The sequence below is a fragment of the Streptomyces dysideae genome (assembly GCF_001514305.1).
Lineage (GTDB): Bacteria > Actinomycetota > Actinomycetes > Streptomycetales > Streptomycetaceae > Streptomyces > Streptomyces dysideae.
This window is the reverse complement of sequence record NZ_KQ949095.1, coordinates 1-113,961: the sequence shown is the minus strand read 5'-3', so window position 1 is coordinate 113,961 and position 113,961 is coordinate 1. Positions and strand designations below refer to the sequence as shown.

Annotated in this window: 102 protein-coding genes and 4 pseudogenes (1 of these 106 only partly in view); 63 read left to right on the top strand and 43 right to left on the bottom strand. The window is 72.1% G+C overall.

Going from position 1 to position 113,961, the window contains the following annotated elements; genetic code table 11:
- Together AQJ91_RS29025 and AQJ91_RS29020 are read right to left on the bottom strand one after the other, a co-directional pair.
- On the bottom strand, positions 1–330 hold the 5' portion of the coding sequence (locus AQJ91_RS29025) for a pyridoxamine 5'-phosphate oxidase family protein (RefSeq protein WP_199848049.1). Its footprint begins 120 nt before the window's first position; the window shows 330 of its 450 coding nt (coding positions 1–330); it begins with the start codon at positions 328–330; its stop codon lies off the left edge, out of view.
- Between the two features lie 364 nt (positions 331–694).
- The gene (locus tag AQJ91_RS29020) at positions 695–1,090 is read right to left on the bottom strand and encodes a hypothetical protein (RefSeq protein WP_067027385.1); all 396 of its coding nucleotides are present in this window, start codon (positions 1,088–1,090) and stop codon (positions 695–697) included.
- A gap of 231 nt (positions 1,091–1,321) precedes the next feature.
- Here AQJ91_RS29020 and AQJ91_RS29015 point away from each other — a divergent pair, with 231 nt between their 5' ends.
- The 9 genes from AQJ91_RS29015 to AQJ91_RS28975 all read left to right on the top strand — a co-directional run bounded on the left by AQJ91_RS29015 (position 1,322) and on the right by AQJ91_RS28975 (position 12,296).
- Positions 1,322–2,014 (top strand): response regulator, encoded by a 693-nt coding sequence (locus tag AQJ91_RS29015; RefSeq protein ID WP_067027383.1) that lies wholly within the window; start codon positions 1,322–1,324, stop codon positions 2,012–2,014.
- Positions 2,015–2,158: 144 nt separating this feature from the next.
- Complete coding sequence (gene gap, locus AQJ91_RS29010) at positions 2,159–3,187, top strand: type I glyceraldehyde-3-phosphate dehydrogenase (RefSeq protein ID WP_067027381.1); 1,029 nt, start codon at positions 2,159–2,161, stop codon at positions 3,185–3,187.
- 131 nt (positions 3,188–3,318) lie between these two features.
- Complete coding sequence (locus AQJ91_RS29005) at positions 3,319–5,049, top strand: sensor histidine kinase (RefSeq protein WP_067027379.1); 1,731 nt, start codon at positions 3,319–3,321, stop codon at positions 5,047–5,049.
- Between the two features lie 439 nt (positions 5,050–5,488).
- On the top strand, positions 5,489–6,802 hold the full coding sequence (locus AQJ91_RS29000) for a sigma-54-dependent transcriptional regulator family protein (protein WP_067027377.1): 1,314 nt from the start codon (positions 5,489–5,491) through the stop codon (positions 6,800–6,802).
- Between the two features lie 45 nt (positions 6,803–6,847).
- On the top strand, positions 6,848–8,368 hold the full coding sequence (locus AQJ91_RS28995; RefSeq protein ID WP_067027375.1) for an aldehyde dehydrogenase family protein: 1,521 nt from the start codon (positions 6,848–6,850) through the stop codon (positions 8,366–8,368).
- A 13-nt stretch (positions 8,369–8,381) separates the two neighbouring features.
- Entirely contained in the window at positions 8,382–9,395 is a 1,014-nt protein-coding gene (locus AQJ91_RS28990; protein WP_067027373.1) for a zinc-dependent alcohol dehydrogenase, read from the top strand.
- Between the two features lie 38 nt (positions 9,396–9,433).
- Positions 9,434–10,567: an NAD(P) transhydrogenase subunit alpha gene (locus AQJ91_RS28985; RefSeq protein ID WP_067027371.1), complete on the top strand. Its 1,134-nt coding sequence runs from the start codon at positions 9,434–9,436 to the stop codon at positions 10,565–10,567.
- The gene (locus AQJ91_RS28980) at positions 10,564–10,878 is read left to right on the top strand and encodes an NAD(P) transhydrogenase subunit alpha part 2 (protein WP_067027369.1); all 315 of its coding nucleotides are present in this window, start codon (positions 10,564–10,566) and stop codon (positions 10,876–10,878) included. Before AQJ91_RS28985 ends, AQJ91_RS28980 begins: the two co-directional genes overlap by 4 nt.
- 5 nt (positions 10,879–10,883) lie before the next feature.
- A complete protein-coding gene (locus AQJ91_RS28975) occupies positions 10,884–12,296 on the top strand; it encodes an NAD(P)(+) transhydrogenase (Re/Si-specific) subunit beta (protein WP_067027536.1) in 1,413 nt (470 codons plus the stop codon).
- Between the two features lie 65 nt (positions 12,297–12,361).
- Here the strand turns inward: AQJ91_RS28975 and AQJ91_RS28970 are convergent, their stop codons facing one another.
- From AQJ91_RS28970 to AQJ91_RS28945, 6 genes are all read right to left on the bottom strand, one after another.
- The gene (locus AQJ91_RS28970) at positions 12,362–13,987 is read right to left on the bottom strand and encodes an NAD(P)-binding protein (RefSeq protein WP_067027367.1); all 1,626 of its coding nucleotides are present in this window, start codon (positions 13,985–13,987) and stop codon (positions 12,362–12,364) included.
- Positions 13,984–15,003 (bottom strand): thiamine pyrophosphate-dependent enzyme, encoded by a 1,020-nt coding sequence (locus AQJ91_RS28965; protein WP_067027365.1) that lies wholly within the window; start codon positions 15,001–15,003, stop codon positions 13,984–13,986. The genes AQJ91_RS28970 and AQJ91_RS28965 overlap by 4 nt, the downstream gene beginning before the upstream one ends.
- Positions 15,000–16,241 (bottom strand): pyruvate ferredoxin oxidoreductase, encoded by a 1,242-nt coding sequence (gene porA, locus AQJ91_RS28960; protein WP_067027363.1) that lies wholly within the window; start codon positions 16,239–16,241, stop codon positions 15,000–15,002. Before porA ends, AQJ91_RS28965 begins: the two co-directional genes overlap by 4 nt.
- Positions 16,225–16,800 carry a 2-oxoacid:acceptor oxidoreductase family protein gene (locus AQJ91_RS28955; RefSeq protein WP_067027361.1) on the bottom strand — a complete coding sequence of 192 codons (576 nt, stop codon included), beginning with the start codon at positions 16,798–16,800 and terminating at the stop codon, positions 16,225–16,227. Before AQJ91_RS28955 ends, porA begins: the two co-directional genes overlap by 17 nt.
- Before the next feature lie 284 nt (positions 16,801–17,084).
- Positions 17,085–17,978, bottom strand: a complete 894-nt coding sequence (locus AQJ91_RS28950; protein WP_067027359.1) for a universal stress protein — start codon at positions 17,976–17,978, stop codon at positions 17,085–17,087.
- Positions 17,979–18,125: 147 nt separating this feature from the next.
- Positions 18,126–19,364: an MFS transporter gene (locus AQJ91_RS28945; RefSeq protein WP_067027357.1), complete on the bottom strand. Its 1,239-nt coding sequence runs from the start codon at positions 19,362–19,364 to the stop codon at positions 18,126–18,128.
- A 208-nt stretch (positions 19,365–19,572) separates the two neighbouring features.
- Here AQJ91_RS28945 and AQJ91_RS28940 point away from each other — a divergent pair, with 208 nt between their 5' ends.
- The 7 genes from AQJ91_RS28940 (at position 19,573) to AQJ91_RS28910 (ending at position 28,931) form a co-directional block, all read left to right on the top strand.
- Complete coding sequence (locus tag AQJ91_RS28940) at positions 19,573–23,271, top strand: nitrate reductase subunit alpha (protein ID WP_067027355.1); 3,699 nt, start codon at positions 19,573–19,575, stop codon at positions 23,269–23,271.
- Position 23,272: 1 nt separating this feature from the next.
- On the top strand, positions 23,273–24,799 hold the full coding sequence (gene narH, locus AQJ91_RS28935; RefSeq protein ID WP_067027353.1) for a nitrate reductase subunit beta: 1,527 nt from the start codon (positions 23,273–23,275) through the stop codon (positions 24,797–24,799).
- On the top strand, positions 24,796–25,566 hold the full coding sequence (gene narJ / locus AQJ91_RS28930) for a nitrate reductase molybdenum cofactor assembly chaperone (protein WP_067027351.1): 771 nt from the start codon (positions 24,796–24,798) through the stop codon (positions 25,564–25,566). Before narH ends, narJ begins: the two co-directional genes overlap by 4 nt.
- On the top strand, positions 25,563–26,333 hold the full coding sequence (narI, locus tag AQJ91_RS28925; protein ID WP_067027348.1) for a respiratory nitrate reductase subunit gamma: 771 nt from the start codon (positions 25,563–25,565) through the stop codon (positions 26,331–26,333). The genes narJ and narI overlap by 4 nt, the downstream gene beginning before the upstream one ends.
- Positions 26,334–26,376: 43 nt before the next feature.
- Positions 26,377–26,871: a hypothetical protein gene (locus AQJ91_RS28920; protein ID WP_067027346.1), complete on the top strand. Its 495-nt coding sequence runs from the start codon at positions 26,377–26,379 to the stop codon at positions 26,869–26,871.
- A gap of 148 nt (positions 26,872–27,019) precedes the next feature.
- Complete coding sequence (locus AQJ91_RS28915; RefSeq protein WP_234383031.1) at positions 27,020–27,973, top strand: GerMN domain-containing protein; 954 nt, start codon at positions 27,020–27,022, stop codon at positions 27,971–27,973.
- A gap of 751 nt (positions 27,974–28,724) precedes the next feature.
- A complete protein-coding gene (locus tag AQJ91_RS28910) occupies positions 28,725–28,931 on the top strand; it encodes a hypothetical protein (RefSeq protein ID WP_067027345.1) in 207 nt (68 codons plus the stop codon).
- 78 nt (positions 28,932–29,009) lie between these two features.
- Here the strand turns inward: AQJ91_RS28910 and AQJ91_RS28905 are convergent, their stop codons facing one another.
- The 4 genes from AQJ91_RS28905 to AQJ91_RS28890 form a co-directional block, all read right to left on the bottom strand.
- A complete protein-coding gene (locus AQJ91_RS28905) occupies positions 29,010–29,519 on the bottom strand; it encodes a flavodoxin domain-containing protein (RefSeq protein ID WP_067027532.1) in 510 nt (169 codons plus the stop codon).
- Between the two features lie 5 nt (positions 29,520–29,524).
- Entirely contained in the window at positions 29,525–30,061 is a 537-nt protein-coding gene (locus AQJ91_RS28900; RefSeq protein ID WP_067027343.1) for a universal stress protein, read from the bottom strand.
- A gap of 138 nt (positions 30,062–30,199) precedes the next feature.
- Positions 30,200–30,493, bottom strand: a complete 294-nt coding sequence (locus AQJ91_RS28895; RefSeq protein WP_067027341.1) for a hypothetical protein — start codon at positions 30,491–30,493, stop codon at positions 30,200–30,202.
- Positions 30,490–31,146, bottom strand: a complete 657-nt coding sequence (locus tag AQJ91_RS28890) for a DUF4389 domain-containing protein (RefSeq protein WP_067027339.1) — start codon at positions 31,144–31,146, stop codon at positions 30,490–30,492. Before AQJ91_RS28890 ends, AQJ91_RS28895 begins: the two co-directional genes overlap by 4 nt.
- Before the next feature lie 307 nt (positions 31,147–31,453).
- Between AQJ91_RS28890 and AQJ91_RS28885 the strand changes: the two genes are divergently transcribed.
- From AQJ91_RS28885 to AQJ91_RS28870, 4 genes are all read left to right on the top strand, one after another.
- Positions 31,454–32,329, top strand: coding sequence for a universal stress protein (locus AQJ91_RS28885; protein WP_107122563.1), 876 nt, complete (start codon positions 31,454–31,456; stop codon positions 32,327–32,329).
- Position 32,330: 1 nt separating this feature from the next.
- Positions 32,331–33,104 carry an HAD family hydrolase gene (locus AQJ91_RS28880; RefSeq protein ID WP_067027335.1) on the top strand — a complete coding sequence of 258 codons (774 nt, stop codon included), beginning with the start codon at positions 32,331–32,333 and terminating at the stop codon, positions 33,102–33,104.
- A complete protein-coding gene (locus AQJ91_RS28875; RefSeq protein ID WP_067027333.1) occupies positions 33,101–35,470 on the top strand; it encodes a glycoside hydrolase family 65 protein in 2,370 nt (789 codons plus the stop codon). The genes AQJ91_RS28880 and AQJ91_RS28875 overlap by 4 nt, the downstream gene beginning before the upstream one ends.
- A gap of 492 nt (positions 35,471–35,962) precedes the next feature.
- A complete protein-coding gene (locus AQJ91_RS28870; RefSeq protein WP_067027529.1) occupies positions 35,963–36,940 on the top strand; it encodes an Acg family FMN-binding oxidoreductase in 978 nt (325 codons plus the stop codon).
- Between the two features lie 9 nt (positions 36,941–36,949).
- On the opposite strand, the gene AQJ91_RS56100 is transcribed toward AQJ91_RS28870, so the two are convergent.
- The 3 genes and pseudogenes from AQJ91_RS56100 to AQJ91_RS28860 all read right to left on the bottom strand — a co-directional run bounded on the left by AQJ91_RS56100 (position 36,950) and on the right by AQJ91_RS28860 (position 38,648).
- Positions 36,950–37,549 (bottom strand): ATP-binding cassette domain-containing protein, encoded by a 600-nt coding sequence (locus tag AQJ91_RS56100; protein ID WP_267891243.1) that lies wholly within the window; start codon positions 37,547–37,549, stop codon positions 36,950–36,952.
- Positions 37,440–37,697 (bottom strand): annotated as a pseudogene (locus AQJ91_RS58415) (ATP-binding cassette domain-containing protein); the annotation flags it as partial. The pseudogene AQJ91_RS58415 and the gene AQJ91_RS56100, both read right to left, overlap by 110 nt.
- An 84-nt stretch (positions 37,698–37,781) precedes the next feature.
- Complete coding sequence (locus tag AQJ91_RS28860) at positions 37,782–38,648, bottom strand: universal stress protein (protein ID WP_067027329.1); 867 nt, start codon at positions 38,646–38,648, stop codon at positions 37,782–37,784.
- Between the two features lie 289 nt (positions 38,649–38,937).
- Between AQJ91_RS28860 and AQJ91_RS28855 the strand changes: the two genes are divergently transcribed.
- Positions 38,938–39,819: a universal stress protein gene (locus tag AQJ91_RS28855; RefSeq protein ID WP_067027327.1), complete on the top strand. Its 882-nt coding sequence runs from the start codon at positions 38,938–38,940 to the stop codon at positions 39,817–39,819.
- Positions 39,820–39,821: 2 nt separating this feature from the next.
- Positions 39,822–42,518: a cation-translocating P-type ATPase gene (locus AQJ91_RS28850; RefSeq protein ID WP_107122562.1), complete on the top strand. Its 2,697-nt coding sequence runs from the start codon at positions 39,822–39,824 to the stop codon at positions 42,516–42,518.
- Between the two features lie 201 nt (positions 42,519–42,719).
- Here the strand turns inward: AQJ91_RS28850 and AQJ91_RS28845 are convergent, their stop codons facing one another.
- The 4 genes from AQJ91_RS28845 to AQJ91_RS28830 all read right to left on the bottom strand — a co-directional run bounded on the left by AQJ91_RS28845 (position 42,720) and on the right by AQJ91_RS28830 (position 45,855).
- Complete coding sequence (locus AQJ91_RS28845; RefSeq protein WP_067027325.1) at positions 42,720–43,727, bottom strand: Acg family FMN-binding oxidoreductase; 1,008 nt, start codon at positions 43,725–43,727, stop codon at positions 42,720–42,722.
- A 134-nt stretch (positions 43,728–43,861) separates the two neighbouring features.
- Complete coding sequence (locus AQJ91_RS28840) at positions 43,862–44,566, bottom strand: response regulator (RefSeq protein WP_067027323.1); 705 nt, start codon at positions 44,564–44,566, stop codon at positions 43,862–43,864.
- Between the two features lie 147 nt (positions 44,567–44,713).
- Positions 44,714–45,349 carry a CBS domain-containing protein gene (locus tag AQJ91_RS28835; protein WP_067027321.1) on the bottom strand — a complete coding sequence of 212 codons (636 nt, stop codon included), beginning with the start codon at positions 45,347–45,349 and terminating at the stop codon, positions 44,714–44,716.
- 41 nt (positions 45,350–45,390) lie between these two features.
- Positions 45,391–45,855 carry a Crp/Fnr family transcriptional regulator gene (locus tag AQJ91_RS28830; protein ID WP_067027319.1) on the bottom strand — a complete coding sequence of 155 codons (465 nt, stop codon included), beginning with the start codon at positions 45,853–45,855 and terminating at the stop codon, positions 45,391–45,393.
- Positions 45,856–46,059: 204 nt separating this feature from the next.
- On the opposite strand from AQJ91_RS28830, the gene AQJ91_RS28825 reads away from it, so the two are divergent.
- Positions 46,060–46,992 carry a carbamate kinase gene (locus AQJ91_RS28825; protein WP_067027317.1) on the top strand — a complete coding sequence of 311 codons (933 nt, stop codon included), beginning with the start codon at positions 46,060–46,062 and terminating at the stop codon, positions 46,990–46,992.
- On the opposite strand, the pseudogene AQJ91_RS54615 reads toward AQJ91_RS28825, so the two are convergent.
- Positions 46,954–47,506: pseudogene (locus AQJ91_RS54615) on the bottom strand (hypothetical protein); the annotation flags it as partial. The gene AQJ91_RS28825 and the pseudogene AQJ91_RS54615 sit on opposite strands and share 39 nt — an antisense overlap.
- Positions 47,507–47,812: 306 nt before the next feature.
- Between AQJ91_RS54615 and AQJ91_RS28815 the strand changes: the two are divergent.
- The 4 genes from AQJ91_RS28815 (at position 47,813) to AQJ91_RS28800 (ending at position 51,423) form a co-directional block, all read left to right on the top strand.
- A complete protein-coding gene (locus AQJ91_RS28815) occupies positions 47,813–48,442 on the top strand; it encodes a DoxX family protein (RefSeq protein ID WP_067027313.1) in 630 nt (209 codons plus the stop codon).
- Positions 48,443–48,591: 149 nt separating this feature from the next.
- Complete coding sequence (locus AQJ91_RS28810; protein ID WP_067027311.1) at positions 48,592–49,497, top strand: universal stress protein; 906 nt, start codon at positions 48,592–48,594, stop codon at positions 49,495–49,497.
- 25 nt (positions 49,498–49,522) lie between these two features.
- A complete protein-coding gene (locus AQJ91_RS28805) occupies positions 49,523–50,545 on the top strand; it encodes a zinc-dependent alcohol dehydrogenase (protein WP_067027309.1) in 1,023 nt (340 codons plus the stop codon).
- A 5-nt stretch (positions 50,546–50,550) separates the two neighbouring features.
- Positions 50,551–51,423, top strand: coding sequence for a universal stress protein (locus AQJ91_RS28800; RefSeq protein ID WP_067027525.1), 873 nt, complete (start codon positions 50,551–50,553; stop codon positions 51,421–51,423).
- A 14-nt stretch (positions 51,424–51,437) separates the two neighbouring features.
- On the opposite strand, the gene ppk2 is transcribed toward AQJ91_RS28800, so the two are convergent.
- Entirely contained in the window at positions 51,438–52,241 is an 804-nt protein-coding gene (gene ppk2 / locus AQJ91_RS28795) for a polyphosphate kinase 2 (protein WP_067027307.1), read from the bottom strand.
- Between the two features lie 36 nt (positions 52,242–52,277).
- Between ppk2 and AQJ91_RS28790 the strand changes: the two genes are divergently transcribed.
- From AQJ91_RS28790 to AQJ91_RS28755, 8 genes are all read left to right on the top strand, one after another.
- The gene (locus tag AQJ91_RS28790) at positions 52,278–54,662 is read left to right on the top strand and encodes a phosphoketolase family protein (protein ID WP_067027305.1); all 2,385 of its coding nucleotides are present in this window, start codon (positions 52,278–52,280) and stop codon (positions 54,660–54,662) included.
- 118 nt (positions 54,663–54,780) lie between these two features.
- Positions 54,781–57,474, top strand: a complete 2,694-nt coding sequence (locus AQJ91_RS28785; RefSeq protein WP_067027303.1) for a bifunctional acetate--CoA ligase family protein/GNAT family N-acetyltransferase — start codon at positions 54,781–54,783, stop codon at positions 57,472–57,474.
- Positions 57,475–57,486: 12 nt separating this feature from the next.
- The gene (locus tag AQJ91_RS28780; protein WP_067027301.1) at positions 57,487–58,218 is read left to right on the top strand and encodes a CBS domain-containing protein; all 732 of its coding nucleotides are present in this window, start codon (positions 57,487–57,489) and stop codon (positions 58,216–58,218) included.
- Between the two features lie 20 nt (positions 58,219–58,238).
- Positions 58,239–58,742: a flavodoxin domain-containing protein gene (locus AQJ91_RS28775; protein ID WP_067027298.1), complete on the top strand. Its 504-nt coding sequence runs from the start codon at positions 58,239–58,241 to the stop codon at positions 58,740–58,742.
- Between the two features lie 35 nt (positions 58,743–58,777).
- Positions 58,778–58,984: a hypothetical protein gene (locus AQJ91_RS28770; protein WP_067027297.1), complete on the top strand. Its 207-nt coding sequence runs from the start codon at positions 58,778–58,780 to the stop codon at positions 58,982–58,984.
- A gap of 44 nt (positions 58,985–59,028) precedes the next feature.
- Complete coding sequence (locus AQJ91_RS28765) at positions 59,029–60,027, top strand: Acg family FMN-binding oxidoreductase (RefSeq protein ID WP_067027294.1); 999 nt, start codon at positions 59,029–59,031, stop codon at positions 60,025–60,027.
- Positions 60,027–60,605: an Rv1733c family protein gene (locus AQJ91_RS53850; RefSeq protein ID WP_067027523.1), complete on the top strand. Its 579-nt coding sequence runs from the start codon at positions 60,027–60,029 to the stop codon at positions 60,603–60,605. The genes AQJ91_RS28765 and AQJ91_RS53850 overlap by 1 nt, the downstream gene beginning before the upstream one ends.
- Positions 60,606–60,724: 119 nt before the next feature.
- Positions 60,725–61,150, top strand: coding sequence for an Hsp20/alpha crystallin family protein (locus AQJ91_RS28755; protein ID WP_067027292.1), 426 nt, complete (start codon positions 60,725–60,727; stop codon positions 61,148–61,150).
- A gap of 78 nt (positions 61,151–61,228) precedes the next feature.
- Here AQJ91_RS28755 and hypE read toward each other — a convergent pair whose 3' ends face one another.
- Genes hypE through AQJ91_RS28715 form a run of 8 tightly spaced genes read right to left on the bottom strand, consistent with a single transcriptional unit; the run spans position 61,229 to position 68,492 of the window.
- Positions 61,229–62,263, bottom strand: a complete 1,035-nt coding sequence (gene hypE / locus AQJ91_RS28750; RefSeq protein WP_067027290.1) for a hydrogenase expression/formation protein HypE — start codon at positions 62,261–62,263, stop codon at positions 61,229–61,231.
- Complete coding sequence (gene hypD, locus AQJ91_RS28745; RefSeq protein ID WP_067027288.1) at positions 62,260–63,363, bottom strand: hydrogenase formation protein HypD; 1,104 nt, start codon at positions 63,361–63,363, stop codon at positions 62,260–62,262. Before hypD ends, hypE begins: the two co-directional genes overlap by 4 nt.
- Complete coding sequence (locus AQJ91_RS28740; protein ID WP_067027286.1) at positions 63,360–63,980, bottom strand: CBS domain-containing protein; 621 nt, start codon at positions 63,978–63,980, stop codon at positions 63,360–63,362. The genes hypD and AQJ91_RS28740 overlap by 4 nt, the downstream gene beginning before the upstream one ends.
- Positions 63,973–65,334 (bottom strand): Ni/Fe hydrogenase subunit alpha, encoded by a 1,362-nt coding sequence (locus tag AQJ91_RS28735; protein ID WP_067027284.1) that lies wholly within the window; start codon positions 65,332–65,334, stop codon positions 63,973–63,975. The genes AQJ91_RS28740 and AQJ91_RS28735 overlap by 8 nt, the downstream gene beginning before the upstream one ends.
- 5 nt (positions 65,335–65,339) lie before the next feature.
- Positions 65,340–66,092, bottom strand: coding sequence for an NADH-quinone oxidoreductase subunit B family protein (locus AQJ91_RS28730; protein ID WP_067027283.1), 753 nt, complete (start codon positions 66,090–66,092; stop codon positions 65,340–65,342).
- On the bottom strand, positions 66,092–66,898 hold the full coding sequence (locus AQJ91_RS28725; RefSeq protein ID WP_067027281.1) for an FAD/NAD(P)-binding protein: 807 nt from the start codon (positions 66,896–66,898) through the stop codon (positions 66,092–66,094). The genes AQJ91_RS28730 and AQJ91_RS28725 overlap by 1 nt, the downstream gene beginning before the upstream one ends.
- On the bottom strand, positions 66,895–67,359 hold the full coding sequence (locus tag AQJ91_RS28720; protein ID WP_067027279.1) for a cyclic nucleotide-binding domain-containing protein: 465 nt from the start codon (positions 67,357–67,359) through the stop codon (positions 66,895–66,897). Before AQJ91_RS28720 ends, AQJ91_RS28725 begins: the two co-directional genes overlap by 4 nt.
- Positions 67,359–68,492, bottom strand: a complete 1,134-nt coding sequence (locus tag AQJ91_RS28715) for a 4Fe-4S dicluster domain-containing protein (protein ID WP_067027277.1) — start codon at positions 68,490–68,492, stop codon at positions 67,359–67,361. Before AQJ91_RS28715 ends, AQJ91_RS28720 begins: the two co-directional genes overlap by 1 nt.
- Positions 68,493–68,744: 252 nt before the next feature.
- On the opposite strand from AQJ91_RS28715, the gene AQJ91_RS28710 reads away from it, so the two are divergent.
- Positions 68,745–69,086 carry a hypothetical protein gene (locus AQJ91_RS28710; RefSeq protein ID WP_067027275.1) on the top strand — a complete coding sequence of 114 codons (342 nt, stop codon included), beginning with the start codon at positions 68,745–68,747 and terminating at the stop codon, positions 69,084–69,086.
- A 17-nt stretch (positions 69,087–69,103) separates the two neighbouring features.
- Here AQJ91_RS28710 and AQJ91_RS28705 read toward each other — a convergent pair whose 3' ends face one another.
- The 4 genes from AQJ91_RS28705 to AQJ91_RS28690 form a co-directional block, all read right to left on the bottom strand.
- A complete protein-coding gene (locus AQJ91_RS28705; RefSeq protein ID WP_067027273.1) occupies positions 69,104–69,361 on the bottom strand; it encodes a HypC/HybG/HupF family hydrogenase formation chaperone in 258 nt (85 codons plus the stop codon).
- Positions 69,362–69,367: 6 nt separating this feature from the next.
- Complete coding sequence (gene hypF / locus AQJ91_RS28700) at positions 69,368–71,659, bottom strand: carbamoyltransferase HypF (protein ID WP_067027271.1); 2,292 nt, start codon at positions 71,657–71,659, stop codon at positions 69,368–69,370.
- Positions 71,656–72,150 (bottom strand): hydrogenase maturation protease, encoded by a 495-nt coding sequence (locus AQJ91_RS28695; protein ID WP_067027269.1) that lies wholly within the window; start codon positions 72,148–72,150, stop codon positions 71,656–71,658. Before AQJ91_RS28695 ends, hypF begins: the two co-directional genes overlap by 4 nt.
- A gap of 422 nt (positions 72,151–72,572) precedes the next feature.
- Positions 72,573–73,391, bottom strand: coding sequence for a universal stress protein (locus AQJ91_RS28690; protein WP_067027267.1), 819 nt, complete (start codon positions 73,389–73,391; stop codon positions 72,573–72,575).
- Between the two features lie 253 nt (positions 73,392–73,644).
- Here AQJ91_RS28690 and AQJ91_RS28685 point away from each other — a divergent pair, with 253 nt between their 5' ends.
- A complete protein-coding gene (locus tag AQJ91_RS28685) occupies positions 73,645–74,547 on the top strand; it encodes a universal stress protein (RefSeq protein ID WP_067027265.1) in 903 nt (300 codons plus the stop codon).
- Between the two features lie 15 nt (positions 74,548–74,562).
- The gene (gene ppdK, locus AQJ91_RS28680) at positions 74,563–77,250 is read left to right on the top strand and encodes a pyruvate, phosphate dikinase (protein WP_067027263.1); all 2,688 of its coding nucleotides are present in this window, start codon (positions 74,563–74,565) and stop codon (positions 77,248–77,250) included.
- A 17-nt stretch (positions 77,251–77,267) separates the two neighbouring features.
- Here the strand turns inward: ppdK and AQJ91_RS28675 are convergent, their stop codons facing one another.
- The gene (locus AQJ91_RS28675) at positions 77,268–77,618 is read right to left on the bottom strand and encodes a DUF8129 domain-containing protein (RefSeq protein WP_067027261.1); all 351 of its coding nucleotides are present in this window, start codon (positions 77,616–77,618) and stop codon (positions 77,268–77,270) included.
- A 149-nt stretch (positions 77,619–77,767) separates the two neighbouring features.
- On the opposite strand from AQJ91_RS28675, the gene AQJ91_RS28670 reads away from it, so the two are divergent.
- A complete protein-coding gene (locus tag AQJ91_RS28670; RefSeq protein WP_067027522.1) occupies positions 77,768–78,142 on the top strand; it encodes a four-helix bundle copper-binding protein in 375 nt (124 codons plus the stop codon).
- Positions 78,143–78,189: 47 nt separating this feature from the next.
- On the opposite strand, the gene AQJ91_RS28665 is transcribed toward AQJ91_RS28670, so the two are convergent.
- On the bottom strand, positions 78,190–78,777 hold the full coding sequence (locus AQJ91_RS28665; RefSeq protein WP_067027259.1) for a histidine phosphatase family protein: 588 nt from the start codon (positions 78,775–78,777) through the stop codon (positions 78,190–78,192).
- A gap of 287 nt (positions 78,778–79,064) precedes the next feature.
- Here AQJ91_RS28665 and AQJ91_RS28660 point away from each other — a divergent pair, with 287 nt between their 5' ends.
- The 4 genes from AQJ91_RS28660 to AQJ91_RS28645 all read left to right on the top strand — a co-directional run bounded on the left by AQJ91_RS28660 (position 79,065) and on the right by AQJ91_RS28645 (position 82,403).
- Positions 79,065–79,286 carry a CbtB domain-containing protein gene (locus tag AQJ91_RS28660; protein ID WP_067027257.1) on the top strand — a complete coding sequence of 74 codons (222 nt, stop codon included), beginning with the start codon at positions 79,065–79,067 and terminating at the stop codon, positions 79,284–79,286.
- Positions 79,287–79,311: 25 nt separating this feature from the next.
- The gene (locus AQJ91_RS28655) at positions 79,312–80,073 is read left to right on the top strand and encodes a CbtA family protein (RefSeq protein ID WP_067027255.1); all 762 of its coding nucleotides are present in this window, start codon (positions 79,312–79,314) and stop codon (positions 80,071–80,073) included.
- 148 nt (positions 80,074–80,221) lie between these two features.
- Positions 80,222–81,400 carry an acyl-CoA dehydrogenase family protein gene (locus tag AQJ91_RS28650; protein WP_067027253.1) on the top strand — a complete coding sequence of 393 codons (1,179 nt, stop codon included), beginning with the start codon at positions 80,222–80,224 and terminating at the stop codon, positions 81,398–81,400.
- 529 nt (positions 81,401–81,929) lie between these two features.
- On the top strand, positions 81,930–82,403 hold the full coding sequence (locus AQJ91_RS28645) for a winged helix-turn-helix transcriptional regulator (RefSeq protein WP_067027251.1): 474 nt from the start codon (positions 81,930–81,932) through the stop codon (positions 82,401–82,403).
- Between the two features lie 16 nt (positions 82,404–82,419).
- On the opposite strand, the gene AQJ91_RS56095 is transcribed toward AQJ91_RS28645, so the two are convergent.
- Both AQJ91_RS56095 and AQJ91_RS56090 read right to left on the bottom strand, forming a co-directional pair.
- Positions 82,420–82,755 (bottom strand): CGNR zinc finger domain-containing protein, encoded by a 336-nt coding sequence (locus AQJ91_RS56095; protein WP_234383029.1) that lies wholly within the window; start codon positions 82,753–82,755, stop codon positions 82,420–82,422.
- Positions 82,752–83,021, bottom strand: a complete 270-nt coding sequence (locus AQJ91_RS56090) for an ABATE domain-containing protein (protein ID WP_234383028.1) — start codon at positions 83,019–83,021, stop codon at positions 82,752–82,754. Before AQJ91_RS56090 ends, AQJ91_RS56095 begins: the two co-directional genes overlap by 4 nt.
- 76 nt (positions 83,022–83,097) lie before the next feature.
- On the opposite strand from AQJ91_RS56090, the gene AQJ91_RS28635 reads away from it, so the two are divergent.
- Positions 83,098–83,676 carry an alpha/beta fold hydrolase gene (locus AQJ91_RS28635; RefSeq protein ID WP_067027249.1) on the top strand — a complete coding sequence of 193 codons (579 nt, stop codon included), beginning with the start codon at positions 83,098–83,100 and terminating at the stop codon, positions 83,674–83,676.
- A 179-nt stretch (positions 83,677–83,855) separates the two neighbouring features.
- Here AQJ91_RS28635 and AQJ91_RS28630 read toward each other — a convergent pair.
- A pseudogene (locus AQJ91_RS28630) lies at positions 83,856–84,179 on the bottom strand (MFS transporter); the annotation flags it as partial.
- Between AQJ91_RS28630 and AQJ91_RS50135 the strand changes: the two are divergent.
- Together AQJ91_RS50135 and AQJ91_RS28625 are read left to right on the top strand one after the other, a co-directional pair.
- A pseudogene (locus AQJ91_RS50135) lies at positions 84,180–84,377 on the top strand (substrate-binding domain-containing protein); the annotation flags it as partial.
- Between the two features lie 898 nt (positions 84,378–85,275).
- Complete coding sequence (locus tag AQJ91_RS28625) at positions 85,276–86,034, top strand: DUF899 family protein (protein WP_067027245.1); 759 nt, start codon at positions 85,276–85,278, stop codon at positions 86,032–86,034.
- 26 nt (positions 86,035–86,060) lie between these two features.
- Here AQJ91_RS28625 and AQJ91_RS28620 read toward each other — a convergent pair whose 3' ends face one another.
- Positions 86,061–86,492, bottom strand: a complete 432-nt coding sequence (locus tag AQJ91_RS28620; RefSeq protein ID WP_067027243.1) for an HIT family protein — start codon at positions 86,490–86,492, stop codon at positions 86,061–86,063.
- A gap of 176 nt (positions 86,493–86,668) precedes the next feature.
- On the opposite strand from AQJ91_RS28620, the gene AQJ91_RS28615 reads away from it, so the two are divergent.
- The 5 genes from AQJ91_RS28615 (at position 86,669) to AQJ91_RS28595 (ending at position 91,384) form a co-directional block, all read left to right on the top strand.
- On the top strand, positions 86,669–87,754 hold the full coding sequence (locus tag AQJ91_RS28615; protein ID WP_067027241.1) for an S-(hydroxymethyl)mycothiol dehydrogenase: 1,086 nt from the start codon (positions 86,669–86,671) through the stop codon (positions 87,752–87,754).
- Entirely contained in the window at positions 87,751–88,386 is a 636-nt protein-coding gene (locus AQJ91_RS28610; protein WP_067027239.1) for an MBL fold metallo-hydrolase, read from the top strand. The genes AQJ91_RS28615 and AQJ91_RS28610 overlap by 4 nt, the downstream gene beginning before the upstream one ends.
- Positions 88,387–88,600: 214 nt before the next feature.
- A complete protein-coding gene (locus AQJ91_RS28605; RefSeq protein WP_067027237.1) occupies positions 88,601–88,963 on the top strand; it encodes a bifunctional 3-phenylpropionate/cinnamic acid dioxygenase ferredoxin subunit in 363 nt (120 codons plus the stop codon).
- Positions 88,960–90,123, top strand: a complete 1,164-nt coding sequence (locus AQJ91_RS28600; RefSeq protein ID WP_067027235.1) for an NAD(P)/FAD-dependent oxidoreductase — start codon at positions 88,960–88,962, stop codon at positions 90,121–90,123. Before AQJ91_RS28605 ends, AQJ91_RS28600 begins: the two co-directional genes overlap by 4 nt.
- Positions 90,124–90,253: 130 nt before the next feature.
- Complete coding sequence (locus AQJ91_RS28595; RefSeq protein ID WP_067027233.1) at positions 90,254–91,384, top strand: aromatic ring-hydroxylating oxygenase subunit alpha; 1,131 nt, start codon at positions 90,254–90,256, stop codon at positions 91,382–91,384.
- Between the two features lie 13 nt (positions 91,385–91,397).
- Here AQJ91_RS28595 and AQJ91_RS28590 read toward each other — a convergent pair whose 3' ends face one another.
- Positions 91,398–92,144, bottom strand: a complete 747-nt coding sequence (locus tag AQJ91_RS28590; RefSeq protein WP_067027232.1) for an IclR family transcriptional regulator — start codon at positions 92,142–92,144, stop codon at positions 91,398–91,400.
- A gap of 201 nt (positions 92,145–92,345) precedes the next feature.
- Here AQJ91_RS28590 and betA point away from each other — a divergent pair, with 201 nt between their 5' ends.
- The 12 genes from betA (at position 92,346) to AQJ91_RS28530 (ending at position 110,335) form a co-directional block, all read left to right on the top strand.
- Complete coding sequence (betA, locus tag AQJ91_RS28585) at positions 92,346–94,016, top strand: choline dehydrogenase (protein ID WP_067027230.1); 1,671 nt, start codon at positions 92,346–92,348, stop codon at positions 94,014–94,016.
- 3 nt (positions 94,017–94,019) lie between these two features.
- Positions 94,020–94,856 (top strand): methylenetetrahydrofolate reductase, encoded by an 837-nt coding sequence (locus AQJ91_RS28580; RefSeq protein ID WP_067027228.1) that lies wholly within the window; start codon positions 94,020–94,022, stop codon positions 94,854–94,856.
- Between the two features lie 12 nt (positions 94,857–94,868).
- Positions 94,869–95,711 (top strand): alpha/beta fold hydrolase, encoded by an 843-nt coding sequence (locus AQJ91_RS28575; RefSeq protein WP_067027226.1) that lies wholly within the window; start codon positions 94,869–94,871, stop codon positions 95,709–95,711.
- Between the two features lie 240 nt (positions 95,712–95,951).
- On the top strand, positions 95,952–97,421 hold the full coding sequence (locus tag AQJ91_RS28570; protein ID WP_067027223.1) for an aldehyde dehydrogenase family protein: 1,470 nt from the start codon (positions 95,952–95,954) through the stop codon (positions 97,419–97,421).
- Between the two features lie 20 nt (positions 97,422–97,441).
- Positions 97,442–98,530 (top strand): quaternary amine ABC transporter ATP-binding protein, encoded by a 1,089-nt coding sequence (locus AQJ91_RS28565; protein ID WP_067027220.1) that lies wholly within the window; start codon positions 97,442–97,444, stop codon positions 98,528–98,530.
- Positions 98,530–100,503 carry an ABC transporter permease gene (locus tag AQJ91_RS28560; RefSeq protein WP_067027218.1) on the top strand — a complete coding sequence of 658 codons (1,974 nt, stop codon included), beginning with the start codon at positions 98,530–98,532 and terminating at the stop codon, positions 100,501–100,503. The genes AQJ91_RS28565 and AQJ91_RS28560 overlap by 1 nt, the downstream gene beginning before the upstream one ends.
- 18 nt (positions 100,504–100,521) lie before the next feature.
- Complete coding sequence (locus AQJ91_RS28555; protein ID WP_067027217.1) at positions 100,522–101,508, top strand: ABC transporter substrate-binding protein; 987 nt, start codon at positions 100,522–100,524, stop codon at positions 101,506–101,508.
- A 247-nt stretch (positions 101,509–101,755) separates the two neighbouring features.
- Entirely contained in the window at positions 101,756–104,194 is a 2,439-nt protein-coding gene (locus tag AQJ91_RS28550) for a GcvT family protein (protein WP_067027215.1), read from the top strand.
- 146 nt (positions 104,195–104,340) lie between these two features.
- Positions 104,341–105,201, top strand: a complete 861-nt coding sequence (locus AQJ91_RS28545) for a bifunctional methylenetetrahydrofolate dehydrogenase/methenyltetrahydrofolate cyclohydrolase (protein WP_067027213.1) — start codon at positions 104,341–104,343, stop codon at positions 105,199–105,201.
- A gap of 31 nt (positions 105,202–105,232) precedes the next feature.
- Complete coding sequence (locus AQJ91_RS28540; RefSeq protein WP_067027211.1) at positions 105,233–106,465, top strand: sarcosine oxidase subunit beta family protein; 1,233 nt, start codon at positions 105,233–105,235, stop codon at positions 106,463–106,465.
- A gap of 11 nt (positions 106,466–106,476) precedes the next feature.
- Complete coding sequence (locus tag AQJ91_RS28535; RefSeq protein WP_067027210.1) at positions 106,477–109,740, top strand: sarcosine oxidase subunit alpha family protein; 3,264 nt, start codon at positions 106,477–106,479, stop codon at positions 109,738–109,740.
- Entirely contained in the window at positions 109,733–110,335 is a 603-nt protein-coding gene (locus AQJ91_RS28530) for a sarcosine oxidase subunit gamma (protein ID WP_067027207.1), read from the top strand. Before AQJ91_RS28535 ends, AQJ91_RS28530 begins: the two co-directional genes overlap by 8 nt.
- A gap of 34 nt (positions 110,336–110,369) precedes the next feature.
- Here the strand turns inward: AQJ91_RS28530 and mshA are convergent, their stop codons facing one another.
- Genes mshA through AQJ91_RS28515 form a run of 3 tightly spaced genes read right to left on the bottom strand, consistent with a single transcriptional unit; the run spans position 110,370 to position 113,923 of the window.
- The gene (gene mshA, locus AQJ91_RS28525) at positions 110,370–111,665 is read right to left on the bottom strand and encodes a D-inositol-3-phosphate glycosyltransferase (protein WP_067027205.1); all 1,296 of its coding nucleotides are present in this window, start codon (positions 111,663–111,665) and stop codon (positions 110,370–110,372) included.
- Complete coding sequence (gene fdhD / locus AQJ91_RS28520) at positions 111,662–112,513, bottom strand: formate dehydrogenase accessory sulfurtransferase FdhD (RefSeq protein WP_067027203.1); 852 nt, start codon at positions 112,511–112,513, stop codon at positions 111,662–111,664. The genes mshA and fdhD overlap by 4 nt, the downstream gene beginning before the upstream one ends.
- A 12-nt stretch (positions 112,514–112,525) precedes the next feature.
- A complete protein-coding gene (locus AQJ91_RS28515; RefSeq protein ID WP_067027520.1) occupies positions 112,526–113,923 on the bottom strand; it encodes an L-serine ammonia-lyase in 1,398 nt (465 codons plus the stop codon).
- Positions 113,924–113,961: the final 38 nt, after the last annotated feature.

Sequence of the window (113,961 nt, the reverse complement as noted above, 5' to 3'; positions counted from 1 at the left end):
GGTCACGAGGTGGGCGTAGCCGGTGACGACGACGCTCCAGCCGAGGTGGGTGTCCGGGTCGATGACATCCGCCTCGTACGCCACGACCACACCCGGCGCGCCGGCCTGCCTCGTCCGGGACGTCAGGGCTGCGCCCTCGTGGGTGCGGATGACGATGTCGCCGTCATCGAGGACGTGGTTGACCGGGCGGATCGTCGGCAGCGCGTGCTGGGTGAACACGATCCGCCCGAACGACACGCTGCCCAGCAGCCGCAGGGACTCGGCGCTGTCGAGCTCGATGCTCCGGCGCCGTCTTCCCGAGGCGACGGGCTGGGCGTTGTCGAGGGTCATGGCGGGCTTCCGTAGGTGTTCGTCTCTCACTGCTTCATGTCTCCGACCGGCTCACCGGGTCCGTCACGGCTCGTGGCCGGGTGATGGCCGGTGAGCGGGCGGGGCGTGATCGTCTGTGGTCTCGTCGCGGCTTGGTTGGATCAGATCATTCGAACCGCGACGGCCATGACGACGCTAGGGCCGTTCGGCCCTCGCGAATGTCCGGCCGACCTGTGTGAGGGAGCGGGGACGGGGCCGTGCGGGGTGGGGGAACAACGGTTCGCTGCCGGGCCCGTGAAGCTCGGTGTCGTGCGGGGCTCCGCTGTTTCCTCGCCGAGTGTCCCCACAGCCCCCTCGGTTCGGTGGCGTTCGCCCCCGGTCCGTCTCACACCGTGGGGGACGCCTCGGCGGCTGCCTCGGTCTCCGTCGGGCCCCCGCGCCACGGCGGTGGCGTCGACGCCCTGCGGGCCAGGTCCGCGCGGTGGGTCGCGCGGTCGGTCTGGCCGCGGAGGCGGTGCTGGAGGCGGTCCGCCAGTTCGTGGGCCGTGGCCTCCTGGGCGTGGACGACCACGAGGGTGTCGCCGACCCGGATCTCGGCCGCCGCGGACCACGGCTGCTCGACGTGCTGTGCCGTCGCCCGGGTGACCCGCACCTCGCCGCTGACGCCCGCGAGCCCGGGCCGATCGAGGGCCGCCTCGACCTTCGCCCGGACGTAGGCCAGCGCCTCCTCGTCCACGTGGCCCGCCGCCCGCACGCGGATACCGATGTCCCTGGCAGTCATGTGCCCCACTCCTCGTGAGTGATCCTTTGTCAGCGGTTCCAGCCTGCTGCGCGGGGCGGCACCCCTCCCAGGGCCACTCGGCCCCGCACTCCGGGCCGGGAGTCCTGCCCGGAGTGCGCCCGGAACCGGCACAGTGGGATTGAGGGCCGACCGGCCCTGGCCGAACGGCCCGGAATCGAGAAGGATCTCCGTAGGTATGGACACCGCGGCACGCACGACAAGGAGTATCTGATGGCGGACGGCGTACAGCCCGGCACCGACGGCCCGATCCGGGTCTTCCTGCTGGACGACCACGAGGTGGTACGGCGGGGGGTGCACGACCTGCTGAACGACGAGCCGGACATCACCGTGATCGGTGAGGCCGCCACCGTGGAGCAGGCCCTGGTGCGGGTGCCCGCGCTGCGCCCCCAGGTCGCGGTGCTCGACGTGCGCCTGCCCGACGGTGACGGCGTCACCGTGTGCCGGGAGCTGCGCTCACGGATGCCGGAGCTGGCCTGTCTGATGCTGACCTCGTTCGACGACGAGGAGGCCCTGCTGGACTCGATCATGGCGGGCGCCTCGGGGTATGTGCTCAAGCAGATCCAGGGGTCCGACCTGGTGTCGGCGGTCCGGACCGTCGCCTCCGGGCAGTCCCTGCTCGACCCCAGCGCCACCACCCGGCTCATGGCCCGGCTGCGGCACGACCAGCAGAAGGAGGAGGAGCCGGACGCCCTGCCGGGGCTGACCGACCGGGAGCGGGAGATCCTCGCCCTGATCGGGGAGGGGCTCACCAACCGGCAGATCGGCCAGCGACTCTTCCTCGCCGAGAAGACCGTGAAGAACCACATCTCCCGCCTGCTCGCCAAGCTCGGCGTGGAGCGCCGCATCCAGGCCGCGGTCATCGCCACCCAGGCCCAGGACCGGCTGAAGCAGCAGGGCAACTGAGGCCCCCGTAGCGGACGGTGGGGCCGGACGTCCCGGACCTCACCCCCGTACGGCCCCTCCCGCACCGGATCCGCACGCCGGAGGCTGGCAGTGCACCGGACACCACCGGTCAGCACCGGACACCCGATCGGGAGGACGACGGACATGAGCGTGCGCGTGGGCATCAACGGCTTCGGCCGCATCGGCCGCAACTACCTGCGCTGCGTGCTGGAGCGCGCGGAGACCGCCGCCGGCACCCCGGTGGAGGTCGTGGCGGTCAACGACATCACCTCGCCGGCGGCGCTGGCCCACCTGCTGGCGTACGACTCGACGTACGGCCGCCTCGGCCGCGCCGTCGAGCACGACGACGAGTCGATCACCGTGGACGGCCACCGCGTGGCCGTGACCGCGGAACGCGACCCGGCCGCCCTGGCCTGGGCCGACCTCGGCGTGGACGTCGTCATCGAGTCGACCGGCCGCTTCCGCACCCGGGAACAGGCCGGACAGCACCTGAAGGCCGGCGCCCGCAAGGTGCTGCTGTCCGTGCCGGGCAAGGGCGTTGACGCCACCGTCGTCATGGGCGTCAACGAGGGCACGTACGACCCGGAGAAGGACCACGTCGTGTCCAACGCCTCCTGCACCACCAACTGCGTCGCCCCCATGGTGAAGGTCCTCGACGAGCACTTCGGCATCGTCAAGGGCCTGATGACCACCATCCACGGCTACACCAACGACCAGGTCGTCCTCGACGGCCCGCACAAGGACCTGCGCCGCGGCCGCAGCGCCGCCGTCAACATCATCCCGACCAGCACCGGCGCCGCCCGCGCCGTGGGCCTGGTGCTGCCGGAACTGGCCGGCACCCTGGACGGCATCGCCGTACGCGTCCCCGTCGAGGACGGGTCGCTGACCGACCTGAGCATCGTCCTCGACCGGCCGGTCACCGCCGACGAGGTCAACGCCGCGTTCCGGGAGGCTGCCGACGGGCCGCTGAAGGGCGTGCTGCGGGTGTCCGACGCGCCGATCGTGTCCCGTGACGTCGTCGGCGACCCGGCGTCCTGCGTGCTGGACGCGCCGCTCACCCAGGCGCACGGTGACCTGGTCAAGGTCTTCGGCTGGTACGACAACGAGTGGGGTTACACCAACCGGCTGCTGGACCTCACCGAGTACGTCGCGGCCCGGCTGCCGCGCGGCTGACCGGGCGGCCGGGTCCCCCGGCCCGGCGACCTGGCGTGATCCCGTATCGTCCCTGGCCTCCGACCGATACCGTGACTCTTGACCGAAGCGGTGGCTGTCGGCGTGTCGAGGTGGACGTGGAGGAGCAACCGGTGGAAAGCCAGGAGCAGGCCGGTCAGGCCCGCGTTCGGCTGCCGCAGCTGAAGCTGGACGAGCTGCTGGAGCAGCTGCAGGCCCGCCTGGACGCGGCCCGCGGCACGCGCGACCGGGTGCACAGCCTGCTGGAGGCGGTGCTCTCGGTCGGCCGGGAGCTGGACCTGGAACAGGCGCTGCACAGCATCGTCGAGGCCGCGGCCGTGCTGGTCGACGCCCAGTACGCCGCGCTGGGCGTGATCGGATCCGACGGCAAGCGGCTGTCCGCCTTCCACACGGTCGGCGTCACCGAGGAGGAGATCGCCCGGATCGGCCCCTACCCGGAGGGCCACGGCATCCTCGGCGAGCTGATCACCACCCCCGAGCCCCTGCGGCTGGCGAAGATCTCCGAACACCCCGCATCGTACGGCTTCCCGCCCCACCACCCGCCGATGAACACCTTCCTCGGTGTTCCGATCCGGGTGCGCGACCAGGTCTTCGGCAATCTGTACCTGACCGAGAAGCGGGGCGGCGCGCAGTTCGACGAGGAGGACGAGTCGGTCCTTTCGACCCTGGCCGTCGCGGCCGGCGTCGCCATCGACAACGCCCGCCTGTACGAGGAGTCCCGGCTGCGCGAGCGCTGGTTGCAGGCCAACGCCGAGATCACCCACAGCCTGATGTCGGGCAGCGAGCGCGGCAAGGCCCTCGGTCTGATCGCCGAGCGCGCCCGGGAGATCACCGGCGCCGCCCTCGCCGTGGTCGCCATGCCCGTGGAGGACACCGACTCGCTGCGCATCGAACTGGCCATCGGGGAGCGCGCGGAGGAGAACCGCGGGCTCGTCCTGCCCGTGGCGGACAGCCTCATCGGCCAGGCCTTCGCCACCGCCGCCCCCGTCAGCAGCCCGGACGTCGCCCGCGACGCGCGCGTGACCAACCCCGACCTGCGCTTCGCCGGCCTCGGCGCGGCCGTGGCCGTGCCCATCGGCACCGGTGACGTCGTCCGCGGTGTGGTGCTGCTGGTGCGCGAGGCGGGCCAGACGGTGTTCACGGAGAAGGAGACCGAGCCCCTTCAGGGCCTCGCCGCGCAGGCCACGATCGCGATGGAGCTGGCCGAACGGCGCCAGGACGCCGAGGAGATCGCGGTGCTCAAGGACCGCGACCGGATCGCCCGGGACCTGCACGACCTGGCCATCCAGCGGCTGTTCGCGACCGGGATGACGCTGCAGAGCGCGGGCCGCTTCATCGAGCACCAGGAGGCCTCCGAGCGCGTGGCGCGCGCGGTGGACGACCTGGACGAGACCATCAAGATCATTCGTTCGACGATCTTCGGCCTGCGTGCGCGTGACGGCGCCACCGGCGCCGGACTGCGCGCCCGGGTGGTGCGGGCGGTCGGCGAGGCCGCCCCCGTGCTGGGCTTCGCACCCAGCGTGCGCATGGAGGGCCTGGTCGACACCGATGTGCCCCGGGAGGTCGCCGACCATGTGGTGGCCGTGCTCTCCGAGAGCCTGACCAACGTCGCCCGGCACGCCCGCGCGGACCGCGCCGAGGTGGCGCTGGAGGCCGACGGACGTGAGGTGCGGCTGACGGTGGCCGACAACGGCGTGGGCATTCCGGCCGACGGCCGCCGCAGCGGCCTGCACAACATGGCCGAGCGGGCCGTGCAGCTGGGCGGTGAGCTCGAGCTGACCGCTCCGGAGGGCGGCGGCACCAAGCTGGTGTGGCGGGTGCCGGTGACGCACGCGGAGGGATAGGAGACAGTCAAGGACGCCTGCGCGCTTGGGCCGTTCGGGACCCTTCTCCGGGCCCATCGGATCTGTCGCGCCCATGGTGCACGCTGTCAGGGTGGAGCCGAGCCCACGAGGTGCATCGGCGGATGGGGAACTCCTCGTGCGGCCTCTCGGGAGGGGCAGGGCGGGTCACCCTGCCCGTGCCGGGCCCGCGTCAGGCCGACCGCGGTCGTGCCGGGGACGCGCGTACCGCTTCTCGGCGGGCCCGGCACCATCCGGACGACCCCCGCGGCGAGAGCCCGACGACCCCCGCGGCGAGAGCCCGACGACCCCCGCGGCGAGAGCCCGACGACCCCCGCGGCGAGAGCCCGACGGGCCCCGCCGCGGGGGCCGTTCGGCCTCTGCAGGCCACTGGCCGGGGCGGGAAGGCTGGAGCGGACACGAGGACGGCACGGGAGGTCCCATGGACGCGTCCACCGCCACCGAGGCGTCCGCGCTGCGCGCCGCGCACGAACGGTTCGTCACGGCACCTCCGGGCGCACCCGCGTCACCGGCGGTACGGCCGCTGGTGGCCGACTCGTGGCAGCGCTGCGCCGCCCGCGGCACCCGCCCCGACAGCGCCGGCCCGCCCGGACCCGCCCGGCCCTCCGACGAACTGACCGCCTACCGGCGCACCCATCCACTGGCCCCCGTACTGCCCCTGTTCCGGGAGCTGCTGGGCGCCGGCGCCGCGGACGACGGGCACGTCTTCGCCGTCGGGGACACCGACGGCACCCTGCTGTGGGTCGAGGGGGACACCCGGACCCTGGGGCGGGCCGAGCGGATGCACTTCGTCGAGGGAGCCGTCTGGTCCGAGGCACAGGCCGGGACGAACGCGCCGGGCACCGTGCTGGAGGTGGGGCGGGCCGTCCAGATCATGGCAGGCGAGCACTACAGCTCCGCTGTGCACGGCTGGTCCTGCGCCGCCGCGCCGGTGCGCGACCCGGTCAGCGGCCGGGTGCTCGGCGTCGTCGACCTCACCGGCGGCGGCACCATCGCGACCCCGCCCGCCCTGGCCGCCGTACGGGCCGCGGCGCTGGCGGCGCAGGCGGAACTCGCGCGCACATCGCTGCTCGTTCCCGACGGACGGGGTCCGGTCACGCACCGATGCGTTCGGATCACGGCACTCGGCCGGGACGGCGCCCTGCTGGAGAGCGACGGACGCGTCCACCGCCTCAGCCCACGGCACAGCGAGATCGTCGTCGCGCTCGCCCTGGCGGGCCACGGCGTGACCGGCGACCGGCTCGCCGTCGGCCTGTCGGAGCACGAGGTGCCGCCCTCGACACTGCGGGCCGAACTGACCAGGCTGCGCGCCGTACTCGGCCCCGCGCTGCTCGGCTCGCGGCCGTACGCGCTGCTGTGCCCGGTGCGCACCGACTTCGGATACGTCGCCTCCCTGCTCGCCGAGGGCCGGGTGGCCGAGGCGCTGGCACGCTATCCCGGCCCCCTGCTGCCGCGCTCCGAGGCGCCGGCCGTGGTCGGGCAACGGCGGGCGCTGGAGCAGCAGTTGCGCGGGGCCGTCCTCGGCAGCGGCGATCCCGGGCTGCTGCGCCGCTGGGTGGCCGCGGAGTGGGGCATGGACGACCTCTCCGCGTGGCGCACGCTCGCCCACCGGCTGCCGGGCGGATCACCGCAGCGCGCGGCCGCCGCGGCCCGGGCACACGCGCTGGACGCCTCTCTCGCCGTACCGCCGCAGGCCGGGCGGCATGCAGCGGTGTTGCAGCGTTCCGGTCCCTAGCGTTCGGACCAACACCCCGAACGCTGTGAGGGAAAGGGGACGGTCATGCAGTACGCACCTCCGGGCAGGCCCGGCAGCCCCGTCGACGTCGCGCCCCGGTACGAGAACTTCATCGGCGGCAAGTGGCAGGCGCCGACCACCGGTCGGTACACGCCCAACCTGTGCCCCGCCACCGCCAAGCCGATCTGCGAGGTCCCGAGGTCCGGGGCCGAGGACATCGAACTCGCCCTGGACGCCGCGCACGCCGCCAAGGACAAGTGGGGCGAGGCGTCCACCACCGAGCGGGCCGCGGTCCTCAACAAGGTCGCCGACGCCATCGAAGCCCACCGCGAGGAACTCGCCGTCGCCGAGAGCTGGGAGAACGGCAAGCCGGTCCGCGAGACCCTGGCCGCCGACATCCCCCTGGCCGCCGACCACTTCCGCTACTTCGCGGCCGCGATCCGCGCCCAGGAGAGCGAGATCACCGAGATCGACAAGGAGACGATCGCCTACCACTTCCACGAGCCGCTGGGCGTCGTCGGCCAGATCATCCCGTTCAACTTCCCGCTGCTGATGGCCGCGTGGAAGCTGGCCCCGGCCCTCGCCGCGGGCAACGCCACCGTCATCAAGCCGGCCTCCCCGACCCCGTGGTCGATCCTGAAGCTGATGGAGGTCGTCGGCGACCTCGTGCCGCCGGGCGTCCTCAACGTCGTCAACGGCCCCGGCGCCGAGATCGGCAAGGCCCTCGCCACCAACCAGCGCATCGCCAAGGTCGCCTTCACCGGCGAGACCACCACCGGCCGCCTGATCATGGAGTACGCGGCGAAGAACATCATCCCGGTCACCCTGGAGCTGGGCGGCAAGTCGCCGAACATCTTCTTCAACGACGTGACCGCCCAGGACGACGACTTCCTGAACAAGGCCGTCGAGGGACTCGTCCTGTACGCGTTCAACAAGGGCGAGGTCTGCACCGCTCCCTCCCGCGCCCTCATCCAGGAGGACATCTACGAGGAGTTCATGGGCCGCTGCCTGGAGCGGATCCGCGCCATCAAGCAGGGCGACCCGCTCGACACCGCGACCATGATCGGCCCTCAGGTCTCCAGGCAGCAGGTCGAGAAGATCGCCTCGTACGTCGAGATCGGCATCAAGGAGGGCGCCGAACTGCTGGTCGGCGGCCACCGTCCCACCCTGAGCGGCGAGTTCACGGACGGCTACTTCTTCGAGCCGACCGTCCTCAGGGGCCACAACAAGATGCGCGTCTTCCAGGAGGAGATCTTCGGCCCCGTCCTCGCGGTCACCACCTTCAAGGACGAGGCCGAGGCCCTGGAGATCGCCAACGACACGCTGTACGGCCTCGGCGCCGGCGTGTGGAGCCGCGACACCGGCCGCACCTACCGGATGGGCCGTGCCATCAAGGCCGGCCGCGTCTGGACGAACTGCTACCACCAGTACCCCGCGGGTGCCGCGTTCGGTGGCTACAAGGTCTCCGGCATCGGCCGCGAGACGCACAAGATGATGCTCGAGCACTACAGCCAGACCAAGAACCTCCTGGTCAGCTACGGCACCAAGCCGCTCGGGCTGTTCTGAGAAGGGGACCACGATGAAGGCAGCGGTAGTCACCGACTTCGGCAAGCCCCTGGAGATCCAGGAGCTCCCCGTACCCGAGCCCGGCCCCGGACAGATCCTCGTCCGGATGGAGGCCTCCGGGCTCTGCCACACCGACATCCACGCCGCGCACGGCGACTGGCCCGTCAAGCCGCGGCCGCCGTTCATCCCCGGCCACGAGGGCGTCGGTCCCGTCGAGGCCGTCGGAGCGGGCGTGTCCGAATCAATGGTCGGCAAGCGGGTCGCCGTCCCGTGGCTCGGATCGGCCTGCGGCACCTGCCGCTACTGCGTCTCCGGCTGGGAGACCCTGTGCGAGAGCCAGGTCAACTCCGGCTACTCCGTGGACGGTTGCTACGCCGAGTACACCGTCGCGAACGCGGGCGCGGTCGTCGAGGTGCCCGCCGGCGTGACCCCGTTCGACGCGGCACCGCTGACCTGCGCGGGCGTCACCACCTACAAGGCGATCAAGGTCGCCCATGTGCAGCCGGCCGAACGCGTCGCCGTCTTCGGTGTCGGTGGCCTCGGACACCTCGCGCTGCAGTACGCACGCCTCGTCGGCGGCTTCGTGACGGCCGTCGACCTCGAACCGGACAAGCTGGGCCTGGCCCACCGGCTCGGCGCCGACGAGATCGTCAACGCCCGCACGCACGATCCGGTCGAGGAGATCAAGAAGGCCGGCGGCGCGGACGTGGCCGTCGTGCTGGCCGCCGCGCCCAAGGCGTTCGAGCAGGCGTACCGGTCGCTCAACCGGGGCGGACGCCTGGTCATGGTCGCGCTGCCCGCCGACGACGCGGCGATCAACGTACCGATCTTCGAGACCGTGCTCGGCGGGATCTCCGTCATCGGTTCCATCGTCGGCACCCGCCAGGACCTGAGCGAGGTGTTCGCGCTGCACGCGGCCGGACGCACCCGGGTCATCGCCGAACCGCGGCGCCTGGACCAGGTCAACGACTCCTTCGACGAGGTCCTCGGCGGACGGGCCGAGGCACGGCTCGTCTTCGAGTTCTGAGGCCCGGCACCCCCGGGCCCAGGGAGAGGCAGCAGATCATGGCAACCGTCACCGTGGGAGCCGTACGGGAACGGGCGCCCGGCGAACGCCGTGTCGCCCTCGTCCCCGAGGCCGTAACCCTCCTGCGTCGAGCCGGAGTTGACGTCCTCGTCGAGGCGGGAGCCGGTTCCGGCGCCTGGTTCACCGACGCCGACTACACCGAGGCGGGCGCGACCGTCGTACCCCCGGACGAGCTGTACGCCCGCGCGGACGCCGTCCTGTGTGTCGGCCCGCCCGACGCGGAGACCGCGACCGCACTGCGCCCCGGGCAGACCCTGATCGGCCTGCTCGAACCGCTGCGCCACCCCGGTCTCGTCCAGGAGCTGACCGGCCGCGGCATCCGCACGGTGAGCCTCGATCTGCTGCCCCGCACCCTCAGCCGCGCCCAGTCCATGGACGCCCTGACCTCCCAGGCCAATGTCGCCGGCTACAAGGCGGCTGTGCTCGCGGCCGACTCGTACGACCGCTTCTTCCCGATGCTGACCACCGCGGCGGGCACCATGCGCCCGGCGCAGGTCCTGGTCCTCGGCGCCGGAGTGGCCGGGCTGCAGGCGATCGCCACCGCCCGCCGCCTCGGCGCCGTCGTCACGGCGTACGACGTACGCCCCGAATCCCGAGGGGAGGTGGAGTCGCTCGGCGCCCGGTTCCTCGACCTGCCGCGCCCGCCAGGCACCGGATCGGGCGCCGGACAGGGCGGCTACGCACGTGAGCTGACCGAGGAGGAGCAGCGGGCCCAGCGGGAGGCGCTCGACGCGCACATCTCCCGCACCGACATCGTCATCACCACCGCCCAGGTCCCGGGCCGCAAGCCGCCGTTGCTGGTCACGGCTGACGCCGTCGAGCGGATGGCGTCCGGCTCGGTCGTCGTCGACCTCGCCGCGAGCGACCTCGGCGGCAACGTCGAGGGCTCCGAGCCCGACAAGACCACCGTCCTGGACAACGGCGTCACCGTCATCGGCGCCGGGCGCCTGCCGTCCGCCATGGCCACCGCCGCGTCCACGGCGTACGCCCGCAACCTCGTCGCGCTGCTGCGCCACCTCGTGTGCGACGGCGAACTCGTCCTCGACCCGGCCGACGAGATCACGGCCGCGCTCATGGGAACGAGCGCGCCCAAGGGAGGAGAGCCCTCATGAACAACCTCGATCTCCTCACCGCGATCACCGTGTTCGTGCTGAGCGTCCTGGTCGGCATCGAGGTCATCAGCAAGGTCCCGGCCACCCTGCACACCCCGCTGATGTCCGGCTCCAACTCGGTGCACGGCATCGTCGTCATCGGCGCGATGCTGATCGCCGCCGAGTCGCACACCTGGCTCGGCTACGTCCTCGCCTTCGTGGCCATGGCGTTCGGCGCGATGAACGTCGTCGGCGGGTACGTCGTCACCGACCGGATGCTGGAGATGTTCAAGCCGAAGCCGGCCGCCCCCGAGAAGAAGCAGGAGGTGTGACCGCCATGGACACCGTCTCCAACGCCGTCCACTACATCTTCCTGGCCGCGGCCGCCTGTTTCGTCCTCGGCCTGCACCTGATGAACCACCCGCGCACGGCCCGCCGCGGCAACACCCTCTCCGCCGGGGCCATGGCCGTCGCGATCGGCGCCACCGTCTGGCTGGTCGCCGACCAGGACCGGATCAGCAGTACGGGCTGGCTGGTCCTGGTCAGCGGCGGCGTCCTCGGCGCGGCGCTCGGCCTGTGGGCCGCGCGTGAGGTGCAGATGACCGCGATGCCCCAACTGGTCAGTCTCTTCAACGCCGTCGGGGGCGGGGCCGCCGCCCTCATCGCGGTCAACGATCTGCTCCAGGCGGAGGACGCGGTCCTGCTGGGTGCCCGGGTCTCCCTGCCCGGCGCGCTGGACATCGTCATCGGCGCGGTCACCTTCTCCGGGTCCCTGATCGCCGCCGGCAAGCTGCAGGGCGTTGTCTCCGGGGCGCCGGTGGTGTTCCCTGGGGCACGGCTGCTGAACGTGCTGCTGCCGACCGCCTTCGTGGTCGGCACGGTGTGGCTGGTGCTGGCGCCGGACTCCCGTACCGCCCTGTACGGGCTGGTCGCCGTGGCCCTGCTCTTCGGCGTGACCATGGTGCTGCCGATCGGCGGCGCAGACATGCCGGTCGTCATCGCCCTGCTGAACGCCTTCACCGGGTCGGCGGTCGCCATGGCCGGCTTCGTGCTCGACGAGACGGCCCTCATCATCGCGGGCATGCTGGTCAGCGCCTCGGGCGGCATCCTCACCAAGCTGATGGCCGACGCGATGAACCGGTCCATCGCCAACATCGTCATCGGCGGGTTCGGCACCGGTGACACCGCGGCGCCGGTGGAGGACGGTGCGCCCGCCCAGGTGCGGTCGGTGTCCGCGGACGACGTGGCGATCCAGCTGGCCTACGCGCGCAAGGTCATCTTCGTCCCCGGGTACGGCCTCGCCGCCGCCCAGGCCCAGCACGAACTCGGCGACCTGGCCAAGCTGCTGACCGACCACGGCATCGACGTCAGCTACGCCGTCCACCCCGTCGCCGGCCGCATGCCCGGGCACATGAACGTGCTGCTGGCGGAGGCCAACGTGCCGTACACACAGCTGAAGGAGATGGACGACGTCAACCCCGCGTTCCCGCAGGCCGACGTCGCCCTCGTCATCGGCGCCAACGACGTGACCAACCCGATCGCCCGCCGCCCCGGCAACGCGATCTCGGGCATGCCGATCCTCGACGTCGACAAGGCGAAGAGCGTCGTTGTCATCAAGCGGTCGATGGGCCATGGCTACGCCGGGATCGACAACGAGCTGTACACCGACCCCAGGACCGGGATGTTCTTCACCGACGCGAAGAGGGGACTCGCCGAACTGAAGACGGCCGTCGGGGAGTTCGTCGGCTGACACATGAGTCCGGGCCCCGGCTTCAGGCGCCGGGGCCCGGACTCATGTCCGTGTTCTGGCTGTCTTCACTCCTCCGGCACCATCTCCATCGCCCCGCACGGGCACTCGGCCACACACAGCCCGCACCCCTTGCAGTAGTCCAGATCGATCGCGAACCCCTTGCCCGGCCCCAGCTTGGTGATCGCGTTGTCCGGGCAGACGCCGTAGCAGTTGTCGCACTCGAAGCAGTTCCCGCACGACATGCAGCGCCGGGCCTCGAACAGGGCGGTGGACTCGTCGAGCCCCTGTACCACCTCGTCGAACGTCGAGACCCGCCGGGCCAGTTCGAGCCGAGGCCGCACGGAGGCGGGCGCGTCCGAGTAGTACCAGGTGTTGATCCCCTCGAAGCCGGCCGGGGCGTGCTTGGCGCCGGGCTCGTACCCGGTCCCGCGCAGATACGCGTCGATGTGCCGCGCCGCCTTCTTCCCGTGCCCCACAGCCACGGTGGCCGTGCGCTCGGCGGGGACCATGTCGCCGCCGGCGAAGATGCCCTGATGCCCAGTCATCAGCCCTTCGGCGACCTCCACCATGCCGTGGTCGACGGCGAGGTCGGGCACCTCCTGCAGAAGCGACAGGTCGGAGTCCTGGCCCAACGCCAGCACCACCGTGTCGGCGTCCAGTTTCTCGAACTCGCCCGTGGGCTGCGGGAATCCGGTCTCGTCGAGCCGCATCCGCTCGATGGTGAGGCGGCCGCCGTCGGCGTGCTTGATGGTGGAGAGCCACTTCATCCGCACGCCCTCCTCCAGGGCCTCCTCGATCTCCTCGTCGTGTGCGGGCATCCGGTCCCGGGTGCGCCGGTAGACCACCACGGCGTCCGTCGCGCCGAGCCTGCGGGCGGTGCGGGCCGCGTCCATGGCCGTGTTGCCGCCGCCGTAGACCGCGACGGTACGGCCCAGCAGGGGCGGGCCCTCGCCCTCCATGCTGCCCAGCAGTGCCACCGCGTCGAGGATGCGGGCGCTGTCGCCCGCCGGGATGTACGTCCGCCGGCCGATGCCCGCGCCCACGGCCAGGAACACGGCGTCGAAGCCGCCGTCCCGCTGTGCGGCGAGCACGTCGTCGACCCGCGTGCCGGTCTCCAGCGTGACGCCGAGGGCCGGCACGCGGTCGATCTCGGCATCCAGGACCTCGCGCGGCAGCCGGTACCGCGGGATGCCGTAGCGCATCATGCCGCCGGGGCGCTCCTGAGCCTCGCGGATCGTCACCTCGTGGCCGAGCAGGCGCAGATGGTACGCCGCCGACAGCCCGGCGGGACCGCTGCCGACGACCAGGACACGCTTCCCGGACGACACCGACGGCGCCTCCACCGTCCAGCCGCGCTTGATCGCCTCGTCACCGAGGAAGCGTTCGACGGCGTTGATCCCCACGGCGTTGTCGACCTGCACGCGGTTGCAGGCCGTCTCACACGGGTGGTAGCAGATCCGGCCCATGACGGCGGGCAGCGGGTTGTCCCGCATCAGCTGCCGCCAGGCGGACTCGTAGCCGCCGCTCTCCGCGTGGAACAGCCACTGCTGGATGTTCTCGCCGGCCGGGCACGCCTGGTTGCAGGGCGGCAGCCGGTGGACGTACTCGGGGCGTTCGGTGCGCCAGGCGCCGGTCCGGTTGGCCAGGCTGGAGCCCACGTCCAGGGTGATCGCGAACGGTTTCTCCTTCACGACACGGCCTCCTCTGCCCGGTTCTGTGCCAGCAGCCCGAAGCGGGCGATGTTGCGGTCCGCGGCCCGCTGGAGGCGGGCGATGACATCCGTACGTACCTCCGGCTCGAAGAGGTGCGCGTACCGCTTCTGCGGGCGCAGATACTCCTCGACCGGCACCCGCCGCCGGATCGGCGTCACGTCGGTGACCTCGCCGTCCACGGCCTCGAACACCGGGAACAGACCGCTCTGTTCGGCGAGCCGCGCGATGCGCACCGTGTCGCAGGACGCCGTGCCCCAGCCGAGCGGGCAGGGCACCAGGACGTGCAGGTAGCGGGCGCCCCGCATCCCCATCGCCCGGTGCACCTTGGCCTCCAGGTCGCGCAGACCGGCGACGGTGGCCGTGGCGACATACGGGATCTCGTGCGCCATCGCGATCAGCGGCAGGTTCTTGCCCTGCCCGAAGGGAGCGCCGGGCTGCTCGCCGACCGCCTGGGTGGTCGCCGTGCGCGCGGCCGGGGGAGTGGCGCCGGAGCGCTGCACGCCGGTGTTCATGTACGCCTCGTTGTCGTAACAGACGTACAGGACGTCGTCGCCCCGCTCGAACATGCCGGACAGACAGCCGAACCCGATGTCGACGGAGCCGCCGTCCCCGCCCTGCCCGACCACACGGACGTCCGTGCGCCCCTTGGCGCGCAGCGCGGCGGCGACACCGGCGGCGACGGCGGGTGCGTTGCCGAACAGGGAGTGCAGCCACGGGAGTTGCCAGGACGTCTCCGGGTACGGCGTGGAGAACACCTCCAGGCAGCCCGTCGCGTTGACCGCGATCACCTTGCCGCCGGCCGCCCGCTGTGCCGCGTCCAGGACATAGCGGGCGCCGAGCGCCTCGCCGCAGCCCTGGCAGGCACGGTGGCCGGAGGTGAGCGCGTTGGCGCGGCCCGGGTCGGCCTGGTCGGACTGCGACTCCGGTCCCAGCAGCCGGTTTCCGGCGGCGTGGCTGCCGACCTGGTAGAACTTCACCTGCCGCGCGGCACTCATCGGTTGCTCCCCACATCGCGCAGGATGTTCTCCGCCGACGGCCCGGACCTCCGGGCCCGCGCCATCCGCGCCAGCTCCCGCTCCACCAGCCCGGTGTCGAGGTCCAGGAACGTCAGCTGCTCCAGACGTCCGGCGAGCGCGTCGGCGAACAGCCGGTGCAGGGACGCCTTGGTGACCGGCCGCCCGCCGAGCCCGGCGATCACGGTGTGGCCGTCGAGGTGGATCCCGGACAGCGCCGTGCGGACGTTCGCGGAGACGATGCCGCCGATGCCGACGGCGAGCGCCCGCTCCAGCACGACGACCTGCCGGGCCCGGCCGAGCACGTTCCGTACGGCGTCCAGCGGGAACGGCCGGAAGGACGTGATCCCCAGCGCGCCGATCCGCACCCCGTCCGCGCGCATCTCGTCGACGACGTCGCAGATCGTGCCCAGCACCGAGCCGAGCGCCACGACGATCGTCTCGGCGTCCTCACAGGCGTACGGCTGGACCAGCCCGCCGGAGCCGCGGCCGAAGACCTGCCGGAACTCCTCCGCGACCCTGGGGATCGCCTCCAGCGCCTGCATCTGCTTGGCGTGGGCCAGATAGCGCACCTCGGTGAAGGCCTCCGGGCCGACCATCGCGCCGATCGACACGGGCTCGTCGGGGTCCAGGACCTGGCGGGGTTCGTACGGCGGCAGGAACGCGTCGACCTGCGCCCGCTCGGGCACCTCGATCCGTTCCCAGGCGTGTGTGAGGACGAAGCCGTCCATGCACACCATCACCGGCAGCGACAGCTCCTCGGCCAGCCGGAACGCCTGCGGATGCAGGTCGGCGGCCTCCTGGTTGTCGCGCGCGTACAGCTGGATCCAGCCCGAGTCGCGCTGGGACATGCTGTCGCTGTGGTCGTTCCAGATGTTGATGGGCGCGCCGATCGCCCGGTTGGCGACCGTCATCACGATCGGCAGGCCGAGCCCGGAGGCGTTGTAGAGGGCCTCCACCATGTAGAGCAGGCCCTGGCTGGCGGTCGCGGTGTAGGTGCGGGCGCCCGCCGCCGACGCCCCGATACACAGGGACATCGCGGCGAACTCCGACTCGACGTTGACGTACTCGCACGGCTTCAGCGCACCGGACTTCACCAGCCGGCTGAGCTCCTCGACGATGTGCGTCTGCGGGGAGATCGGGTAGGCCGCGATCACTTCGGGGCGGCAGTGTGCGACGGTCTCGGCGACCGCGCGCGAGCCCTCAGTCTGCTTGAGCACCGGTCGGCTCCTCCCTGTGGGCGCGGACATGGTCGTACGCCTCCCGGGCCGCGGCCGTGTTGGCGGCGCCCAACGCGCCGGCGAAGCGCTCCTGCACGGCGGCGCCGAGCGAGTCGACCGTCACACAGCCGGTGAGGGCGGCGAGCCCGCCGAGCAGGACGATGTTCGGGACCGGGCGGCCGAAGTGGCGCAGCGCGATGGCGGTGGCCGGGACGGTGAGGACGGGGCCGGTGAGCGTGGCAAGGCCCAACTCGGCCGTACCGAGCGGGGAGTTGACGAGCACCGGGCCGCCGGGGCGCAGCCCCTCGAAGACGTTCACCTGGTGCAGCAGCGTCGCGTCCTGGATCACCAGGGCATCGGGCCGGGTGACCGGCTCGCGCACCCGGATCGGCCGGTCGTCGATCCGGCAGAACGCCATGACCGGCGCGCCCGTCCGCTCCGAGCCGAAGCTCGGGAACGCCTGCGCGTACCGGCCCTCCAGAAAAGCCGCCACCGACAGCACTTCCGCGGCCGTGACGGCACCCTGGCCGCCGCGACCGTGGATGCGTACCTGGAACACGGCACCCTCCTCCCAAGCGGGCCTGCCCCAGTCGTACCGCCGTACCGGGGCGGCGCCTCAGGGGCCGAACGACCCCGGTGGGGGGCCGAGGGGCACGGGGTCCCGGCCCGGCTGGGCCTGTCCGGCGGATCGGGTCCCGGACGCGGGTCTGGCACGCGCGTCTGTCGGCATTGGGAGGCTCCTTGACCTCACGGCCCGAGCCGACCGTTCCCCCTACGCCGCGCCGATTCCCAGCGACCCCATCCGTCGGCCAGGCCGTGCTGCCAACCGGGCCGGGACGGACGTCACTCGTGCGGCACGATCGCGACCGGGCAGCGGACGTGGTGCATCACCGCGTGCGCGACCGGCCCGGTGTGCATGCCGACCCTGGCCGGGCGGACCTTGCGGCCGACGGCCAGCAGGCCGGCGTCCCGGGTGGCGTCGAGCAGCAGCTGCGCCGGACGTCCCTCCTCGACCACCGTGGTGACCTCCACCGCGGGGTACTTCTCCCGCCAGGGCGCGAGTACGGCCTCCAGCGTCCGCTGGGCGGCCTGCCGCACCTCCCTGCGCGCCTTCGCCTCCAGCGCGGCCGGTACGTACGGCAGCCGCCACGCGTGCACCACCCGCAGCGGGGCGGCCCGCAGCGTCGCGCTCTCGAAGGCGAACGCGAGCAGCTCCTCGGCCGGATGCGCCGGATCGACGCCCACCACGACAGCGCGGTACGGGGTGCGCGCCGACGGCCGGCCCTCCGCGTCCGGCGTGTGCTCGTCCTCCAGGGTCTGGTCGGCCCGGACGAGCACGACGGGCCGCGTCGCATGGGCCACCGTCATCAGCGCCACCGACCCGGCCATGAACCCGCCGAAGCCGCTGAACGCCCGGCTGCCCAGCACCAGCAGCTCGGCCTCGTCGCCTGCCTCGACCAGGGCGTCGGACGCGGGCCGGGCGATCTGGTCGCCGCTCAGGTAGACCTGCGGATAGCGTTCGTTGAGCTGGTCCATCGCACCGCGCAGGATCCGCCGCGCCCAGTAGCGCGGCGCCTCCAGCTCGGGCAGCTCCGACTCGTCGGGCGTGATCCCGCCCTCCCACGCGTGCACCAGACGCAGCGGCAGGCCGCGCCTCAACGCCTCCCTCGCCGCCCAGTCGGCGGCGGCGAGACTCTCACGCGAACCGTCCAGCCCCACGGCAACGGGACGCAGCACGGCCAACACCTCCCCGGATCGGTGCCCGCACGCCTGTGTGCGGATCCCTGCACTTCTCCCTGCACTTCCAGAATCCCCGCGCGGCCACCGGCACGGGGAGGGGCCACAGCGACCTGCCCGCGGGGCCGAACGGCCCTTCTGCGCTGGTCAGCGCGCGTTCACGGCCGGGACACGGACCGGGCGGGCCGCCCGGCGCACCCCGGTCTCCGTGAAGACCAGCGCGGCGGCCGCGACCGCGGCGAGCAGCAGCAGACCCAGCGCGTACGAACCGTAGGCGCCGTAGAGCGAGCCCATCACCAGCGGCGGCACGAACCCGCCCAGCCCGCCTGCCGCGCCGACCACGCCGGTCACCGAACCGGTCCGCCCCGGCGGGGCAAGCAGCGCTACGAAGGCGAAGGTCGCCCCGCTGCCGGCGCCCAGCGCGGCCGCCATGGACAGGAACGCGACCGTGCCCAGCGGCGCCAGCGACGGGGTGAAGGACTGCGCGAGGGCGCCCGCGACGACCACGGCCAGCGACCCCGCCAGCACCCGCACCGGGCCGACCCGGTCCGACAGCCAGCCGCCGACCGGCCGCATCGCCACCGCGAGCAGCACGAACCCCGCCATGCGGTTCGCGGCGTCGGCCTGGGTGAGGCCGTAGCCGGTCTTCAGGTACGTCGGCAGATAGACGGAGAAGGCGACATAGCCGCCGAACGCCACCGCGTACAGCGCGGACGCCTGCCAGGTGATGCTCAGCCGGAGGGTGCCCGTCAGGCGCCGGAGCATCGGCTCGGCGGGCGCCGCGCGTCCCGGCGCGTCCCGCAGGAGGAGCGTGGCGACCACCGCGTAGACCACCAGGACGCCGGCGGTGACCAGGAACGGGTTGGCGGTGCCGAACGCGTCCACCAGCTTCACCGTGGTCAGCGCGCTGATCGCGGTGCCACCCATGCCCATGCCGAAGACACCGATGGCCAGCCCCCGCCGCTCCGGCGGGAACCAGGCGCTGACGAACGGCACACCGACGGCGAACGCCGTCCCGCCGACCCCGAGGAAGAAGCCGCCGACCAGGAGCGCCGGCAGCGAGGAGTGCCCCGCGAGCCCCAGGTACAGCACCGGTACCACCGTCACCGCCGACACCAGCGGGAACATCACCCGCCCGCCGTACCGGTCGGTCAGCGCGCCGACCGGGATCCGGCCCAGTGACCCGACCACGACCGGCACCGCCACCAGCAGCGACTGCTCGAACGACGACAGCTCCAGGGTGTCCTTGAAGCGCGGGCCGAGCGGGCTGAGCAGCGCCCACGCCCAGAAGTTGACCGCGAACCCGACGGTGGCCAGGGCCAGCATCAGCCAGGCGCGCGCCGGCACCTGCGCACTCGGGGGTTCGGCCGGTGGTCGCTGAAGCATCACGGGGGTTCCTTCCGCGTGTTCAAGTCTGAGGGCTGTTGTGCGATCAGGCTCGTCGATCACCGGCCTTCCCGGCCGTGGGCCGAAGGGCCTCGCCGGGTGTCCGGGAGGCCCGGGACGACCGTCGTCGGGTGGGGCCCGACGGGGCCGGCAGGAGGGCCGTTCGGCCCAGGGTGACGGCGTGTGGGTGCCGCCTAGCGTTCCCGGCATGGAGAACGACAAGAAGGCGCGACCGCCGCACCGGCGCGCCCCGGAGGGCTGGCCGCTGGCCGCCCGCAGGCTGCTCACTCGCCGTGAGGTGTCGGCCGACGGGCGCGCCGTGTTCGGCGAGGCAGACGGCAAGTGGGAGGGCTTCTACCGGGACCGCTGGGCGCACGACAAGGTGGTCCGCTCCACGCACGGAGTGAACTGCACCGGTTCCTGCTCGTGGATGGTGTACGTCAAGGACGGCATCATCACCTGGGAGCACCAGGCCACCGACTACCCCTCGATCGGCACCGACTGCCCCGAGTACGAGCCGCGCGGCTGCCCGCGCGGGGCCTCCTTCTCCTGGTACACGTACTCGCCCAGCCGGGTCCGCTACCCGTACGTCCGGGGCGCCCTGCTGAAGCTGTGGCGGGAGGCACGCAAGCGGCTCGGTGACCCCGTCGCCGCCTGGGCCGAGATCACCGGCGACCCGGCCAAGGCCCGCGCCTACAAGCGGGCCCGCGGCAAGGGCGGCCTGGTGCGCGCCGACTGGGACGAGGTGAGCGAGCTGGTCGCCGCCGCTCAGGTGCACACGATCAAGTCGTACGGCCCGGACCGTGTCGCCGGCTTCTCGCCGATCCCGGCGATGTCGATGGCGTCCTTCGCGGCCGGCGCCCGGTTCATGTCGCTGATCGGCGGCACGCTGCTGTCCTTCTACGACTGGTACGCCGACCTGCCGATCGCCTCACCGCAGGTCTTCGGGGACCAGACCGACGTCCCCGAGGCCGCCGACTGGTGGAACGCCGGCTACCTGATCATGTGGGGCTCCAACATCCCCGTCACCCGCACCCCCGACGCGCACTTCCTCACCGAGACCCGCTACAACGGCACCAAGGTCGTCGCGGTCAGCCCCGACTACGCCGACAACGTCAAGCACGCCGACGAGTGGCTGGCCCCTCACCCCGGTACCGATGGGGCGCTCGCGATGGCCATGGGGCACGTGATCCTGCGGGAGTTCCTGGTCGACCGTGAAGTGCCGTACTTCCAGCAGTACTTGCGGACGTTCACGGACGCGCCGTTCCTGGTGACCCTGCGCGAGCACAGCGAGGGCTTGGTCCCGGCCGGGTTCCTGACCGCCGCCGACCTCGGACACGACACGGAACACGCCGAGTCCAAGACCGTTCTCCTCGACTCGGCCACCGGCGATGCGGTGGTGCCCGGCGGCTCGCTCGGCTTCCGCTGGGGGGAGGCCGGGCGAGGCCGCTGGAACCTGGACCTGGGCGACGTGGTGCCCGAGTTGAGCCTGCTGGGGCGGTCCGGGGAGACGGCCGAGATCGCTTTGCCCCGCTTCGACGAGGGCGCCACCGAGGGTGGCTCGACGATGGTCCGCGGCGTCCCGGTCCGCCGGATCGGCGGACGCCTCGTCACCACGGTCTTCGACCTGATGCTGGCCCAGTACGGCGTGCGGCGGCCCGGCCTCCCGGGCACCTGGCCCTCCTCCTACGACGACGCGAGTGAGCCGTATACCCCGGCCTGGCAGGAGACGATCACGTCCGTGCCGGCACAGCAGGCGGCCCGGATCGCGCGGGAGTTCGCCCGCAACGCCGAGCGCACCCAGGGCCGCTCGATGATCGCGATGGGCGCCGGCACCAACCACTGGTTCCACTCGGACACCATCTACCGGGCCTTCCTGGCCCTGACCACGATGACCGGCTGTCAGGGCGTCAACGGCGGCGGCTGGGCGCACTACGTCGGCCAGGAGAAGGTCCGCCCGGTGACCGGGCAGCAGCATCTGTCGTTCGCCTTCGACTGGCAGCGGCCCACCCGGCACATGGCGGGCACCTCCTACTGGTACCTGAACTCCGACCAGTGGCGTTACGAGGCGTTCGGGCCCGAGGAGCTGGCCTCCCCGCTCGGCGAGGGGCGATTCCAGGGCAAGGGGTTCGCCGACTGCCTGGCGCAGGCCGTACGGCTGGGCTGGACGCCCGGCCACCCCGGTTTCAACCGCAACCCCCTCGACCTGACGGACGAGGCCGCGGCCGCCGGTCGGCCGGTCGCCGAACACATCGTCGAGGAACTCAAGTCGGGGGACTTGAGGTTCGCCGCCGAGGACCCCGACGACCCCGCCAACTTCCCGCGCGTACTGACCGTGTGGCGGGCCAACCTGCTGGGCTCGTCCGGCAAGGGCAACGAGTACTTCCTGCGCCATCTGCTGGGCACCGACGCGGCGGTCCGCTCCGAGGAGACCCCGCCCGAGGGGCGTCCGAAGGACGTGGTGTGGCGGGAGGAGGCCCCCGAGGGCAAGCTCGACCTGCTGGTCACCATGGACTTCCGGATGACCTCCACCGGTCTGCTCTCCGACGTCGTCCTGCCGGCCGCGACCTGGTACGAGAAGGACGACCTGTCCAGCACGGACATGCACCCCTTCGTGCACGCCTTCACCCCGGCCATCGCCCCGCCCTGGCAGGCCCGCACCGACTACGACACGTTCCTGACGATCGCCGACCGGTTCAGCGAGCTGGCCGCCGAGCACCTCGGCACGCGCACGGACGTCCTCGCCGTGCCGCTGCTGCACGACACCCCCGACGAACTCGCCCAGCCCGGCGGCGTCGTACGGGACTGGAAGGCGGGGGAGTGCGAGCCGGTCCCGGGCCGGACCATGCCCAAGCTGGTGACGATCGAGCGCGACTACGCCGCCGTCGCCGAGAAGATGCGCGCCGTCGGCCCGCTCCTGGACACCCTCGGCACGACCACGAAGGGCGTCACGGTCCACCCGAACCAGGAGATCGACGACCTGCGGCGCCGCAACGGCACCGTCAGGGATGGAGTCGCCGCAGGACGGCCCTCGCTCGCCACCGCCTCCGACATGTGCGAGGCGATCCTCGCCCTGTCCGGCACCACCAACGGGCGCCTGGCCACCGAGGGTTTCCGGGAGCTGGAGCGGCAGACCGGCAGCGAGGGACTGGTGGAACTCGCTTCCGAGCGCGAGGCGGAACGGATCACGTTCGCCGACACCCGCACCCAGCCTCGCTCGGTGATGACGTCGTACGAGTGGTCGGGCTCGGAGACCGGCGGGCGCCGCTACTCCCCGTTCGTCATCAACACCGAGCACAAGAAGCCCTGGCACACCCTGACCGGCCGCCAGCACTTCTTCGTCCAGCACGACTGGATGGCCGAGCTCGGCGAGCAACTCCCGGTCTACCGGCCGCCGTTGAACACGCCCCGGCACTACGGCGACGAGCACCTGCACGAGAATGGCCGAGCCGAGGTCACAGTCCGCTACCTGACCCCGCACTCCAAGTGGTCCATCCACTCGAACTACCAGGACAACAAGTACATGCTCGACCTGTCCCGCGGCGGCCCGACGATCTGGATGTCCACCGCCGACGCCGAGAAGATCGGCGTCAAGGACAACGAGTGGATCGAGGCCTACAACCGCAACGGCGTGGTGGCGGCACGGGCGGTGGTCACACACCGGATGCCCGAGGGCACGGTGTACATGCACCACGCCCAGGACCGCAACGTGAACGTCCCGAAGACCGAGGTCAGCGGCAAACGCGGCGGCATCCACAACTCGCTGACCCGGCTGCTGCTCAAGCCCACCCATCTCGCGGGCGGCTACGCGCAGTTCACCTACGCCTTCAACTACTACGGCCCGACCGGCAACCAGCGCGACGAGGTCACCGTCATCCGCCGTCGCTCGCAGGACGTGGAGTACTGACATGCGCGTCATGGCTCACATTGCGATGGTCATGAACCTCGACAAGTGCATCGGCTGCCACACCTGCTCGGTCACCTGCAAGCAGACGTGGTCCAACCGGCCCGGCGTCGAGTACGCCTGGTTCAACAACGTCGAGACCAAGCCCGGCGTCGGCTACCCCCGCCGCTACGAGGACCAGGAGCAGTGGAAGGGCGGCTGGACGCTCGACAAGCGCGGGCGTCTGGTCCTGCGCTCCGGAGGCCGCGTCAGGCGCCTGCTGTCCTTGTTCTCCAACCCGAACCTGCCCGCCATCGAGGACTACTACGAGCCGGTCACCTACGACTACGACAACCTCGTCAGCGCGCCCGCCGGCCAGGACATCCCCGTCGCCCGCCCCCGCTCCGTCCTCACCGGCAAGCCCACCGCCATCACCTGGGGCGCCAACTGGGAGGACGGTCTGGGCGGCGCGCCCGAGAACGCGGGCGGCGACCCCAACCTGACCGGTGAGTGGGCCGAGAAGGTCAAGTTCGAGTTCGAGCAGACCTTCCTCTTCCACCTGCCCCGCCTGTGCGAGCACTGCCTCAACCCCGCCTGCGTGTCGGCCTGCCCGTCGGGCGCGATGTACAAGCGGGTCGAGGACGGCATCGTCCTCGTCGACCAGGACCGCTGCCGCGGCTGGCGGATGTGCGTGACGGCATGCCCGTACAAGAAGGTCTACGTCAACCACGCCACCGGCAAGGCCGAGAAGTGCACCTTCTGCTTCCCGCGCATCGAGGCCGGACAGCCGACCGTGTGCTCCGAGACCTGCGTCGGCCGGCTGCGCTACCTGGGGCTGCTCCTCTACGACGCCGACCGGGTCGGCGAGGCCGCCGCCACCCCCGACGAGAAGGACCTGCTGGACGCCCAGCGGGGCGTCTTCCTCGACCCGCACGATCCCGAAGTGGCCGCGGCGGCACGGGAGTCCGGCATCCCCGAGGACTGGCTGGCGGCCGCCCGCCGCTCCCCGGTGTACGACCTGGTCTCCCGGTACAAGGTGGCCCTGCCGCTGCACCCGGAGTACCGCACCCTGCCCATGGTCTGGTACGTCCCGCCGCTCTCGCCCGTCCTGGACGCCGTGGACGCGGCGGGCGGCAACCAGGACGACCCCGACCATGTCTTCGCCGCCGTCACCCGGCTGCGCATCCCGCTGGAATACCTGGCCGAGCTGTTCACCGCCGGAGACACGGACGTGGTCGCCGGGGTGCTGATGAAGCTCACCGCGCTCCGCTCGTACATGCGGGAACGCACCCTCGGCGAGGCCGGTGACGAGGCCGCGCTGAAGGCGGTGGGGCTCACCGCCCGCGAGGCGGAGGACCTGCACCGGCTGCTCGCCGTCGCCAAGTACGAGGACCGGTATGTCGTCCCGGCCGCGCACAAGGAGGACGCGGCCGCGCTCACCGCGATGGAGAACCGCTGCCCGGTGGAGTCCTCCGGCGACGCGCCGTCGGACCGCCGCGTCCTGCTCGGCATTCCCACCCTGCGCCGCCCCTCGACAGGAGACCCCGTATGAGCCCCGTGCCCGCCACCGTGCCGGCGATGGTCCGCACCCGGATCCGCGCCGCCGTCCGCCGCCGGGCCACGACGGACCCGGTCGAGGCCGAACGCCGGAGCCTGCTGCTGAGGCTGATGTCCCTGATGCTGCAGTACCCCGACTCCGAGCTGGTCGCCGCCCGGCCCACCGTGGCCGCGGCGGTCGCGGCCCTGCCCGAGTCGCCCGCCGCCACCGAACTGGCCGCGTTCACCGACTGGTTCACCTGCCAGGACCCCGACACGCTCGCCCGTCACTACGTCGAGATGTTCGACCTGCGCCGCAAGAGCAGCCTCTACCTCACCTACTACCTGCACGGTGACACCCGCCGCCGCGGTATGGCCCTGCTCACCCTGGCCCGGCGTTTCCGGGCCGCGGGCTGGGACACCGACGGCAGCGAACTGCCGGACCACCTCCCGGTCGTGCTGGAGTTCGCGGCACTGTCCGGGCCCGGCCCGGGCGAGGCCCCGCTGCGCCAGCACCGGCGCGGACTGGAACTGATCCACCGGGCGCTGACCGACGCGGACTCGCCCTACCGGCACGTCCTGGCCGCCCTGCTCACCCTGCTGCCGCCGCCGACCGAGGCGGACCTGAAGGCGGTCGCCGAACTGGCCGCACAGGGCCCGCCGAGCGAGGACGTCGGCCTCGACCCGTACGCGGGCGGCCTGTTCGCGCCGCCGGACACCTTCGTCCCGCCCGCGCCGGCCCCGCCGACCCGCACGACACCCGACAAGGACAGCAACCGATGAACGTCTCCGGCACCGACCTGCTGCTGTGGGTCGCCGTCCCCTACATGTGCCTCGCCGTGTTCGCCGTAGGACACGTCTGGCGTTACCGGCACGACCAGTTCGGCTGGACCACCCACACCAGCCAGCTCCTCGAACACCGCTGGCTGCGCTGGGGCAGCCCGCTGTTCCACCTCGGCGCCTTCATGGTGATCGCCGGCCATGCGGTCGGACTCGCCGTGCCCGCTTCCTGGACCGAGGCGGTGGGCATCAGCGAGCACACGTACCACACCACCGCCGTCTGGGCCGGTTCGGTCGCCGGCGTCGCCATGGTCACCGGCCTCGGCATGCTCTGCGCCCGCCGCCTGCTGACCCGGCGGATCCGGCTCGGCACCGACCGCAGCGACAAGCTCCTCTTCCCGCTGCTGTCGGCCACCGTGCTGCTCGGCATCGCCGCCACGGCCGCCCACAACATCTTCGGCGACGGCTACGACTACCGCGGCACCGTCTCCGTCTGGTTCCGCGGCCTCTTCACCCTCCAGCCGCAGCCCGAGGCGATCACGGGCGCCCCGCTCCTCTTCCAACTCCACGCCCTCACCGCCTGCCTGCTCTTCGCGGCCTGGCCGTTCACCCGCCTCGTCCATGTGTGGAGTGTGCCGGTCGGCTATCTGGTCCGGCCCTATGTGGTCTACCGGCGACGCACCGTGCCGGCCCGCTCCGACCGGGGGACCGTTCGGCCCTATCGACGGACGGACGCCGACCGGTTCACTGCCTCGGACAGGTCGTCGTGACCGAGGGAGGACCGGGCATGGCCGGCAGGAGGGGGCAGGGCCGATGATCGTCGCCGTGGGGCACGCGGATCTGACCGTGCCCACGCTGGAGTTGCTGGAGAACGAACTGAAGGAACGCCTCGGGCGCCTGCCCGACGGTGTCGGCGGTCTCGTACGCGCCGGTGCGGGCGTGCCCGTGGCGTTCGGGCGGGCGGTGCGCGCGGCGGGACGCAAGCTCGTGGTGCTGCTGCCGACGCAGCGCTGCGTGCCCGCCATCCTGCCGGAGCCCGACCGTTCGGCGGCCGCGGAACTGTTGATGCTGGCCGAGCTCGTCCGGCTGCTGGGCTTCGACCCCGCCGACCGGGACGCCCGCATCGGCGCCGACGAACGGCTCGTCGCGGCGGGCCGGCGGGTCCTGGCCGTCTGGGACGGCTCCCCGACCGACGGAACGGACGCGACCGCGCACCTCGTCGCCTACGCCAGGGCCCGGGGCATCCCGGTCGAGGTGATCTGGCCCAAGGGCGCCGCGCGGGAGTCGCGGCCGGCGCTCGCGACCTGAGAGTGCCGCGTCGGAATCGAAGCCGTACGGCCCGCTCACCAGGGCCGAACGGCACTGGGGCGGACATGCCGGAAGGTGTTGTCTGGAAACGTCGGAGGAGGCTGCCATGCTGCGCGCCGAGATGTCCACCAGACGTACATCCCATCGGATGCGGCGACCGATCGTCCTGGCCGCCGCCGCCCTGCTCGTCTCCTCCGCGGCGACCGCGTGCGGAAACGGCAATGGCTCCTCGGGCACCCCCCGGCCGAGCACGCCGACCACCGACGGCACCAGCGGCGGCACGACCGGAGGCAGCCCCACCGCACCCGGCACCCCCGGGACCACCACACCCACCACGCCCGGGACGACGCGGACTCCCGCGCCGCCGACGACCACGGGCGGCGGACCGCGCCAGGTGCGCGCGTCGGTGTACTTCCTGCACGGCGAGAAGATCTCGCCCGCCCCGCGCACCGTGACCGCGCCCTCCACCGCGGCCGGGGCACTGCACGCCCTGCTGGCCGGGCCCAGCCGTTACGAACGCGGCCACGAACGCACCACCGCCATTCCCTCGGGCACGACACTGCACTCGGTCGCGGTCGACCGCCGCGTGGCCACGGTGGACCTGTCCGGGCGGTACGACGACGGCGGCGGAAGCCTTTCGATGCGCGCCCGGCTCGCCCAGGTGGTGTTCACCGCGACTCGCTTCCCCAGCATCGAGAAGGTGCGGTTCGAACTGGACGGCAAGCCGGTGACGGCCTTCGGCGGCGAGGGCATCGTTCTCAACGAGCCGGTCGGCCGGGCCGACTTCGAGGATTTCGCGCCGCTCGTCCTCGTCGAGTCGCCGTTGATCGGCGACACCATCCGTACGCCCGTGCGGGTGTGGGGGAGCGCCAACACGTTCGAGGCGACCCTCCGGCTGAAGATCACCGACGCCGCCGGGCGCACGGCCGCGAACATCTACGCCACGGCGACCTCCGGCACCGGGACGCGGGGCACATTCGATGTGACGATCCCCTACCAGGCGACCCGCTCGGGTGCCGGCACGCTCACGGCGTACTGGGACTCGCCCGAGGACGGCCGTGCGGTGATCGAGGACACCGTGCCCCTGAACGTGAAGCGGTGACGCGGACATCGAGGGGGTCGGCAGACCGTTCGTCGCGTCCTTCACACGCGCCCGGTGGGCCCCTGGACAAGGGCCGCTCGGCCCATGCCCGTCCCGTGCCCGTGACCGAGTCCGAAGACAGGCGACGTACGGCCACGACGACGGCCCCGCCGGCCGGCGCACCAGGAGGCGCACCATGACGACCGCGACCACACCCCGGCCGACGGGGTCGTGGCGCGCCGGCTGCAGGCCGCCCGCACCCGCCTCCTCGACCTGTACGCACCGTACGGGAGCGGGGCCCGGGGCTGATTCCGCAGGAGGACACCATGTACGGCAACCCGAGCATCTGAGCGACGTGATGACCCGCACCGTCGTGGCCGTCCGGCGCGGCGCGACGTTCAAGGAGACGGCGAAGGCACTGGAGCGGTGGCATGTGAGCGCCGTTCCCGGGGTGGACGACGAGCACCGGGCACGGAGCGGGCACGGAGAAGAGGGGGAAGAAAGGGAACAAGAGGCGGAAAGGACCCATCCGCTTCTCGCGGATCCTGATTGCGCGGTGCACGGCTCGAAGCCGCTTCTCCGCGTCTGGTGTAGGGGTCCTTCCCGTCACCTCCAGCACACCACACGAAGCACGGAACCACCAGGGCAGCACAGCGGACGTGCAAGGGCCGTGCCGGCCCTCCGTTCGGGCCGCATGGCTCATGTGGTCCGAGCCGGATCGGAGTTGGCTGGTAGTGAGGGGGAACGACACCTACCCGAGGGGGCGAGGACCGTGGGCACGAGTCTCACAGCGGAGTTCTGGGAGCGCTTCACGCTCCTGCTGTTCGCGGCGATGGGGGTGACCTTCGCGCTCGCCGCGCTGTTCGACGCGCTCGCACTGCGCCGGCAGAACCGCCGCACGCAGCAGCCTCCGGTCCCGCCGACGCCGGCCCCGCACCGGCCCGAGACCGCCGGCCACCGCACGTCCGTCCACGCCTGAGGCACCGCACCCGTCCGGACGGCAGACGTCCCGGACGGCCTCGTCCCGGCTCCCCGCCGCCCGCACGGCGGGGAGCCGTCAGGTGCGGACCAGTTCCGTGGCGATCCGGGATGCCCAGCCGGCGATGGCGCTCCAGTCGCGGTAGTCGCCGTACCGACCGCCCATCAGACGGAACCCGACCCGCCCGCCGAACGGCAGGTGCTCGCGGAGGATGACGCCGGAGAAGAGCTCATGGCTCCGGTACGACAGACCGGCCGGCAGACTCCGGAGGATCGCCGGGGCTTCCAGCGGCCCCATCCGCCGCCACGGCCCGCGCAGTGCCCCCGGCATGCCGACGCTGAAGAGCCATACGGGCCGGGAGCCCAGCAGCTCCAGGTCGTCCCGCACGAACCCCTTGGCCGGATCGAGCCAGCTCTGGTTGTGGACGGCGCTGCCGAGGACGAACGCGCCGTACGCGTCGGCGTCGTCGACGGCCTCCAGGGGCCGTATGTCGGTCTTCAGCCCCGCTCGGTCCAGCGTGGCGGCCAGCCGCTCGGCGACCCCACGGGTGGAGCCGTGCGCGGTCGCGTATCCCACCAGGACATGCATGACGCTCACCTCGACATCGGTCGTACTCTCGCTCTTCCGGGCCGGGCGCTTCGCGGCACGGCGGGGGCCTCGACGACCCTGAGCGGCTTCGCGTGCCGATCGGGGGCGGGCACCGTCACCACCGGGACCGTGGCGTGCCGCAGGCACTCGCGGCCCACCTTGCCCACGGCCGGCAGGTCCCACTGGCCGTGGGGCGAGCGCCCCAGGGCCAGCAGCAGTGTGCCGCGCGCCTGCTCGAGCAGCACGCGCGCGGGCGGCCCCTCCGCCACGAAGGCACGCAGGCCGGGGCCGATGTGCGGACCGAAGGCTTCCCGTACGGCCGAGGCGAGGAGCTCGGCGGCTCGCTCACGCTGCTGTGCGACCGTCGGGCGGGCGGATGTCGGCGCGTAGTGCGCGAACCCGGAGTCGACCGGTTCCCAGGCATGCACGGCGATGACCTGCGTGCCGAGGACCCGCGCCTGCTCGCCGGCCCAGCGCAGCGCGGCCACGGACGCCTCGGATCCGTCGACACCCACCAAGATCGCGCCGGTGTGTTCGGTCATGGCTGCCTCCCCGGATGGCCCTGTCCTCCCACTCTGCCCCGGACGATGCGGGCGAGGCGTGGGCCGAGCGGCTCGGGGACCGTGCCGGTCGGTCCCTTGCCGACGGCAGGGGCAATCCAGCGACCGGCGACCGCACGGTCAGTACAGCGACCCCGGCCAGCGCATCGCCACGGCGGCGATGACGGCCGCGCCGGCGATGACATAGGGCAGCGTGGTGACCGAGGCGAACCCGACGGCCGCCCGGTCCTCCCCCGGTCTCGGCTTTCGCTCGACCGGGGGCACCTCCATCCCGGGCCCGGGGCACACCCGCCGAAGCGAGCGCCCACGAGTACCGCGGGTCGAACGGCTGTTCCTTGTTGCGTGCGGCAGCCAGACGGTCAGATGGACCAGCCCGTGCGCGAGCAGGAAGGCCGAGACCCATGCGGTGGTCACGGCAGTGACTCCGGTTCGTCGCCGCCCTGGTCGAGCCGGAACGGCGGATACACGTCGGTGAGCAGGGCCGCGTAGGCGGCCACGCGCAGCGCCCAGCGGTGGAGGCCGATCAGCAGGTCGAAGATGCCGCGCGGATAGCGACCCGTGCAGGTCAGGGCGACACCGGCGAACAGGGTGAGCAGGCCGATGAGTCCGCCGGTGATCCAGAGCACGCGGTAGCCGCCGCCGAACACGCCCAGGACCAGGTAGTGCGGGATGGCCAGGAGCCACCACTTCACCAGGACCAGCCCGCGGGACAACTGTTGCGGGTATGCCACGTCCAAGTGCGCGGGGTAGTCCGGAACTTCGGCGAGCGTGAACGGGGGATAGCGGTCCGTGCCCAGGGCGCCGTACGCGTAGTACGTCACCCGCCAACTCCACCGCAGGACCCCGGTGTTGAAGTCGAACAGGGCGCGCGGGTAGCGGCCGGTGAAGAGGATGGCGAAGAACCCGATGACGCCCACGACCACGAACGCCACCCACAGGAACACGAGGATGACGTAGTGCGGCAGTGCGAGCAGCCACTTCACCAGCCACAGCCAGCGGGACAGCGGCGGATCGAGGGTGGCGCTGAGCCGGGCGGGGTGGACCGGGTGAACTGCTTCCGTGTCCATGGAAGGTGATCCCTTCGAAGCCGGGTGCGGGTCACGTCCGGTGGTGGTCCCGGGGGTGGTCGCCCAGGTAGTGGCGTTCCTCGACGACCGTGCCCGTCGTGGACATGAAGGCGATGAGACCCCGGGTCTCGCCTCAGCGTGCGGCCGGCGGGCCGGGGCGGCCCAGGGGCTGACCGGGCAGTGGGCCGGGCCGAGTGGCCCTCGATGCCGGGACACCGCCGGGAGAGGGCCGAACGGCCTCTCTGCCCCGTCGGCCGCGCGGTGCGACCGTGGAGACGGAGCCCCGTGACGAAAGGCGGTGGGGACGATGGAGCTGCCCCTGGTCGTGGGCGTCGACGGATCGGAGTCGAGCCTCCAGGCGGTCGACTGGGCGGTGGCCGAGGCCGCGCGGCACGGACTGCCGCTGCGGCTGGTGTACGCCTCCCTGTGGGAGCGCTACGAGGGCACCGCCCCCGCCGACGGCACCGAAGACGCGTCCGAGCGGGTGATGGCCGCGTACGTCCTGGACACCGCGGCGGAGCGCGCCCGGCGCCACCAGCCCGAGGTGCAGGTCTCCGTGGAAGTGGTACCCGAGGACCCGGTGTCGGCGCTCCTGCGCGTCGGCCACAACGCGTTCGCCCTGGTGACCGGCTCCCGGGGCCGCGGCGAGCTGGCCGAGCTGCTGCTGGGCTCGGTCTCGCTGACCGTGGCGGGCCGCGCGCACTGCCCGGTGATCGTGGTCCGAGGTGACAAAGCGGGCCTGGCGGGTACCCATGAGCGGATCCTGCTCGGCGTGGGAGATCCGGAGAGCGGAGGTGAGGCCGTGCGGTTCGCGTTCCGCGAGGCCGACGTACGCGGGTGCACCCTGGACGCCGTACGCGCCTGGCGCTGCCCCGTCCCCGAGACCGCCGACCATCCCCTGCTGGCCGGAGACCCCGCCCACCAGCACGAACGGCAGGCGTCCGCCCTGCTGGACACCGCCCTGCGGGACGGGACGGCCGGCCACCCCGATGTCCGGCTGCGTCGCGTCACGGTCGAGGGTCCGGCCCGTAAGGTGCTGTTGCACCGGTCGGCGGCCGCCGACCTCCTGGTCATCGGGGCCCGTCGCCGGCACGGCCGCTTCGGCCTCCAGCTCGGCCGGGCGGCGCACACCCTGCTGCACCACGCGGACTGCCCCGTCGCCGTCGTCCCGCAGCAGGTGTGACATGCACCGACCCCCCGCCCCCGAGACGTCCGACGACACGCTCGCCCCGGCCCTGCGGGACGTGCGCGCCGTCGTCTTCGACACCGACGGCGTGATCACCGACTCCGCCCGGGTGCACGCCGCCGCCTGGAAGACCGCCTTCGACGCCCACCTGCGCGCCCACCCGCCCGAGGACCCGGACCGGCGCCGCCCGTTCGACGTACGCGACGACTACCTGCGCCATGTCGACGGCAAGTCCCGACTGGACGGCGCCGCCGCCTTCCTCGCCGCACGCGGCATCGACGCGTCGGACGAGACGGTGCGTGCCGTCGCCGCGGAGAAGGAGCGCCTGTTCGCCGAACGGCTGCGCGAGCACGGCGTCGACGCCTATCCCGGCACGGTACGGCTGGTCCGCGCCCTGCGCCGGGCGGGCGTGCCCCGTGCCGCGGCCTCCGCCTCCCGGCACGCCGGTGAGCTGCTGAGCCGGGCCGGGGTGCTCGACCTCTTCGACGTCCTCGTGGACGGCGGCGAGGCCGCCCGGCTCGGCCTGGCCGGCAAACCCGAGCCCGACCTGTTCCTGGAGGCGGTCCGCAGACTCGGCGTCGGCGCCGGCCGCGCCGCCGTCGTCGAGGACGCCCTCGCGGGCGTGGAGGCCGGCAGGCGCGGCGGGTTCGCACTGGTGGTCGGCGTGGACCGGGCCGCCGGCACGGACACCGGGGCGCGGTTGCTGCGGCACGGCGCCGACATCGTCGTACGGGACCTCGCGGAACTGGTCGTGGGAGGAGCACCGAAGTGACGGGCTGGAGCTGGGAGTACGAGGGCTACAGGCCCGCCGACGAACGCCTGCGGGAGTCGCTGTGCACGCTCGGCAACGGCTACCTCGCCACTCGCGGAACGCTGCCGGAGTGCGCCGCCGACGAGGTGCACTACCCGGGCACCTATGTGGCCGGCACCTACAACCGGCTCACCTCCGAGATCGCGGGCCGCCAGGTCGAGAACGAGGACATGGTCAACGTCCCGAACTGGCTGCCCCTGCGCTACCGCCTCCCCGGCGGACACTGGCTCACACCCGACACCGCGACCGTGCTCGACCACCGCCAGATCCTGCACCTGTCCGCCGGGCTGCTGGAACGCCGGACCCGCTACGACCTCGGTGAGGGACGCGAGCTGGCGGTACGCCAACAGCGTCTCGTGCACATGGGCGACCCCCATCTGGCCGCACTGCGCACCGAGTTCACCGCCGAGGGCTTCTCCGGCCCGCTCGAGGTCGAGGCCGCCCTCGACGGCGGCGTCACCAACTCCGGCGTACCGCGCTACCGGGACCTCGACGGCCGTCACCTGACCCACCTGCACACCGGCACCGCCGGCCACGGCACGGTGTGGCTGCGCTGCCGCACCCGCACCTCGGACATCCGCGTCGGCATGGCGGCCCGCGTCACCGCCGACGCACCCGTCACCCTCCGCCACGAACTCCCGTACGCCATCCATCAGCTGACCCTCGACCTGGCCCCGGGCCGCGCGGTCACCGTCGACAAGACGGTCGCCCTGCACACCTCCCGCGACCCGGCGATCAGCGACCCGGTGTACGCCGCCGTCGACCGGGTGGACCGGGCGGCCGGCTTCGACGAGCTGGTCGAGTCGCACCTCACCGCCTGGGACCAGCTGTGGCGCCGGGCCGACCTCGACGTCCCCGGGGAGTCGGGCCGCATCCTGCGGCTGCACCTCTTCCACGTCCTGCAGACCCTCTCCCCGCACACCGCCGACCTCGACGTCGGCGTACCCGCCCGGGGACTGCACGGCGAGGCCTACCGCGGGCACGTCTTCTGGGACGAACTGTTCGTCCTGCCCTACCTCAACCTGCACTTCCCGGAGGTCTCCCGCGCCCTGCTCCACTACCGCCACCGACGCCTCGAACAGGCCCGGACGAACGCCCGGGCGGCGGGCCGCAGGGGAGCCATGTACCCCTGGCAGAGCGGCAGTGACGGACGCGAGGAGACCCAGCAGCTCCATCTCAACCCGCGCTCCGGACGCTGGCTGCCCGACCACTCCCGGCTCCAGCACCACGTCGGCTCGGCGATCGCCTACAACGTCTGGCAGTACTGCGAGGCCAGCGGCGACACCGAGTTCCTGCACACCAAGGGCGCCGAGATGCTGCTGCAGATCGCCCGCTTCTGGGCCGACGCCGCCGACTACGACGAGACCATCGGACGGCACCGCATCAAGGGCGTGGTCGGCCCCGACGAGTACCACGAGGCGTACCCCGGCGCGCGGGTGCCGGGCCTGGACGACAACGCGTACACCAACGTCACGGCCGCCTGGGTGCTCACCCGCACCCTGGAGCTGGTGGAGACCCTCCCGGAGCCGCGCCGCCGTGAACTCGTCGAGCGCACGGGCCTGGACGGGGGCGAACTCGAACTGTGGGAGGACGTCTCCCGCACCCTGCACGTCCCCTTCCACGACGACGTCATCAGCCAGTTCGAGGGCTACGGCGACCTCGCCGAGCTCGACTGGGACGGCTACCGCAGGACATACGGCGACATCCGCCGCCTGGACCGGATCCTGGAGGCGGAGGGCGACAGCGTCAACCACTACCAGGCCTCCAAACAGGCCGACGTCCTGATGCTCGGCTACCTCTTCGCACCCGCCGAACTGCAGGGCCTGTTCCGCCGGTTGGGCCTGCGGCTCGACGAGGACACCTGGCACCGCACCGTCGACTACTACCTGCACCGCACCAGCCACGGCTCCACCCTCAGCGGCCTGGTCCACGGCTGGGTACTGGCCCGGGCCCGGCGGGTGGAGGCCTGGAAGTTCTGCCAGGAGGCCCTCCAGGGCGACATCGCCGACGTCCAGGGCGGCACCACCGGCGAGGGCATCCACCTCGGCGCCATGGCCGGCACCCTCGACCTGGTCCAGCGTGGACTCACCGGCCTGGAGACCCGCGGCGGCGCCCTCTGGCTCGACCCCGTACCGCTGCCGGAGCTGTCCTCGTACGGCTTCGCCCTGCGCTACCAGGGCCACTGGGGCGTACGGCTGCGCCTGGAGCGCGAACTGCTCCAGATCGAGGTGCCGTCGTCCGACGCCTCACCGATCGACCTACGACTGCCGGACCGCGCGGTGTGCCTGCGGCCGGGGGAGACGGAGCGGCTCGTGCTCCCGGACTGACAGTGAGGATGTGATGTGTCTTCTCCGCCGGGTCTGACTCACGGACTGACCGACGCCGACTGGCTGTCCTTTAGGGGATATGTCGGCCCGCGCGGAGGAGGCATCGCACGCGACCGGACGGGCGTCCGTGACCTTATAGGAGCTTGGTCAAGAAGCCCCGCCACTGTCCTGGCGGCGAGCGCCACCGCCGGGCGTGGGCCGGATGGACCCGGGCCGAGCCCGTCCGGCCCCTGCCCGCCGGCCCGGCCGGGGCGCGAGGCTGGCCGCGCGGGCCGGTCCGGCGGTCCCCGGCCGCCGCACCCCCCCCGCGCGGGAAAGGGGACCGCGATGTACTGGAACGACCACGACAGGAACGGACGGACCCGGTTCGCCAGGCCGGCCCGCTCGGACCTGCTCTTCCGCGCCCCCGGGCCCCTGCGCACGGACGGCGCCGGCCTCCCCCGACTCCGACCGCACACGACCCGTCCCGCCCCCGGAGGGGAGGTGCGCCCCATGCCGGCGCAGCCACTCGACACGACCACCGCCACGGCCCTGGTCACCGCGGCCACGGCCGCGCCCACGCTGCACAACGCCCAGCCGTGGCGGTTCCGCTTCCGGTCCGCCGACCGGGTCCTCGAACTGCGGGCCGACCTCGACCGGGCGATGCCGCACACCGACCCCGACAACCGTGCCCTCCACCTCGGCTGCGGCGCGGCGCTGTGCAACCTCCGCGTCGCAGCGGCCCACCTGGGCCGGTCCGCCGAGGTGCGGCTGCTCCCCGACCCGGCCGACTCGCACCTGCTCGCCACCGTGCACATCGTCGACACCGACCGCCCCGACGGCGACCTGGCCCTGCTGTTCCCGGCGATCGAGCGCCGGCACACCAGCCGCGAACCGTTCGAGGACAGGCCGGTTCCGGCCGGCGTACAGGACGCGCTGCGCGATGCCGCAGAGCGGGAGGGCGCGCTGCTGGTCTTCCCGGACCTGTGGCATGTGGAGTCGCTGCTGGACGACATCCGCGACGTGGAGGGGCGCGACCTCGTGGAGCCCGAGCGGCTCGAGGAGCTGCGGCGGTGGACCCGCATCGGCACGGAGAGCGCCGACGGCATCCCGGAGCGAGCTTTCGGGCCGCGCAAGACGGGCGGCCGGGCCCCGGTCCGGGACTTCGCCGGCCGGCGCACCGTCCCCGGCCGTCCGGCGGCCGTCTTCGAGACCACCCCGCACCTGGCCCTGCTGGGCACGATCGACGACCACCCCGCCGACTGGCTGCGGGCGGGCCAGGCCATGGAACGCGTCCTCCTGCTGGCCACCCACCACGGCCTGGTCACCTCCCTCACGTCCCACAGCCTGGAACGCGAGGACCTGCGCGCACTGGCCCGGGACCCCGGCTCGGCCATGGGCTTCGTCCAGATGGTGCTGCGCCTCGGGTACGGGCCCTCGGGACCCGGGACCCCGCGCCGCCCGATCGGCGACGTGCTCGAGATCGTGTGAGGACCGCGCTCACATTCCCGGACCGCCGGTCAGCCGACGCCGCAGCAGCACGGACGCCAGGGTGAGGAGCACCGCGGCGAAGCACGGCCAGGTCAGGCAGGATCGCCGCCCGACGTGGTCGCACAGCCGCTCGGCCTCCTCCGTGTGGTGCGTGGTGTAGAGGATGGCCATGCCCTCCTCGCCGAACCGGGTGACGCTCTCCAGGATCGCGTGCCGGCTCTGCGGATCGACCCCGACCGTCGGCTCGTCCAGCACCAGCAGCGTCGGTGAATGCACCAGTCCGGCGCCGATGTTGAGGCGCCTGCGCATGCCGCCGGACAGGGAGTCGACCCGGTCGCCGGCCCGCGCGGTGAGGTCGATCAGCTCCAGCACCTCGTCGACCCGGCGCTCCAGAGGACGGCGCGGCAGGCGGTAGAGGCGGCCGAAGAAGCGGAGGTTCTCCCGGCCCCTGAGATCCGGGGAGAGCGCCACGTCCTGCGGGGACGAAACCGATGAGCTGCTTGGCCGGCCCGGCGGCCGTGCCCACCGCCCGCCCCGCCACGTGCACTGTGCCGGCGTCGGGGCGCAGCAGACCGCACACCATCCTGATCGTCGTGGTCTTGCCCGCACCGTTCGGCCCGAGCAGACCGTATGTCTCACCCGGCGCGATGCGCAGACTCACGTCGTCGACGGCGGTGCGGTCGCCGAACCGCCGGACCAGGTGCGCGCAGTCCAGCACGGTACGCCCGGTGCCCGGGGGTTCCACAGGGGCGTTCATGACATCACCTCGACCGTCGCCAGGGCTTCGCTTCGAGCCTGGTGGAGGGTCGGCCGGCCCCTGGTGGTCGTGCCGCCGTGCCGCTCAGTCGTGCGGGACCACGGCGACGGGGCCCGGCACGTGATGCAGGGCCGCGTGTGCGACCGGCCCGAGCTTCCAGGCCAGGGGTGACGGGTGGAGCCTGCGGCCCACGACCGTGAGGCAGCCCTGCGCGGAGGCGGTCAGCAGCACCTGCGCGGCGGGGCCCGTCGCGACGTGCTTCGTGACCGGCACGTCCGGGAACTTCTCCCGCCACGGCGCGAGCACCTCGGCCAGCCGTGTGCGCTCCTCGGCCTCGAGGTCCACTTCGGAGTCGGTGACCAGCGAGGACAGGGGCAGCGCCCGGACCACCCGCAGGCGCGCTCCGTGTGTCTCGGCCGCGACGAAGGCGAACTCCAGCAGAGTCGCGGCGGCCGCTCCCAGCTCCTGCAGTCCGACCACGACCTCGTCGCGGTCCGGCGCCGCGGGATGTTCGTAGCCCGCCTCGACGGCGGGGTCGCCCGCCCGGACGGCGACGGCCGGGCACGGGGCCAGGCCCAGGACGTGCTGGCTGATGGAGCCGAGCAGGAAGCTCGCCACGGAGCCGTAGCCGCGCGACCCGAGGACGAGCATCGACGCGCTCTGACCGTGTTCCAGGAGGGCCTGGGCGGCGGGCTCCGACACCAGTTCCGTGGTCAGGGCCAGATCGCCGTACCGGTGGAGCAGCTCGGCCGCGGTCCGCTGGAGGACCTCCTCGCCGTACTGCTGCTTGGTGGGCGCCGCCTGTGCGATCGGCACGTCGAGCGGCTGGGTGCTCCAGGAGTGCAGGAGCACCACGGGCAGATGCCGTTCCGCGGCCTCGTAGGCGGCCCACCAGGCGGCAGTCACGCTCGCGGGCGAACCGTCGAGTCCCACGACGACGGGTCCGGTCATGACGCACCTCCGGTGTCGGTGCGACGGCCCGGTGCCGGACTGCCGCGCATCAGTTCCGCTTCCAGCATCCGGCCCGGGCCACAGCGCGGGCGAGGGCCGGACGGGGCGCCCCGGGGCCCGGACGGCCCTGTGCGCGATACGTGCGGCAGGGCGACGCTGGAAGCACAAGAGCGAGGCGAGGGCCGGGCCGGCCGGTGTCGCCGGGCCCTCCGGGGCCCGGCCGCCCGGGGCTGCCCTCGCCCGGTCGCACGGAACCCGGCGGGGGACCCTGCCCGGAAAGGGGAGAGCGATGAACGGCCCGGTTGTCGTGGGAGTGGACGGTTCACCGTCGAGCATGACGGCCGTGGAGGCCGCGGCGCGCGAGGCCGGGCTGCGGGGGGTCGGGCTGCGGCTCGTGCACGCCTTCGGCTGGCCGGCCGCCCATCTGCCACCCGGCGGCGCACCCTGGAACCCGACCGGCGCCGGACTGCGCGAGCTGGTCGACGGCACTCTCGCCAAGGCCGAACGGCGCGCCCGTGAGGCCGCGCCCGGGCTCGAGGTCCTGCGGGAGGTCGTCGTCGGCGACCCGGTGACCGTGCTGGAGATCGAGTCGCGCACGGCATCGCTGGCCGTGGTCGGCAGCCGGGGCCTGAGCCGCTTCGGCAGCATCCTCCTCGGCTCCACCGCCGGCCATCTGGCCGCCCACGCCGCCTGCCCGGTGATGGTGGTGCGCGGCAGGCAGAACCCGTCCGGCCCCGTCCTGCTCGCCGTCGACGGCTCACCCGCCTCCCGGGCAGCCGTCGAGTTCGCCTTCGCGCAGGCCTCCCTGCACACCACCGACCTGCTGGCGCTGCACGCCTGGAACCCCCACACCGAGCGGGCCTACGACGGCCCCGGCGACCCGCCCTTCGTGACGTACGACGAGGACCGGCTGCGCGACGAGGAGCAGCGGGTGCTCGCCGAGGCGCTCGGCGGACTGCGCGACAAGTACCCGGACGTCTCCGTGCACCGCAGGCTGGTACGCGGCCGCATCCGGGCCTCGCTCATCGAGGCCAGCGCCGACGCCGGGCTCGTCGTCGTCGGGGCCCGCGGACTGGGCGGCTTCAGGGGGCTGCTGCTCGGCTCGGTCAGCCAGGCCGTGCTGCACCACGCGCACTGCCCGGTCGTCGTCGTCCGCCCGGGCGAGGAGTGACCGTGGACGGGAGGGGGACGGCGCAGGCCGCACCGGAAACACTCGCCCCGGGCCCGCGCCCGGACGTCCACCAGCTGGCACCCGCACAGGTGGCGGCCCGGCTCGGTGTCGACCCGGCGACGGGACTGAGCACCCGGGAGGCCGCCGAACGCACGGCCACCCATGGACCGAACCGGCTGGCCGAACCGGCCCGGCGGCCCGAATGGCTCAAGTTCCTCGACCAGTTCCGCAACTGGCTCATCGGCATCCTGCTGATCGCCGCCGTGGTCGCCGGAGCCATCGGGGACATCAAGGACGCCGTGGTCATCACCGTCGTCCTGCAGATCAACGCCGTCCTCGGCTACCTCCAGGAGCGCCGCGCCGAACGCAGCCTGGAAGCGCTGCGCCGGATGCTCGTGCCCACCGCCCGGGTCCGCCGCGACGGCGTGGAACGCGTGGTCGAAGCCCACACTCTGGTCCCCGGCGACGTGGTCCTGCTGGAGGCCGGCGACCGGGTCCCCGCCGACGGCCGGCTCACCGTCGCGGAGTCGGTGGAGGTCGCCGAGGCGGCCCTCACCGGCGAGTCCCAGCCGGTCGCCAAGAGCACCGCCGCCACCGGCCCGGTACCGCTGGCCGAGCGCACCGGCATGCTGTTCATGAACACCGCTGTCACCCGGGGCCGCGCCGAGATGATCGTCACGGCCACCGGCATGCGCACCGAACTCGGCGCGATCGCGGAGGCGTTGCGCACCGGCGAGGAACCGGCCAGCCCGCTCCAGATCCAGCTCGACAGCCTCGGCCGCCGCCTCGCCCTGCTCAGCGGTGTCGCCGTCGCCGCCTACGCCCTCGTCGCCCTGATCCGCGGCGAGGCCCTGGGCGACATCGCCCTGCGGGCCGTGGCCCTCGCCGTCGCCGCGATCCCCGAGGGACTGCCCGCCGTGCTGGCGCTGACCCTGGCACTGGGCGTGTACCGCATGGCCCGCCGCGGCGCCATCGTCAAACGCCTGGCCTCCGTGGAGTCCCTCGGCTCGGCGACGGTCGTGTGCAGCGACAAGACCGGCACCCTGACCCTCAACGAGATGACCGTACGGGCCCTCTGGACCGCCGGGCAGCTCTACGACGTCACCGGCGAGGGCTACGACACCCAGGGCGCCGTCCGCGGCGCCGAGGGACGCTCCGCCCAGCTCCTCTCCGCGGTCCTGCCCTTCGCGATCTGCAACGACGCCCGCCTCACCGACGACGGCTTCGTCGGCGACCCGACCGAGGCCGCGCTGGTCGTCCTCGCCGCGAAGACCGGCATGGACGCCGACGCACTGCGGGCCGACCTGCCGCGCACCGGCGAGCTCCCCTTCGACGCGGCCACCAAGTACATGGCCACCTTCCACACCGAACCCGACGGCCGCACCCGCGTCCACGTCAAGGGCGCGGTGGACGTCCTGCTGGACCTGTGCACCGACGGGCTGGCCGAGGAGGGCGTCCGCGACCTCGACGACCGGCACCGCGCCGAGATCCTCGACGTGACCACCCGTCTGGGCGGCGCGGGACTGCGCGTCCTCGGCGCCGCCACCGCAGTGGTGGACAAACTGCCGGACCCGTCAGCGGCGCTCCCCGGTCTGACCCTGGTGTCGATCGCCGGCCTGGCCGACCCGCCCCGTCCCCAGGCCCGGGACGCGATGGCGCTGTGCCGCTCGGCGGGCGTCGCCGTGAAGATGGTCACCGGCGACCACGCCGACACCGCGCGGGCGATCGCCCGTGAACTGGACATCGAGGGCGACGTCGTGACCGGCGCCGAGCTGGACCGGATGACCGAGGAGGAGCTCTCCGCACGCGTCGACGGCATAGGGGTGTTCGCCCGGGTCGCCCCCGAGCACAAGGTCGTGATCGTGCGGGCCCTGTCGAGCCGCGGTCACATCGTCGCCATGACCGGCGACGGCGTGAACGACGCGGCGGCGCTGCGGGCCGCGCACATCGGCGTCGCGATGGGCCGCACCGGCACCGACGTGGCCAAGGAGGCCGCCGACGTGGTCCTCACCGACGACGACTTCTCCACGATCGTCCGGGCCGTCCGTGAAGGACGCGCGATCTACGACAACATCGTCAAGTTCGTCCGCTTCCAGCTGGCCACCAATGTCGGCGCGATCCTCACCCTGCTGGGTGCCTCCGTGGCGGGCCTGCCCGCCCCGCTGACGGCGGCCCAACTCCTGTGGATCAACATCATCATGGACGGCCCGCCCGCGATGGCACTGGCCGTCGACCCGGCCCGCGACGACGTGATGAAACACCCGCCGCGCGACCCGGGGGAGCGCATCCTGGACGCCCGCAGGCTCCTGGCCATCACCAGGGCGGGCGCGGTCATGGCCCTGGGCACCGTGGGCGTGCTGGCCCTGGCCCGCGACCGGGTCGGCACGGACACCGCGCTGACCATGGCGTTCACCACGTTCGTCCTGTTCCAGCTGTTCAACTCCCTCAGCGCGCGCGCGGACGACGGCCCCATCCTGGGCCGCTACCAACTCCGCAACCGGACCCTGTGGCTGTGCCTGGCCGGCGTGCTGGCCATACAGGTCGTCGCCGTCCACCTCCCGTGGGCGCGCACGGTGTTCGGCACGGTGGCACTGAGCCCGACCCAGTGGGCCCTGTGCCTGGGCACCGCGTTCACGGTACTGCTGGTCGAACTGGCCGTACGCGGAGCCCGGCGACTGGTTCAGCCGAGCGCGCGGTAGAAGGCCAGGTGGCGCTCCGGGGCCGCCTGCCGGCGCCGCCACCGCGGCCGGCCCGAACCTCTCCTTCACGACGGGAGCGCGAAGGCGCCGGCGGCGACCGGCGACCACCAGCATGTTCCCGTCGGGGAGTTGAGCGGGATTGCGACACGTGCCGGATGCCGCGCTCGCTCAGCCATGCGAGGCGCCGAGGTGCACATCCGGTCAACGGACCTCACCGAGCACCGACACGGCGCTCCCCTCCAGCGCCTGGGACGCCGTACGACGCGGCGAGGGCGCCCCTTCCGGGCCGTACCCCAGGCGGAACACCATCTGGGCGTGCGACCGCCGGTCGTCGTCGGGTGCGTTCGCCAGCCGGTCGCGCAGGTCGGGCCACTCCAGGGCCTGGTGCAGCAGCGACGCCCGGACGCCGTGCGCGGTGGCCACGAGCAGCACGCGCTGGAGGGCCTGCCCGGCCCGCAGCCAGTCCGTGCGGCGGTCGTGCGCGGTGGACAGGACGGCGACCGACGGCCGGGTCTCGAAAGCGCGGGCGGACAGGCCGGCCGGGTGGCGGTGAGCGCCGAAATCACGCATCGGGACGTGGCCGCGGTAGTCCTGCGGGCCGACGGCCGCCGGGGGCACCCCGAGCCCCGTGTGGTCCGGCTCCTGGACCCAGCGCCGGCTCTCCGCGGCCCGGTCCGGGTCGGCCGTGGTGCGGTGCTCCGCCTCCCGCGTCACCCGCAGCAGCCGGTCGGTCGCGGCGGGCCCGGGGCGGCCCAGCAGGGCACCCTCCGAGTGGGCGGCCTCGGCGAGCTCGGCCAGCACGGCGGCGGGCAGCGGCCGGTCGGAGAACGGCAGCCGGCTGCTGCGCCGGTGCCACAGGGCCTCGTACAGCCGCGGGACCGCCGACGACCGGGCGGGACCGCCCAGCCGTACCGTGGCCAGCAGGTAGGGTTCGCCGGGCCGGGGCAGCAGCCGGGTCACCGGCTCCCAGCCGAAGTGCGCCACCGCGATCCGCAGGTTCAGCAGGGCGCAGCCGACGGAGACGTGCAGCGCACGCCCCGACGGGTCGGTGTGGCGCAGGCCGCGGTCCGCGGCGGCCCGGATCTCGAGGGTGGCCGTGTCCGGGGTGAACCGGAACCGCCAGGGCTGGGTGTTGTGGATCGAGGGAGCGGCCACGGACGCGGAGACGAGGTTCTCCAGGGTCGGTCCGTCGGGAAGCGCGGTGGGCATGATGGCTCCTCCCCGCCCCGCACCGAAAGGGGCGGTGGGGCTGCACGATGACCCTGCCCAGCCTGGCCCCGCCCAGCAGCGGTCCGGCAGGGGCCGTACAGCCCAACAGACCGCCCGGACGGCCCCGTTGCGGCTCAGCGCGCCGGACGGTCGCCCGTCGGCTCGGGCTGCTCCAGGTGCGTGGCGAGCACCGCGGCCTGCACGCGCCGCTGCACGCCCAGCTTCGCCAGCAGCCGGGAGATGTGGTTCTTGACGGTCTTCTCCGACAGGTAGAGCCGCTTGCCGATCTCACGGTTGGTCAGACCGTCCCCGATCAGCGCGAGGATCTCCTTCTCCCGCGGGGACAGCCCCGCCAGCTCCGGCGCCTCGGGCGGTGCCTCGACGGGCTCGGCACGCAGCGAACGCATCAGCCGGGCCGTCGTCGCCGGGTCCAGCATCGACTGGCCCGAGGCGACGGTGCGCACCGCCGAAACCAGGTCCGAGCCCCTGATCTGCTTCAGCACATAGCCCGACGCCCCGGCCATGATCGCGTCCAGCAGGGCGTCCTCGTCGTCGAACGAGGTCAGCATCAGCACCGCCAGCTCCGGCATCCGGCTGCGCAGCTCACGGCAGACCGTGATGCCGTCGCCGTCCGGCAGCCGCACGTCGAGGACGGCGACGTGCGGACGTACGGCGGGGGCCCGGACCAGCGCGTGCTCGACGTTCTCGGCGTCGCCGACGACGGAGATGTCCGGCTCGGCGTCCAGCAGGTCGGACAGACCGCGCCGGACGACCTCGTGGTCGTCCAGCAGAAAGACCCGGATCGGGTTCTGCGCCGTGAAGGTGCGTGCCTCGGTCATGTCGACCCCTTGTTCCCCGGGAAGCGACGGACTGCGGGCCGCCTCTGCCGACGATCATGACGCGTCGGCGCCGGACGTACTAGGGCCGACCGGCCCTACTCGCGCCCGCGGCACGCCCGGGGCCCTCCGTAGGCGGGGTCGTCGGACTCAGACCTGGAACTCGACGTCCACGACTCCCTCCACCGCCCGCACCAGCCGCGCCGCCACCGGTACCAGGGACGTGTCCCGGACTCGCCCGACCAGCCGTACGACACCGTCCCGGACCTCGACCCGCACCGCCGACCCCGGCCCCGGGAAGAGGTACGCGACGACCTCCCTCCGGACCTCCTCCGCGATGTCCTCGTCGCCCCGCAGGAACACCTTCAGCAGGTCGGCCCGGCTGACGACCCCCTCGAGCCGGCCCGCCTCGTCGACAACCGGCAGCCGCTTGACCCTGGCCCGTGCCATGGTCCGCGCCGCCTGCGCGAGGGTCGCGTCGGCCCGGACGGTGAGGGCGGGGGCGGTCATCAGCTCGTCCGCGGTCACCGAACCGGCCTTCGCCAGGTCGGACAGTCGGCGCAGCTGGGTGTACCGGTCGGGGTCGCTGTCCCGGAACTCCTCCTTGGGCAGCAGATCGGCCTCGGACACGATCCCGACGACGCGCTGCCCGCCGTCCACCACGGGCAGCGCACTGACCTTGCGGTCCTGCATGGTCCGCACGATGTCCTTGAACGCGGCGTCACGACCGACGGTGGCGACGGCACGCGTCATCACGTCGCTCACGATGTGCGGGGAACCGGGCACGGTGACTCCTCGATCGGTTCGGCCTTCCGGCACGGAGGCGGTCAGCCTCGGCTGCCGCTGCCGTAGGGGGCGTACAGGTCCAGCAGCCGGGTGCGGGCCGCGTGCAGCCGGTGGGCCACGACCTCGCCCACCCAGCGGGCGATGTTCCGGCCGAACTCGGGATCCTGCCGGCACAGCTCACGTACGACCGTGGCGTCGAACTCGAACGCCCGCAGCGGCGAGGCCGCCTCGGCGCCCAGATGCCAGCTGTACGGCGGGTACAGCCAGGACCAGCCGACGAGTTCGTTGTGCCCGAGGGACTCGATGACCGCAGCCCGGCGGCCGGGCACGCGCATGTCGAGATCGACCGTGCCGGTACGGATGATCCAGAACCGGTCGGCATGACCGCCCTCGTCGAACAGCCGGGCGCCCTGCGGGAACGACACCTCCCGGGCGATCCGCAGCAGCCGCTCCCGGTGCTCGGCAGGCAGCGCCCGCGGCATGCTCGTCGTTGCGGGTGCGTTCATGGCGTGCCTCCAGCGGGACGTACGGAGCTACCACCATCAGCGTGCGCACGCGGCGCCGGCCGGGCCAGGGGCCACCCGGCCCCCGGGACCGGGCCGGCCGGCGATCCGCCGGTGCCCTTCAGGACCCTGTGCCGGCGAGCGGGGCGCCGTTCGATGGGTTCGGACACCGGCGCCGAGGACCACGCGGCCGAAAGGGGCTGAGCCATGCGTATCGTCGTCTCCCTCGGGGGCAACGCCCTGCTGCACCGGGGGGAACGCCCCGACGCGGACATCCAGCGGACGAACATCGTCCGGGTCGCCACCGCGGTCGCGGCCCTCGCCCACGAGCACGAACTCGTCGTCACCCACGGCAACGCACCCCAGCTCGACCTGCTCGCCGCCGAGAGCACCGCCGACCCCTCGCTCAACGCCCCCTACCCGCTGGACCTGCTCGGCGCCCAGACCCAGGGCGTGATCGGCACCCTCCTGGTGCGCGCCCTGCGGGACGTGCTGCCCGGGCGCCGGGTCGTCAATCTGCTCACCCACACCCAGGTACAGGCCGACGATCCGGCCTTCGGACGGCCCACCGTGCCCGTCGGACCGGCATACTCCCGCAAGCTGGCCCACTTCCTCGCCGCCAAGCACGGCTGGCACCTGGCCGAAGACGCCGAGGACAACGACGGCTGGCGGCGCCGGGTCCCCGCGCCCGCGCCCGAGCGGATCCTGGAGTCCGACACCGTCCGCGTGCTGCTCGAGATGGGGACCGTGGCGGTCTGCGCGGGCGGCGGCGGGATCCCGGTCGTCTCCGACTGGGCCACCGGCGCGCTGCGCGGCGTCGAGGCGGTCGTCGACAAGGACCTCGCCGCCGCCCTGCTCGCCGAGGAACTCAAGGCCGACTTCCTGCTCGTCCTCACCGACGTCCCGAACGTCTACGCCGGCTACGGCACCCTCGACCAGCGGGCCGTCCTCGACGTCACCCCCACCGAACTCCGCGACGCCCACTACCCCGACGCCTCGATGGGCCCCAAGGCAGAGGCAGCCGCCCGGTTCGTCGAGAACACCGGCGAACTCGCCGCGATCGGCGCCCTGGACGCGGCGTACGAGATCGTGCACGGCCGCTCAGGCACCCTCGTACGCCCTGATCTGCCGGTCGCCTGAAGGCGGTCGCCGCCCCGGGACGGTCGCCGCCCAGCGACCGTCGCGGCTCCCCGCCCGGTACGCGGCCACGGCCGTGGGCAGCGTGGAGAAGATCGGCTCCCGGCCCACCGAGTCGGCCGGATCGTGCGCCGCCAGGTCGTCCAGCAGATCCTGCTTCACCCGGGCCGACGCGAAGACGATCGCGCGCCGGGCCGGCTCGCGGCGGCCCAGGGCCCGGCTCAGCCCGCCGCCCAGGTGCCCGCGCCCGCGCAGCCGCCCGCGCCCCCCGCCCCCGAGCGCACCTCGCGTCGACCGAGTCCCGGGCGGTGATGTCCACCTCGACGTTCGCCTCCGTGTTCAGAACGAACCAGCGGACCGGGCCGCTCTGTTCGTCGACGGCGGCCAGGGCACGGCGGCGGAAGTCCTGCGGGAACAGGCGGGGAGCCGTAGCGGTGGACGAGCAACCCGGGGTTGGCGCGGGCCCGCGGACACAGTCGTCCACGTCGCGCATCCCGGCCACGCCGGCATCAGCCCCTCGACGGGGCCGGCCGGTCAGGCTCGGCCGCGAGCCTCAGCAGGGGCCCCAGCACGGTGATCCCGGCCGTCACGCGAGGGCGCCTCCGAGGCTTGCCCGCCCGGCCCCTGCGTCACGGAGCTCCACCCACCCCCTGACCTCAGGACGCACCCCGCACGCCCGCCCCCAGGCCGACCGGTCCGACAGGTCCCGTGGAAGGGGCCGTTCAGCCCCACGGCCGCCGACCTTCGGCATCCGGCGGGAGCCGTCCCGCGCCTCCAGAGTGAGTCGTGCACCCAAGGAATCCGTCCTGAAGGGATCACCATCATGGCCGTGCACGAGCACCCTCACCGGAGCCACGGGTTCCACCTGCCGTCGCTCCGCAGGAACCGGCCCGCGTCCGTCTCCGACGGCGCCGTGCCGGAGGTCGCCGCCACCACCGCCACCGCGGCCTACGCGTTCGCGACCCTGCGTCTGCTGACCGGGTTCATCTTCCTGTGGGCCTTCCTCGACAAGACCTTCGGCTTCGGCTACGCCACCCGGTCCGGCAACGGCTGGATCGACGGCGGCTCGCCGACCAAGGGCTTCCTCAGCGGAGTGGCCGCCGGGCCGATGGAGTCCACCTTCCACGACTGGGCCGGGGCGGCCTGGGCGAACTGGCTGTTCATGCTCGGCCTGCTCGGCGTCGGACTCGCGGTCACCCTCGGCATCGGGCTGCGGCTCGCGGCCGTGGCCGGCACCGCCATGATGGCGCTGATGTGGATCGCCGAGTGGCCGCCCGCCAAGCACCTCTCCGACGGGTCGCCGAGCATGTCGACCAACCCGTTCGCCGAGTACCACGTCGTCTACGCCGTCGTCCTGATCGCCCTGGCCGCCGTGTCCGCCGGCGCCACCTGGGGACTCGGCAGGGCATGGGCCCGGATCTCCTTCGTCAGTCGCAACCCCTGGCTGCGCTGACCGCGGAAGGCACGGCGGGCCCCCCGCCCCGGGGCCCGCCGCGCACGCCCGCTGGGCCGGTCGGCCCCGGCAGGGGACCTGCGGCCCCTGCACCTGACACCCACCCCGAACCGACGCTGGACACCGATCCCCGATCAGGAGGCACCACCATGGTCCGCACTGTTGTCGCAGGTCTCGACGGCTCGCCCGAAAGCCGGGCCGCGGCCGAGTGGGCGGCCCGCGAGGCGAAGCTGCGCGGCCTGCCGATGAAGATCGTCCACGTGTGGGAGCCCGTCCCGGAACCCATGGCGCAGGCCCCGCTGCTCGGCGCCGAGACGCAGCAGCACTGGAGCGAGCGGATTCCCCGCGAGGCCGCCGAGGGGATCAGGCTGCGCCACCCCGGCGTCGAGGTGACCGTGGAGCAGCGGACCGGCGGCTCCGCCGACGCCCTGACCAAGGCGGCCGAGGACGCCGAACTGCTCGTCCTCGGCTCCCGCGGGCTCAGCGGCTTCGGCGGTTTTCTGGTCGGCTCCGTCGGCCAGTCCGTCGTGGCGCACACCGAACGGCCCGTCGTCCTCGTCCGCGCCGGAGAACAGGCCGCCGACGAGCACCAGACCGACCCGGCGGGCATCCCGTCGGCCGCCACGCCCTACCGGCCCGTCGTCGTCGGCCTGGACGCGGCGAGCCCCGACGACACGGTGATCGAGTTCGCCTTCGAGGCGGCCGCCCGCCGCGGGACCGGCCTGCGCGTGATCCACGGCTGGAACCTGCCGCCGTACTACGTCTACGGCCTCTCCGCCGACCTGGAGCTGCACGACGAGATCTCCCGGCAGCAGGCCGTCGCCCTCACCGAGGCCCTGCGCCCCTGGCGCCAGAAGTACCCGAACGTCGAGGTCACCGAGGAGTCCCGGTCCGGCAGCCCGGCCTACCAGCTGGTGGACGCCGCCCGCGAGTCCTCCCTGGTCGTCGTCGGCCGCCGGATCCGCCGCAGCCCGTTCGGCGCCCACATCGGCCCCGTCACCCACGCCGTCCTGCACCACGCCACGGCCCCCGTAGCGGTCGTTGCCCACAACTGACACCTGGAACCGAGGAGTTGACCCCATGAAGGCAGCGGTCGTACGAGAGTTCGGCGCGCCCCTTGTCATCGAGGAGCGCCCCGACCCCGAGCCCGGCCCCGGACAGGTCCGTGTCCGGGTCGAGGCCTCCGGCCTGTGCCACACCGACATCCACGCCGCGCACGGCGACTGGCCGGTCAGGCCGAACCCGCCGTTCGTGCCCGGCCACGAGGGCGTCGGCCTCGTCGAGAAGCTCGGCGACGGCGTCACCCACCTGAGCATCGGCCAGCGGGTCGCCGTGCCGTGGCTCGGCAAGGCCTGCGGGCGGTGCGAGCACTGCCTGTCCGGCTGGGAGACGCTGTGCGAGCAGCAGATCAACACCGGCTACGGCTGCGACGGCGGATACGCCGAGAAGATGCTGGCCTGGGCCGACTACGCCCAGCCCGTCCCGCAGGGCGTCACCGCCGTCGAGGCCGCCCCGCTGACCTGCGCCGGCGTCACCACGTACAAGGCGCTCAAGGTCGCCGACGTCAAGCCCACCCAGCTCGTCGCGATCTCCGGAGTCGGCGGGCTCGGCCACCTGGCCGTGCAGTACGCCAAGATCGCCGGAGCCACCGTCGCCGCCATCGACGTCACCGACGAGAAGCTCGAACTCGCCGCGGAACTCGGCGCCGACTTCACCATCGACGCCCGCAAGCACGACGTCGGCGAGGTCCTCAAGCGGTACGGCGGAGCCCACGCGGCGATCGCCCTCGCCGTGAACGAGAACGCCTTCGCCGCCGTCAACTCCGGGCTGCGGCGCGGCGGCAAGCTGGTCATGGTCGCGCTGCCCGCGCACGGCACCGTGCAGGTCCCGATCTTCGACACCGTCCTCAACGGCACCTCGGTGATCGGCTCCATCGTCGGCACCCGGCAGGACCTCGCCGAGGTCTTCCAGCTGCACGCGGCCGGCCGTACCAGGGTCATCTGCGAGACCCGCCCGCTGGACTCCGTCAACGAGTCCATCGACGACGTGCTGCGCGGCCAGGTCAAGGCCCGCATCGTCTTCGACCTGGGCGCGGGGAGGTGACGATCATGGACCTGCCCCTGATCGTGGGCGTCGACGGCTCCGAACCGAGCCTGCGCGCCGTGGACTGGGCCGCCGACGAGGCCGTCCTGCGCGGCGTGCGGCTGCGCCTGGTGTACGCCTGCCTGTGGGAGCGCTACGAGGGCGCGGCCCTCGCCCGGGACCTCGGCAAGCAGCCCTCGGAGGTGTCGCCCCAGGACGTCGTCACCGGTGCCGCCCGGCGCGCCCGCGCCCGGCAGCCCGGCCTGGAGGTCTCCGCCGACGTGGTGTTCGAAGAGCCCGAGTACGCCCTGGTGCGTGAGGGCCGGCACGCCGGTGCGCTGGTCGTGGGCACCCGCGGCCGCAGCGGCATCACCGAACGGCTGCTCGGCTCGGTCAGCCTGGCGGTGGCCGCGAACGCCGACTGCCCGGTGATCGTGCTGCGCGGCAGCCACGACAACCAGGCGACGCCCCCGGTGCACGGCCGGGTCGTGGTGGGCGTCGGAGCCGACCCCAAGGACTCAGCCGTGGTCCGGTTCGCCTTCGAGGAGGCCCGGCGCCGCGGGGTGCCCCTGGAGGCCGTACGGGCCTGGCGGTGCCCCGCGCACGAGACCACCGACCACCCGCTGCTCGCCGACGCCCCGGCCCGGCTGCACGAGCAGCAGGCCGAGGAGACCCTCGCCGAGGCCCTGCGGGACGCCCCGCCCGACGTCGAGGTGCACAGCCGGATCGTCGAGGGCCACGCCCGCCGGGTGCTGGTCGACCTCTCGCACCGCGCCGACCTGCTGGTCGTCGGGGCCAGGCGGCACGGCGGGCACTTCGGGCTCCAGCTCGGCAGGGTCGCCCACACGGCACTGCACCACTCGGCCTGCCCGGTGGTCGTCGTACCGCACGAGGCGTGAGGGCCGTGACCGGCTTACAGGCGCGCCGCGTGATCGGGGACGTAGGTCTGCAGATCGCGCGGCGGGCGCTCGTAGCCGGTCGACGGCGGCCGCTCCGGCAGCTCCAGCACCGTCGGCGGCACCTCGTGGTAGGGCACCGACTCCAGGAGGTGCGCGATCATGTTCAGCCGGGCCCGGCGCTTGTCGTCGCTCTCCACGACGTACCAGGGCGCCTCGGTGATGTCGGTGTGCACCATCATCTCGTCCTTGGCCCGGGAGTACGCCTCCCAGCGGGTGATCGACTCCAGGTCCATCCCGGACAGCTTCCAGCGCCGCAGGGGATCCTCCAGGCGGCGCCGGAAGCGTTCCTGCTGCTCGGTGTCGCTCACCGAGAACCAGTACTTGCGCAGCAGGATCCCGTCCTCGACGAGCATCCGTTCGAAGATGGGGCACTGCCGCAGGAACAGCTGGTACTCCTCCTTGGTGCAGAAGCCCATCACATGCTCGACGCCGGCCCGGTTGTACCAGCTGCGGTCGAACAGCACGATCTCCCCGGCGGCCGGCAGATGCTCGACGTACCGCTGGAAGTACCACTGCGTCCGCTCGCGCTCGGTCGGTGTCGGCAGCGCCGCGATCCGGGCCACGCGCGGATTGAGGTGCTCCGAGACCCGCTTGATGGTGCCGCCCTTGCCCGCCGCGTCCCGCCCCTCGAAGACGACGACCAGGCGGGCGCCCTCCGAGCGCACCCACTCCTGCAGCTTCACCAAATCCGTCTGCAGACGCAGCAGTTCCTTCTCGTACGCCTTGCGCGGCAGCTTCTCCGCCTTGTTGCCGGCCATGCCGCCACTTCCCCTCGATGACGTGTGGAGTCACTCATGCCGAAGGTCGCACACCAGGACAGCAGCACCGTACTGACCGACGACGAGCTGCGCACCCTGGACGCCCACTGGCGTGCCGCCAACTATCTGGCCGCCGGGCAGATCTACCTGCTCGCCAACCCGCTCCTGCGGGAGCCCCTGAAGCCGGAGCACATCAAGCCCAGGCTGCTCGGCCACTGGGGCACCTCACCGGGCCTGAACCTGGTGTACACGCACCTCAACCGCCTGATCAAGGCGCGCGGCCTGGATGCCCTGTGCGTGTGGGGCCCCGGCCACGGCGGCCCGTCGGTGCTCGCCAACTCCTGGCTGGAGGGCACCTACAGCGAGACCTATCCGGACGTCGGCCGTGACGAGCCGGGCATGGGGCGGCTGTTCCGGCAGTTCTCCTTCCCCGGCGGCGTGCCCAGCCATGTGGCCCCCGAGACACCGGGGTCGATCCACGAGGGCGGCGAGCTCGGATACGCCCTGTCGCACGCGTACGGCGCCGCCTTCGACAACCCGGACCTGCTGGTCGCCTGTGTGATCGGCGACGGCGAGGCGGAGACCGGCCCGCTGGCCGCGTCCTGGCACTCCAACAAGTTCCTCGACCCCGTCCGCGACGGCGCCGTCCTGCCGATCCTGCACCTCAACGGCTACAAGATCGCCAACCCGGCGGTGCTGGCCCGGCTGCCCGAGCCCGAACTCGACGCCCTGCTCCGGGGCTACGGCCACGAACCGATCCATGTCACCGGCGACGACCCGGCCGCCGTCCACCGCGCCATGGCCCGGGCCCTGGACGACGCGGTGGACCGTATCGCCCTGCTCCAGCGCACGGCCCGCGAGGACGGTGTCGCCGAGCGCGCGCACTGGCCCGTGATCGTGCTCCGCACCCCCAAGGGCTGGACCGGACCCGCCGAGGTCGACGGCGTACCCGTCGAGGGCACCTGGCGCGCCCACCAGGTCCCGCTGGCCGAGGTCCGCGAAAACCCCCAGCACCTGCGGCAGTTGGAGGCGTGGCTGCGCTCCTACCACCCCGAGGAGCTGTTCGACAACGACGGCAGGCCCGTCGCGGACGTCCTCGCCTGCGTCCCGGACGGCGACCGCAGGCTCGGCGGCACCCCGCACGCCAACGGCGGCCTGCTCGTGCGCGACCTGCCGATGCCCGACCTGGACCGCTTCGCCGTACCCGTCGACAAGCCCGGCACCACCCTCCACGAGCCCACCCGGATCCTCGGCGACCTCCTCGAACACGTCATGAAGGCCACCTCGGCCCGCCGCGACTTCCGCGTCGTCGGCCCCGACGAGACCGCCTCCAACCGCCTCCAGGCCGTCTTCGACGCCAGCGGCAAGGCCTGGCAGGCCCAGATGCTCCCGGTCGACGAACACCTCGACCGGCACGGCCGGGTGCTGGAGATCCTCTCCGAACACACCTGCCAGGGCTGGCTGGAGGGGTATCTGCTGACCGGCCGGCACGGGCTGTTCTCCTGCTACGAGGCGTTCGTGCACATCGTCGACTCCATGGTCAACCAGCACATCAAGTGGCTGAAGACGTCCAGGGCGCTGCCGTGGCGCGCGCCGATCGCCTCGCTCAACTACCTGCTGACCTCGCATGTCTGGCGTCAGGACCACAACGGCTTCTCCCACCAGGACCCCGGCTTCGTCGACCACGTCCTCAACAAGAGCCCCGAGGTCGTCCGCGTCTACCTGCCGCCGGACGCCAACACCCTGCTCTCGGTGGCCGACCACGCCCTGCGCAGCCGCGACTACGTCAACGTCGTCGTGGCCGGCAAACAGCCCTGCTTCGACTGGCTGTCCATGGACCAGGCCCGCGCCCACTGCGCCCGCGGCGCCGGCATCTGGGACTGGGCCGGCACCGAGAACGGCGGCGAACCCGACGTGGTCCTCGCCTGTGCCGGCGACGTGCCCACCCAGGAGGTCCTGGCCGCCGCCCAGCTGCTGCGCCGGCACCTGCCCGACCTCGCCGTCCGCGTGGTCAACGTCGTCGACATGACCCGGCTGATGCCGCGCGAGGAACACCCGCACGGCATGACCGACTTCGAGTACGACGGCCTGTTCACCGGGGACAAACCGGTGATCTTCGCCTACCACGGCTACCCGTGGCTGATCCACCGGCTCGCCTACCGCCGCACCGGCCACCACAACCTGCACGTGCGCGGCTACAAGGAGTCGGGGACGACGACCACGCCGTTCGACATGGTCGTCCGCAACGACCTCGACCGCTACCGGCTGGTCATGGACGTCATCGACCGCGTCCCCGGCCTCGCGGTGCGTGCGGCGGCCGTACGGCAGGAGATGGCGGACGCGCGCACGCGCCACGACGCGTGGATCCGTGAGCACGGCACCGATCTGCCGGAGATCGCGGAGTGGGCCTGGAACAGCTGAGACCCGGCCTTCCTATGAGGGCCGACCGGCCCACCCGGACCGCCCGGACAGCCCCTGGGGCCGGTGTCCGTTCCGCTGGACGCTGAAGGTGTCGAGAAAGACCTGGAGGAGACCCGCGATGACGGACGACACACTCAGCCGGCCCCCGGTCCACGCCCTGCTCGCGGACGGCACCACCGTGTGCATCCGTCCCGTGCGGCGGAGTGATCACGAACAGCTGGAAGGGTTCTACGAGGAGATGTCCCCGGAGAACCTGCGCCTGAGGTTCTTCGCCGCCAGCCACCGGTCGGCCCGCCTGGCCGCCGACCGGGCCTGCGCCCCGGAGCACCCCGGCTACCGGGCCCTGCTGGCCGAGACCGCGGGCCGGGTCATCGGCCTCGCCGAGTACGACAGCGGCGGCAGCGGCGACACGGCCGAGATCTCCATCGCGGTCTCCGACGGACTGCACCACCGGGGCGTCGGCACCCTCCTCGTCGAGCACCTCGTCTCGGCCGCCCGCGCCGAGGGCATCCGCACCTTCACGGCCGACGCGCTGAGCGAGAACCACGAGGTGCTGCGGCTCTTCACCGACCTGGGCCTGCGTACCGCCCGCCGCTTCGAGGGCCCGGAGGTGCGCTGCACCATCGGCCTCGACGAGAGCGACACCTACCTCACGGCCGTGGAGGAACGCGGCCGGGCCGCCGGCGTCGCCAGTCTCGAACCCCTGCTGCGGCCGGAGTCGGTCGCCGTCGTCGGCGCCGGACGCAAGCCCGGCTCGGTGGGCCGGGCGGTCCTGCACCAGCTGCACGCGGGCGGCTACACCGGGCGGCTGTTCGCGGTGAACCCCGCCGCGAGCTCGATCCTCGGGGTGCCCTGCCACCCCTCGGTCAGCGCTCTGCCCATCACCCCCGACCTCGCGGTCGTCGCGGTACCCGCCGCCACCGTCCCGGACACCGCCGAGGAGTGCGGCAAGGCGGGCGTACGTGCCCTCCTCGTCGTCACCGCCGGGCTGGACGCCGGCCAGGCCCAGGACCTCCTGGCGGCCTGCCGCTCGTACGGCATGCGGCTCGTCGGCCCCAACTGCCTCGGCCTCTCCAACACGGACCCGGCCCTGCGCCTCGACGCCACCTTCGCCGCCGGCCACCCGCGCCCCGGCACCGCGGGCGTCGCCGTGCAGTCCGGCGGCGTCGGCATCGCCCTCCTCGACGGGCTGTCCCGGCTCGGCATCGGCGTCTCGTCCTTCGCGTCCCTCGGCGACAAGTACGACGTCAGCGGCAACGACATGCTCCAGTGGTGGGAGAGCGACGGCCGCACCGACCTCGCCCTGCTGCACCTGGAGTCCTTCGGCAGCCCGCGCGCGTTCTCCCGCACCGCCCGCCGTGTCACCCGCCGCATGCCGGTGCTGACCGTCGACGCCGGACGCACCGACGCGGGCCGCCGCGCCGCCGCCTCGCACACCGCGGCCGCCGCCACCCGCACCATGACCCGCGGCGCCCTCTTCACCCAGGCCGGCATCACGGCCACCCACTCCTGCGGCGAACTTCTGGAGGCCGCCGCCCTGATGCACTCCCAGCCCCTGCCCGCCGGACCCCGCGTCGCGATCGTCACCAACGCGGGCGGCGCGGGCGTCCTCGCCGCGGACGCCTGCGCCGAGGCCGGGCTGCAGCTCCCGGCGCCCACCCCCGAACTGATCGACCACCTGCTCGCCGTACTCCCGGACGGCGCCGCCGTCGGCAACCCCGTCGACGCCACCGCCGCCGTGTCCGAGGAGCAGCTCACGAACTGTGTGGACCGGATCATGCGGCACGGCGGCATCGACGCCGTCCTCGTGGCCCTCGTGCCCACCGCGGTCGCCGCGGCGACCGGCGACGACCTCGTCCGAGCCCTCACCCGGGCCCCCGCACGACGACCCAAGCCGATCGCCGCGGTACGGCTCGAACAGGGCCTGCCCGTCGAGCTGCTGCCCGTCCACCGAGGCGGCACCGTCCCGTCCTACGCCGAACCCCAGGCGGCGGCACGGGCGCTCGCCCACGCCGCCCGCCGCGCGGCCTGGCTCGCGCGGCCCGCCGGGACGGTCCCCGACCTGGACGGCATCGAGACCGAGCGCGCCCACGCCGTCGTCGAGGCATACCTGGACGCCCACCCGGACGGCGGCTGGCTCGACCCGCGGGCCTGCGCCGAACTCCTCGAGTGCTACGGCATCCCCCAGCTGACCTGGGCCTGGGCGGACACCGAGGACGGCGCCGTCCTCGCCGCCGAACGGCTGCGCGGCGCCGACGGCCGGGTGGTGATGAAGGGCTACTGGCCCGGCCTGGTGCACAAGACCGCCGAGCACGCCGTCCACCTCGACCTGCGGGGCGACTCCCAGGTCCGGGCCGCCTTCCGGGACCTGGAGACCCGGTTCGCCGGCCTGCTCACCGGAGTCGTCGTGCAGCCCCTCGCCGACCGCGGCACCGAGCTGTTCGCCGGCGTCGTCCAGGACCAGGTCTTCGGACCGCTCGTCCTGTTCGGGCTCGGCGGCACCGCGACCGAGGTCCTCGCCGACCACGCCGCCCGGCTCGCCCCGCTCACCGACCACGACGTGCACGACCTGATCACGGCCCCGCGCTGCGCCCCGCTCCTGTTCGGCGCGGGCGGCGCCCGGCCCGTCGACCTCGAAGCGCTCGAACGGCTCCTGCTGCGGCTGTCCCGTATGGCGAGCGACCTGCCGCAGCTCGCCGAGGCCGACTTCAACCCCGTTCTCGCGACACCGGGCGGAGCCACCGTGCTCGATGCGCGCGTACGCCTGCTGCCCGGCAGGCCCCACGACCCGTATCTGCGCCGACTCCGCTGAGGAGGGACAACCATGAAGCACAACAAGGTCGGCTCCGTGATGACCACGGAGGTCGTCCGCGCCGAGTACGGCACCCCGTTCAAGGAGGTGGTCCGGCTGCTCGGTGACCACCACATCAGCGGACTGCCCGTGGTCGACGACGACGAGAAGGTCATCGGCGTCATCTCCGAGACGGACCTCATGGTCCGGCAGGCCGAGACCCCCGACCCCTACGAGCCGAAGAAGCGCTTCCGCTTCGCCCGGCTGACGCAGGAGGGCCGGAAGCGCGCCGCCAAGGCCAAGGCCCGTACGGCGGGCCTGCTGATGACCGAGCCGGCCGTCACGGTACACGCCGACGACAGCATCATCGAGGCCGCCCGCACCATGGCCCAGCACCACATCGAACGGCTGCCCGTCCTCGACGAGGAGCACCGGCTCGTCGGCATCGTCACCCGCCGCGACCTGCTCCAGGTGTTCCTGCGGCCCGACGCGGAGATCCGCAAGGAGGTCGTCGACGAGGTGCTCGTGCGGGCCCTGTGGCTGCCGCCGCGCGGCGTCGACGTCTCCGTCACCGAGGGTGTGGTCACGCTCTCCGGGCAGATGGAACGCAAGAGCGAGACGGAGATCGCCGTCTCCATGACCCGTCAGATCGACGGTGTGGTGGCCGTCGTCGACAAGCTCACCCACCGGCTGGACGACTCGCGTTTCCAGCCCAGCGAGCAGGCACTGCACGGTGTCGCCGACGACTGGCTGCGCAAGCTGTGACAGGAGAGGAGGCGGACACCATGACCGGCAAGGTGCTGGTCGCCTACGGGACGACGAACGGATCGACCGCGGAGATCGCCGAGGCCGTGGCCGCGGTGCTGCGCAAGGAGGGCTTCACCGCCGAGGCGCTGCCGGCCGGCGACGTGGCGCGAGTGACGCCGTACGACGCCGTCGTGGCCGGCGGCGGGATCTACGCCGGACGCTGGCAGAAGGACGCCCGCCGGTTCCTCCGCCGGCACGGCAAGGACCTGGCCCGACGTCCGCTGTGGCTGTTCAGCAGCGGCCCGCTGGACGCCTCGGCGGGGGAGCGGGACATTCCGCCCGTGCCCGGCCTGAAGCGGGCCATGGACCGGCTGGACGCCCGCGGCCACATCACCTTCGGCGGCCGCCTGCAGGAGGGCGCGAAGGGAGCCATCGCCCGGATGATCCTGAAGAACGGCAAGGGCGGCGACTTCCGGGACTTCGCCCGCATCGAGGAGTGGGCGAGGGAGGTCGCCGAGGAACTGGCGGCGGAGAAGGTCTGACCGCCGGCCGCACCACCTCCGGAGGGAGGCATGTCATGAACGCCCGTCGGATTCCCGTGATCACGGCCGAGGCGGTGCTGTACCTGGTCGCCGCGGTCCTGGTGGTCCTCTGCCTCGCGCTGATCGCCTCGGTGGCCGGCCTGCCCCTGGTCCCGCTGGTGATCCCGGTCGTCGTCGCGCTCGTCCTGCCGGCCCGGCGCCTGGGGCGGGCGGGGCACCGCCGGCCCGTCGCCAGGGCCTGAGACAGACCCGCGGGTCAGGAAGGTTCACGAAGGGTGGATGCACCATGTCCCTGTCGACACTGCCGTACGAGAATCCGGGCCGGGCGGCCCTCCACCTGGCCCGCGCCGCCTCCCTCGCGCCCTCGCCGCACAACAGCCAGCCCTGGTTCTTCGTCGAGGAGGGCCATGACCACGGCTTCGAGGTGCACGCGGACACCGGGCGGCGGGTGGTCCTCACCGACCCGGGTGGCCGGGAGACGGTGATCGCCTGCGGGGCGGCCCTGTTCAACGTGCGGATCGCCGTACGGCACCTCGGGTTCCGGCCCGCCGTCGACCTCCTGCCGGAACCCGGGAACCCCGCCTTCCTGGCCCGCGTGGGCTACGCGGCCCACGCCCCCGCCACCCCCGACGAGACGGCCCTGGCCGGCGCCATCACCCTCCGGCACACCCATCGCGGTCCCTTCGGCCCCGAGCCGGTGCCGGACGCGCTCCTCGACGAGCTGTACGACCACGCCCGCGCCGAGGGCGCCGACCTCCAGATCATCGACGAGCCCGGGAAGCTCAGGCTGCTCACCGACCTGGTGCGCACCGCCGAGCGGCTGCACCGCGCGGATCCCCGCCACGCGGCCGAACTGGCCCGGTACGTGGGGCCGTACGGGGTGCCCGTCGAAGCCTGCCGGTACCACCCCGACTGCACCGTGCTCGCCGGCCGCGACTACCTCGGCGTCTCCCGGCGGTTTCCCGGCCCGCCCCGCAGATGGATCGCCCGTTCGGGCGTCGTCGCCGTACTGTCCACGGCCCACGACGGACGTCCCGACTGGCTGCGGGCGGGGCAGGCGCTCGAGCGCGTCCTGCTGCACGCCGCCGCCCACCGCGTCATGGCAGCCTTCCACACCCAGCCCCTCGAACTGCCCTCCCTGCGGGCGGACCTGCGCACCCACCTCACCGGCGGCCGCCACCCGCAGGTGATCCTGCGTCTCGGCCGCCCGGCCCAGACGTGGTGCACGCCGCGCCGTCCGCCCGCGGCGTCGCTGGTCTGCGAGCGCGAACCGGTGCGGTGGTGATGACGACCGGGGCCGGGCGGCGGGGCTGGCGCTTCCGGCGCAGTCCGCTCCGCCGCCGCAGCTATCTCGTCGAGGCCTGGCTGCTGCTCGCGACCTGGACGCTCGCGTTGGTGGCGGCCGTCGTCTCAGGCGTCCTGATCGCGCACGCCGTCGAACGGAACATGAACGGCCTGCGGTCCGAGCGGCACACCGTGCCCGCCGTGCTCACCGAGGACGCGGAGCTGCCCGTGTCCGCCACCGAGGGCGCCGACGGCGACCGGGCCTGGGCCACCGTGCGCTGGACCGGCGCGGACGGCGCGGCCCGGACCGGCGTGGCCCGGGTCGAGCCCGGGAGCAGGGCCGGGAGCACGGCCCGGGTGTGGCTGGACGCCAAGGACCGCCTCGTACCGGAGCCCGCGACCGCCGACCAGGCCGAGCTGCAGGGCGCGGTACTGGGCACGGCGGCCGCCGTCGGCGCCGGCGCGGCGGTGGTCCTCCTCGGGCGGGCCGGCTGCGCCGGGCTGAACCGGCGGCGGCTGGCGCACTGGGACAAGGAGTGGGCGGCCGTGGGCCCGCAGTGGGGGCGGAGAACCGGCTGACGCCCGATGCGCCAGGGCCCGGCCGGTTCCGGACCGGGGCCGAAGGGCACTCGGTACTGGTCCTCCCACGAGGGAGGCTGGAAGTGGAACGAGAACGCACGCTGCCGAAGGAGTGAGACATGACCGGCATGATCGAACGGCGGCTTCCGGGCTGGCCGACGCTGCCCGACCTGTTCGGCTGGGTGGAGTCCGGCTTCCCCGGCGCGCATGTGGTTCCGGGGCTGCACGGGATACGCATCGAGGAACACCTGACGGACGGCACGTTCGTCCTCAGGGCCGAGCTTCCGGGCATCGACCCCGACAAGGACGTCGAGATCACCGTCACGGAGGGTGTGCTGACGCTGACCGCGGAGCGCACCGAGGAAACCAAGGAGAAGCACCACTCGGAGTTCCGCTACGGAACCTTCGCCCGCTCCGTCCAGCTGCCGTCCGGTGCGAAGGGCGAAGAGGCGACCGCCGACTACAAGGACGGTGTCCTGACCATCACCGTTCCCGTGCCCGAGATGCAGAAGGGCGCCACGACCATCAAGGTGCGGCACGGCTGAACGGGGAGCATGCCGCGAGGCGTCCGCGTGCCCGGGCCGGGGAAGACCGGGCGCGCGGACGCCGCTGTGCGACGGCGTTCAGCAGATCCGGGGAAGCTGTTCCCCGAGCGGCATGTCCAGGATCCGCCGGGCGCCCACCAGCGTCCGCAGCGTCACCCGCCCCCGCGGCCCGTCCGGCAGCACCTCACCGATCCGCACCGCCCCCGCCCCCTCGGTCACCGACCGCATCGCGGCCAGCGCGTCCTCGGCCGCTCCGGCGGCGACGAAGGCGACCAGGCAGCCCTCGTTGGCGACGACCAGCGGATCCAGACCGAGCAGGTCACAGGCCGAGGCGACCGCCTCGGGCACCGGAACGGCGCTCTCCTCGATCTCGACGGCGACGGACGAGTCCCGGGCGATCTCGTTCAGCGCGGCGGCCAGCCCGCCCCGCGTCGGATCACGCAGGACGTGGATATCGCCCCCGAGCGGCACCAGGGCACGCACCAGGCGGTGCAGTGGCCGACTGTCCGAGGCGATGTCGCTCTCGAAGCCGAGGCCCTCGCGGGTGCTGAGCACGGTCGTGCCGTGCAGCCCGACCGGCCCGGACAGCAGCACCGCGTCGCCGGGCCGGGCCAGCGCGGCGGACGGCGTCAGACGTTCGTGCCGCTGCCCGATGCCCGTGGTGTTGATGAACAGTCTGTCGGCCGCGCCCCGCCCCACGACCTTGGTGTCCCCGGTCACCACGGGCACCCCGGCCTCCTGCGCCGCCTTCCCCAACGAGGCCATCACGGCCCGCAGTTCGGCCAGCGGCAGCCCCTCCTCCACGATCAGGGACACGGACAGCGCGAGCGGCCACGCGCCCCGCATGGCCAGGTCGTTGACCGTGCCGTGGACGGCCAGGGACCCGATGTCCCCGCCGGGGAAGAACAGCGGGCTGACGACGAAACTGTCGGTGCTGATCACCAGGTCCGGATGGCCCGGCAGCAGCGCGGCGTCCTCCAGCGGACCCGTGGTGGCGGCGAGGGCGGGCAGGACCAGCTGGTCGAGCAGCTCCGCGGTGAGGCGCCCGCCGGCGCCGTGGCCGAGCAGGACGACCTCGTCCTCGTGGTTGGGGGTGGGGCATTGGATGGTCATGCGGTGCTCCTCGCGGGAGTGCGTCCGGCCGCGTGGAACGCGGCACAGGTGCCCTCGGACGACACCATGGGCGCGCCCAGCGGATGACGGGGTGTGCAGCGGATGCCGTACGCGGCGCAGTCGGTGGGCAGCCTGGCCCCGGTGAGAATGGCGCCCGCGATGCACTCGGCGTCCTCGACGGGACACAGCCCGCCCACGTCGAACCGCCGGGCCGCGTCGAACTCCCGGTACCGCTCTGCCAGCTCGAGCCCGCTGTCGGGCAGCGCCCCGATACCGCGCCAGGCCCGGTCGGTGACCCGGAACACCTCACGGACCGCGTCCTGAGCCTCGGTGTTGCCCGAGCGCCGCACGGCCCGCACGTACTGGTTCGCCACCTCGGACCGGCCGGCCTCCAGCTGCCGTACGGCCATGAGGATGCCCTCCAGCAGATCCAGCGGCTCGAACCCGGTCACCACGATCGGCACCCGGTAGCGGGCGGCGATCGGCTCGTACTCCCGCCAGCCCATCACCGCGCACACATGCCCCGCCGCCAGGAAGGCCTGCACCTCGCAGTCCGGGTCGTCCAGCAGCGCGGTCATCGCGGGCGGCACGAGGACATGGCTGACCAGCATGGAGAAGTTCGTCAGCCCGAGGCGGGCCGCGTGCAGCACCGCCGTCGCGTTCGCGGGCGCGGTCGTCTCGAAGCCGACCGCGAGGAAGACGACCTCCTTCTCGGGGTGCTCGGCGGCCAGGCGAACGGCGTCCATCGGGGCGTACACCACCCGTACGTCCGCCCCGCGCGCCCGCAGCGACAACAGGTCGGTGTCGGTGCCGGGCACGCGCAGCATGTCGCCGAAGCTGGTGAGGATCACGCCGGGGCGGGCGGCGATGGCCATGGCCCGGTCCAGGGTCTCCAGCGGGGTCACGCAGACCGGGCAGCCCGGGCCGTGGATCATCCGCATCCCGGCGGGCAGCAGCTCGTCGATGCCCTGGCGGACCAGGGTGTGGGTCTGGCCGCCGCACACCTCCATGATCCGCCAGGGGCGCGTGGCGGTCTGCCGCAGCTCGTCCAGCAGGCGCCGGGCGAGGACGGGGTCGCGGTACTCGTCGAGGTACTTCATCGGTGCGTCAGATCCAGCTGGACGTCGACGACGCCCTCGACCGCCCGCACGGCCCGCGCCAGCACGGGCACCAGCCCGCGCTCGGGCAGTGGGCCGCCGAGCGTGACCACACCCTCGCGCACCTCGACCGTCAGGGCCGTGGTGACCGGGAGCCGGTTCAGGACGCTGTGCCTGATCTCCTCGGCGATCTCCGCGTCCGGCCGCAGGAACACCTTCAGCAGATCGCTGCGGCTGACCACGCCCTGCAGCATCCCGACCTCGTCCACCACCGGCAGCTGCTTCACATGCCGGCGCGCCATGATGCGGGCGGCCTCGGCGATCGAGGCGTAGGCGTGCACGGTCACCGCCGGGGTGCTCATCAGCTCGCCCGCGGTCAGCGCACTCGCCTTGACCCGCTCCGCGAGCCCGCCCTCCTCGGTGTCCCGGAACTCCTCCTTGGGCAGCAGGTCCGCCTCGGAGACCACTCCGACGACCCGGCCCTCACCGGCCAGCACCGGCACGGCGCTGACCTTCCACTGGTCGAGCAGCTCGACGATCTCCTTGAAGGGTGCCTCGCTGCCGACGGCGACGACGGTCTGCGTCATCACATCGCTCACGGTGTACGGAGATTCAGGCATCGCAGCCTCCTGCGTCTTCTCCCGCGGTACGGACGACCGTCAGGTCGAGGAAGTGGGTGGAGCACGAGATGCACGGGTCGTGGTTGCGGATCGCCCGCTCGCACAGAGCCGTCAACTCGCCGTCGTCCACGTCGGGTTCGCCGAGGGCGCGCTGGGCCAGGCGCCGCAGGTCGTCCTCGATCGCTCCCTGGTTCTGCGCGGTGGGCGGCACCAGCAGCGCGCTGGTGACGATGCCGTCGGCGTCGAGTTCGTAGCGGTGGTAGAGCACCCCGCGCGGCGCCTCGGTCGCGCCGTGCCCGACGCCCGCGACCGGCGGCACCTCCGCGTACGGGCGCGCGGGCGGCTCGTACGCCCGGATGATGCGCAGCGCCTCGCCGACGGCGTACACCGTCTCCACCGCCCGCACCAGGATCGACCGGAACGGATTACGGCACACGGCGCCGGCCCGCGGATCACCCAGCCCGGCCGCCACGGCCGCCTCCAGTGCCACCGGCGACAACCGCGCCCCACTGATCGCGAGCCGCGCGAGGGAGCCGGTGAGATGCAGCCGCCCGTCGAGCCGCGAGTGCAGCGCGGTGGAGTGCGCCACGTGTGTCTCGGTCACGTGCTCGGTGAAGTCCCGCACGGGGAAGGAGGTCCTGGTCCCGTCGGTGCGCAGCACGGTCGGCGTCCCGCTCTCGATGGCGTACGTGTCCGGCTCGGCCAGCGCCAGCAGATCGGCCGCCACCTCGGCGTCCGGGAACTCGAAGCCCGCCACCCAGCGCACGGTGTCCCACGCGTCATCGAGGGCCTGCTTCAACTCCTCCTCCAGGGACCGGAGTTCATCCACCGCCGGCACCCGGTGGAAGCCCCCGAGCCGCACGTTCACCGGGTGCACGGCCCGCCCGCCGAGCAGCTCCATCAGCGAGTTGCCCGCCTTCTTCAGCCGGAGCCCCCGCTCGACCTCGGCCCGGTGTGTACGAGCCAGGTCGATCGCGCTCGTGCGGCCCAGGAAGTCCGGGGCGTGCAGCAGATAGATGTGCAGCGCCTGGCTCTCGATCCACTCCCCGCAGTACAGCAGCCGGCGCAGCTCACGGATCACCGGATCGACGCTCACCCCGCACGCGTCCTCGATCGCCGCGCACGCGCTCATCTGGTACGCCACCGGGCAGATCCCGCACACCCGGGCCGTGATGTCCGGCGGTTCGGTGTAGGAACGGCCGCGCAGGAACGCCTCGAAGAAGCGCGGCGGCTCGTAGATCTCCAGCCGCGCCTCGGTGACCGTGCCGTCGTGCACCCGCAGGCGCAGTGCGCCCTCGCCCTCGACCCGGGACAACGAGCCGACGTGCAGCACACGGGATCCACGGTGCGTCACTTCCGTCACTCCTTGTCGATCTTGTCGAACGCGGCGGCGTTGAACGTGTGCAGGAACCGCTCCACGGCGTCCTCGTCGAGGCCGTCGCGGCGCAGCAGCGGGATCAGCGCGGGCAGGTTCACCGACCCGGACGGACCGAAGCAGCCGAAGCAGCCCCGGTGGTACGCCGGGCAGAGCGCCCCGCATCCGGCGTGCGTGACCGGTCCGAGGCAGGGGGTGCCGTGGGCGACGGTGACGCAGACCGTGCCGCGCCGCTTGCACTCGAAGCAGACACTGTGGTCCGGGACGTCCGGCTTGCGGCCGGCCAGGAACGCGGTGATCACCTCGATGAGCTGACGGCGGTCGATCGGGCAGCCGCGCAGCTCGAAGTCGACGTCCACATGGGCGGACACGGGCGTGGAGGTGGCGAGTGTGGCGACGTACTCGGGGTGCGCGTAGACGACCCGCCGGTACTCGTCGACGTCCGCGAAGTTCCGGAGCGCCTGGATACCACCCGCGGTCGCGCACGCCCCGATCGTCACCAGGTGGCGGGACGCGGCGCGGATCGCGCGGATCCGCTCGGCGTCCTCGGCCGTGGTGACGGACCCCTCCACCAGGGACAGGTCGTACGGACCGGGTGCCACCGCGCTGGACGCCTCCAGGAAGTGCGTGATGTCCACCTCGCCCGCCAGCGCCAGGAGTTCGTCCTCGCAGTCCAGCAGGGTGAGCTGGCAGCCGTCGCAGGAGGCCAGCTTGAACACGGCGAGCGTGGGTGCCATCACAACTCCCGCACGGCGAGCAGGGCTTCGGTCCGGTCCCAGGCCACGACCGGACCGTCCCGGCACAGCAGCACCGGTCCGAGCTGGCAGTGCCCGCAGTGTCCGGTCGCGCAGCGCATGTTCCGCTCCAGCGAGACCCGGATCCGGTCGGGGCGCAGCCCGCGGTCCGCGAGGTCGCGGGCGGTGGCCCGGATCATCGGCTCGGGTCCGCAGACGAACGCCCAGGAGTCCGCCGGCGCGAAGTCCGCCCGGTCCAGCAGGCCGGTGACCAGTCCGACGTCCCCGCGCCACGCGTCGTCGGGCCGGTCGACGGTCACCCCCGTGTACGTGGTGGGCCAGCGCTCGATCTCCTTGTGGTCGATCAGATCGGCCGGGGTGCGGGCGCCGATCAGCACATTGACCCGGCCGTACGCCGCGGGCCCGGCCAGCGCGCGCAGGATCAGCGGCCGCAGCGGCGCGAGCCCGATGCCGCCGGCGACCACGACCACGTCCCGGCCCCGGGCCCGCTCCAGCTCCCAGCCGGTGCCGTACGGCCCGCGCAGCCCGAGCACATCCCCGGCCCGCGCCTCGCACAGCCCCGCCGAGACCGCGCCCACTGCCCGGATCGTGTGCGCGAGACCGCCGGTGGCCTGCACCGAGCTCACCGAGACGGGGATCTCGCCCCGCCCGAAGCAGTGCACCATCGCGAACTGCCCCGGCGCGAAGTCGGCCAGTGGCTCAGCCACGGGCTCCAGCCGCAGCGTGACCGTGTCCGCGGTCTCCGGCCGACGGTCGACCACGAGGTACGGCACCGGTACGTCCGTCATCGCGCACCGCCGCTGCCGTATGGGCCGTACAGGTCGAGGAGCCGCGTCCGCGCCGCGTGCAGGCGGTGGGAGAGCACCCGTCCGACCCAGTGCTCGACCGCGCGGCCGAACTCGGGGTCGCTCAGGCACATCAGCCGGACGGCGACCGCGTCGAACTCGTAGGCCCGCACGGGGGTCACGGTCTCGCCGCCCAGCTGCCAGACGTACGGCTCGAACAGCCAGGACCAGCCGACCAGGTCACCGATGCCGAGGGTCTCGACGACGGGCGCGCGGCGGCCGGGCACATGCAGGTCGAGGGCGAACGTGCCGTCCCGGATGATCCAGAAGCGGTCGGCGTGGCCGCCCTCCTCGAACAGGCGGGTGCCCGGCGGGAAACTGGCCTCGCGGGCCACGTGCAGCAGCCGGTCGCGGTGCTCGGCGGGCAGGGCGTGGTTCATGCGCAGGGCGATCGAGGGAGGCATCAGTCCGTCTCCGTTCCGAGTGCTGTGCGTTCGGCGTCCAGCGCGGCGACTTCCTCCGTGATGTCGATGCCGGCCGGGCACCAGACGACGCAGCGCCCGCAGCCCACGCATCCCGACGTGCCGAACTGGTCGTGCCAGGTGGAGAGCTTGTGGGTGAGCCACTGCCGGTAGCGGCCGCGGGCCGAGGCCCGGACCGGGCCGCCGTGCAGATACGAGAAGTCCAGGTCGAAGCAGGAGTCCCAGCGCTGCCACCGCTCGGTGTGGTCGCCGGTGAGGTCGGTGACCTCCTCCGTGGTGGTGCAGAAGCAGGTCGGGCAGACCATCGTGCAGTTGCCGCAGGTCAGACAGCGGGCGGCGACGTCGTCCCAGCGCTCGGCGTCCAGGCTCGCGCCCATCAGCGTGCGCAGGTCGACGGGCGGCAGCGAGCGGCCCATGTGATCGCGGGCCGCGTCCACGGCGCTACGGGCACTCGCCTCGAGGTCCGGGCCGGCCGGACGGTGCGGCACCCGCTCCAGCAGCTCGGCACCCTCCTCGCTGCCGACCCGCACCAGGAAGCGGCCGTCCATCTCGGTGAGCGCCAGGTCGTAACCGGGGTCGGCCGCGGGGCCGCCGCCCGTGGACACGCAGAAACAGGTCGCGCCGGGCTCGGTGCACTCGGCGGCGATCAGGAACGCCCCGCTCCGGCGCCTGCCGTAGCCGGTGTCCTCGTACCGCCCGCCGGCCAGCACCCGGTCCTGGATCGCGATGGCCCGCAGATCGCAGGGCCGGACGCCGAGAAAGGCGTACGACGGCGTCTCGGGCTCGTCGGCGGTGAAGGAGACGTCCCCCTCCGGCGTCCGGTCGGCGCTCCACAGCCGTTCCCGCGCCGGGTGCAGGAAGTTCTTCCAGGACTGTGGGCCCGCGCTGTGCGCGAAGGCGGCCCCGTCCTCGCGGCGGACCAGCCGGTACCGCCCGGCGTCCAGCTCGACACCCCAGCCGAAGGGCAGCGCGTCCGCCGAGGACAGCTCGGCCAGCACGATCGCACCGTCCCGCACCGTCGGCCCGACCACCGTCCGCCCCTGCGCCACCAGAGCCGCGACCAGCGCGTTCAGACCGTCCCGGTCGAGCACGGCCGGGGCTGCGGTGGCGGTCATGACGGTCCTCCTGGGTCCGAGGCGGCTCCGTACTTCCACCATCAGGTTGCGGCGGCGGACAGTCCACGCGGCAGGGGCTGACCGGCCCTCTTGACGGGCCGACCGGATCCCTCGGTGGCGGTGTGAGGTGGCGGGAACCGGTAAGGGTGCGGACGGAGAACGGAGCCGTGCGAGGGGGTGGCGGGCGCCCGACCGGCCTGCGTGAACGTGCCCTTCGCGTAGACGGACGGCCGGGCGGGCAGGAGGAGCTTCATGGACGGTGCCGATCCACACATCCACGTCGAGGAGAGCGTGACCCGCCACGACAGCGGCGCGCGCAGCATCCTGGCGGGCACGTTCGGCCTGGCCGGTGACCTGCCGGAGACGGCCGCCACCGGCTGCGGACTGCGGGTGCCGTTCGCGATGACCTCGCACCGGCCGGAGAGCGTCACCTGCCTGGCCTGCCGCGAACACGCCCGCGCGCAGCACCTGCGCCTCGCCGAGCAGACCGAACGCCTCGGCACCATGCCGGGATCCGCCATCACCGGCGCCCAGGCAGGCCGCGTGGCGGAGCACCATCGCGCCCTCGCACAGAGGTTCGCCGACGGCCCCTGACCCGAGGGCCGGCCCTCTCAGGGCAGCGGCTCGCCGAGTTCGCCCTCCACCGCGTCCGCCATCGCCCGCAGCACGTCGAGCGTGCGGTGTGCCTCCGCCTCGTCGACCCGGGTGATCGCGAAGCCGACGTGCACGATGACGTACGTGCCGACCTCCGCCTCGGGCGTGCAGCTCAGACAGGCCTCGCGGCGGACGCCGCCGAAGTCGACGGTCGCCATGCGCAGTCCGGCGTCGTCGTGGATCTCCAGGATCCTGCCGGGGATGCCCAGGCACATACGCGCTCACCCCTCCCCGGCGAGACGCGCGGCCGCGACCGCCGCCTGGCCGTAGCTGATGCCGCCGTCCCCGACCGGGACCTGACCGCCGACCAGCACCCGCATCCCCTGCGCGCGCAGCCGGCGCTTCACCTCGGTGAGCAGCCTGCGGTTGACGAAGCAGCCGCCGCCCAGGCACACCGTGCGCGGCGCACCCTCGGCGACGGCCCGCGCGACGAGCTCCGCGGTGACGAGCGCGAGCGTGAGATGGAAGGCCGCCGCCAACCGGGCCACCGGCTCCCCGGCCAGCTGCCGTTCCAGCAGGTCGGCCAGAGTGGGCGAGGGGTCGTACACCCACAGGCCCCGGGCCCGTACGACGCGATGGGCGAGCGGTACGGCGTGCTCGTCGCCCGCCGCCGCTTCGAGCAGGACGGCCGCCTCACCCTCGTAGCTCACCTGGCCGGCGATTCCGAGCAGCGCGGCCACCGTGTCGAAGAGCCGTCCGGCGCTCGACGTGCGCGGGCAGTTGACGTCCCGCGCGATCATGGCATGCACCGTGGCGGACTCGGCCGGGTCGAGCCGGTCCGTGAAGGGCCTGGTGAGCCACGGGTACGGGCGCGGGGAGCCCAGCGTCTCGCCGCCCAGCAGATGGCCGAGGGCGGTGCGGGAGGGGTGGCGTACCGCCGCGTCGCCGCCGGGCAGGGGCGCGGTCGCGAACCTGCCCACGCGGCGGTAGCCGCGCAGATCGGCGACGAGGATCTCGCCGCCCCACAGCGTGCCGTCGTCGCCCAGCCCCAGCCCGTCGTAGGCGACGCCGAGGAACGGGCCCCGCACCCCGTGCTCGGCCGCGCAGGCCGCCACGTGCGCGTGGTGGTGCTGCACCGGGATCCGGCGCAGCGGCTGCGCCCCCGCCCACTGCGTGGACAGATAGCCCGGGTGCAGGTCGTGGGCGACGACGCCCGGTTCGATGCCGGTGAGCTGCTTGAGGTGCTCGTACGACGCCGTGAACGCGTCGTACGTCGGCAGGTCGGCGAGGTCTCCGTTGTGCGGCCCGATGTGGGCCCGGCCGTCGGCGGCCAGGGTGAACGTGTGCTTGAGCTGCGCACCGGCGCCGGCGACGCGCTCTCGCACAGGCAGCGGCAGTGGGGCGGGAGCCAGCCCGCGCGCCCGGCGGACCGTGATCCGCGTCCGCCCGGTGAACTGCACCACCGAGTCGTCGTACCGGGACCGGATCGGCCGGTCGTGCGTGAGGAAACCGTCCGCCACGGCGGCCAGGGTCACCCGGGCCTCCGTGTCGTCGACGGCGATCGGCTCGTCGCTGAGGTTGCCGCTGGTGACGACGAGCGGGCGGGCCAGGTCGTCGAGGAGGAGGTGATGCAGGCCGGTGGTGGGCAGGAACAGGCCGACCCGGGCCAGCCCCGGATGCACCCCGGACGCGAGCGGCGCCACCGCTCCGCGCCGCCGGCGCCGGGCGAGCAGCACCACGGGACGCTCGGAAGAGGTGAGGGCCTCGCGCTCGGCGGCACCGATCTGCGCCAGCCGGGCCGCCGCCTCGACGTCCCGCACCATCACGGCGAACGGCTTCGCCGGCCGTCCCTTGCGGCGCCGCAACTCCGCCACGGCCGCCGGATCACCCGCGTCGCACACCAGCTGATAGCCGCCCAGCCCCTTCAACGCGACGATCCCGCCCGCACCGACGGTCTTCACCGCCGCCCGCAGCGCCTCCTCGCCGCGCAGCTCGTCCCAGGCCAGTCGCGGCCCGCACACCGGGCAGGCGACGGGCTCGGCGTGGAAGCGCCGGTCGCCGGGGTCGGCGTACTCGGCCGCGCACCGCGCGCACAGCGGGAAGCGGCGCATGGTGGTGCGGATCCGGTCGTACGGCAGGTCCTCGATGATCGTGGCGCGCGGGCCGCAGTCGGTGCAGTTGATGAACGGGTAGCGGTAGCGGCGGTCGCGCGGGTCGAGGAGTTCGTGCAGACAGGCGGCGCAGATCGCCGCGTCCGGCGGGATCTCCCGCGGTGCCATGTCGCTGTCGTCGGGGGCACTGTGCCGTACGTGGAAGCCGCTGTCGTACGCCGACGGCTGCGCCTCGCCGGTGAGCTGGACGCGGCGGACCCGGGCGAGGGCGGGGGCGTCGGTGCGCAGCCGGGCGGCGAATTGCTCGATCGCGCGGGGTGGTCCGGCCACCTCGCCCTCCACATGACCGTTGACGTTGGCGACCCAGCCGTCCAGGCCGAGCTCGGCAGCCGTGCGATACACGAACGGCCGGTAACCAACGCCCTGGACGATTCCCTCCACATGGAAGCGGCGCACGGTCATGCCGACCTCCCGGCCGACGCGTCCCGGCCCCGCACGATCTCGTCCTCGACGGCCTCGACGAGGGGTTCCACGGCGGCCGCGACGGCCGGGGAGAGGCCGGTGCCGAACTCGCCGTCGGCGCCCTCCACGGCGTACACCACCAGGTGGTCCGGCAACAGCCCCAGCACACGGGCGAGTTCGACGGCCTCGCCGAGCCCCAGCCCGTGCGAGCTGGTGGTCGCCGGCTGGGCGGGCACACCCGCGTCGAGTTCGAGGCGGTGCACGCGGCCGGGTGTGCCCGGGTGGGCATGGGCCGCGTCCACGACGACGGCGAGGCTCGCGCCTTCCCACAGGCCGATCAGCCGTCCGGGATCGCCGTCGCAGGTGGCGAGGTCGGCGTCGGGCGGCAGCGGCCGGTCCTGAAGGCGGGCAAGCACGGCCCAGCCCACGCCGTCGTCGCGCCGGAACTCGTTCCCGACGCCGATGACGGCGATACGACCACGCCTGCGCATACCTCCACGGTGAGCCGCGGCTGCCGCGCCCCACAGGGGCCGAAGGACCCCACCGGGCGGGCCGATCGGGGTTGTGTGGGTGGCCTCGGTTCGGGCTGGTGGGGCCGTGCGGGCGCGGGGTGATCGGGCCGAGCTGGGCTGCGCGGGCGCCATGAACTTCGAGTCGACGGGGGCGGCATGGGTGCGTGGCGATCGGGGCGGTGACCGGCAGCCCGGGCCTGCCCCGGACTGGGTCGGTGCACCGCGACCGTGCCCTTGGTGTGTCGCAGTGACTCGACGGCTGTGGCGTCCCGCCCGGCGACCGGCAGCCCGGGCCTGCCCCGGACTGGGTCGGTGCACCGCGACCGTGCCCTTGGTGTGTCGCAGTGACTCGACGGCTGTGGCGTCCCGCCCGGCGACCGGCAGCCCGGGCCCGCCCCGGTCTACGTCGGTGTCACCGCGACCGCGCACCTGGTATGCCGCAGCAGGTCCACCGCCGTGGCCCCCCGCCCGGCCACCACCAGCCCCGTCCCGCCGGAGGCGTGTGTCAGGGCCTCCGTCGGGGGCAGTAGCACCACGTCCTCCAGGACGTCCACGTCGGGGTACTTGGCGCGCCACGGCCGCAGCGCGTCGGACAGGCGCTGTACCTCCTGGTCCTCCCAGGCGGCGCGGTCCTCCTCCAGCACCGGGAAGGGCCGGAGCGCCGCCTGCGCGGGGAGTGTCCAGGCGTGTACCGCGTGCAGGCGGGCGCCCCGCAGCCGGGCCTCCTCGATGGCGAGGCCGACCGCCCCGTCGGACGGATTGAGCGCGTCGATCCCGACGGTCACGCCGGCTGCACGGCCCGGCGGGCCCTCGCCCGCGAGCGTGCCCGGTATCAGCACCACCGGCCGGGCGCACTCCGTCGCGAGCGCCGATGCCGTCGAGCCCACGGGGACGCCGGCGTGACCGCCTTCGCCGCGCAGGCCGAGTACGACCAGGTCCGCGTCCGCGGCCGCCGCGCGCAGCACCGGGCCGGGCGTCCCGGTGAGGTTCCGGCTGCGGACCCGCAACTCAGGGTGCCGGCCGACGAGTTCGGCGACCACCCGGTCCGCCACGTTCTCCGGGCGGTACGGCCACTGCTCGGCGGGATCCGGACCGCCGGGCGGCGACACATGGACCACCAGCAGGGGCACCCCACGCAGCAGCGCCTCCCGCGCGGCCCAGTCGGCCGCCGCACGGCTGCGGGCCGAACGGTCGACGCCGGTGATGATCACTCGTCCCATGCTGTGCCGCCTTCCAAGCCCGGGGTGGGCGGACTCGCCCGGAACACCCCGGGAGAACTCCACGTGCCGGGGAACCCGGAGAGCTCCACATGCCGGAGCACCCCGTGCCCGGCGCCTCCACCGTGGCCGCGCTCCTCGGCCCCGCGCAGGGGGCCGAACGGACCCGGACCGGAGCCCTGGCGGCCCATACCCGCCGGTAGGCCACGGGACGACGCTGGCACCGAGGAGCAACCGACAGCAGGAGGTGTGCGCGATGCTTCCGCCCGTCATCGCCGGAGTCGACGGATCGCCCGAGAGCCTCGCCGCCGCCGAGTGGGCCGCCCGTGAGGCGGCGCGCCGGAACCGGCCGCTGCGACTGGTGCACGCCTGGAACTGGCACCCCCGCCAGGACGTGGGCGAGCCCGCCACCGCCGCCCAGCGGCATCTCGCCCGGCGCTCGCTGCGCCAGGCCGAGGACCGCATCCGCCGCACCTGCCCGAACGTCGTCCTGGACGACGAACAGGTGGAGGGCCCGGCGACCGCCGCCCTGCTGCGCGCGGCCGAGCAGACCGACCTGCTCGTGCTGGGCTCGCGCGGCCTGAGCGGCTTCACCGGGTTCCTGGTCGGGTCCGTCGCGCTGGGCGTGGTGGCACGGGCCGCCGGGCCCGTCGTCCTGGTCCGGGCGGGCGAGGAGGCCGCGGACGAACACCTCCCGGCCGCCGACGGCACCGCCTCCACCCGCACCGGCTACCGGGACGTCGTTCTGGGCGTCGACCTCGGCGACCCCTGCGACGAGGTGATCGAGTTCGCCTTCGAGGAGGCCCGGCTGCGCCGCGCCCGCCTGCACGTGGTCCACGCCTGGCAGCAGCCGTCCCCGATCAGCCTCGGCCCCGGGGAGATCGGTCTGGTCAACGGCTCGGAGCGGGCCGGCGAATGGCTGGGCTTCCTGACCGCCGTCCTGCAGGTGTGGCGCGAGAAGTACGCCGACGTCGAGGTCGTCGAGACGGTGACCGAGGGCCGCGCCCAGTCCGCGCTGGTCCGCGCCGCCTCAGGGGCGAGCCTCCTTGTCGTGGGGCGGCGCACGACCGAACGCCCCACCGGCCCGCGCACCGGACCCGTCACCCACGCAGTCATCCATCACGTCGGCTGCCCCGTGGCCGTCGTACCCCACCAGTGAGAGGCCGTATCCCTGATGAGTGCGCCGATCAAGTACGTGTACGAGTTCGCCGAGGGCAGCCGCGACATGGCCGACCTGCTCGGCGGCAAGGGAGCCGGCCTCGCCGAGATGACCCGGCTCGGCCTGCCCGTCCCGCCCGGCTTCACCGTCACCACCGAGGCCTGCAAGGTCTACCTGGCCACCGGCGAGGAACCGCCCGAGTTCGGCGTCGAGGCCGCCCGCGCCCTCGCCGGCCTGGAACGGGTCATGGGCCGCACCCTCGCCGCACCCGAGGACCCCCTGCTGGTGTCCGTCCGCTCCGGCGCCCGCTTCTCCATGCCCGGCATGATGGAGACCATCCTCGACATCGGCCTCAACGACGACTCCGTCACCGGGCTCGCCAAGGCGTCCGGGCAGGAGCGGTTCGCCTGGGACTCCTACCGCAGGCTGGTCCAGATGTTCGGCCGCACCGTGATGGGCGTGGACGGCGACCTCTTCGAGGAGGCCATCGCCGCGCACAAGGCCCGGCGGCACGTGAAGGGCGACCACGACCTCGACACCGGTGAACTCGTCCTGATCACCGAGGAGTTCAAGGACATCATCCGCAGGGAGACCGGCGAGGACTTCCCGCAGGACCCGGCCGAGCAGCTGTCCCGCGCCATCCGCGCGGTCTTCGACTCCTGGAACGGCGAACGCGCCCGCGTCTACCGCCACCGCGAACACATCCCCGAGGACCTCGGCACCGCCGTCAACGTCCAGGCGATGGTCTTCGGCAACCTCGGCCAGGACTCCGGCACCGGCGTAGCCTTCACCCGCGACCCCGCCACCGGCGAGACCGGCGTGTACGGCGACTATCTGCCCGACGCCCAGGGCGAGGACGTCGTCGCGGGCGTCCGTGACGCGCTGCCGCTGAGCGAGCTCAAGACCCTCGACCCGCGCGCGTACGTCGAACTCGGCGACCACCTGCGCACGCTGGAGGGCCACTACCGTGACCTGTGCGACGTCGAGTTCACCGTCGAACGCGGCCGGCTGTGGATCCTGCAGACCCGCGTCGGCAAGCGCACCGCCGACGCCGCCTTCCGCATCGCCCACGACCTGCGCGACGACGGCACGATCAGCGCCGACGAAGCCCTGATCCGCGTCGACGGCGCCGAACTGACCCGGCTGATGTTCCCCCGCTTCGACACCACCCCCGCCGACGTCCCCCTCGCCCACGGCGTGCCCGCCTCACCGGGCGCGGCGGTCGGCGCCGTCGTCTTCGACTCCGCCGAGGCCGAACGCCGTGCCGCGACCGGTGAACACGTCGTCCTGGTCCGCCGGGAGACCACCCCCGACGACCTGCCCGGCATGATCGCCGCGGAGGCCGTCCTCACCAGCCGGGGCGGCAAGACCAGCCACGCCGCCGTCGTGGCGCGCGGCATGGGCAAGGTGTGCGTGTGCGGCGCCGAGGCACTCGCCGTCGATCTGACGGCCCGCCGCTTCACCACGGAGTCGGGTGTGGTCGTCAACGAGGGCGACACCGTCTCCGTCGACGGCACGGCCGGCACCGTCCACCTCGGCGAACTCCCGCTCACCGCCTCCCACGTCGGCCGCGCGCTGGAGACCGGCACCAGCACCGGACCGGTCACCGAGGCCGTCCTGGGCGCACTCGCCCACGCCGACTCCGTACGCCGCCTGGAGGTCCGGGCCAACGCCGACACCCCCGAGGACGCCGCACGCGCGCGTGCCCTCGGCGCCCAGGGCATCGGCCTGTGCCGCACCGAGCACATGTTCCTCGGCGAACGCAGGGCACTGGTCGAGGCGATGATCCTGGCCCGCGACGACGCGGCCCGTGAAGAGGCCCTGGCCGCCCTGCTGCCGCTCCAGCGCGAGGACTTCACCGGAATCCTGACGGCGATGGACGGACTGCCAGTGACGATCCGGCTGCTGGACCCGCCGCTGCACGAGTTCCTGCCCGACCGCACGGAACTCGCCGTCCGCCTCGCCTCCACCGCGCAGCCGGACCCGCACGACCGCGAACTCCTGCGCGCCGTGGAGCGGATGCACGAACAGAACCCCATGCTCGGCCTGCGCGGCGTCCGACTGTGCCTGGCCGTACCGGGCCTGATGGCCATGCAGGTACGGGCGGTGGCCGAAGCCGTGACGGCCCGCCTCCACGACGGCGGCCACCCCCGCGCCGAGATCATGATCCCGCTCGTCGGCACGGTCGAGGAACTGCGCCTGGCCAGGTCGGAGACGGAACGCGTCCTCGCCGAGGTCGCCACGGAGACCGGCACGCCGCTCGACCTGCCCATCGGCACGATGATCGAGCTGCCGCGCGCCGCGCTCACCGCCGGACGTATCGCCGAGGCCGCCGACTTCTTCTCCTTCGGCACCAACGACCTCACCCAGACGACCTGGGGCCTGTCCCGCGACGACGCGGAGGCCTCCTTCTTCCCGCTGTACCTGGAGAAGGGAGTCTTCGGGGTGTCGCCGTTCGAGTCGATCGACCAAGAGGGCGTCGGCCGCCTGGTGGAACTGGCCGTCGAGGCAGGCCTCGCCGTCAACCCCGGCCTGGAGACGGGCGTCTGCGGTGAACACGGCGGCGACCCCGACTCCATCCACTTCTTCCACCGGGCAGGCCTGGACTACGTCTCCTGCTCACCGTTCCGCATCCCGGCGGCCCGACTGGAGGCGGGCCGGGCGGCCGTCACCGACGGCACGGGGACCAGCGACACCAGGTGACCGATGCGGCGCAGGCCCTAGGTGCGGTTGGCCTTGGGCCTGCCCCGCTGGTCGGGGGTGCCGTGCGGCGGCGGGCCCGAGGGCTGTGGCGACGTCGCCGGCGACACGGGGGAGCCCGTGCGGGGTTCGTGGTGTTCGGGGCGCAGGGCGCCCGGGTCGCCGGACGTTGGTTCGGCGCCAGCGCGCAGCTGTTCCAGACGCGCCGTCAGCAGTTCGGTGACGGGGAGGCGACCGGCGTGCGCACGCTCGTAGGCGAGGAGTTGCTCCACCTCCTCGGCGGTCAGCGACCGTACGCGGCTCTCCAGACCGCCGATCGGCAGATGGTCGTAGTCGGGCAGCGGCAGGGTGCTGCGGCCGGGGTCGGGCATGGGTCTCACGTCCCTCCGTGCGAGTCCGTCCATGCGGAGGTCATGGCACGCGAGTACCCGTGGTCCCCCTCGTCAACCGGCGGCCCGCCCGGCCCCGAACCATGGGGCACACCCGGTTTGGCACTCCCGGCTGCGGCTACCCGCACCATGTGACAACGACGACATCCCAGCAACAGCTCGTCCAGTTCCTGGAGGACCGCTTCGCGTGCGCGCAGGCATGCACCGAGTGTGCCCGGGCCTGTGCCCTGCGGGCGAGCCTCGTGGAACCTGACGGGACAGAGGAACAGGAACTCGTACGTCGCAAGGGGATCATGTGCGCGGAGGTGTGCGACGCGACCTGTCGGGTGCTGTCCGAGCAGAACCTCCAGGACGAGGCCGGGATCCGCGTCCAGCTGGAGTGGACCCGGACGGTGTGCCTGGAGTGCGCGCACGTCTTCGACAAGTGGCCGGGCGCCGAGGAGAGCGCCCAGGCCTGCCGCGACTGCGCGCGGGCCTGCACGGACTTCATCACCACACTCGACTGACGCCGGGCCGGTACTCGCTGATCGCCGGTATCCGCGAGACGCAGCATCTAGGACAGGCCCTGGCCCTCCGCACCGAGGGGCCGGCCGATCCGTACGTTCCAGCGCCCCGACCGGCCGCTGAGCTCCACGGCCGCCAGCGGTGGCACGTCCGTGCGCCAGAACGCCGACTCCGGCGCCCCGAGCGCCCGTACCACCGCGGCCCGGACGACCTCGGGCTCGACCACCGCGACGGTGCGCCCCGCCATCCCGGCGGCCGTCTCCAGCCAGCCTGCCACCCGGTCGCACACCGTCCGCACCGACTCCCCGCCGTGCGGCGCGGACCCGGGATCGGCCAGCCAGCTCGCCAGCGCCTGCGGCTCCGCGGCCCCCACCTCCGCCAGTGTCGCGCCGGTCCAGCGCCCCGCGTCCAGCCCCGCCAACTCCGGTGCCGGCACGGCGTCCAGCCCGAGCGCCCGGGCCGTCTCGCGGCAGCGCACGGTGGGGGAGGCCCAGGCCCGTTCTGCCGCCGGAAGCGTGCCCCCGGCCGCCTGGGCGAGCCGCAGGCCGGCGGCGTCCAGGGAACAGCCGTCGTCGAAACGGGCCTCCCGCAGGGCCGCGGTGATCGCGGGTGAGATCAACATCACTCGGCTCGTCATACGTCCATCCCCGGGCTCAACATCCTTTCCAGTACCGGCATTTGGTGGCCCCGAGGGGCACAGAGGGGCGCCCGGGCCGATCCCATGCGCCCTTGGCCGTTCCTCCGCCACGCGGTACCTTCTCGTCGATATCGACGACGGTTCGGTGGAAGCCGGTGGGATTCCGGCACGGTCGCGCCACTGTATTCCGGGTCCGCACCTCGGTGCGGGCCGGGTGAGTCAGACCCGCCCCGTCGTCATGTGCACCACCGATACGGGACGCGAGTTCCCCCAGGAGGTCCTGCCCCATGGCGCAGTCCGTCGCTCAGCCGACCACCAGCACCACCGCCGTACCCGCCAAACTGCCGATCGGCGCCACCGCCCCCTGGGCGGTCTTCTTCGGCGTCCTGATGCTGGTCCTGCTCTACTTCGTCGGCGCCGAACAGGGCGCCACCTCTCTCGTCTCCGGCGAGGGCGTCCATGAGTGGGTGCACGACGCCCGCCACCTGCTCGGCTTCCCCTGCCACTGACAGCGACGAGGAAGCCCTACTGCGCATGAACTCCGCAACTGTCAGAAACCTCCTGGTCCGTGGCATGCTCGCGGGCCTCGCCGCGGGCCTGGCCGCCCTCGTCGTCGCGTACTTCCTGGGTGAACCGCGCGTCGACGAGGCGATCGCCTTCGAGGAGGCGCACGCCCACGAGCACGGCGGCGAGGAACTGGTCACCCGCACCCTGCAGTCCACCGCGGGCCTGTCCACCGGCGTCCTCGTCTACGGGGTCGCCTTCGGTGGCATCGCCGCCCTCGCGTACTGCTTCGCGCTCGGCCGGATCGGCCGCTTCGGACCGCGCGCGAGCGCGCTGCTCCTGGCGGGCGCCGGGCTGCTCGCGGTCTACGTCGTCCCGTTCCTCAAGTACCCCGCCAACCCGCCGGCCGTCGGCAACCCCGACACCCTCGACCAGCGCACCACGCTGTACTTCCTGATGGTCGTGCTCAGCGTGCTGCTGGCGGTGGGCACGGTCATCCTGGGCAAGCGTCTCGCACCCCGCCTGGGCAACTGGAACGCCACCGTCGCGGCGGCCGGCTCCTTCGTCCTCGTCGTCGGCCTGGCATACGCCTTCCTGCCGTCGTACAACGAGGCCCCGGCGGAGTTCCCCGCCACCCTGCTGTGGCAGTACCGACTCGCCGCCCTGGCCGTCCAGGCCACCCTGTGGACCGCCTTCGGCCTGGTCTTCGGACTCCTGGCGGAGCGCCTGCTCACGCCCAGGACCGAGCCGAGGACGGCCACCGCCGCACCGGCAACACCCGTCCCCAACTGATCACTTCACCGTGAAACAGGCCCCCGGTACGCCGGGGGCCTGTTCGTGTGCCTCGCCATCCCCCATCGTGCCCTCGCCATTCCCAATTTCTGGAACACGTTCTACGGTGTGCGCCGTCAGGACCGGCCTTGGGGAGCCTGGAGGCGCCGTGCATCTCGAATACTCGCCCGAGCAGCAGCGGCTGCGTACCGAACTGCGCGACTACTTCGCCGAGTTGGTGCCGGACCTCGCCCAGGCCCGCTTCACCGACCCGGCCGCCCAGAAACGCTTCTACCGCGAGACCATCCGCCGACTCGGCGCGGACGGCTGGCTCGGCGTGGGCTGGCCGAAGGAGTACGGCGGCCGCGGTCTGACCGCGATGGAGCAGTTCATCTTCTTCGACGAGGCCGCCCAGGCCGGCGTACCCCTGCCCCTGATGGCGCTGAACACCGTCGGACCGACGATCATGCAGTACGGCACCGACGAGCAGAAGGCGTACTTCCTGCCGAAGATCCTCACCGGCGAGATCGACTTTGCGATCGGCTACAGCGAGCCGGACGCGGGCACGGACCTGGCATCCCTGAAGACGCGCGCGATCCTTGACGGCGACGAGTACGTCGTCAACGGCCAGAAGATCTGGACGACCAACGGCGACACGGCCGACTGGGTGTGGCTCGCGGTCCGCACCGACCCCGGCGCCCCGCCCCACAAGGGCATCACCATGCTCCTCGTCCCGACCACCGACCCCGGCTACTCCTGCACCCTCATCAACACCCTCGCCTCGCACGACACCACGGCCAGCTACTACGAGAACATCCGCGTCCCCGTCTCCCACCGCGTCGGCGAGGAGAACCAGGGCTGGCGGCTGATCACCAACCAGCTCAACCACGAGCGCGTCACCCTCGCCGCCCATGGCACCATGGCCATCCGCGCCCTGCACGACGTCCAGCGCTGGGCGATGGAGACCAAGCTCGCCGACGGCCGCCGCGTCGTCGACCTGCCCTGGGTACGCCGCCGACTCGCCCAGACCCACACCAAGCTCGACGCCCTCAAGCTCCTCAACTGGCAGATGGTGAACGCCGTCCAGGAGGGCACGCTCACCCCGCAGGACGCCTCCGCCGTCAAGGTGTACGGCTCCGAGGCGCGCCGCGAGGCGTACGCCTGGCTCATGGAGATCGTCGCCGCGCCGGGCGCCCTGAAGGAGGGCTCGGCGGGCGCGGTGCTGCACGGTGAACTGGAGCGCGGCTACCGCTCGGCCGTCATCTTCACCTTCGGCGGCGGCAACAACGAGATCCAGCGGGAGATCATCTCCTGGATCGGGCTGGGGATGCCGAGGGTGCGGCGCTGACATCCTCGCCGAGGGGACACGTGCACATCACTTCAGCACGATGAACAGTCCACCGAAAACAGCAGGTCTTGTGTCCTGAACACGAAAAGGAGTTGATATAGGACAGCTTCTGGAAGTGATGCTGTGCGGAAGATGAAGGAATTATGACCCTTCGGCATCGCCCTGCGGGGGGAGGTGCCAAACCGCCTCGTGCTGCGTTAGCTAGCGACTGTCGTGGTGAGCGATGAGGAAAAGGTGTCCAAGAGGCGTCAGGTGGGGACCGGGAAGACGAACGCAAGTGAATCGCTGCTGACGTGTCGAAATGTTTCCAGTTGACATCAAAACCGGGGTGTGACCTGAACTCCGGGATGAGCCTGGCGGGTGCGGATCGACCTGACGAAGGGCTCTGCGGGAGGTCTTGATGCTTCTCGTGCGCTGCCAGGTCGAGTGACCGATCGCGGCACCGACGTCTGAGTATCTAAAAGTAAACTCAAACTCGGTTAGAATCGCTCCCATGGATGCGTGGACCGAAGTTCTCCAGGACACCGGCATGGACCCCCGACTCGACCGGGACACGTCCAACTGCTCGATCGCGCGGACTCTTGAGATCGTGGGTGAGAAGTGGACGATCCTGATCCTGCGCGAGGTCTGGTACGGCTCGTCCCGCTTCAGCGACTTCGAACGCGTCCTGGGCTGTCCTCGCAACCTCCTCGCGGCGCGGCTTCGGATGCTGGTGGAGGAAGGAATCCTGGCGACCGAGACGTACAAGGAGCCCGGTTCGCGGAGTCGGCCGAAGTATGTGATCACCGCTAAGGGCATGGATCTGGTGCCGGCCGTGATGGGGCTGCTGCAGTGGGGTGATCGTTACCGTGCCGACCCGGAGGGGCCGGCGGTACTGGCGCGACACCGCGAGTGCGGCGCGCGCGTCGACGTTCAGATTCGCTGCGAACGAGGCCACCCGGTGCAAGCGAAGGACATCGAGAGCGTCCCCGGCCCAGCCTTTCGTATGAGGTTGCCCGAGTGAGCTGAGGACTCCTCCGTCAGCTTTCCGTAATTCGGCCGCTCTGTCGTGTACGCGCCTGGTGGAGGCGGACCTTGGTGCGGTTTCCGCAGCGGGACATGGAGCACCAGCGGCGGTTGCGGGCCGGGGAGCGATCCGGGAAGCGCAGTGCGCAGCGGTCCGCTCCGCAGACGCGTACGCGCCGGATCTCGGCGGACAGAAGCAGGTCTACGGCGTCCTGGGCGATGAGCGCCGGCGCGAGTGTGGGGTCGGCGGCGAGGGGCGTGGTGCCGGCGGGCTCCAGGCGGTCGTGGGTGATGACGAGTTGGAGGGCGGGTCTGGGGGCTGCCGCTGCCGATCGGTTGAGCAGCGTCACGTCGCCGGATGTGGGCAGCCGTCGGCGACCGCCAGTACGGCCCGGTCGACGGTCTCGCGCAGCCGTCGCGCGGACATGAGAACGGCTGCCGTGGCGGGGTCGGTGGCCCCCGGTGCGAGCAGAAGGGCCTCCCGGAGCCAGCCCATCAGGTCGTCCGGTCCCCGGAGTATCTCCTCCGGAGTGGTTCTCCACCGGCTTCGGAGGGTGTTGGCGAAGTCCAGGCAGACCCGTCCGCCATCCCAGATCCACATGTCGTCCGTTGCCACTGCCACGCCTCCGTTTTGCCCGCTAGCCCAACCGTCTAAGACGGTTAGCTCGTGCTCGTGTCAGGAAGGCGCATCCATGGGACAGCCGACAGTGACGACCGGAGTGACGCAGGTGGACGGGGTCCGCCTGCACTACGTCCGAGCCGGGTCCGGACCTCTGATTGTCCTGCTCCACGGCTGGCCGCAGACCTCCGACTGCTGGCGGCCGGTACTCGCGGATCTCGCCGCCGATCACACGGTTATGGCGCCGGACCTGCGCGGATACGGCCTGAGCGACAAGCCCACCACTGGTTACGACAAGCGGCGTATGGCCGCCGACATGGCAGGTCTCGTCGAGGCGCTCGGCTTCGAGCGGGCCATGGCCGTGGGCCACGACCGCGGCGCTGGCGTGGGGCACCGCTGGGCGCTGGACCGCCCGGAGCAGGTCGAGCGGCTGGCCGTGCTCGACATCGTTCCCACCCGGGAGATGTTCCGCCGCCCGGACGCCTCGCTCGCCTCCGGGTACTGGCACTGGCTGTTCCACATGCAGCCCGATCTGCCCGAGCGCCTCGTGGGACGCGACATCCGCGTGTGCGGCCACTTCATCCCGGAGGAACAACCGGAGGCGCTGGTGGCACATCTGCGGCCTTTCCTGGCCGGCGAGACGAGCCGGTGAGCCCCCCACGGTGACGGAAGCGGTGCCCTTCAGCCGGTCGTGCGCCGGCCCGAGGGGCGCACTGTCCGAGGGGCCTCGACCACGGTGTGATGACCCCGCACGGCGAACGAGCCTGGAAGGCAGGACAGGCCGAGGGGCGGCCCCGCCGTAACCGGCTGGGCCGCCCCTCGGTACGGGCTTCAGGTGGCGACCGGGACGCCGGCCGGAGCATCCCCCACGGCAAGGCCGGCAGCCGGGCCGTCGGCCGTGCGCTGCCGGGGCACCAGGAGTGCCAGGGCGACCGCACCGGCACCGACCCAGAGCGCGGGGACCGGCCCGTCCACGAACAGCGAGGCGGACCCGTAGCCGCCCTGGGCGGAGAAGACCGCCGCCAGCGACGCGACGCCGATGGCCCCGCCGACCTCACGGATCGCGTTGTTGGCGCCGGAGGCGATGCCCTGCTCCTGGGGGCGGACGGTGCTCATGACGAGGTTCGCGCTGGGAGTGAAGAACATCCCCATGCCGTCGCGGCAGGCCGCGAGCTGGCTGCGGACAGCTCCGTGACCGCGGTGTTCGCGGCGGGCGACGAGATGGCCATCGGCCTGATCCACGCCCTGCGGGAAGCCGGCCGCCGTGTGCCGGAGGACATCAGCGTGGTCGGTTTCGACGGCAACCCCGTCTTCGTCTACGTCACCCCTCCCTTGACCACAGTGCGTCAGCCGCAGGCCTGACCGTCAGGCGTCTCGGACGCATCGTCGCCGCGTCGTCGACCTTTCCGCGTCGACCGACGCTGCCCAGCGACTCCTCCGCTCCCGCCTGGACCGATCCGGGGAGCGGCGGGCACCGAAACACATCCCTATCCCTTCCCCCGGGAGCCGCACATGTCCCCTGCACAGTTGGGCGCCAGACCGGCGCCGCTCCGCGTTCCCGTCCTCGCTTCCTCCTGGCGTTGTTGTTGTCCCTGAGCGTTGCGGTAGGGACGCTGACCCTGCCCGCCGCGGGCCGGGCGGAGGCGGAATCCCGTCCGTCGCAGACGCTGTACACGCCGCCGTCGAACGCGCCCTCGCCGGGGACGTTCTGCATGCGCTGGGGGCCCGAGCTGTTCGAGCTGCCCAGGGCCATGGGCGGCTTCCCCGCCCGAACCATCCTCGCCGCGGGTGACTCCGTGCCATCCGACCGGGGCGGCACCAAGAGACCTGTACGCCGGCACCGACCGAGGGAACGAGCTGAATGTCGACGACCGACTCTGGAAGATCGTCCGCGTCAACTGATGCGGCTGTCGCCTTACTCGCATCGGGCTTTATGAAGGGCCTCCTCTCAGGCGGTTTTCGCGATGCGAACCGAGTGCCAGGAGGCCCTGTCCCCTGTCACGACCTCAGCGAGCTGCCGGGGAGCGGCGACGCCATGACTCGACCTTGCGGCCTACCGCGCGTGCAGCCAGGTCCTCGGCAGGGACCTGCCAGGTACTCTGCGCTCGACGACGCGCAGCGAAATCCCGGTGCGTCAGCGCCCAATCCCTGCGCGACGGTCTCGACCGCCGTGTCGAGCAGCGGCCATAGGTCGTCGGCACGCCCCGCGCCCCACCGATGAGTTCTTGTCGCCTGCCGGGTCAGTACGGGCATGACTGCCATGAACAAGCCGCCGGTCGTCTCCCGCTCGGAGTGGCTGGCCGCGAACGACACCCTGCGCGCCCGGGAGAAGGCGCACACCCGGGAGGGCGACGCGATCGCCGCCGCACGGCGACGGCTGCCCATGACGGAGGTCGACCCGTCGACTCCGCTCGTGGGAGCCAAGGGGCACGTCCCCCTGATCGACGTCTTCGACGGCCGCACCCAGCTGTTCGCGTCGTATCACATGTGGCACGACGGCCGCCCCGCCGCCGACCAGTGTGAGGGCTGCACCTTCTTCACCGGCCAGGTCCGCGAACTGTCCTATCTGCACCAGCGTGACGTCACCTTCGCCGCCTTCTGCCAGGGCCCCTACGAGGAGTCCGAACGCTACCGCCGCTTCATGGGCTGGGAGATGCCCTGGTACTCCGTACCCGCCGAGTCCCACGAACGGCTCCTCGCCGGCCGCCACTTCGGCATGAAGGCGTGCTACCTCCGCGACGGGGATCGCGTCTACGAGACGTACTGGACCACCGGCCGAGGGGTCGAGCCCATGGCGCCCTCCTACGGCATCCTCGACATGACCGTCCACGGACGGCAGGAGACCTGGGAGGACTCCCCGTCAGGCTGGCCGCAGCCGTACGAGACCCGCGGTCAGCAGTTCCGCAAGGACGGACGGCCGACCGCGCAGTGGCCCCGGATCACCGCCGGGCATGACGACGATCTCCACGGCGGACAAACCAGCACGGGAAGCGCGGGCTGCTGCGGCTGAGGTCTGCAGCCTCGGGGCCGCGTTCCTCAGCGTTCGGCAGGGACGTTCTCGGTGAATCCCAGTTCGCGCAGCGCGGTACGCAGTCGTACCGCCGCGTCGTCGAGCGCGGCCTCGTCCTTCTCCAACTCGGCCTTGGTGAAATCGAAGTCGGACATGTCCCACGTGGGAGCCACGTGGATGTGCAGGTGCGGAACCTCGAAGCCGGCGATGACCAGCCCGGCTCGGGGTGCATCCCAGGCGCGCTGCACGCCGCGGCCGATCGCCTGGGCCACGGTCACGCAGTGAGTCAGCAGGCCGCTGTCCGTGTCGGTCCACTGGTCCACCTCCTGCCGTGGCACCACCAGCGTGTGACCGGGAGTGAGCGGGGCGACGGTGAGGAAAGCGGCGGCCTGGGAGTCCTGCCAGACGAACCGGGCGGGCAGCTCCCCAGCGAGGATCTGGGAAAAGAGCGTAGGCATGTGATCAGTTTTGCATTCACCGGCGGTCCGATGATGAGGGGGACCGGGGATGAACGTGCCGAGCGCCGGATCCTTGACCCCTGGTCGCCACTCCATGATGCTGTGTTGCGGCACATGAGATGCGTGCCGTAATGAGCAACATCAGACTTAGATCTCGCACCAGCCGAGGAGTGGCCATGGCTCACCAGGTCCGTGCTGTCGTCGCGCGGGGCAAGGGCGCCCCCGTCAGCCTGGAAACGATCATCGTGCCCGACCCGGGTCCGGGAGAGGCGCTGGTGAAGATCCAGGCCTGCGGGGTCTGTCACACCGACCTGCACTATCGGGAGGGCGGCATCAACGACGACTTCCCCTTCCTGCTGGGCCATGAGGCCGCAGGTGTCGTGGAGTCGGTGGGGGAGGGGGTCACCGGCGTCGCCCCCGGTGACTTCGTCATCCTCAACTGGCGTGCGGTGTGCGGGCAGTGCCGGGCCTGTCTGCGCGGACGGCCGTGGTACTGCTTCAGTACCCACAACGCGAAGCAGAAGATGACCCTGACCGACGGCACGGAGCTGTCGCCGGCGCTGGGCATCGGTGCGTTCGCGGAGAAGACGCTGGTGGCGGCGGGGCAGTGCACGAAGGTCGACCCGGCCGCGTCGGCGGCCGCCGCCGGTCTGCTGGGGTGTGGCGTGATGGCGGGCCTCGGTGCGGCCATCAACACCGGCAACGTGGGACGCGGCGACAGCGTGGCCGTCATCGGCTGCGGCGGCGTCGGGGCCGCGGCGGTCGTCGGGTCGAACCTGGCGGGCGCGGCGAAGATCATCGCGGTGGACATCGACGACGCCAAGCTGGACACCGCCAGGAAGCTGGGCGCGACCCACACCGTCAACTCCAGGAACACCGACCCGGTCGAGGCGATCCGCGAGCTGACCGGCGGATTCGGCGCCGACGTGGTCGTCGAGGCGGTCGGCCGCCCGGAGACGTACCAGCAGGCGTTCTACGCACGCGACCTGGCCGGCACGGTCGTCCTCGTCGGCGTACCGACCCCGGAGATGAAGCTCGAGCTGCCGCTGCTGGACGTTTTCGGCCGGGGCGGCTCGCTGAAGTCGTCCTGGTACGGCGACTGCCTGCCCTCCCGCGACTTCCCGATGCTCATCGACCTCTATCTCCAGGGCCGCCTGGACCTGGACGCCTTCGTGACGGAGACCATCGCGCTGGACGACGTCGAGAAGGCCTTCGAGCGGATGCATGGCGGCGACGTCCTGCGCTCGGTGGTGGTCCTGTGACGACCGGCGCCCGCATCGAACATCTCGTCACCTCGGGGACCTTCTCGCTGGACGGCGGCACCTGGGACGTCGACAACAACGTGTGGATCGTCGGCGACGACGCCGAGGCGATCGTCATCGACGCCGCACACGACGCCGGGGCGATCGCCGAGGCCCTCGGTGGGCGCACCCTGCGCGCCATCGTGTGCACCCACGCGCACAACGACCACATCGACGCAGCGCCCGAACTCGCGGCGCGCACCGGCGCGCCGATCCTGCTCCACGGTGACGACCTGCCGCTGTGGAAACAGACCCATCCCGACCGAACGCCCGACGGTGAGCTGGCCGACGGGCAGGTCCTCAGGGTGGCCGGTGTCGAGCTGACCGTGCTGCACACGCCCGGCCATGCCCCCGGCGCTGTGTGCCTGTACGCGCCGGCCCTCACGGCCCTCTTCAGCGGTGACACGCTCTTCGCGGGCGGGCCAGGGGCGACGGGACGGTCGTTCAGCCACTTCCCGACCATCGTCGACTCCATCCGGGACCGACTGCTGACCCTGCCGGGCGAGACCGTCGTACACACCGGCCACGGGGAGACGACCGCCATCGCCGCGGAGGCCCCGCACCTTCAGGAGTGGATCGACCGAGGGTTCTGACCACCCCGTCGAACAGCGCAACTGCCCACCCAAGGAGGGGGTCCAGTGTCGGACCCCCTCCCTTCTGTTGCATATGGAGGCTTGAGTTGTGTGATGAGCAACTCGAAACGACGCCCCAACCGGCCCTCTGAACGCCTTGACAAGGGTTCTGGGCCGACCTCAGACTGATGTTGCGCTTACCGCAATCCGTTTCGCTATACGCACCGAGGTGGTCATGATGATTCCCGCGTGCCCTCTGGCGGATCTCCCGCGAGGAGAGGCCTTCCGGCTCGAGATCGACCCGCCGGTCACGGTGTTTCACACCGAGGACGGCGAGCTCTTCGCCATCGACGACACGTGCACCCACCAGGACGCCTCGCTCGCCGACGGCTGGGTGGAGGACTGCTGGGTGGAGTGCCCCCTGCACGCCTCCAAGTTCAACCTGAAGACCGGTGAGGTCGACGCCCCGCCGGCCAAGCTCCCCGTCCGTACCCATGAGGTCGTCGTCCAGGACGGCATGGTCTACGTGCGGCTGTCCACGACCGCCCCGAACCTGCCGCACTGCGTCGCGCGCAAGCTCGCCGGGACCCTCACGTGAGGACGGTGGCCGTGGTGGGCGCCTCGCTGGCCGGCCTGTCGGCGGCGCGCTCACTGCGGAAGCAGGGCTACGACGGGCGGCTGGTCGTCATCGGAGACGAACTCCACCGCCCGTACGACCGGCCCCCGCTGTCCAAGGAGTTCCTGGCCGGCACCATCGGCGAGGCGGACCTCGCGCTGGAGACGGACGACGAGGACCTGGGGGCGGAGTGGCTGCTCGGCACCCGCGCCACCGGACTCGACCGCACCGACCGCGCCGTCCGGCTCGCCGACGGCCGGGAGGTCCGCGCCGACGGCATCGTCATCGCGACCGGCGCCGTCGCGCGCACCCTGCCCGGCTCCGAGGGTCTGGCCGGAGTGCATGTCCTGCGCACCCTGGACGACGCCCGCACACTACGGGACGAACTGGTCCGCGGCGGACGGCTGGTGGTGATCGGCGGCGGATTCGTCGGCGCCGAGGTCGCCTCCACCGCGTACGCCCTCGGGCTCGACGTGACGGTGGTCGAGGTGGCCCCGACGCCGCTCGCCGGACCGCTCGGCGAGGCCATGGGTGCCATCGTCTCCGCCCTTCACGCGGACCACGGCGTACGGCTGTTGTGCGGCGTGGGCGTCAAGGGGCTGAGCGGGGAGCGCCGGGTGGACGCCGTCCTGCTCGAGGACGGCCGCAGCATCCCCGCCGACATCGTCGTGGTCGGCGTGGGCGCACGACCGTGCGTCGAGTGGCTGGAAGGATCCGGCGTCGAGCTCGACAACGGCGTCAAGTGCGGTGCGGACGGCCGCACCAGCCTGGCCGGCGTGGTCGCGGTCGGCGACTGCGCCAACTGGTACGACCCCCGTACGGGCACCCATCGCCGCGTCGAACACTGGACCGGCGCGCTGGAGCGCCCCGCCGCCGCCGTCGCCACGCTGCTGGCGGGCGGTGCGGTGGAACCGGGCGTGCCCCGGCCGCCGTACTTCTGGTCGGACCAGTACGGCGTGAAGATCCAGTTCGTCGGCCACGCGGCCGCAGCCGACAGCGTGACGATCGAGGAAGGCTCCGCGGCGGACCGCAATGTCCTCGCCGTCTACCGGCGTGCCGGTGAGCCGGTCGCCGCGCTCGGGATGAACCAGCCGCGGCTGTTCACCCGCTGGCGCAAGCAACTGGCCCGCCCTGCGTCTTGACACCGCCCCTGAGGCATCCCATGCTGCGGTTTCACATGGTACGCAGCGTTGCTCCATGCACAACGCCGTCCGGAGTCGTTCTTCCCGGCGCGTGAATGACCCCTCCACGACGTTCCCCGAGGAGTGCACTGTGACCTCGACCAGCCTGCCCGACAGCCTGATCGCCACTCTCCCCGGCTCCTCCTACACCGATCCCGGGATCTTCGAGCAGGAGCAGGAGCGCATTTTCGAGTCCATGTGGTTCTGTGTCGCGCGCGCCTCCGACCTGGCGAAGCCCGGCGCCTTCCGGACCGTCGACGTGGGCCGCGAAAGCATCCTCGTCACCCGCGCGAGGGACCACAGCATCCGTGCGTACTTCAATGTATGCCGGCACCGCGGCGCGCGGATCTGCACGGAGGAGAGCGGCGAGGTCAAGCGGGCCTTCCAGTGCCCGTACCACGCCTGGACCTACGACCTGAACGGCAAGCTCGTCGCGGCGCCCAACCTGACCAAGATGCCCGACGTCGGCCGCACCGAGTACGGCCTGGTGAGCGTGGCCACCCGCGAATGGCTCGGCTATGTCTGGGTCTGCCTGGCGGAGAACCCGCCCTCCTTCGAGGAGGACGTCATCGGCGAGGTCGTCGGCCGCCTCGGCGACGTCGAGTCGATCGAGCACTACGACATCGACAGCCTCTCGGTCGGCAAGCGGATCGTCTACGACGTCAAGGCGAACTGGAAGCTCATCATCGAGAACTTCATGGAGTGCTACCACTGCGCCACGATCCACCCCGAACTGACCGAGGTGCTCCCCGAGTTCGCCGACGGCTACGCCGCCCAGTACTACGTCGGCCACGGCGCCGAGTTCGGCGAGGAGGTCCGGGGCTTCACCGTCGACGGCTCCGAGGGTCTGGACCGCATCCCCGGGGTGGCCGAGGACCAGGACCGCCGTTACTACGCGATCACCGTCAGGCCGCAGGTCTTCATCAACCTCGTCCCCGACCATGTCATCTTCCACCGCATGTACCCGGTGGCCGCGGACCGCACGATCGTCGAGTGCGACTGGCTCTATCTCCCGCACGTCGTCGAGAGCGGCAAGGACGTCAGCCGGTCGGTGGAGCTCTTCCACCGGGTCAACCAGCAGGACTTCGACGCCTGCGAGCGCACCCAGCCCGGGATGAGCTCCCGGATGTACGCCAAGGGTGGCGTCCTCGTCCCCAGTGAGCACCACATCGGTGCCTTCCACGACTGGGTGCACGAGCGCCTGGGCACGCACCAGCAGTAGGAGAGGTGGGCGCTCAGCCCAGGTAACCCATCCGGTGGCTGATCTCGTCCGCGCCCTTGATCAGCACCGGAGCGAGCTCATGCAGACGCTCCTCGGAGAGCCGGTACGAGGGGCCGGAGGCGCTCACCGCCGCGACGACGTCTCCGTCCCGGTTGCGAACCGGGGCGGCCAGGGCGTGGAGACCGAGCTCCAGCTCCTCCATGGCCCAGGCGTAGCCACGCTCCCGGGCCTCGGCGAGGTTCTTCTCGAGCTTCGTCTTCGCGGTGATGGTGTGCGGGGTGACCTTCTTCAGGCCGGTCTGGGTCAGCAGTGCGGAGCGGTCCTTGGCGGGCAGGTGGGCCAGCAGGATCTTGCCGCTCGACGTGGCGTGCAGCGGGGTCAGTTGGCCGACCCAGTTCTGCGCGGTGATGGCCCCCGGGCCGCGCACCTGGTAGAGGTTGACCGCGTAGTGCTCCTGCAGCACGGCGATGTTGACGGTCTCGCCGATCTCCTCGGCCAGGTCCTCGCAGACCGGGCGGCTCTGCTGGGTGATGTCGATGCGCCCCGTGACGGCGCCGGCCAGGCGCACGATGCCGAAGCCGAGGCGGTACTTGCCGCGCTCGCCCGCCTGCTCCACCAGGCCGCGCGCCTCCAGGGCGCCGAGCAGGCGGAACGCGGTGGACTTGTGAACATCAATCTCGCCCGCCACCTCGCTGACGCCCGCCTCGCCGCGTTGAGCCAGGATCTCCAGGACACTGATGGCGCGGTCGACCGACTGCACTCCGCCGGCGTGTGAATTCGAGGTTTCGGTTTCCAAGTTGTAGTTGCTCACAACGCAACTATACCCACAGTAAACAACGCTACTGCAAGTAACGATGGCGAAACAAAGCCCTTGCAGGTTGCGTTGGTCGCAACCTGGTGCGTATAGCGCTACTGCGGCTAGCATGCCCGCGTATCTACGGCGCGAGCGAGACGAGGCATCATGGCTCCCCTCCACTACGACTTCGTCATCGTCGGCGGCGGATCGGCCGGCAGTGCACTGGCGAACCGGCTCTCCGCGGACCCGGCGAACCGGGTGCTGGTCCTGGAGGCCGGCCGGTCCGACTATCCGTGGGACGTCTTCATCCACATGCCCGCGGCGCTGACCTATCCGATCGGCAGCCGGTTCTACGACTGGAAGTACGAGTCCGAGCCCGAACCCCACATGGGCGGCCGGCGCGTCTATCACGCCCGGGGCAAGGTGCTGGGCGGCTCCAGCAGCATCAACGGCATGATCTTCCAGCGCGGCAACCCCATGGACTACGAACGCTGGGCGGCCGACGCAGGCATGGAGACCTGGGACTACGCGCACTGCCTGCCGTACTTCAAGCGGATGGAGAACTGCCTCGCCGCCGACCCCGACGACGAGTTCCGCGGTCACGACGGACCCCTCGTCCTCGAACGCGGCCCGGCCACCAACCCGCTCTTCACGGCCTTCCTCAAGGCCACGCAGGAGGCGGGCTACGCGCCCACCGACGACGTCAACGGCTACCGGCAGGAAGGTTTCGCCAAGTTTGACCGCAACGTCCATCGCGGGCGTCGCCTGTCGGCCTCGAAGGCGTACCTGAAGCCCGCGATGAAGCGGCCGAACCTCACGGTCAGGACCCGCGCCCTCGTCACCCGGGTGCTCTTCGAGGGCAAGCGCGCCGTCGGCGTCGAGTACCAGCGCGGCCGGGGCGCGCTCCAGCAGGTCCGCGCCAAGGAAGTCATCCTGTGCGGCGGCGCGATCAACTCCCCGCAGCTGCTGCAGCTGTCCGGCGTCGGAAACGCCGAGGAGCTGAGCGCCCTCGGCCTCGACGTCGTCCACGACCTGCCGGGCGTCGGCGAGAACATGCAGGACCATCTGGAGGTCTACGTCCAGTACGCCTGCAAGCAGCCGGTCTCCATGCAGCCGTACATGGCGAAGTGGCGCGCCCCGTTCATCGGACTGCAGTGGCTCTTCCGCAAGGGCCCGGCCGCCACCAACCACTTCGAGGCCGGCGGCTTCGCCCGCAGCAACGAGGACGTCGAGTACCCCAACCTGATGTTCCACTTCCTGCCGATCGCCGTCCGCTACGACGGCTCCTCGCCGTCCGGCGGCCACGGCTACCAGGTGCACGTGGGCCCCATGTACTCCGACGCCATCGGTTCGGTGAAGATCAAGAGCAAGGACCCGCGCGAGCACCCGGCGCTGCGCTTCAACTACCTCTCCACCGAGCAGGACCGCCGCGAATGGGTCGAGGCGATCCGCGTCGCCCGCAAGCTCCTCGACCAGCCCGCGCTCGCCCCCTACAACGACGGGGAGATCTCGCCCGGCCCGTCCGTGGCGACGGACGAGGAGATCCTCGCCTGGGTCGCGAAGGAGGGCGAGACCGCCCTGCACCCGTCCTGCACCTGCAAGATGGGCACCGACGAGATGTCCGTCGTCGACCCCACCAGCATGCGGGTGCACGGCGTGGAGGGCCTGCGCGTGGTGGATGCCTCCGTCATGCCGTACGTCACCAACGGAAATATCTACGCACCGGTGATGATGATCGCCGAGAAGGCCGCCGACCTCATCCTCGGCAAGGAGCCGCAGGCGCCGTCCAAGGCCGCGTACTACCGCCACCGCGACGCCCAGAAGCAGGCCGGGTAGACCTTGGGCGCCCCAGGGCTGAGGACGCTGCTGCACAGCGTCCGCTATGAGGTGCTGCCCGCGAAGGCGACGGAGGACAAGGTCCTCGCCCATGTACCGCGCGACGTCGTCGTCACCGTGACGGCGTCGCCGGTCAAGGGCCTGGAACCGACCCTCGACCTCGCCACCCGGCTCGCGGCACACGGCTACCGCGTCGTCCCGCACGTCCCGGCGCGCCTGCTCCGGGACGACGGGCACCTGAAGGAAGTCGTCGACCGGCTCCGCGAGGCGGACGTGGACGACGTCTTCGTGCCGGCGGGCGACGCCGACCCGCCCGCCGGGGCGTACGAGGGGGCGCTGCCGGTGCTGCGCGGGCTGAGCGAGCTGGGCCGGCCCTTCACGCACGTCGGGGTCACCGGTTATCCCGAGAGTCATCCGCTCATCCATGACGACATCACCGTCCAGGCGATGTGGGACAAGCGCGAGCACGCCACCTACATCGTGAGCAACCTGTGCTTCGACCCGCGTGTGCTGAGGGAGTGGATCACCCGGATACGGAGCCGGGAGGTCACCCTGCCGGTCCATGTGGGCGTGGCGGGGCCCGTGCAGCGGGCGAAGCTGCTGGCGATGGCCACGAAGATCGGGGTGGGGGAGTCGACGCGCTTCCTGACGAAGCACGCCTCGTGGTTCGTGCGCTTCGCGGCACCCGGAGGGTATGCCCCCGAGAGGCTGCTGGCCCGCGCGGAGGAGGCCCTCACGGCACCCTCGGCGGGGGTGGCCGGCCTGCACCTGTTCACGTTCAACCAGATCGCCGAGACGGAACGGTGGCGCCGCGAGCTGCTGGACCGGTTGGGCGGCTGAGCGAGGAGAAGGATGCTGTCCGACACGGACTGGAAGCTGACTCGAACCTTCCCCAGCGCGGCCGGTGATGTCCGCTGGGACCGGCTGGGCGACCCCGGCCGACCACCGGTCGTCCTTCTGCACGGCACCCCCTTCTCCTCGTACGTCTGGCGTGCCCTGGCCCGGTCGCTCGCGCGCCACTACCAGGTGTTCGTCTGGGACATGCCCGGCTACGGGGCCTCGGAGAAGGCAGCGGGCCAGGATGTGTCCCTGGCAGCCCAGGGCCGGGTCTTCAGCGAGCTCCTGAGTCACTGGGGTCTGGCGGAACCGCTCGTGGTCGCCCACGACTTCGGCGGTGCCGTCGCCTTACGGGCGCATCTGCTGCACGGCGCCCGCTACCAGGCCCTCGCCCTGGTCGATCCGGTCGCGCTGGCGCCGTGGGGGTCTCCGTTCTTCCGGCTCGTCGGCGAGCACTCCGACGTCTTCGAGCGGTTCCCGCCCGCACTCCACCGCGCCCTCGTGCGCGAGTACGTCGCCTCCGCCAGCAGCCCGGGGCTTCATCCCGCGGTCCTCGACCGGCTCGTCGAGCCCTGGCTGGACGATCCCGGCCAGGCGGCCTTCTACCGGCAGATCGCCCAGGCCGACCAGCGTTACACAGATGAGATCCAGGGCCGGTACACCGAAATCGGCATGCCCACGCTCGTCTGCTGGGGCGAGGACGACACCTGGATCCCCGTGGCGAAAGGCCGGGAACTCGCCGCTCTCCTCCCCGGTGCGCGGTGGGAACCGATCGCCGGCGCGGGCCACTTGGTCCAGGAGGACGCCCCCGCCGAACTCACGGCGGCGCTGATCGCCTTCCTCCAGCACCCGCTCTGACCGAGCCCGGTGCGCCCGAGTCGTATACGAAACCGTCGGGGTGTGGAATGCGATTCAGTGGGTAGCGCGCAACATGACCAGGTCGACGGGGGCCTCGGCGGAGAAGTGAGGGCCGATCGGCCCTTGTGAAATCGTCATCCGTCAACCCCTTGACGCATGTCTGCACATTCGCCAGGGTGTTCCACCACAAGCAATCGAATGCACGATGCGCAACGCAATGGCGGTTGAAGGGCTGGGCGAGTGGCAGACCTGTATGTGGAGGGGACATGGCGGGAGCCGGTGGCCGGGGGCCGCCGCGAGATCCGCTGTCCCGCTGACGGCACGCTCACCGCGACCGTGTCGGAAGGGACCCGCCCCGACACCGAGGCGGCGATCGCCGCGGCCCGCCGAGCCTTCGACGAGGGACCCTGGCCGCGCACCCCCGAGCGGGAGCGCGGCGCCCTGCTGCTGCGCACCGCCGACCTCATCGAGCGCGACGCCAAGGAATTCGCGCGCGCCGAATCGCTGGACACCGGCAAGCGGCTGGTGGAGAGTGACTACGACATCGCCGACATCGTCTCCTGCTTTCGTTACTACGGCGGGATCGCCGGCACCGACGCCGGCCGGGTGATCGACACCGGCCGCGACGACGCCGTAAGCCGCGTCGTCTACGAACCGATCGGCGTGTGCGGGCTCATCACTCCCTGGAACTACCCGCTGTTGCAGGCCTCGTGGAAGGTCGCCCCCGCCCTCCTCGCGGGCAACACCATCATCCTCAAGCCCAGCGAGCTCACACCCTCCACCTCGATCCTCCTGATGAGGGCACTGGAGGAGGCCGGGCTCCCCGCCGGTGCCGCCAATCTCGTCCTGGGCACCGGGCCCGAGGTGGGCGCCCCGCTCTCCGAGGACCCCGCCGTCGACATGGTCTCCTTCACCGGGGGCCTGGAGACCGGCAAGCGGATCATGGCCACCGCCGCCGCGACCGTGAAGAAGGTCGCGCTGGAGCTCGGCGGCAAGAATCCCAACGTGATCTTCGCCGACGCCGACTTCGAGACGGCCGTGGACTTCGCTCTCACGGCCGTCTTTCTGCATTCGGGGCAGGTCTGCTCGGCCGGCGCCCGGCTGATCGTCGAGGACTCGCTGCACGACCGCCTCGTCGACGAGGTCGTCCGTCGCGCCCGGCAGATCCGCCTCGGCGGACCCTTCGACCCCGAGGCCGAGACCGGGGCGCTGATCTCCGCCCAGCACCTGGAGAAGGTCGAGGCGTACGTCGCGGGCGGCCTCGCCGAGGGCGCCGTACTGCGCTGCGGCGGCGCACGGCCCGACGACCCGGCCCTCGCGAACGGCTACTACTACCCGCCGACCGTCCTCGACGAGTGCCGGCAGGACATGCGCGTGGTGCACGAGGAGTCCTTCGGCCCCGTGCTCACCGTGGAGCGTTTCACCGACGAGGACGACGCCGTCCGCATTGCCAACGACACCGAGTACGGACTCGCCGGAGCCGTCTGGACACAGGACGCGGGCAAGGCCCAGCGGGTCGCCCGGCGGCTGCGCCACGGCACGGTGTGGATCAACGACTACCACCCCTATGTGCCGCAAGCGGAATGGGGTGGCTTCGGGCACTCGGGCGTGGGCCGTGAGCTGGGACCGACCGGCCTGGACGAGTACCGAGAGCCCAAGCACATCTGGCAGAACATCCAACCCCGGCCGCAGCACTGGTTCCGCGGCTGAACGCCGAAAAGAGATCGATCGTGACCCCAACACAGACCGAGATGCCGCAGCGGCGCGGCACGCCCCAGGATTCGGACGGTACTCCAGTCATATCCGTGCGCCGGCTGTGGAAGGTGTTCGGGCCGAAGGCCGACCAGGTACCGGAGTCCGAGGAGCTGCGCGGCCTCACCCGCCGTGAGCTCATGGACCGCACCGGGTGCACCGCCGCCGTACGCGACGTGAACTTCGATGTCGCGCCGGGGGAGGTCTTCGTCGTCATGGGCCTGTCCGGCTCCGGCAAGTCCACCCTGGTGCGATGTCTGACCCGGCTGATCGAACCCACCTCCGGTGAGCTCGTCTTCGAGGGCGAGGACATCCGCGACGCGGACCCGGGGCGCCTGCGCGACCTGCGGCGCCGCAAGTTCTCCATGGTCTTCCAGCACTTCGGGCTGCTGCCCCACCGCCGTGTCGTCGACAACGTGGCGTTCGGGCTGGAGATCCGCGGCATGGGCAAGGCCGAACGCGCCAAGCGGGCGATGGAGGTCGTCGAACTGGTCGGCCTCGCCGGCTACGAGAACTCCTACCCCGACCAGCTCTCCGGCGGTATGCAGCAACGCGTCGGCCTCGCCCGGGCGCTGGCCGGCGATCCGGACGTGCTCTTCTTCGACGAACCCTTCTCGGCACTCGACCCGATGATCCGCCGGGACATGCAGAACGAGGTCATCCGGCTGCACCACGAGGTCGGCAAGACCATGGTGTTCATCACCCACGACCTCTCCGAGGCACTCAAGCTGGGTGACCGCATCCTCATCATGCGCGACGGCAAGATGGTCCAGTGCGGCACCGGCGACGAACTGGTCGGCGCCCCCGCCGACGACTACGTACGCGAGTTCGTCAAGGACGTGCCGCGCGGCGACGTGCTCACCCTGCGGTGGATCATGCGCCCGCCGGCGGACGGCGACGCCCTGGACGGTCCCGAGCTGGGCCCGGACGTCGTGGTGAAGGAGGCCACCCGGGCGGTTCTGGCAGCCGACAAGCCGGTCAAGGTCGTCGAGGACGGCAAGCTGCTCGGCATCGTCGGAGACGAGGAGATCCTCGCGGTGGTCGCCGGGCAGGAAGGCGGCGCGTGATGGCCGTCGCCCTGGAGAAGACCGCACCCCTGGCAGGCGTACGCCAGGTCAGACGGCGCACCGTGGTGGCCGCGATCCTGGTCGCCTGGCTGGTGCTGTTCGTCATCTTCCGCGGAAGACAGACCCTGGCCCTGGCCGCCGCGGACCTCACCGACCTGCACCGGTGGTTCAACGACGTCAACGACTCCATCGGCGCGAACCGCAACTCCAACCCGCTCTTCCTCTACTTCTTCAACGAGATCCGCCTGGTCATCGACACCCTGGTGACCTTCGTCCAGGAGCTGATCTCCCAGCCCTCCGCCGACCGCCCCGTCCCGCAGGTCGGATGGCTCGGCGTCGTCGGCATCGCGGGCTATGTCTCCTGGGCCGTGGGCAACTGGCGGGTCGCCCTGCTGGCGGTGGCCGGCTTCACCTTCATGGGGCTGCAGGGGCTGTGGCAGGAGAGCATGGACACCCTGGCCCTCATCCTCTGCGCGGTCTTCGTGGCGCTGCTGTTCGCGATCCCGATCGGTGTGTGGGCGGGGCTGTCCGACCGGGTCAACCGGATCGTGACGCCCTTCCTGGACTTCATGCAGACGATGCCGACCTTCGTCTACCTGGCACCCCTGACCCTGTTCTTCCTCATCGGCGGGGCCTCCGCCACGATCGCCACCGCGATCTACGCGGCGCCGCCCGCGATCCGCATCACCGCGCACGCCATCCGCTCGGTGCCCGGGACCACCGTGGAGGCGGCGGACTCGCTTGGTGCGACACGCCGGCAGGCGCTGCTGAAGGTCCTGCTGCCGATGTCCAAGCGGACCGTGGTGATGGGCATCAACCAGTCGATCATGGCCGCCCTGGCGATGGTGACCATCGCCGCCCTGATCGACGCGCCCGGCCTCGGCAAGACCGTCGTGCAGGCCCTGCAGTCGCTCGACGTGGGAACGGCCTTCAACGCCGGCCTGGCCATCGTCGTGATGGCGATCGTCCTCGACCGGGTCACCACCGCCGCGAGCACCCGTGAGGAAGCGGCCCGGCGCTCGGGCGGCCGCTTCCTCAGCTGGCGGCGGCCGCTGCTGGCCGCGGGCGGAGTCGTCACGGTGGTCCTCGTCTACATGTCGCACACCTATGTGTGGGCGGCGGAGTTCCCCGGCGAGGGCGGCATCGGCACGTCCATCGCGAGCGCGGCCGACACCGCGACCACCTGGGCGCAGGACAACCTCTCGGGCCTCACCAACGCGTTCCGCGACGGCATCACCAACGGCCTGCTCAACCCGTTCCAGTCGCTGCTCACCGACTCCCCGTGGTGGCTCGTCGCAGCGGTGCTGATCACGCTCGGCGCGGTGCTCGGCGGCTGGCGCGCCGGCGTCACCGCGGCCGTGTGCGTGGGCCTGCTGGTCGGCACGGGCGTGTGGTCGGACGCCATGACGACGATGGCGTCGACCCTCGTGGCGACGGTGCTGGTGATGGTGCTCGGCGTCGCCATGGGAGTGTGGATGGGGCGCAGCCTGCTCGTGGACCGGGTACTGCGGCCCACCCTGGACGCGGCGCAGGTCATGCCGCCGTTCGTCTATCTCGTGCCGTTCCTCGCGCTGTTCGGCGCGACCCGTTTCACGGCCATCGTCGCCGCGATCGTCTACGCGGCACCGGTCGCCATCAAGATCATCGCGGACGGGGTCCGGGCCGTGCCTGAGACCACCGTCGAGGCGGCCACCTCCGCCGGGTGCAACACCTGGCAGACCATCACCAAGGTTCAACTGCCGATGGCACGCAGCGCCCTGACCCTCGCCACCAACCAGGGCCTGATCTATGTGCTGTCGATGGTTGTTGTGGGCGGCCTGGTAGGCGCGGGCGCCCTCGGCTACGACGTCGTGGCCGGCTTCTCGCAGGGGCAGCTGTACGGGAAGGGGCTTGCCGCTGGGCTGGCCATCGTCCTTCTCGGAGTCATGTTCGACCGGATCACTCAGGCAGCGGCGCGGCGTACCAGCGCGTAAGCAAGGGAGCAACTGACCATGGCAAGGCAAGCAAGACAGTGGAGAACCGGCGCGGCCGGCATAGCGGGCGTGGCAGTCCTCGGGCTGACCCTCACCGCCTGCGGCGGTGCGAAGGTCGGTGACAGCTCCTCGGAGGCCGGCGGCTCGGGCAGCTCCGGCAAGTGTGCCACCTTCAACCTCGCGGTCAACCCGTGGGTGGGATACGAGGCCAACGCGGCGGTCCTCGCCTACGTCGCGGAGAACGACCTCGGCTGCAAGGTGGTCCAGAAGGACCTGAAGGAAGAGATCGCCTGGCAGGGCTTCGGGACGGGCGAGGTCGACGCCGTCGTCGAGAACTGGGGCCACGACGACCTGAAGAAGAAGTACATCACCGACCAGAAGACCGCCGTCGACGCCGGCCCGACCGGCAACGAAGGTCTCATCGGCTGGTACGTGCCGCCGTGGCTGGCCAAGGAGCACCCGGACATCACCGACTGGAACAACCTCAACAAGTACGCGGCCGAGTTCAAGACCTCCGAGTCGGGCGGCAAGGGCCAGCTCCTCGACGGTGACCCGTCGTTCGTCACCAACGACGAGTCCCTGGTGAAGAACCTGAAGCTGGACTTCAAGGTCGTGTACGCGGGCAGTGAGACCGCGCTCATCCAGGCCTTCCGCAAGGCGGAGAAGAACAAGGAATGGATGATCGGCTACTTCTACGAGCCGCAGTGGTTCATGTCCGAGGTGCCGCTCGTCAAGGTCAAGCTGCCCGAGTACAAGGAGGGCTGCGACGCCGACGAGGAGAAGATCGCCTGCGACTACCCCGTGTACAAGCTCGACAAGATCGTCAGCAAGAAGTTCAGCGAGTCGGGCAGCCCGGCCTATGACCTGGTGAAGAACTTCACCTGGACGAACGACGACCAGAACACCGTGGCCAAGTACATCGCGGTGGACAAGATGGACCCCGAGGCAGCGGCGAAGAAGTGGGTCGACGCCAACCGCGACAAGGTGGAGGCCTGGATCAAGTAGACCCGGGAGCCGAACCCGGAAACCGGTCGAACGTGCCCGGTGGGCGGTGCGCACCTGTGCGCTCCGCCCACCGGGCACTGCTGTGTTCCGGCCTCTGTTCCCGCCCGTGTTCCGGCCCGTTTTCCGACGTCCCGGAACCTCTTGACACCCACCTGCACGCCAGGCACATTGAGTTGCGCAACCTGAAGCATGTTGCGCAGACAGCAACTAAGTCGGCTGGACTGGTTCACAACCCGGAGGTGCGGCGATGGCGGGACCCCGAGTGGTCATCATCGGAGCGGGTGTCGTGGGGGCGGCACTCGCGGACGAGATCTCCACACGAGGCTGGACCGAAGTGACCGTGGTCGACCAGGGCCCGCTCCCTGCCACCGGGGGCTCGTCTTCGCACGCCCCGGGCCTGGTCTTCCAGACGAACCCTTCGAAGACCATGACCGAACTGGCTCGCTACACCGTCGAGAAGTTCTGCTCCCTCGACGTCGACGGCAAGCCCTGCTTCCTGCAGGTCGGCGGCCTCGAAGTGGCGACCACCCCCGAGCGCCTCGCGGAACTGCACCGCCGCCACGGCTGGATCACCGCCTGGGGCATCGAGGCGCGGCTGCTGAGCGCCGACGAGTGCGTCGAGCAGCACCCGCTGGTGAACCGGGACAAGGTCCTCGGCGGCCTCCTGATCCCGACGGACGGCCTCGCCAAGGCCGTCCTCGCCGTCGAGGCGCAGATCCGCCGCGCCACCGAACGCGGCGTGCGCTTCCTCGCCCGCCACGAAGTCCTCGACGTCCAGCAGAGCGAGGGCCGTGTCACCGGCGTCGTCACCGACCAGGGCGAGATCCCCGCCGACATCGTCGTGTGCTGCGCCGGCATCTGGGGTCCGAAGATCGCCCGCATGGTCGGCATGAACCTCCCGCTCACCCCGCTCGCCCACCAGCTCGCCTGGACCGGCCCGGTACCGGCCCTCGCCGGCCAGACCGAGGAGGCGGTGCGCCCGATCCTGCGCCACCAGGACGCCGACCTCTACTACCGTGACCGCTTCGACGGCATCGGCATCGGCTACTACGGCCACCGCCCGATGCCGATCTCCGCCGACGACATCCTCTCCGTGAACGAGGCTGAGGAGATGCCCTCGGTCCTGAAGTTCACCGAGGAGGACTTCGAGGACGCCTGGACCGAGACCCAGTCCCTCCTCCCCGCGACGAAGGATGCGAAGGTCGAGGAGGGCATCAACGGCCTGTTCTCCTTCACCACCGACGGCAATCCCCTCCTCGGCGAGTCCCTCGACGTCAAGGGCTTCTGGGTCGCCGAGGCGGTCTGGGTCACCCACTCCGCGGGCGTGGGCCGGGCCATGGCCGAATGGCTGGTCGACGGCTACTGCTCCTCCTTCGACCTGCACGAGTGCGACGTCAACCGCTTCGAGCCGCACCAGCTGTCCCCGGAGTACGTCCTGGCCCGCGACTGCCAGAACTTCGTCGAGGTCTACGACATCCTGCACCCGCTGCAGCCGTCCGGGCACCCGCGCCCGATCCGCACCAGCCCCTTCTACGCCCGCCAGCAGGAGCTGGGTGCCTTCTTCCTGGAGGCGAACGGCTGGGAGCGCCCGCAGTGGTACGAGGCCAACGCGGGGCTGGTCGAGGGCCGCTCCATCCCCACCCCCGACGACTGGGCCGCGCAGTACTGGTCGCCCATCGTCGGCGCCGAGGCCCAGGTCACCCGCGAGACCGTCGCGATGTACGACATGACGGCCCTGAAGCGCCTGGAGGTGACCGGCCCCGGTGCCGCGGACTGCCTGGAGCGGCTGGTCACCGGTAAGGTCGCCAAGTCCGTCGGCTCGGTGACGTACACCCTGCTACTGGACCACGACGGCGGCATCCGCAGCGACATCACCGTCGCCCGCCTAGCCCGCGATCTCTTCCAGGTCGGCGCCAACGGCAACCTGGACCTCGACTGGTTCACCCGCCACCTCCCCGCCGACGGCACGGTCCAGGTCCGCGACATCACGCCCGGCACCTGCTGCATCGGCCTGTGGGGACCGCTCGCCCGCGAGGTCCTGCAGCCCCTGACCGACGAGGACTTCTCCAACGCCGGCCTGAAGTACTTCCGCGCCAAGCGCGCCTACATCGGCAGCGTCCCGGTGACGGCGATGCGGCTGTCGTACGTCGGCGAACTCGGCTGGGAGCTCTACACCACCGCCGACCAGGGCCAGAAGCTGTGGGACACCCTGTGGCGGGCGGCCGAGCCGCTGGGCGGCATCATCGCCGGCCGTGGCGCCTTCAACAGCCTCCGCCTGGAGAAGGGCTACCGCTCCTTCGGCACCGACATGACCTACGAGCACGACCCCTACGAGGCCGGCGTCGGTTTCGCCGTCAAGCCCGACAAGGGCGACTTCATCGGCAAGGGGGCGCTGGAGCGGCGTAAGGCCGACGTACGGCGGAAGTTGACGTGCCTCACGATCGACGGCGCGCGGTCGGTCGTCATGGGCAAGGAGCCGGTGTACGACGGTGACCGCGCGGTCGGTTACGTCACGAGTGCCGCGTACGGCTACACGATCGGCAAGGGGATCGCGTACGCGTGGCTGCCGACGGAACTCACAGCCCCTGGGACCGCCTTGCACATCGGGTATTTCGACCAGCGCGTCGAGGCTGTCGTCGCCGAGGAGCCGTTGTTCGACCCGACGATGTCCCGTCTCCGTGGCTGAGTGGTTCGAAGGGGGTGCCGCGATGGGTTGTTGGTCGGCTGCGGGTGTGTTGTGGCTGGTCGCGCCCCGCGGCGGAGCCGCATATCGACACAGCCCCGCGCCCCTTGAGGGCGTTGCAGCTCAGGCTCTAGGAAGGAGTACGGTCGGTGACTGCACAGCTGCTTGACGGCAAGGCGACCGCTGCCGACATCCGTCGCGAACTCGCCGAACGCGTGGCCAAGTTGACCGCCAACGGCGGCCGTCCGCCGGGGCTCGGCACCGTCCTGGTCGGCGACGACCCTGGCAGCCACACCTACGTCGCCGGAAAGCACCGGGACTGCGCGCAGGTGGGCATCGCCTCCCTCCGCCGGGAACTGCCCGCCGACGCCACCCAGCGGCAGGTCGAGGACGTCATCGACGAGCTCAACGCCGACCCGGCCTGCACCGGCTACATCGTCCAGCTCCCGCTCCCGCGCCACCTGGACGCCAACGCCGTACTGGAACGCATGGACCCCGCCAAGGACGCCGACGGCCTGCACCCCGTCAACCTCGGACGGCTCGCCCTCGGCGTCGAAGCCCCGCTGCCGTGCACCCCGCGCGGCATCGTGGAACTGCTCCGCCGGTACGAGGTGCCGATCGCCGGAGCACGGGTGTGCGTGGTCGGACGCGGCATCACCGTAGGACGCTCCCTCGGTCTCCTGTTCACCCGCAGGTCCGAGAACGCCACCGTCACCCTCTGCCACACCGGAACCAAGGGCTTGGCCTGGCACGTACGCGAGGCGGAGATCGTCATCGCGGCCGCCGGCTCGCCCGGGCTGATCACCAAGGACATGCTGCGCCCCGGAGTGGCGGTCCTGGACGTCGGCATCACCCGTACCGACCACGGGCTGGTCGGCGACGTGCACCCGGACGCCGCCGAGGTGGCCGGATGGCTCGCGCCGATGCCCGGGGGCGTAGGACCCATGACGCGGGCGATGCTCCTCGCCAACGTCGTCGAGGCCGCTGAGAGGAACGCGAACACCGTATGAACCTGTCCCTTCCCGAGGACGGAGACTTCCGATGAGCCCCCGTACCCCCGGCGCCGAGCTCCCCGAACACCCCGACTGGCTGTGGCGCACGCCCGAGCCGAAGCGGTCGTACGACGTCGTCATCGTGGGCGGCGGCGGCCACGGCCTCGCCACCGCCCACTACCTGGCGAAGAACCACGGCATCACCAACGTCGCCGTGCTGGAGAAGGGCTGGCTCGCGGGCGGCAACATGGCCCGCAACACCACCATCATCCGCTCCAACTACCTGTGGGACGAGAGCGCCGGCATCTACGAACACGCCCTCAAGCTGTGGGAGGGACTGGCGGACGAACTCGACTACCCGATCCTGTTCTCCCAGCGCGGCGTGCTGAACCTCGCTCACAGCCTCCAGGACGTCCGTGACAGCGTGCGCCGCGTCGAGGCGAACCGGCTCAACGGCGTGGACGCCGAATGGCTCGACGCCGAGCAGGTCAAGGAAGTCTGCCCGATCGTCAACATCTCCCCGGACGTGCGCTATCCGGTCATGGGCGCCACCTACCAGCCCCGCGCCGGTATCGCCAAGCACGACCACGTCGCCTGGGGCCTGGCCCGCTCCGCCGACGCCGCCGGCATCGACATCATCCAGAACTGCGAGGTCACAGGACTGGACGTGGTCGGCGGCCGGGTGGTGGGAGTCCAGACCACGCTGGGCCCGATCGCGGCGGGCAAGGTGGCGCTCTGCTCGGCCGGCCACACCTCGGTCCTCGCGGCCATGGCCGGCATCGAACTCCCGCTGCAGAGCCACCCCTTGCAGGCGCTCGTGTCGGAGTTGCTGGAGCCGGTGCACCCGACGGTCGTCATGTCCAACGCGGTCCACGTGTACGTCAGCCAGGCACACAAGGGCGAGCTGGTCATGGGCGCGGGCATCGACTCGTACAACTCCTACACCCAGCGTGGCGCCTTCCACATCATCGAAGAGCAGATGTCCGCGGCCCTGGAGCTCTTCCCGGTCTTCGCCCGCGCCCATGTGCTGCGCACTTGGGGCGGCATCGTCGACGTCAGCCCGGACGCCTCGCCGATCATCGGCCTCACCCCCGTCGACAACCTCTACCTCAACTGCGGCTGGGGCACGGGCGGTTTCAAGGCCACCCCGGGTGTCGGCTGGGTCTACGCCCACACCATCGCCCACGACACCCCACACCCCCTCAACGCCCCCTTCTCGCTCGAACGATTCACCACCGGCGCGCTCGTCGACGAGCACGGCGCGGCCGCCGTGGCCCACTAGGGAGCCGAACGATGCTGCTGATCCAGTGCCCGTGGTGCGGGCCCCGCGACGAGGCCGAGTTCCACTACGGCGGCCAGGCCCATGTGCCGTATCCGGAGGCCCCGGCCGCCCTCAGCGATGAGGAGTGGGCCCGCTACCTGTTCTTCCGCGACAACCCGAAGGGCCCCTTCGCCGAGCGCTGGAGCCACGCGGCGGGCTGCCGCCGCTGGTTCAACGCGGTACGGGACACGTCGACGAACGAGATCCTGGCGGTGTACCGGGCGGGGGAGGAGCGTCCGGTGACTGCTGAGCCCCGTTCAGCGCAGCCGGCCCGTCCGGCGTTTGAGGACGAGGCCCCTTCAGGGCCGAAGCGGGGGCCTGGGGGCGCAGCCCCCAGCGGGGTCGAAGGGGCAGCGCCCCTGGAGGACGGGACGGGTAGGGGCGGGGGCGACGCGTCCATCAGCGGCTCCGCCGCGGGCCACCCGTTCCGCCACCCCACCCGCGGCCGAATCGACCGCGACGCCCCCCTCACCTTCACCTTCGACGGCACCGAATACCAGGGCTACCGAGGCGACACCCTCGCCTCCGCCCTGCTCGCCAACGGCGTCATCGAGGCCGGCACCAGCATCAAACTCGGCCGCCCCCGCGGCATCTTCTCGGCCGGCGTGGAGGAGCCCAACGCGGTCGTCCAGATCGAGGCCCCCTTCCCGGAGCCGATGCTCCCCGCGACGACCGTCGAGCTCTACGACGGCCTGGTCGCGACCAGCCTCCCCGGCCAGGGCCGCCTCGCCACCGAACCGGACCCCGCCCGCTACGACGCCGTACACGCCCACTGCGACCTGCTGGTCGTAGGCGCCGGCCCGGCAGGCCTCGCAGCCGCGGCGGCAGCCGCCCGCAGCGGCGCCCGCGTCATCCTCGCCGACGACCAGCCCGAGTTGGGCGGCAGCCTCTTGGGCACGGCCGAACACCTCGACTGGGTGGCCGAGGTCGCCGGACGACTCGAAGCCGAGTCCGAGGTGCGAGTGCTGCGCCGCACCACCGTCTTCGGCTACTACGACGACAACCACCTCCTGGCCGTCGAGCGCCGCACCAACCACCTCGGCGCCGACGCCCCCGACAACGTCTCCCGCGAACGCGTCTGGCGCATCCGGGCCCGCCGCGTCGTCCTCGCCACCGGCGCCCACGAACGCTCGCTGGTCTTCGCGGACAACGACCGCCCCGGGGTGATGCTGGCCACCTCGGCCCGCACCCACGTCAACCGCCACGGCGTCCTGCCCGGCCACCACGCGGTCGTCCTCACCACCAACGACAGCGCCTACGCGGCAGCGCTGGACCTCCACACCGCGGGCGTGGACATCACGGCGATCGTCGACACCCGCCCCGAGGCGGGGGAGTGGGCGGAGCGTGCCCGCTCGGCCGGCATCGAGGTGCTGACCGGCCACGCCGTCATCGGTACGGAAGGCGAGGCCCGCGTCACCGCCGTGACCGTCGCGCCGTACGGAGAGTCCACGGGGCAGCGGGAGTTCGCCGCCGACCTGCTGCTGGTCTCCGGGGGCTGGAACCCGGTGGCGCACCTGTTCAGCCAGGCGGGCGGCAAGCTGCGCCACGACGAGGCGCTGGGCTCCTTCGTCCCCGACACCTGCCGCCAGGCGGTCGAGGTCGCGGGCAGCGCGAGCGGCGTCCTCGACCTGGCCACGGCCCTGGCCCAGGGCGCCGCGGCCGGCACCCGCGCCATCGAGGCCGAGGGCTACACCGCGGAGGCGCCCCGCCTCCCGGAGACGGCCGCACAGCCGCGGCAGACGCCGCCCATGCACGTGTACGTCGTCCCCCGCGCCTCGGACGGTCCCCGTTTCGTCGACCTGCAACGAGACGTCACCGTCGACGACCTGGCCCGCGCGACCGGCGCCGGGATGCGCTCGGTCGAGCACACCAAGCGCTACACGACGGCCGGCACCGCCAACGACCAGGCAAAGACCTCCGGGATCCTGGCCAGCGGCGTCGTCGCCGAACTGCTCGGCGTGGACATCTCGGCGCTCGGCACGACGACCTTCCGGCCGCCGTACACACCGGTCTCCTTCGCCACGCTCGCGGGCCGCGACCGGGGCGCACTGCACGACCCGATCCGGACGACCACCCTGCACGACTGGCATGTCGAGCACGGCGCCCTGTTCGAGAACGTCGGCCAGTGGAAGCGTCCTTGGTACTACCCGCGGAACGGCGAGGACATGGAGGCCGCCGTCCTACGCGAGTGCGCCGCCGCCCGCGACAGCGTCGCCTTCATGGACGCCTCCACTCTCGGCAAGATCGACGTCCAGGGCCCGGACGCCGGCGTCCTGCTCGACCGGCTCTACACCAACATGATGAGCACCCTGAAGGTCGGCATGATCCGCTACGGCGTCATGTGCCGCCCGGACGGCATGGTCTTCGACGACGGGACGGTCATCCGCACAGCCCAGGACCGCTTCCTGGTCACCACCACGACCGGCAACGCGGCTGCCGTACTGGACTGGATGGAGGAGTGGCTGCAGACCGAGTGGCCCGAGCTGAAGGTCCACTGCACGTCCGTGACCGAGCAGTGGGCCACGGTCGCCCTGGTCGGCCCGCGCTCCCGCGAGGTCCTGGGCGCCCTCGCACCCCAACTGGCCGTATCCAACGACGACTTCCCGTTCATGGCCTGGCGTGAGACGACCGTCGCCGGCATCGACGCGCGCGTGTGCCGGATCAGCTTCTCCGGCGAACTGGCCTACGAGATCAACGTGTCACCGTGGGAGGCCCTCGCCCTGTGGCAGGCGCTGTACGAGGCCGGTGCCCCGTACGGCATCACCCCGTACGGCACGGAGACCATGCACGTCCTGCGCGCGGAGAAGGGCTACCCGATCATCGGCCAGGACACCGACGGCACCGTCACGCCGCAGGACCTCGGCATGAGCTGGGTGGTGTCGAAGAAGAAGCCCGACTTCATCGGCAAGCGCTCCTACGCCCGCGCCGATGCCGTCCGCCCCGACCGCAAGCACCTGGTGGGCCTGCTCCCCGAGGACCCGCAGGACTTCCTCCCCGAGGGCACCCACCTGGTCGCCGACAGCGTGCTGCCCGCGCCGCCCGTGCCGATGCTCGGCCACGTCACGTCCAGCTACCGCAGCGCCGCCCTCGGCCGGACCTTCGCACTCGCCCTGATCAAGAGCGGCCGGGACCGTATCGGCGAGCGGCTGTACGCCCCCGTGGGCGACCGACTGGTCCCGGTGACCGTCGCAAGTCCCGTCCTCTACGACCCCGAGGGAGCCCGTCGCGATGGCTGACACCGCCCTTGCCGCCCCGCCCCGCAGCCCCCTGTCGCACGCCGCCGACCGCCTGGCCGTCGCCACCCGCACCTCCGGAGGCGCGGTCCGGCTGGCCGAACTCCCCTTCCTGGCTCAGATCAACGTGCGCCTTGACGCGAAGGGAGCGGCGGCGGGTGCCGTCGGGCTCGCGCTGGACCTGCAACTGCCCCTCGAACCCAACAGCGTTGTACGCGCCGGGGAGTTGACCGTGCTCTGGCTCGGCCCCGACGAATGGCTGCTGGTGGGCCCGCCCGGCAGCGAACGGGACCTGGAGAGCCGTATCAGGGAGGCCGCGGGGGACGAGACCGTCTCCGTCATCGACGTCTCCGCCCAGCGCACCACGCTCCTCGTGGCGGGCCCCCGGGCCCGCGACCTGCTGGCCCACGGCTGCGCGCTGGACCTGCATCCGCGCGCCTTCGGCGCCGGACGCTGTGCTCAGACGACGCTGGGCCGCACGCAGGTCGTGCTGGTCGCCCGGGGCGAACCCAGGGCCGGATTCTGGGTACTGGTCCGCTCGTCCTTCGCCGGCTATCTGGCGGACTGGCTGCTGGACGCGGCGACGGAATACATCTGATCGACCGATTGGTCCGGCACCGGCTGTGGGAGCCTCAGCGGCTCCCACAGCCTTCGTGCTCGTGCGTGCGGATCGCCGCCGCGTACACGTCCACGGTCGCGGCGGCCGCCGTGTCCCAGCCGAAGGACCGGGCGTGCCGGGCGGCCGCCTCTCCCATCCGGGTCGAGAGCGCCGGGTCGTCCGCGAAGCTGCCCAGCGCTCGCGCGTAGTCGGCCGGGTCGTGCCCCGGCACCAGCAGGCCGCTCACCTCGTTCCGCACGGCCACCGGCAGACCGCCCGCGTCGGCCGCGATCACCGGTGTGCCGCAGGCCTGGGCCTCCAGGGCCACCAGACCGAAGGACTCGCTGTAGGACGGCATGACGAGCACGGACGCCGCCCGGTACCAGTCCGCGAGCCGGGACTGTCCGACGGGCGGGTGGAACAGGACCACGTCGGAGATGCCGAGCCGTGCCGCCAGCTTCTGCAGGCCCTCCGGCTCGGTCAGACCTGATCCGCTCGGTCCGCCCACCACCGGCACGACGAGCCGCTCGCGCAGTCGTGGCCGTTCCTGAAGGAGCCGGGCGACCGCGAGCAGCAGCACGTCCGGCGCCTTCAGGGGCTGGATGCGTCCCGCGAACAGCGGGATCAGCGCGTCGGCCGGCAACCCGAGGCGCACACGGGCCGCTGCCCGCCCGGCCTCGACACCGGCGTCGTCCGGCCGGAAGCAGTCCAGATTCACGCCCGGATGGACGACGGTGACCCGCTCGGCGTCGGCGTCGTAGTGACGGACCAACTCGGCCGCCTCGGTGCCGGTATTTGCGATGAGCCGATCGGCGGCCGCCACGATCTGCGTCTCGCCCGTCACGCGGGCCGCGGGCTCGGGTCTGTCGCCCATGGCGAGGGAGGCGTTCTTGACCTTGGCCATGGTGTGCATGGTGTGCACGAGCGGGACACCCCAGCGTTCGGCGGCTGTCCGGCCGACCTGGCCGGACAGCCAGTAGTGCGAGTGGAGCAGGTCGTAGTACCCAGGGTGCCGGTCGGTCCACGTCCGCGTCAGACCGTGCGTGAAGGCGCACAGGTACGCGGGCAGGTCTTCCTTGGCCGAGCCGTTGTAAGGACCCGCTTCCACATGCCGGACGAGAACACCGGGCGCGAGATCGACGACGGGCGGGAGCGCGGCGGAGGTGGCCCGGGTGAAGATCTCCACCTCGACGCCCGCGGCGGCCAGGCGCCTGGCCAACTCGACGACATAGACGTTCATCCCGCCAGCGTCGCCGGTGCCCGGCTGGTGCAGCGGGGAGGTGTGCACGCTGAGCATCGCGACGCGGCGGGGGCGGCGCCGGACGCTCACCGCGCGAGTTCCCTTTGTGCTCGCAGGGCCAGGCGATGCTCACCCGCGTAGACGTTCATGTTCTGGCCGCGCAGGAAGCCGACGAGCGTGAGTCCGGTCTCCGCTGCCAGGTCCACGGCGAGGGAGGTCGGAGCCGAGACCGCCGCCAGCACCGGGATGCCCGCCATGACCGCTTTCTGCGCCAGCTCGAACGACGCCCGCCCGGACACCAGCAGGATGGTCTGCGACAGGGGCAGTGCGCCGGACTGGAGCGCGCGTCCGATCAACTTGTCGACGGCGTTGTGCCGGCCGACGTCCTCACGCAGGTCCAGCAGTTCGCCGTCGGGCGAGAACAGCCCGGCGGCGTGCAGGCCCCCTGTCCGGTCGAACACTCGCTGTGCGGCCCGCAGTCGGTCGGGGAGGGCGGCCAGCAGCTCGGGCCCGACCCGTACGGGGGGACTGTCGGCGATCGGCCAGCGGGTGGTGGTCCGCACGGCGTCCAGGCTCGCCTTGCCGCACAGACCACAGGAGGACGTGGTGTACACGTTCCGCTCGAGCGTGATGTCGGGCACCACCACACCGGGGGCGAGCCGCACGTCGACGACGTTGTAGGTGTTCGAGCCCTCCGCCGTCGCACCCGCGCAGTACACGATGCCCGCGAGTTCCTCGGCCCGGCCGAGGACGCCCTCACTCACCAGGAAACCGGCCGCCAGCGCGAAGTCGTCACCGGGCGTCCGCATGGTGATGGCCAGCGGTCTGCCGCCGAGCCGGATCTCCAGCGGTTCCTCGGCGACGAGGGTGTCCGGTCGGGCGCCGACAGCACCGTCCCGGATCCGCAGCACGCGCCGACGCTCGGTGACTCGTCCCATGCCCGGCTCCGCTCAGCACTCGATGATGTTGACGGCGAGACCGCCCCGGGCGGTCTCCTTGTACTTGACCGACATATCGGCGCCGGTCTCCTTCATGGTTTTGATGACCTTGTCCAGGGACACCATGTGCGAGCCGTCGCCGCGCAGGGCCATGCGGGCGGCGGTGATGGCCTTGACGGCGGCCATGCCGTTGCGTTCGATGCACGGGATCTGGACGAGGCCGCCGACCGGGTCGCAGGTGAGGCCGAGGTTGTGTTCCATGCCGATCTCGGCGGCGTTCTCGACCTGTTCGGGTGTCCCGCCGAGGACCTCGGCGAGGGCGCCGGCGGCCATGGAACAGGCCGAGCCGACCTCGCCCTGGCAGCCGACCTCGGCGCCGGAGATGGAGGCGTTCTCCTTGAAGAGCAAGCCGATGGCCCCGGCCGCGAGCAGGAACCGTACGACTCCGTCTTCCTTTTCTCCTTCGGAGGCTGCACCCGGCACGAAGTTGATGTAGTAGTGCAGGACCGCAGGGATGATGCCGGCCGCGCCGTTGGTGGGGGCGGTGACCACGCGACCGCCGGCGGCGTTCTCCTCGTTCACCGCCATCGCGTAGAGAGTCGTCCATTCCAGGGCGTGTGTGGCCGGGGCGCCCGCGGCGCGCAGCTGGCGGGCGGTGACGGCGGCACGGCGGCGCACCTTGAGGCCGCCCGGCAGGATGCCCTCACGAGAAAGACCGTTGGCCACACAGCCCCGCATCACCCCCCAGATCTCCAGCAGACCGGCACGGATCTCCGCCTCGGTGCGCCAGGCCTGTTCGTTCTCCAGCATCAGCGCGGAGATGGACAGGCCGGTGTCGCGGGCGAGGCGGAGCAGGTCGTCGCCGGTGTGGAAGGGGTACTTCAGCACGGTGTCGTCGAGCTTGATGCGGTCCGCGCCGACCGCGTCCTCGTCGACGACGAAGCCGCCGCCCACCGAGTAGTACGTCTTCGACAGCAGCCCCGCCCCCGAAGCGTCGTACGCCCGGAGCGTCATGCCGTTCGCGTGGTACGGGAGTGCCTTACGGCGGTGCAGCACCAGGTCGTCGTCGAAGTCGAAGGCGATCTCCTGAGCATCGCCGATCTCGGCGCCCAACAGCCGCAGCCTTCCGGCCGACTTGATCCGCTCGACGTCGTGGTCCGCCTGGACGACGTCGACAGTCTGCGGCTCGTTGCCCTCCAGGCCGAGCAGTACGGCCTTCGGGGTGCCGTGGCCATGGCCGGTTGCGCCCAGGGAGCCGTACAACTCGGCGTGGACCTTGGCGGTCTGGGCGAGTACGCCGTCCTCCTTCAGGCCGACGACGAACATGCGGGCCGCGCGCATCGGGCCGACCGTGTGGGAGCTGGACGGGCCGATGCCGATCGAGAACAGGTCGAAGACCGAGATGGCCACGGTCACTCCTCAATTTGGGGCGCTGTTACTTGCTTAGG

Coding starts and splice junctions, on each gene's coding strand:
- AQJ91_RS29020 (WP_067027385.1), bottom strand. CDS start 1,090: ATGACTGCCAGGGACATCGGTATCCGCGTGCGGGCGGCGGGCCACGTG.
- AQJ91_RS29015 (WP_067027383.1), top strand. CDS start 1,322: ATGGCGGACGGCGTACAGCCCGGCACCGACGGCCCGATCCGGGTCTTC.
- gap (WP_067027381.1), top strand. CDS start 2,159: ATGAGCGTGCGCGTGGGCATCAACGGCTTCGGCCGCATCGGCCGCAAC.
- AQJ91_RS29000 (WP_067027377.1), top strand. CDS start 5,489: ATGGACGCGTCCACCGCCACCGAGGCGTCCGCGCTGCGCGCCGCGCAC.
- AQJ91_RS28995 (WP_067027375.1), top strand. CDS start 6,848: ATGCAGTACGCACCTCCGGGCAGGCCCGGCAGCCCCGTCGACGTCGCG.
- AQJ91_RS28990 (WP_067027373.1), top strand. CDS start 8,382: ATGAAGGCAGCGGTAGTCACCGACTTCGGCAAGCCCCTGGAGATCCAG.
- AQJ91_RS28985 (WP_067027371.1), top strand. CDS start 9,434: ATGGCAACCGTCACCGTGGGAGCCGTACGGGAACGGGCGCCCGGCGAA.
- AQJ91_RS28980 (WP_067027369.1), top strand. CDS start 10,564: ATGAACAACCTCGATCTCCTCACCGCGATCACCGTGTTCGTGCTGAGC.
- AQJ91_RS28975 (WP_067027536.1), top strand. CDS start 10,884: ATGGACACCGTCTCCAACGCCGTCCACTACATCTTCCTGGCCGCGGCC.
- AQJ91_RS28965 (WP_067027365.1), bottom strand. CDS start 15,003: ATGAGTGCCGCGCGGCAGGTGAAGTTCTACCAGGTCGGCAGCCACGCC.
- AQJ91_RS28945 (WP_067027357.1), bottom strand. CDS start 19,364: ATGCTTCAGCGACCACCGGCCGAACCCCCGAGTGCGCAGGTGCCGGCG.
- AQJ91_RS28940 (WP_067027355.1), top strand. CDS start 19,573: ATGGAGAACGACAAGAAGGCGCGACCGCCGCACCGGCGCGCCCCGGAG.
- narH (WP_067027353.1), top strand. CDS start 23,273: ATGCGCGTCATGGCTCACATTGCGATGGTCATGAACCTCGACAAGTGC.
- narJ (WP_067027351.1), top strand. CDS start 24,796: ATGAGCCCCGTGCCCGCCACCGTGCCGGCGATGGTCCGCACCCGGATC.
- narI (WP_067027348.1), top strand. CDS start 25,563: ATGAACGTCTCCGGCACCGACCTGCTGCTGTGGGTCGCCGTCCCCTAC.
- AQJ91_RS28920 (WP_067027346.1), top strand. CDS start 26,377: ATGATCGTCGCCGTGGGGCACGCGGATCTGACCGTGCCCACGCTGGAG.
- AQJ91_RS28915 (WP_234383031.1), top strand. CDS start 27,020: ATGCGGCGACCGATCGTCCTGGCCGCCGCCGCCCTGCTCGTCTCCTCC.
- AQJ91_RS28905 (WP_067027532.1), bottom strand. CDS start 29,519: ATGCATGTCCTGGTGGGATACGCGACCGCGCACGGCTCCACCCGTGGG.
- AQJ91_RS28900 (WP_067027343.1), bottom strand. CDS start 30,061: ATGACCGAACACACCGGCGCGATCTTGGTGGGTGTCGACGGATCCGAG.
- AQJ91_RS28890 (WP_067027339.1), bottom strand. CDS start 31,146: ATGGACACGGAAGCAGTTCACCCGGTCCACCCCGCCCGGCTCAGCGCC.
- AQJ91_RS28885 (WP_107122563.1), top strand. CDS start 31,454: ATGGAGCTGCCCCTGGTCGTGGGCGTCGACGGATCGGAGTCGAGCCTC.
- AQJ91_RS28880 (WP_067027335.1), top strand. CDS start 32,331: ATGCACCGACCCCCCGCCCCCGAGACGTCCGACGACACGCTCGCCCCG.
- AQJ91_RS28870 (WP_067027529.1), top strand. CDS start 35,963: ATGCCGGCGCAGCCACTCGACACGACCACCGCCACGGCCCTGGTCACC.
- AQJ91_RS28860 (WP_067027329.1), bottom strand. CDS start 38,648: ATGACCGGACCCGTCGTCGTGGGACTCGACGGTTCGCCCGCGAGCGTG.
- AQJ91_RS28855 (WP_067027327.1), top strand. CDS start 38,938: ATGAACGGCCCGGTTGTCGTGGGAGTGGACGGTTCACCGTCGAGCATG.
- AQJ91_RS28845 (WP_067027325.1), bottom strand. CDS start 43,727: ATGCCCACCGCGCTTCCCGACGGACCGACCCTGGAGAACCTCGTCTCC.
- AQJ91_RS28840 (WP_067027323.1), bottom strand. CDS start 44,566: ATGACCGAGGCACGCACCTTCACGGCGCAGAACCCGATCCGGGTCTTT.
- AQJ91_RS28830 (WP_067027319.1), bottom strand. CDS start 45,855: ATGAACGCACCCGCAACGACGAGCATGCCGCGGGCGCTGCCTGCCGAG.
- AQJ91_RS28825 (WP_067027317.1), top strand. CDS start 46,060: ATGCGTATCGTCGTCTCCCTCGGGGGCAACGCCCTGCTGCACCGGGGG.
- AQJ91_RS28815 (WP_067027313.1), top strand. CDS start 47,813: ATGGCCGTGCACGAGCACCCTCACCGGAGCCACGGGTTCCACCTGCCG.
- AQJ91_RS28810 (WP_067027311.1), top strand. CDS start 48,592: ATGGTCCGCACTGTTGTCGCAGGTCTCGACGGCTCGCCCGAAAGCCGG.
- AQJ91_RS28805 (WP_067027309.1), top strand. CDS start 49,523: ATGAAGGCAGCGGTCGTACGAGAGTTCGGCGCGCCCCTTGTCATCGAG.
- AQJ91_RS28800 (WP_067027525.1), top strand. CDS start 50,551: ATGGACCTGCCCCTGATCGTGGGCGTCGACGGCTCCGAACCGAGCCTG.
- ppk2 (WP_067027307.1), bottom strand. CDS start 52,241: ATGGCCGGCAACAAGGCGGAGAAGCTGCCGCGCAAGGCGTACGAGAAG.
- AQJ91_RS28790 (WP_067027305.1), top strand. CDS start 52,278: ATGCCGAAGGTCGCACACCAGGACAGCAGCACCGTACTGACCGACGAC.
- AQJ91_RS28785 (WP_067027303.1), top strand. CDS start 54,781: ATGACGGACGACACACTCAGCCGGCCCCCGGTCCACGCCCTGCTCGCG.
- AQJ91_RS28780 (WP_067027301.1), top strand. CDS start 57,487: ATGAAGCACAACAAGGTCGGCTCCGTGATGACCACGGAGGTCGTCCGC.
- AQJ91_RS28775 (WP_067027298.1), top strand. CDS start 58,239: ATGACCGGCAAGGTGCTGGTCGCCTACGGGACGACGAACGGATCGACC.
- AQJ91_RS28770 (WP_067027297.1), top strand. CDS start 58,778: ATGAACGCCCGTCGGATTCCCGTGATCACGGCCGAGGCGGTGCTGTAC.
- AQJ91_RS28765 (WP_067027294.1), top strand. CDS start 59,029: ATGTCCCTGTCGACACTGCCGTACGAGAATCCGGGCCGGGCGGCCCTC.
- AQJ91_RS53850 (WP_067027523.1), top strand. CDS start 60,027: ATGACGACCGGGGCCGGGCGGCGGGGCTGGCGCTTCCGGCGCAGTCCG.
- AQJ91_RS28755 (WP_067027292.1), top strand. CDS start 60,725: ATGACCGGCATGATCGAACGGCGGCTTCCGGGCTGGCCGACGCTGCCC.
- hypE (WP_067027290.1), bottom strand. CDS start 62,263: ATGACCATCCAATGCCCCACCCCCAACCACGAGGACGAGGTCGTCCTG.
- hypD (WP_067027288.1), bottom strand. CDS start 63,363: ATGAAGTACCTCGACGAGTACCGCGACCCCGTCCTCGCCCGGCGCCTG.
- AQJ91_RS28740 (WP_067027286.1), bottom strand. CDS start 63,980: ATGCCTGAATCTCCGTACACCGTGAGCGATGTGATGACGCAGACCGTC.
- AQJ91_RS28730 (WP_067027283.1), bottom strand. CDS start 66,092: ATGGCACCCACGCTCGCCGTGTTCAAGCTGGCCTCCTGCGACGGCTGC.
- AQJ91_RS28725 (WP_067027281.1), bottom strand. CDS start 66,898: ATGACGGACGTACCGGTGCCGTACCTCGTGGTCGACCGTCGGCCGGAG.
- AQJ91_RS28720 (WP_067027279.1), bottom strand. CDS start 67,359: ATGCCTCCCTCGATCGCCCTGCGCATGAACCACGCCCTGCCCGCCGAG.
- AQJ91_RS28715 (WP_067027277.1), bottom strand. CDS start 68,492: ATGACCGCCACCGCAGCCCCGGCCGTGCTCGACCGGGACGGTCTGAAC.
- AQJ91_RS28710 (WP_067027275.1), top strand. CDS start 68,745: ATGGACGGTGCCGATCCACACATCCACGTCGAGGAGAGCGTGACCCGC.
- AQJ91_RS28705 (WP_067027273.1), bottom strand. CDS start 69,361: ATGTGCCTGGGCATCCCCGGCAGGATCCTGGAGATCCACGACGACGCC.
- hypF (WP_067027271.1), bottom strand. CDS start 71,659: ATGACCGTGCGCCGCTTCCATGTGGAGGGAATCGTCCAGGGCGTTGGT.
- AQJ91_RS28695 (WP_067027269.1), bottom strand. CDS start 72,150: ATGCGCAGGCGTGGTCGTATCGCCGTCATCGGCGTCGGGAACGAGTTC.
- AQJ91_RS28690 (WP_067027267.1), bottom strand. CDS start 73,391: ATGGGACGAGTGATCATCACCGGCGTCGACCGTTCGGCCCGCAGCCGT.
- AQJ91_RS28685 (WP_067027265.1), top strand. CDS start 73,645: ATGCTTCCGCCCGTCATCGCCGGAGTCGACGGATCGCCCGAGAGCCTC.
- ppdK (WP_067027263.1), top strand. CDS start 74,563: ATGAGTGCGCCGATCAAGTACGTGTACGAGTTCGCCGAGGGCAGCCGC.
- AQJ91_RS28675 (WP_067027261.1), bottom strand. CDS start 77,618: ATGCCCGACCCCGGCCGCAGCACCCTGCCGCTGCCCGACTACGACCAT.
- AQJ91_RS28665 (WP_067027259.1), bottom strand. CDS start 78,777: ATGACGAGCCGAGTGATGTTGATCTCACCCGCGATCACCGCGGCCCTG.
- AQJ91_RS28660 (WP_067027257.1), top strand. CDS start 79,065: ATGGCGCAGTCCGTCGCTCAGCCGACCACCAGCACCACCGCCGTACCC.
- AQJ91_RS28655 (WP_067027255.1), top strand. CDS start 79,312: ATGAACTCCGCAACTGTCAGAAACCTCCTGGTCCGTGGCATGCTCGCG.
- AQJ91_RS28645 (WP_067027251.1), top strand. CDS start 81,930: ATGGACCCCCGACTCGACCGGGACACGTCCAACTGCTCGATCGCGCGG.
- AQJ91_RS28635 (WP_067027249.1), top strand. CDS start 83,098: ATGGGACAGCCGACAGTGACGACCGGAGTGACGCAGGTGGACGGGGTC.
- AQJ91_RS28625 (WP_067027245.1), top strand. CDS start 85,276: ATGACTGCCATGAACAAGCCGCCGGTCGTCTCCCGCTCGGAGTGGCTG.
- AQJ91_RS28620 (WP_067027243.1), bottom strand. CDS start 86,492: ATGCCTACGCTCTTTTCCCAGATCCTCGCTGGGGAGCTGCCCGCCCGG.
- AQJ91_RS28615 (WP_067027241.1), top strand. CDS start 86,669: ATGGCTCACCAGGTCCGTGCTGTCGTCGCGCGGGGCAAGGGCGCCCCC.
- AQJ91_RS28605 (WP_067027237.1), top strand. CDS start 88,601: ATGATGATTCCCGCGTGCCCTCTGGCGGATCTCCCGCGAGGAGAGGCC.
- betA (WP_067027230.1), top strand. CDS start 92,346: ATGGCTCCCCTCCACTACGACTTCGTCATCGTCGGCGGCGGATCGGCC.
- AQJ91_RS28575 (WP_067027226.1), top strand. CDS start 94,869: ATGCTGTCCGACACGGACTGGAAGCTGACTCGAACCTTCCCCAGCGCG.
- AQJ91_RS28560 (WP_067027218.1), top strand. CDS start 98,530: ATGGCCGTCGCCCTGGAGAAGACCGCACCCCTGGCAGGCGTACGCCAG.
- AQJ91_RS28555 (WP_067027217.1), top strand. CDS start 100,522: ATGGCAAGGCAAGCAAGACAGTGGAGAACCGGCGCGGCCGGCATAGCG.
- AQJ91_RS28550 (WP_067027215.1), top strand. CDS start 101,756: ATGGCGGGACCCCGAGTGGTCATCATCGGAGCGGGTGTCGTGGGGGCG.
- AQJ91_RS28540 (WP_067027211.1), top strand. CDS start 105,233: ATGAGCCCCCGTACCCCCGGCGCCGAGCTCCCCGAACACCCCGACTGG.
- AQJ91_RS28535 (WP_067027210.1), top strand. CDS start 106,477: ATGCTGCTGATCCAGTGCCCGTGGTGCGGGCCCCGCGACGAGGCCGAG.
- AQJ91_RS28530 (WP_067027207.1), top strand. CDS start 109,733: ATGGCTGACACCGCCCTTGCCGCCCCGCCCCGCAGCCCCCTGTCGCAC.
- fdhD (WP_067027203.1), bottom strand. CDS start 112,513: ATGGGACGAGTCACCGAGCGTCGGCGCGTGCTGCGGATCCGGGACGGT.